Consider the following 115343-nt stretch of genomic DNA (forward strand, 5'->3'; position numbering starts at 1 on the left):
TACATTGAGTTCTATTACAACCGCAAGCGAATGCATGGCGCGCTAGGGTATCTTTCCCCTGCTCGTTTTGCGATGAAATTTACGGACAAATCCGCAGCGTAGTGTCTACTTTTTTGACATAGGTCCATAGGATTCGTTAGATTTCAAACATGCGGAAATGGAGGGGGATAGCGTGTGCTAGGTTCGTTAGAACAGAGTAACGCTACAAAAAAATGTCCACCGTCATGTCATGACAGTAGAAATTTCATTCTCAATCTCAATAATAGGTATTTCTAATCCTCAGGACTAGACCAACACAGAACTGTTAAGTCGCAGAATTGGCTATATGTTTGTTCTGCCATTGATACGTGATTACGCTAATGACAAACAGGCCAACCGCAAAGATGGCAAGCATCCATGCAGACTGATTAACGGCCAGATGATCAAGACTCCATCCTGTAGTCAAAGGAAGAATGGCACCGCCAACCCCACCTGAGGCAATCAAAATGCTGGGTGTGGATTCTTCTGTTCCGGGCAGCAGTTTACTGGCGAAGACAAGGGCAATGGAGAATATCCCTGACATCGCAAGTCCAAGCAGTAAGATGATGAGAAATGCAGACCAGATTTGGTTTGTAAATGGAAATATCATTAACAAGAGAACAGATGCAAGACAACTGTACAGGACATATACGCGGTATTGGAATTTCTCTGCGATATAACCGGCGAAGAGCCGTCCCACGGACATGGCAATCCAGAAACAGGTGACACTAAGGGCTGCTCCGGCTTCCTTCATGTTCATTTTCTCAATCAGGATCGCCGGCATGAAGTTCGCAAGACTCATCTCTGTGCCAACATAGAGGAAGAAGAACAGGACGAATAATACCAGAAGAGTCCTGTTACGGCCACGATAGGTTGGACTGGATGTACTTGCAGATGCGGGATGCATCTCACCCGATGTCCCAGCAGAGTGCGTATTTACGGAAGCATGATTTGAACTCTGTCGCTCCAGAAACTTATCGAGTTCACCGAATGATCCTTTCGCCCAGAAAACAAAGGTCAGCGCTGCGCAGATCGCAACAACGAGAAAGGAGAGACGCCAGTATCCGGCAGCAATCAGACCGCTGGCAATGAGCGGCATGACCATCGCCCCAATCCCGAATAACACTTCCAGTCGACTCATAGCAACGGCTGTATTGTCTTTGATTGCAGCGATGATAATGGTGCCAATAACAGCTTCAACCATTCCGAATCCAAAGCCGGCAGCGGGTGCAATGACGAACATCCAGCCCCATGGTGGCAGCAACATGTAGGATAATTCTGCAATACAGAGCAACGCTGTGGCGATTAACAGGCCTCCCCGTTTACCAAAGCGTCTGTTCAGCCATGGAGATAACAATACACCACCCAGGAATCCGGCAAATTGAGCAAAGATCAGCGTTCCGCCTTGGCTATAATCTTTGCCGTAATGTTCAAGTGCAACCGGTAGAATGGAACCGAGCACAACGTGGGCAAGTCCAATCAGGAAATAGGACAGACATCCGATCCAAAGTAATTTTTTCATAAAGAACTCCTTCTACTTATATACATAAATTGAGGATCACAATAAAGCGCAATCTTGAAGACAAAGTCTATCATAACAGGACATGTTAAGTTGTGCCATGCATTCCGGATCGATACAGAAGGTTGCAATTTGGTCCAACGTTCGTATATACTGAGACACAACAATTACAGATCGGACCATGCCGTTGAAGAGCATCCAACTCGGAGGCGTTTTCGCCAGGGGAGCGATATTTCCCCAAGTTAACCGGAACCGCCCGTTATCGCGGACCAAGAGGCTGGAAGCAGGATATCCTGATTCAGCAAGTTGGGTGGCACCGCGAGCAGAGCGCTCCTCGTCCCAAGGGATGAGGGCGCTCTTTGCATTTTTACAGCCAAAGGAGACGGTGACCATGTTAGAAATGAAGTGGATTCGTGCACATGCAGAAGAGGTTCAGGCCGCAGCAGACGGGAAAAAAATCAAGATCAACATTCGCACTTTGTTAGAGCGGGATGAGGAACGCAGGGCACTTTTACAAGAATCGGAAGAAGGTCGCAGGTTGCGCAATACGTTATCTGCTGATATTGGCAGACTCATGCAAGCCGGGAATCGGGAACAGGCCGAGGGTTTGCGGGCTCAGGTGAAACAGATCAATGAACAGTTGGAACATGTGGAAGCGAGGCTCGCCCCTGTGCAGGAGGAAGTAACCAAGCTGCAATGGCTGGTACCCAATATCGTATCACCGGATACCCCCAATGGCTCGTCGGACGCAGATAATGTAGAGCTGCGACGTGTGGGAGAGGTGCCAACGTTCGAGTATAACACCAAAGATCACGTGGAACTTGGGGAGTTGCATGATCTCATCGATATTCCTCGTGGAGTTAAGATTGGCGGGACGCGAAGTTATGTATTGAAAGGCGCTGGCCTGTTATTACATCGGGCAGTACAGCAACTTGCGCTTGATCTGCTGCTAAAGCACAGGTTTACACCGATGGAGGTACCGCTGATGGTTAGGGAGGATGCGCTGGTGAACACCGGATTCTTCCCAACCGGTCGAGATCAGGTCTATGAACTCGAAGGGGAGAACAAGTGGCTGGTGGGAACTTCTGAAGTGCCGCTGGTCTCGTATTATGCGGATGAGATTGTTGATGTTCAAGAGCCTGTGAAGCTGGCCGCGGTATCGACGTGTTTCCGCAGTGAGGTTGGCTCCGGCGGACGGGATGTACGCGGATTATACCGTGTGCACCAATTTGCCAAAGTTGAGCAGGTCATTCTCTGTGCCCCTGATGCGGAAGAATCGGAGCGCATGTTGCAAGAGATTACGGGACACGCCGAAGAATTGCTGCAATTATTGGAACTGCCGTATCGTGTTGTCGCTGTATGTACCGGAGATATGTCGCAGAAAACGTACAAACAGTATGACATCGAGACTTGGATGCCAAGCCGCGGTGCATATGGAGAAACACATTCGTCGTCGAATCTGCATGATTTCCAGGCGCGTCGTTCGAATATTCGTTGCTTGGATGCCGAAGGCAAGTTGGCCTATTGTCACACGCTCAATAATACGGCAGTGGCCTCGCCGCGTATCCTGATTCCGTTGCTTGAGAATCATCAGCAGGAGGATGGAAGCATCCACATTCCGACAGCCCTGCGGCCCTATATGGGCGGGGCGGAGAGCTTGATTTTGCCAGAGCAGGACGAAGTGAAGTAGAGAGGTTAGGTAACGCTTTAGTAATTCAAAAAGGGGATGTTCCACACGTCATGTTGTATGTGACGATGGACATCCCCTTTTAAACTGAAATAGTATTTACATAAATCAAGCTCCTACTATGTTGGGCTAGATTCAAAGATTTTTATAACGATTTCACGCTGATCTCATGAATTGTTCCAAGACTCCCACTAATGTTATTCAACTTTATGCAATTCGTATCCGATATAATATAATAGAAGTAAAATATTGGATTATGGGAGATGGATATAGAAATGAGTAGAATCAAACTGGCGCTTCGAGGCACACTTGCTCTAATTATGGTATTAACAATATTGGTCCCTTCGTTGGCCTTGGCGGCTACCGGTGACGTGAAATCGATTGAAATAACCAATAGCAGCCCGCAGAAGATGAGTGTTTCCGAAACAGCTGCGCTTCAGGTGATGGCAACGGTAGAAGGTTTTGATAACAAGCAGGATGTTACCCAAGGCGTGACTTGGTCCACCAGTAATGCAGCGGTTGCGACGATGGTGAAAGGCAAAGTCAAGGCTGTGGCCGCGGGCGAAGCAACGATTTTTGCAGAAGTAGACGGGGCTAAAGCCCAGTTGGTTGTCCAAGTGCAGGAGAAGATCAAAAGCATCAAAGCTTCACCGAAATCCTACAGTTTTGTTAAAGGCAGTGAAAGCACCCTTCCGAAAGTAAGCATTACCCGTGCGAATGGTAAGGAAGAGGATGTGACGTCTGAGATTGTGTGGTCCGTATCCACTTCTTCGGCTGTGCTGGAAAACGGTAAAATCAAAGGCGTTACACCTGGCAGAGTATTGCTGCAAGGCAAATATGGAACAACGATCGTGAAAGTCCCCGTTGCTGTGACGGATGAGATTACCAAAGTTGAAGTCACTCCTGCCACAATGCAGCTGAACATCAAGAAGTCCAAGGCGTTGAAGGTCATCGGGACCTACGCAAATGGCAAAACGATCAACCTTTCGAAACAGATCGTATGGACCTCTTCCAACACAAATGTAGCTATCGTGAAAAATGGAGCCGTTAAGACACTGACCGAGGGACAAGCCACCTTGACAGGAACTTATCAAAATCAGACAATAAAGGCAGAGGTTACCGTTGTACCTTTGCTCAAAAAGCTGATTACAGGCCAGAAAAAACTGGTTTTGTCTCCACAGGGAAGTACAACGTTGAGTGTGATGGCCCAGTATGATACGGGTAAAACCACTGTTGTGACGAACAGCGCGGTATGGAGTAGCACAAAGCCGGGCGTAGCGACAGTAACAAATGGCAAGATCGTGGCTGTAAGCAAAGGGAAAACGTCCATCACGGCCAAATGGGGCAATAAAAAAGTGACGATCCCTGTTACGGTAAAATAAATCTTCATATAATAAAGCATCTTGCATGATCCAAAAATTAGTTTCAGTACATGACATCGTTAAAATCATCAATATCATCAAGGTAACAGACAACCAAGGGGCGTAGACATACGCTCCTTTTTTGGATATATAGAAATATGTATCTGAAATGCCTTCTGCTTCAACAACTATATAAGGGGATTGGATGGGATGAATATGAAAGCTTCGATTATAAGCTCAGACTCTAACTCTAGTGATCTGGCTTACCTGAAATATCTTTTTCTATCCCTAAGTTCCATACTTACATTTCAACGGAGTGCTACGATTAAGCGCATGAAGCAACGCACCTATGAAAAATACAGAGAAGGTTACCATTTAAAATGTCATGGTGAAGAGGAGATACCTGAATGAAAGATCCAATGCAACCGGAAAATTGGCCTGCCTGGGCGACAGAGTCGGTAGAGATTGCTCCGGCCAATCCCAATTGGGATGCGCAGGCTCAGGATGAAATCCGGCAACTCAAACGTCTTCTAGAGCAGTTTAATATTCATCAATTCGAACATATCGGAAGCACGTCCATTCCAGGGTTACCCGCCAAGCCCATTATTGATCTGATGGCAGAGGTACAGTCATGGGATGACATGGATCTGATTGCGGATCAGCTGAATCCGTTGGGCTGGAACTACGTTCCGCCTGAACTGGATGGACGGGAGTACAGACGATTCTGGGTCAGGGTTAAGGATGGCAAGAGAGCTGTACACCTGCATCTGATGCGCCCGGGAGAAGAACGCTGGGATCGTCAAATTCGGTTTCGGGATGTGCTGAGAAAACGCCCAGATCTGGTGGAAGCTTACGCCGTCCTGAAGACAAAGCTTGCTGATGAGAACAAGGAAGATAGGGAATCGTATACCGCTGCCAAAACGCAATTTATTTTACAAGTGCTTGATGAAGGCGTGTGATTGATTGAAAAGCGTACTTATCAGAGACAGGCTGATCTATTTCTTAGCAGTCATGATGACCATGGCGGCAGGACTCGTATCCAGACACTTTGGTGAACGATTGCCGGGTTGGGTGCATGAACATTTCGGGGATGCATGTTGGGCGGGCATGATTTATTTCGGAGTACGCATGGTGTGGCCTCATCGCAGCTTGGTATGGGCGATGTGTTTGAGCTGTGTATTCAGCTGGATGATTGAGTTCTCGCAGTTGATTCAGACGCCTTGGCTGATTGAGATACGTTCTACCGTATTAGGTGCTCTTATTTTGGGACATGGTTTTCTGGTGATCGATCTGATTCGATATACGGTCGGTATTCTGTGCATGGTTATGATAGATCGTTATTTCCTGAGAAATAAGATGGCTGGATCATGAACTCAAGTGAATCATGGAGGTGTGCTGCATGAATGTAGAAAAACTTTTTGCCGAATTGCCCGAATTCGAAACACAGCGGTTAAAACTGAGGCGGCTTACGATGGATGATCTTGATGAATATTATGCGTTTGCCTCTGATCCGCGAGTGAGTCAGCAAAGCTTGTGGAACTACCATGAGACGGTGGAGGATTCAATTCAATATATTCAGCGGGTACTGGATAATTATGAACGGAAAACGGTACATATCTGGGCTTTTATTTTGAAGGAAACAGGGACCTTGATTGGGAGAGGTGGCATTTTTCATCTCAACGAACCCATGCAGAGTGCTGAACTAGGGTACGCGATAGCCAGCAGTCAATGGGGTAAGGGGCTCGCAGCAGAAGCGATGCAACCCATCGTGGATTATTGCTTTCGGGAACTGGACTGCAATCGGTTGGAGGGGAAATGTAATGCAGGCAACATAGGCTCTGCACGCGTAATGGAGAAGCTGGGTATGTCGTACGAAGGTTTGCTACGCAAACAGTTGAAGATCAAAGGTGTATTTACGGATCAAAAATTGTACTCCCGTATCCGGGATGATCTATAATACTTCCAATGACTCATAGGGTACATCGCAGAAATTGAAGGAGGCAGAACCATGATCTATAGTATTATTTCCCGTTCGTTGTGGGAGCAAGTGTCAAAGGGGACTGAGTATGCACCAGATAGCCTGGAGACAGACGGATTCATTCATTGTTCCACTAAGGAACAAATTCCATGGGTAGCCGGGCAATATTATGCAGGCCGCACGGATCTATTATTACTTAGTATTGATGAGAAGGCGTTAGAGCCAGAACTGGTGTATGAGGATCTCTACGAATTAAATGAACTATATCCACATATCTATGGAGAGCTCAATCTGGATGCGGTTCGCAAAGTCATTCCATTTGAACCGAATGCAGACGGTACGTTTTCATTTCCTGAATAAATAACATGTGACGCTTCTGTTTGAACATGATCTGGGGACAACATACTTTTCCGAAGGGTGGTTAACGGATGGATATGAATCAGGTTTTTTTGGAGACAGCGGAGAAGCAATTCTTGTATTACAAGCAGCTCGGGGAAAAAGCCATGGCACAACTGGATTCCGAGCAATTGTTTCAATCCTGGAATGAAGACGCGAACAGCATTGCGGTTATCGTAAAACATCTATGGGGCAATATGCTGTCCCGCTGGACGGATGTACTGACAACAGATGGTGAGAAACCGTGGCGTGAACGGGACGCCGAGTTCGTGAATGATATTTCTTCCCGGGAAGAGTTGCTCTCCAAATGGGAGGAAGGCTGGAATTGTCTACTCGAATCCATTCGTTCATTTACCCCGGAACAATTGTCTCATATCATATATATTCGGAATGAAGGTCATACCGTCATGGAGGCCATTATTCGGCAATTGGCGCATTATCCGTATCATGTTGGGCAGATTGTATTTGCCGCGAAAATGCTTAAAGAAACAGCTTGGGACAGTCTCTCGATTCAGAGAAATGGGTCAGATCAATATAACGGCGGCAAATTTGCCAAACCGAAGGCACGCAAACATTTTACAGAAGATGAACTTCATATAGAAAAAGGTGAGGAACAACAATGACTCAAATTGCATTGATTCGCCATGGAAGTACAGCGTGGAATAAGGAAAAACGTTCGCAGGGACAGACGGATAATCCGCTGGATCAGGAAGGCAGGGAACAGGCGGTATTACTTGCCGCGAGACTGGCCGAGGAATCCTGGGATGCCATCTATGCAAGTGACTTGGAACGTGCAAGTGAGACAGCTCGCATCATTGGTGATCGCTTGGGCATTCAGGAGATTCATCTGGACCCTAGACTTCGCGAGATGGGCGGAGGACAGGTCGAAGGAACGACGGAAGAGGAACGGTTAGCCAAGTGGGGAGCGGACTGGAGTACCCTGGATCTTGGACGGGAGCTTGCAGATGCAGGGACTGTTCGAGGCAGTGCGGTACTTGAAGATATTGTACAGCAGCACCCCGATGGAAGAGTGATCGTTGTCAGTCACGGGGCCGTTCTGCGGAATACACTGCGAGGTCTGGTGCCTGAACTGGATATTAGCGTGAAGCTCTCCAACACATCCATTACCCGGATCGCTAAGAAAGATGATACGTGGCAATGCGAACTGTACAATTGCAGTGTGCATTTGGATTCGTCCAGGGAGTCCTAATAGATGGATGCTCTGACGTTAAAACAAAAATTACAGCATATTCAGTCGTCTAATCATTTTATTGATCACGAGGAACAGCCTTACGAATTGGCACTGCATATGATGAAGCATATTGGTAGTACTGACCCTGTCCTGCGGGATGAATTGATCTATGTTACGTTTGCAACCTGGATTGGACAGGGGGTATTTTCGGAAGATCAGCTAAGGCATGTGTTACAGTTGGCGCTGGACGATCAGCACCTTTTCTATGGGATCGGAGAGCAGGGAACGGATAGTGTGTTTACGCGGACGTTCTCCGTATTGTTACTGCCTCCAATTCTGAATGTGGATCGTCAGCAACCTTTCTTGGACAAAGAGGATATCGCAGGGATTCATCATCGGTTGACTACATATCTGGAACGTGAAAAAGATGTTCGCGGCTACGCCGATAACAAGGGCTGGGCGCATGCCCCTGCACACGCGGCGGATGCGGTTGAAGATCTGGCACAGTCGCCATATCTGGAGCGAACGGATCTGCTGGAACTTCTGCATGCACTCGCTGTAAAAATAACGGAATCAAGTGTGGTTTACATCCATGATGAAGATCAGCGAATAGCGCATGCTGTGATTACCATTCTGCGTCGCAATCTGTTGGAGCCAAAGGATATTACGACGTGGATCGATTCCCTTCATCAAGGAGACCAGGCGGTGAACAGATCACTTCTGGAAACCAGTCATAGGAACCTGAATGTGCGTCTGTTTTTGCAGACACTGTATCTTGCGATACGCACAGAAGAAGATGAGCCGTTTCCGGCTTTTTGTTCACTAGTATTGCAGGCATTGGAGAGAGATAAATAACGATACGCAAAACGTTTGGAAAAAGGGGGAGATGGCGCATGACCAAACAGCCGTATTCATGGACGGAAGAGATCTTATCTCCGCTGGGTGAGACAGCGGTTATCATCCAGTGTGGAGATCAATTGTCTGACGCTGTGCAGAGCAGAGTGATGTCTGTATGTGCTTTGCTGGAAAAAAGCACTCTGCCAGCCATGATCGAATGGGTGCCTTCATATACGTCCGTTACAGTATTTTATGATCCGTTCATCTCCTCTTACCCTCAGTTATGCAAGATTCTGCTTCAGCAGTTGAATCAAATGAAGGAATCCGTCCAAGACAAACCCAGAACGGTCACGATTCCCGTATGTTACGGTGGTGAGTGCGGCCCTGATCTGGACTATGTTGCCAGTGAGCATGGACTGACCGCAGAGGACGTTATTGCGATTCATACATCCGGGGATTATCTCGTACATATGATTGGATTTGCACCGGGTTTTCCTTATCTCGGTGGGTTGTCTGAACAGATTGCTACGCCCAGACGGGCAACGCCGAGGCTTCGGGTTGAGGCGGGCACAGTAGGTATCGGTGGCAAACAGACGGGAATCTATCCGGTGGACACACCCGGAGGATGGCAATGTATTGGACAAACGCCACTCCGGTTGTTTCGGGCGGAAGAGAACGTGCCGAGTTTGCTGGCAGCAGGTGATCGGGTTCGATTTGAACAGATTACGATGCAGGAGTATCTGGCGTTGAAGCAGAAGGAGGGCGAACGATGAGTATTGAAGTGATTCGCCCTGGCCTGTTATCTACCGTTCAGGATGAAGGCAGAACCGGCTATCGCCGGTATGGTATTCATCCTGGAGGGGTCATGGACTCCTTTGCAGCCAGAGCAGCCAATATGCTTGTGGGCAACTCCCGACATGCGGCAGTGCTGGAGATGACGATGACGGGACCGGAGCTTCGATTTCAGGAGAGCCAGCTTATCTCACTATGTGGAGCTGATTTGATGGCAACGGTGGATCATCTGCCTGTACCTTTGTGGCGTCCTGTGCTGGTGCGGGCAGGAAGTGTACTGAAGTTTGGCCAATGTCGTCATGGCTTGCGTGGATATCTGGCGATTGCGGGCGGAATTGCTGTGCCTGAAGTGATGGGCAGTCGAAGTACAGATCTCAAGACAGGTCTTGGTGGTTTGGAAGGAAGAGCCCTGCGTGGGGCAGATCTGTTATCCATAGGTGAACCTTCAGGTGAAGCGCAAGGTTGGATGCAGCGTATGGAGCAGCAGGTAAAGGAGAGTGAGCGGGATCAACGATTTTTGGCCCCTGCGTGGTTTTTATCTGAACGTGAGAGACCTGACTATTATGGGAGATCTGTTATTCGTGTGTTGGAGAGCAAGGATAGTTCGCTGTTCAGTGAGGCAAGTCTGGGACAATTCTATGCCGAAAAATACGTGATCTCTCCGCAATCCGATCGGATGGGCTATCGCTTGCAGGGCTCCAGACTGCAGCTGGATCAGCCGCTGGATCGGCTGTCTGAAGCGGTTACCTATGGCACGGTGCAGGTGCCACCGGATGGTCAGCCCATCATCTTGATGGCGGACCATCAGACGATTGGAGGTTATCCTGTCATTGCACAGGTAGCTCAGGTGGATATGCCAATCCTGGCTCAGGCTAGGCCAGGAACCCGAATTTCTTTTGAACAGATTACGCATGATCAAGCCGGACAGTTCTATATGGAACAGGAAATCAATATGCAGCTCATGGGTAAACTGATACGCAGAAGAATGGCAGGAATGGAGGGCGCTTAATGAATACCTCAAAAACTTTGGATATCAATTGTGATCTGGGCGAAAGTTATGGTATATATCGCACGCTGTCGGACGAAGCCATTCTACCCTTAATTACATCAGCCAATATTGCCTGCGGATTTCATGCAGGAGACCCGGCTACGATGCGGCTAACGGTGGAGAGGGCATTGGAGCATCAGGTGGCAATTGGAGCCCACCCTGGGTTGCAGGACTTGCAAGGGTTTGGCAGAAGACGTATGGACATTACGCCACGGGAAGCATACGACATGGTGGTGTATCAGATTGGTGCGCTGGATGCCTTTGTCCGTGCAAGTGGGGGGAGAATGCATCACGTAAAACCGCACGGTGCCTTATACAATATGGCTGCAGAAGATACGAAGCTAGCTGAAGCCATCGTGGAGGCGATTTATCAAGTACAGCCTGATCTGTATTTGTATGGTCTGGCGGGCAGTGAGCTGATTCACGCCGCGGATCGCATCGGTATGCGCAGTGTGAGCGAGGTGTTTGCGGATCGAACCTATGGGGCGGACGGAAAGTTAACTCCTCGAAGCCAAGCTGGAGCCCTCATTGAAGAATCAGGACAAGCGATTGCTCAAGTGCTCCAGATGGTGAAAGACGGCGTGGTTGTATCCACGGACGGTACGCTGGTTTCCATTAAGGCAGAGACGGTCTGTATCCACGGTGACGGAGCAAACGCTCTCGCATTTGCTCAAGAGATTCGTCGTGTGCTGGAATCTGAAGGTATTAAGTTATCCGCGCATACAACAGGATGATACGCCTGTTCAGCAGAACAATAGTAGTATCAGGTTGTTCGGATTGAACTTTGAAATTTTAGTATGACAAGGAGTGGATCAACAGAATGAAACCCATACGCAACTCCGCGAAGGCTATCATTGTGCAGGATGGACGATTGCTGGTCATCCGGCTGGAAGACCAATATGGTACGGCTTATGTGTTCCCGGGTGGAGGACAGGAGAAAGGTGAAGAACTCAAGGATGCGGTCGCACGTGAATGTCTGGAGGAGATTGGTCAGGCCGTGAACGTGGGAGAGCTGTTACATATCCGGGAGTATATCGGAAAAAATCATGAATTCGCCGAGTGGGATGCAGATATCCATCAGGTTGAATTTTATTTTGCGTGCAGCCTGATAGATCCGGAGGCAACCGTTTTTAAAGGCTCCAATCCAGACGACCACCAAGTCGCTGTGGAATGGATTGCACTTGAAGAGCTGTCCCAGATTCGTTTATATCCAAAAACCATTGGTGAGTTGCTGCTTAAATCAGGCTCTTCTTCAATCTATCTTGGAGATCTGAATTAAATTAGCCATGAAGAAATATCGTGCTAACCCCTTTATGTAAACATTTTTATAAAGAACTTTTCCAATTTTGTCACGTTAACGTATCGGTTCATGGATTCACCATAGGTGAGGTGGGTACACTATAAGTACAGGCTTATTACAAAAGCATTTGCATTAAGCTGTCTCTAGTAATAAGGGATTAATGAACTGTCATTAAACACAAAGAGATAGTAACAACTACACTTCTCTTGTACTTTTTATTATTCACCCTTAATTGGAAGAACGGTAGACGTAGTGGAGGGGACGGAATCGATTCTGAGGAAGCAAAGTGTTCGCCTTTATCACCGGATTTTCCCTTTGAGAAAAGGGAATCAAAAAAATCCGGGGATAACAGCGATCCAAAGAACGATCCGTACCCGCAACGGCCGCCTACAAGAGTTCTTCCAATATCCCCCCAAACCGAAAGGAGCACTTCCCATGAACCAGAATGAATTGGAACAAAACATTGTAAAAGCATTGGAAAACAACCCTTTTTGCAGCTTCTCAACTGTGGAGAATGGTAAACCGAAATCCCGCTATATGGCTCTTTTCAACGATGGACTGAACATTCATCTGGCAACGAACCGCCGTACACACAAAGTAGAGGAACTGGAGAATAATCCGAATGTTAGCCTGCTACTTGGTTACGAGGCTGGTGGTTCCAAGGAAGTAGTTGAGATTGAAGGAACCTGTGAAGTGACAAAGAACGAAGGTTTGCGTGAGCAAGTGTGGAACGATGAACTGAAAGCGTGGTTCGATGGACCTAATGATCCGAACTATGTCATTCTGGACATCACCCCGACTCGTATTGAATACACAGGGAAAGATCATGAGCATCATGTGTGGGAACAATAATCCGAATATGAAAATAACCTCTGCAAAGTAGCGTCCTTATGCGAAAATACGCGCAGAGTTTAATCCAACCGTGAAAGCCATTATGGTTTCACGGTTTTTGGTATGGATGAATAACGCTGAATTGGATATACATGTAAGACACATGTAATATACGTATTTTAAAGATAATAAGCACTATATACCTACTAAAATGTTGAAAAAATTGTCGAAATCACGCATGATAATGTAAACTCGCCTAGGTATGTGCGGGTAATGTGAAAAATAATGCTTTTCAATGGCTGAACATTGCGTTATGATTTGGAATGTAAACGACAAGCACAGACATAAATAGATGTTCATGTGAGATAAACTTACCTGAAATTCCGATGCATGTCATCAGAGCGTCAGTACGCACAACCCATGAAATCTATCTTTTTTTCTGCGCTCTTCGTTTGCCCATTAATGCATGATTCAATGTACATAACCGGGAGGGGTTATTTTGAAGACGAGTAAAAAAGTATTATCAAGCCTGACTGCCGCTTTGGTTGCATTAAACGTGCTTGCGGTGTTTCCAGTACCTGTATCGGCTGCGGATGCTGCCAAGGTAAAACTGCGGATCATGGAAACCACAGACATTCATACCAACCTGGTTAACTATGACTACTATTCCGACAAAGAGACAGACCAGTATGGACTCGCCAAAACAGCTACACTGATTAAGAAAGCCCGTGACGAGGCGAAGAACAGCCTGCTGTTTGATAACGGGGATCTGATTCAGGGGAATCCGCTGGGAGACTACTCTGCGAAAATTGATCCACTGAAAAAGGGTGAGACTCACCCTGTATATAAAGCGATGAATCTGCTCGATTATGATGCAGGTAACATCGGTAACCATGAGTTCAACTATGGTCTGGACTTCCTGGACATGACGCTGGAGGGAGCGAACTTCCCTTACATTAATGCCAATGTTTATGTAGACGATGGTGATGATGATGAGACAAATGACAAGAACTATTTCACACCGTATGAGATTTTGGATAAAAAAGTAACGGATGAGACTGGCAAAGAACATACGATCAAAGTAGGTGTGATCGGATTTGTACCGCCACAAATTATGCAGTGGGACAGCGCTAACCTTGAAGGCAAAGTAATCGCCAAGGATATTATTGCTACCGCGAAAAAATTCATTCCGAAAATGAAGGCCGAAGGTGCCGACATTATTGTAGCTATTCCTCACTCCGGATTTGAGGAAATTCCTCAAACGGATCTGATGGAGAACTCCGTACTGTATCTGAGCCAAGTTGAAGGCATTAATGCCATTCTATTTGGACATGCCCACAAAGTGTTCCCAAGTGCTGATTTTGCCGGCAAAAAAGGGGTAGATCTGGAAAAGGGCACCATTAACGGCGTTCCTGCTGTAGAGCCAGGATTCTGGGGTGATCACCTGGGGATTATTGATCTGGATCTAGAACAAGTGGATGGCAAATGGAAAGTGGTCGATTCCAAAACGGAAGCACGCCCAATCTATGACACAGCGGGCAAAAAACCATTAGTAGAGGCTGATCAGGACATCATTGATGCGGTTCATGAAGAGCATGAAGGTACATTGGAGTATGTTCGTGGTCCGGTGGGCGAAACGACTGCACCTATCAACAGCTTCTTCGCTCTGGTTCAGGATGATCCATCCATTCAGATCGTAACGAATGCACAGAAATGGTATGTCGAAAAACATATGCAAGGTACGGAATATGAGAAAATCCCTGTATTGTCCGCAGGTGCACCATTCAAAGCCGGTGGACGTTCAGGCGCTTCGTATTACACGAATATCCCTAAAGGCACCATTGCGATCAAAAACGTTGCTGACCTGTACGTATATCCAAATACGGTACATGCTGTAATGGTTAACGGCGCAGAACTGAAAGAATGGCTGGAATGGTCTGCAGGCCAGTTCAACCAGATCGACCCGGCTAAAGGTGGACAACAACAACTGATCAACAACGACTTCCCAACGTATAACTTCGATGTTATCGATGGTGTAACGTATCAGATTGATGTGACCCAACCAGCCAAATACGATAGCAAAGCTACGATTGTTAATGCATCTGCAAGCCGGATCAAGGATCTGAGCTTTAACGGCAAACCGGTTGACCCAGCACAAAAATTCATTGTAGCGACAAATAACTACCGTGCTTCTTCGTCCAAGCTGGCTAACCCGGACGGTAAACGTATCGTTCTGGCTGCACCGGATGAGAACCGTCAAGTGATCATCGATTACATCCGTGAGAATAAAACGATTAATCCGGCAGCGGACGGCAACTGGTCGCTGGCACCAATTAAGCCATCTGCTGGGTTAACCGCAGCAGCGCTGAACGATCTTGAAGTTGTGTTTGCTTCTTCCCCGGATGCAAAAGATCTGGTTGAAGCAAACCCGGCGATGTCTTTCATTGGTACAAATGATGATGGTTTTGCTGAATACGGCATGAAATTGACTGGAGAAGCAACAACAACTCCGAAACCAGGTACGGAGCCTGCTCCTACGCCTACAAAGCCAACTAAACCTACGGAGCCGACTACTCCAACCAAACCAACGACCAAGCCACAGCCTGAGAAACCAGCGGGCGGCAAAGTGGTATATGTGGTGAAAAAAGGCGATAATTTGTACCGCATCGGTTTGAAATATGGTGTGGACTGGCGCAAGCTTGCGACAGCTAACCAAATCTCAAATGTGCATAACTTGAAAGTTGGACAGAAAATTGTGATTCCCGCTTCTTAAAGTTTAATAAGCTGAGGAGGAGACCGACAGTCATCAGACTGTCGGTCTTTTTTTCTGCAAATTTGAATATAATTGTTCCAAGAACCGTCATACAGGAAGTCATCAAAACAGTAGAGATTAATTTTAAGACCCATGATATAATATTTACAAACTTTGGGTATATACAAGTGAACATTAATGGACATGGAATCTAAATTGGCAAGGGGGGTCCTACATGAATTGCAGTGGCTGCAGTCCAATCTATGCTATAGAGGGCCAAGGTACCTTGTACTTGCGTCCCATTTCCCCCGCTTTGCTGGAAGCGCTACAAACGCCGGGAAGACTTATCGAGACGTCGAATGACATGATGTGGATGCATTTTTTGAATCTTGAGACGGTTCAGAATTTAATAAAAGAGATCGGCGAAATTGATCCGACATTACGTGATTCCCTAACCGTTCAGATTATGCCTATTTACGAACAGGCTAATGAAGAAAGCTGGATTAGTCTAACCATGCAGGAGTCCCGTTTCAAACATGCGGAGCTTGTTTCCATTATTCTGGAGAATCAATTCAGCAGTCATATGCAACCCATCGTTGATGCATCGGAGCAGATTATCGGATATGAGTTTTTGCTTCGTCCTGCTGAGAATGGAAAATCCTTCAGTTCCTATGAATTATTTGAAGTTGCGCGTGAGACCGGACTACATTCTTTTCTGGATCGATTGGCGCGTATTACTGCTATTGAGACCAGTGCCCTTTTTCTACCGCATGGTGTCAAACGCTTCGTAAATTTCCTGCCTTCCTCCATATACAATCCCGAATATTGTCTGACACATACGTTTGAAGCGATTGAACGCCTTTCGCTGGACCCCAAAGATTTTGTGTTTGAAGTCGTGGAAACAGAGCAGATTCAGCATATGCCCATCTTGCAGCAAATATTTGAGGTATATCGTTCCCGTGGAATGTCGGTTGCACTGGATGATGTGGGTGCCGGATATTCGACAATAGAGTTGATGAATCGGTTAGAACCGGATTTTGTCAAAATAGATCGAAGTCTTATTGACCGTTGTGATCAGGATTCGACCAAACAAGAGAAAATTCTTCACATTGTTGAGATGTCGAGTCGATTTGGAGGGCAAGTTCTTGCCGAGGGGATCGAACGGATGGAAGAGTTTGAATTCTGTCGTTCCATAGGTATTGAGCTTGCACAGGGCTACTATTTTGGTAAACCCTCGGCACAACCCCCAGGCGGTCCGTACTCTAATACTTCATCTATTTCATGGAATAATTAGTAACCTGTACCTTGTACAAGTCGCTTCTGATCAGAGGTGGCTTGTTTGGCGTGCCTGCACATTTTTCTCTCAAATAAATACCCTCATTTAGCCGATATATAAGATAAGCCTTTAGATTGATCCATACATACAAAGAAAGAGGGCATTTTTACATTTTGAGGGGGAGAAATACATGAGTGAAACTCAGGATAATAAACCAATGAAAGCAGCGAAACCTGCCAAACCAAAACATAGTCAAAATAAAAAGAAGAAAAAGAAAGGTTTCGTCTGGAATATAAGGAACAAACTATTGGTCTCCTTCCTGGCCGTTCTACTCCTGCCAAGCTTGGCAGTCGGCTTAATCACACTAACGATGGCTGAAGATGGCGTACAAGGACAATTAGTGGATAGTGCCATGCAAAGTGTGAGCACTGCCAATACCATTGTAGAAAGCCAAGTGAATTACAAGATTCATGACATTAACTATTTCGCGGATGCTCTCGATCCGAGCCTGATCAAAGGGGAGAACGATAGTCCCGAGCTTCAGTTGAAGCTGGAGCAATATCTGGGCTTGCATCCCGATGCCATGAACATTTTTGTAGGAACAACAGACGGAGTTATGGTTCGAGGTAAACCAACAGCGAGCAGCACACGGGGAGATGCTTATGATCCTAGGGAGCGGGAATGGTACAAACTAGCGATGGAAAAACCAGGTACAGCTGTTGTATCAGCGGTGTCTGTTAATACCGATGGTGTTGCCGTTGTGTTTATCTCCAAAACATTAAAGGATCAATCCGGTGTTATTGGCCTGTCTCTGGACCTGACAGACCTGCAAGAGCAGGCATCCATTAAGGTGGGCAAAGAAGGCTACGTCATTATTATGGATGCAAACAAAAACTATGTCGTATCCCCTGTAGCAGATGCAGGTACGCCGGAAACGAGTGGCTTGCTGGATGAGATGTATGAAAGTCCAGAAGGTCAATTCGATTACGTGTTCAACGATCAGCCGAAGATGATGATTTTCTCAACAAATGAAGCAACAGGCTGGAAAATTGCCGGCACGATGTTCAAGAGTGAAATAACCAATGCGAGTAAGGATATTCGTATGGCCACATTTATTGTTATTCTGGCGGCTACGTTCCTTACGCTCCTCTTTATTATATGGTTTACACGCTCCATGCTGCGTCCAATTAAACGACTGCAGGAATCTGCCAGAGCCGTGAGTAAAGGTGACTTGACCGTGAAAATGGAAACAGGGCGTAAAGATGAAGTCGGAGAACTGGCGAAGTATTTTGAACGTATGGTCGATAACCTGCGGATGATGATTCTGGGCGTACAGGAAACGACAGAGCAGGTATCTGCTTCTTCTCAAGAGTTGTCTGCCAGTGCAGAACAAACTACCAAAGCGATTGAACATTCAACACTGGCCATTCAGGAACTGGCTGAAGGTGCAGAGCAGCAGGTAAACAGCGTGAAAGACGGATCGGGACAGATGAGCCGAATGGCAGAAGATGTTCGAATGATGTCGGAGCGTGTGCAGTCGATTACGGCGAATATGCGGCATACGTCCGGAGCAGCTTCTTCTGGGAATGAGGCAGCAGGACAGGCTGTGGTGCAGATGAACAGTATCCAGGAAACGGTGGAGCAGCTGGGAACGGTGGTTCAGTCTCTGAATGCCCGTTCGGTAGAGATCGGCAGCATGGTTGATGTCATTGCTTCCATCTCCAAACAAACGAACTTGCTCGCATTGAATGCTTCCATTGAAGCGGCAAGAGCGGGGGATGCGGGTCGTGGGTTTGCCGTCGTAGCGGGAGAAGTACGTAAACTGGCAGAGGAATCCGGTAGCTCGGCAGCGCAGATCGGTGAGGTGGTTCACAATATCCGTCAGGATATGGATGCCGCTCTAATCGCCATGAATGCCGCTCAGACTCGGGTGGGAGAAGGAATTCAGGCCGTGAATACGTCCGGACAATCGTTTGCCCAGATTCGGGAGGCGGTGGAAGATGCCGTTCATACATTGGATGACTTGTCCGCAACAACGAAGCAACTGGAGAGCGGTGCATCCCACGTTGCCAAAGCGATGAGTGATATTTCGAATGTGACCCAGGAATCGGCTGCAAATACAGAATCCGTGTCTGCATCTTCGCAAGAACAACTGGCATCGGTTGAAGAGATTGCATCATCCTCGGCACATCTGAATAGCATGGCGGAACAATTACAAGGATTGCTTGGCATGTTCAAGATGGTAGAGGATACACCGAAGGGTAAGAGCAGAGAATAAAATCTAACATTGGAACGCCATAATTTACCACACTTTTTATAATAGAAGAAAATAAAGATAGACAATGTTCCTGTAGCCCTGTATAAATATATCGTCTGGTTATTCTGCGCGTATAGCGGTGTAATCTTACAAAACAAGATCGAAATAACGAAATAATATATGGATACAGGGTACAGCAGGAGGCTCTATGGTATACGTAGCAATACTGATTTTTGTAGTGACGATCACCTTGGTAATCTGGCAACCTCGTGGGTTGGGTATCGGTTGGACTGCCTCGGGCGGGGCATTGCTTGCCCTGCTATGTGGAGTTGTTAGCTTAAACGATGCCTCAGATGTGGCATCCATTGTATGGAATGCAACGCTGGCCTTTGTTGGCATTATTATGATTTCTCTCATTCTCGACGAGACGGGTTTCTTCGAATGGGCTGCCCTTCATATGGCAAGGCTCGCTGGAGGAGACGGTCGCAGACTGTTCTTCTACTCCATTCTGCTGGGAGCCGCTGTGTCTGCTCTGTTCGCGAATGATGGTGCCGCGCTCATTCTGACGCCAATTGTGCTGGCAATGGTGCGTGCATTGAAGTTTGATGAGCGCATGGTGTTGGCTTTTGTGATGGCGAGTGGATTTATCGCCGATACCACGTCGTTACCGCTGGTCGTTAGCAATCTGGTTAACATTGTGTCGGCCGATTTCTTTGGTATTACATTTGTGGAGTATGCGGTACGCATGGTTGTGCCCAATCTGTTCTCCATCGTAGCGAGTACGGGGATGTTGTTTTTGTTCTATCGCAAAAGCATACCCCTTCGCTACGACATCTCCGCGGCACGTGACCCGAAGGAAGCGATCCGTGATCCACGGATGTTCCGAATCGCTTGGTTCATGCTTGGGCTGTTATTGGTTGCCTATGCATCCAGTGAGTTTCTGCCGATTCCCGTGTCGGTTATCGTTGGCTCCGTTGCGTTGCTGTTCGCTTTGTTGGCATGCAAGAGCGAGGCTGTTGATCTGAAACGGGTAATTAAGGAAGCGCCATGGTCGATTGTGGTGTTCTCGGTGGGCATGTATATCGTTGTATATGGACTGCGTAATGCAGGGTTAACGGATCATCTGAGCCGCTGGCTAGATGCCATAGCAGAGCATGGTCTGCTGGCTGCTTCGCTCGGGATGGGCATCATCGCTGCTGTATTATCATCGGTGATGAACAATCTGCCGACCGTGTTGATTAACCTGCTAGCCATCCAGGGCGCGCATACCGAAGGTATCATTCAGGAAGCATTGATCTATGCCAATGTCATTGGTTCTGACCTGGGTCCCAAAATGACCCCGATTGGATCACTTGCCACATTGCTGTGGCTGCATGTGTTGTCCCGCAAAGGTGTAAAGATTACATGGGGTTACTATTTCAAAGCAGGTATCATCCTGACGATTCCGACATTGTTAATTACGTTGGCCGGATTGGCGCTATGGCTATGGATTATAGGTTAGTACAATCGTAATTACATTTGGAACCAGAACAAACCGTTAAGTGTCTGGAGTAGGTAGTGTTGTAAGGATCACGCTTATTGTCATGGATGTAGTGGTACTATACACACAAACCAACCTTTTTAGAAGGTTGGTTTTTTTTTGTTCTGTTTTCCTTCCCAAACGATTCTTAAATAGAATACTAACTTAGAATTTAAAAAAAGTGGGTATCATAAACGAATACACGATCACTTCCTAACTATTAGGAAAGAGTATAGGCTTGGTGGATATAAAGCGCTTGCATTAGTATGTGTGTAAGGAGGAAAGCCAAATGAGAAAACGTTACATTAAGCTATTAGAGCATTTAAAACAATCTGAGCATGATTTTGTGAGTGGAAGCGAATTAGCTAATCTATTTGATGTAACGACTAGAACGATTCGCAATGACATCAAAGAAATGAATGAAAATTATTTAGATAAAGCAATGATTATTGGCAATACTCGCAAAGGATACAAATTAGTCGGGGATTTATCCAGCCTGTATAAAAATGAAGATGATGACGAAGAAAGAGCATTTCATATTATCAAAGCACTGTTATCGCAGACTGATTTTATTACGTATGAGGATCTGGCTAGAACGCTTTATTTTTCGACTCAAACGATCCGTAAAGACGTGCAAAAATTAGTGCAAACGATTCAAGCAGAAAAGCAGAACATCGAAATTGAAGCGATTATTTTCCAAGGTATCCGGCTTAAAGGAAGCGAAGTTGAGAAGCGGATTTTGCTCAAAAAACTAGTCACTACCGATTGTCTCAAACACATGCCGATAGACGAAGCACTGCAATACTATTTTGGCGATTGGTTCAACGAATCTTCTATTCATTTTATCTACGATTGTATTGAAGAAGAGGTTGCCAAGTATAATTTATTGCTAAGTTTTCAAGAATTATTCTCGATCTGTGTGAATGTTTTGATCAGTCTTAAACGAGTAAGTCTTGCACAAAAAATAACTGAACAGGATATGAGGTTGGATCATACAAGCTTTGAAGAATTAAAAATAGCCCAATCTATTCTGATCCGTCTGGCTCCAGAAATGGATATCCCTTTTGATGAATATGAGTATCAGTATTTAGGTTACCTGCTGATCGCATTGCAGATCTTACCTAAAAAGAATGAAGAAATCGGGCATGAACACGTGAATGAAATGGAACAAAAAATCAAATCAGTGATCCAAAAAGTTGGAGAGCAATATGGATTCATTAGCTACAAAAACCAAGAGTTACTTGATCGATTATTAGCTCATATTACCAAATCATTATACCCATTAAAGTATTATTTCCCTGTCGAAAATCCTTTTATTGCTCAAATAAAATCAGAATATACCAATGCTTATAATGTCGCAGTTGTGTTGGCAAAAGAATTGCAATTTTGCTTAAATATCAAAATACCCGAAAATGAAATCGGTTACTTGACGTTACACATTATGGGCATTATTGAGAACTCTCAAGATAACAGAAAACGGATTGCAATTATTTATGGCAAAAATCTATTAGTCGGCAAGCTATTGGAGCGTAAGATTAATCTCTATTTTCCGAATATTAGAATCAATAGTCTATTAGCTAATCATGAAATACATCTTCTTCCCGAAGGAATTGAAACGATTATCACAACGAGCGAGATTGCCGAACAACAGCAGTTAAATGTACAAAATATCATTTTGGTGAGTGAAATGATTACAAGTGATGATATGAAGAATATTTCGATTCAGTTAAATCGTGGACTACTCAAATATTATTTATCACCAGATGATGTTTTTTTCCTAAATGAAGACAATCCAATTGATTTGTTAAAAAAACTTACAGAACTAGGCGATATTCAGCATTTATATACCAGTATTGTGGAAAGAGAAAAAATGTCGAGTACCAATATTGGGAGTTTAGTCGCGATGCCCCATCCATTTGATTGTGGAGATAACAAAAAACTACGTGTACTGGTAGCGATTAATAAGCAGAAAATGCTATGGGGTGATCAGATGGCGCAGATCATTTTTCTGTTTATTCCGCCGAAAAATCAGAAGGTGAATAACACCAAATTTTTCGAAGAAATTTACGATGTGTTTAAACAGACCAATATGACAGAAAAACTACTCCATATCACCAATTACGATGAATTTTTGGAAGTCTGGTCTTCCAAATAAATCTAGGAGGAATTCAAATGTTAATTAATATGAAAGATTTACTTAAAGTAGCGTATGAAAATAAATTTGCAGTCGGATCATTTAATGTAGCCAATAGCGAGTTCGTCAAAGTGGTCATTACAGCCGCAGAGGAGCAGAATTCGCCTGCAATTATGCAGATTCACCCGAATGAAATTGATCTAGTCACTGATGGGTTTATAGCTTATGTGCGAGAAGCGGCATCCAAGTCCAAAGTACCGTTTGTTATTCATCTAGATCATGGAGCGACGATCAAAGATATTACGCGTTCGATTCGCAATGGGTATACATCAGTCATGATGGATGCATCTCATTTACCTTTTGAGGAAAATATTGCGGCAACCAAGGAAGCGGTTGAACTGGCTCATCTGGTCGATGTATCTGTAGAAGGTGAACTAGGTACAATTGGGAGTAATGAAGGCAGCTCGGAAGGTGGGGCTGACGAGATTTTGTATACGAATCCAGAAGAAGCGGCGATTTTTGTAGAACAGACAGGTATTGATACACTTGCTGTCGCTGTAGGTACTTCACATGGTATTTATCCGCAATCCAAAGATCATTCGATCAAAATCGATCGTTTGAAACAAATTCATGAAAAAGTAAAAATTCCGTTAGTGCTGCATGGTGGATCAGATAATCCTGATGAAGAGATTAGAGAAGCCGTGAAGCATGGGATAGCGAAGATCAATTTATCAACCGATATGAAGCGAGCATTCTACAACCAATTAAGAGCGACACTCGATGCGAATCCGAAAGCATATGAACCGGATCAACTGATGCCTGAGGCGACCAAAGCGGCAACAGAACTGGTGAAGAAAAAAATGGATCTGTTCGGTTCTACAGGTAAAGCATCCCTTTATAGACTGGGAGAAATTTAAGAGGAGAGATCCATCATGAAGATTTCTAATGTCTTAAAACCAGAAAATATCATATTAGATGTCACCGCTACGACCAAAGCAGAATTAATAGATGAATTGTCGCAAAAGTTAAACGATAACGGCTATTTAAGCGATATTGAGCAATTTAAAAAAGATATCTGGGCACGTGAAGAACAGGTTCCTACAGAAGTGGGATTCGGAATAGCCATTCCACATGCCAAGTCTACTGGAGTACAGTCCCCTGCCATTATTATGGGCAGATCATTAAGCGGTATTGAATATAGTACCGAATCATGTAATTTATTTTTTATGATTGCAGTCGATCAAAGCTCTTCATCAGAGCATTTGCAAACATTATCCAAAATTTCGACCTTTTTGATGGATGAACTATTTAGAGCGAAACTTATCCTTGCTCGAGATCAAGAAGAGATTGTCCGTTTATTTGAACAGGCAGAAGAGCAAGATACGCAGGCGCTTCAACGTCCTAAAAAGTATGCTGGCAAAAAAGTGGTTGGAGTTACAGGCTGTCCTACAGGAATTGCCCATACGTTTATGGCCGCGGAAGCATTGAAAAATGCGGCCAAGGAACTCGGTGTACACATTAAAGTGCAAACCAATGGATCAACAGGTGTTGGAAATCAATTGACTCCTGAAGATATTGCTGAAGCTGATGGTATTATTGTGGCGGCAGATGTCAAAGTCGATATGGATGTTTTTGGCGATCGTCCAGTGATCAAAACCTCTGTCAAAAATGGAGTTCATCATGCACAAGAGTTAATTGAAGATGCGATTGCTGGAAAAGGTGTCGTTTTGAATCAAGGCAACAGTACTCTTAAAGAAGCAAAAGAAAAAACACGTATAAAGCAGCCTAAAATATACAGCCATATTATGAATGGTGTATCCTTTATGATTCCTTTTGTAGTGGCAGGCGGTATATTGATTGCGCTTTCGTTTATGTTTGGTATTCATGCGGCTGACCCAAATAGCCCGGACTATAATTCTTTCGCCGCTTTTTTAAGTACAGCAGGGGGTAGTGCTGCTTTTGCCTTGATGGTTCCTGTATTAGCAGGGTATATTGCGTATAGTATTGCTGACCGTCCAGGATTGGCACCTGGTATGATTGGTGGGATGCTGGCGACTATTGGAGGTTCCGGCTTTTTGGGAGGTATGTTGGCTGGATTTATCGCCGGTTATACGATCATAGCTCTGAAAAAATTAGTCAAAGGCATTCCTGACTCACTGCAAAGCCTGTCACCTGTACTGATCTTGCCATTAGTAGGTTCATTTATAACCGCCTTGATTATGTATTTTGTCATCAACAGTCCAATGGCTTGGATCAATGAGTCGTTACAAGGTTGGCTAAATGGTTTAACAGGTTCTAATGCTATTTTATTAGGAGCACTTCTGGCAGGAATGATGGCATCTGATATGGGAGGGCCGATTAACAAAACAGCATCTGCATTTGGACTGGCGATGTTCGCCAATCAAATCTTTGAACCTTCTGCTGCTCTGATGGTTGGAGGTATGGTTCCGCCACTGGGTATTGCATTAGCTACAACATTATTTAAGAATAAATTTTCAATCGAAGAACGTAATGCAGGTAAAGCCGCTTATATTATGGGTGCGTCGTTTATTACAGAAGCCGCGATTCCGTTTGCCGCAAATGATCCCTTGCGAGTTATTCCATCCAATATTGTAGGTGCAGCGATTGGTGGAGGAATGTGCATGGCTCTAGGTATTTCGTTACAAGCTCCTCACGGTGGAATCTTTGTTATTCCCATTGCGGCAAGTAATCCATTATTGTATATTGTCTGTATTTTAGTTGGTTCCATCATTACAGCTTGTATGATTGGATTGTTAAAGAAACCTGTATATCAACCAAAAAGTAATTCAAGCGACCCGTCAGATAAAAAAGCCTTAACAACTATGAAATCTGCATAAATTCTCTAACCACCTGGTGCCATGCACTGGCTGTGAGGCAGTTGATTGTTCTATATAACGGATTGATTCAATATCTACATTAAGTATTTACACAAGGACAGCCTTTTATAGGGCTGGCCTTTTTTGCCTACTTCCCAGGCAGGAGATTGAAATGCCTGAGATCCAACGAGCGCTGACACAGCGCAGGGAACGGAACGATTGTGGAAAAGCGAAGCGTTCGCCTTTATCCCCGGATGTATTCCTTGAAAAAAGTAAATCATATAAATCCGGGGATAACAGCGATTGAAACAACGTCCGTTCCCGAAGCGGCCACTTCAGCGCAACTTGTCTCAGATGATTTTCAAAATGCTGCCGATATTTTTAACATTGCGTTTACAAAACACTGATTTTAAGATGACATACCGAAACTACAATGAGTAAAGAGTTGATGGTGAACAAACAAATTCACAAAACGCCATCACTACATTGGGGGAGGAAAACAAAACATGTTTAAAAAGTTGCCGTTTATTTTGATGACCTTAACGTTCGTACTGGTTCTCGCAGCATGCGGATCGAAAAATGACGCTGGTACAGAGGGTGCCACAAGCAATGGATCAGGAGAAGCTGCTACTGAGCTTAGCGGTAACATTCTGGCAGTCGGATCGACAGCATTGCTACCTCTGGTAGAACAAGCTGGACAGAAATTTATGGCAGTTGATGAATATAAGAACGTAACGGTTCAAGTTCAAGGTGGCGGTAGTGGTACTGGTTTGACACAAGTATCTGACGGACAAGCTACAATCGGTAACTCTGATGTATTTGCAGAAGAGAAACTGGAGGACGAAGCCAAAGTAAAAGAACTGGTTGACCATCAAGTAGCAGTAGTAGCTATGGCGCCAGTTAGCAACAAAGATGCAGGTGTAGAAGATTTGACGAAGCAACAACTGGTCGACATCTTCTCCGGTAAAGTAACAAACTGGAAAGACGTTGGCGGCGCGGATAAAGCAATCGTTATTGTAAACCGTCCGAGCAGTTCCGGTACTCGTGCAACTTTTGAGAAGTATGCATTGGGTGCAAAAATGGGTGATATCCAAGGTTCGATTCAAGAAGATTCTTCTGGTAACGTAAAAAAATTGGTAGCTGAAACGCCAGGTGCTATTGGTTACCTCGCCTTGTCTTACTTGGATGACAGCTTGCAAGTGTTGAAATACGAAGGTGTAGAAGCAACAGTTGAGAACGTAGAAGCAGGAACTTATCCAGTGTGGGCTTACGAGCACATGTACACAAAAGGTGAGCCTGATGCAGCAACAAAAGCATTCTTGGATTACATCTTGAGTGACGAAATTCAACAAAACGACGTGACAGAACTTGGATACATTCCAATGTCAGGTATGAAAGTAAAACGCGATGCAGCAGGTAATGTGGTTGAGTAATCTTTGAACTTGCGCATACAGCGAAAGAGGCGGACTAAGGTCCCGCCTCTTTACGCGGTTTGCTCTAAAATAATCCCATATTTTGCATTAATTCTACTATAGAAGGATGGTTGTTATGGAACAGACCGAAGGGGGAACGGTAATGAATAACAAGTTGAAACCGCGCCGGCCCTTAAAAGAGAAACATTATTGGGAAGAGTGGACGGGACGGATCTATACGTCGATTTGTGTCGTTTTCCTGATCGTTGTCATGTTTTCCATTGTTTATTTTGTAGCGTCTAAGGGACTATCCACATTTTTCCAAAATGGAATAAGCATCAGCGAATTCCTTGGTGGAAAGACGTGGAATCCGACCGGAGAACCTGCGTTCTACGGGGCATTACCGTTCATCACAGGTTCTTTCATTACAACCTTGCTTGCAGCATTGATCGCAAGTCCGCTTGGCCTGTGTGCAGCGCTCTTCATGACAGAGATTGTTCCGGGTAAAGGCAAAAAGATCTTGCAGCCTGCGATTGAGCTCTTGTCCGGAATTCCATCCGTTGTATACGGATTTATCGGTCTGAGTGTCATCGTACCTTTGTTGCGCGGTATCTTTGGCGGAACAGGCGTCGGGATTGCAGCCGGATGTCTTGTTCTCGCGGTAATGATTCTTCCTACGGTGACAAGTATTATGGCAGATGCATTGTCCGCATTGCCAAAAGGATTGCGTGAATCCTCCTACGCACTGGGTGCCACTCGCTGGCAAACCATCTACCGTGTCATTATCCCAACGACTTTGCCAGCTTTGTTGACAGGTGTCGTTTTGGGTATGGCCCGTGCTTTTGGTGAGGCACTTGCTGTGCAGATGGTTATCGGTAATGCACCGCATGTTCCAACATCCTTGCTTGAATCAGCTTCAACATTAACAAGTGTAATTACACTCAGCATGGGTAACACCACGATGGGTTCTGTTCATAACAATGCACTGTGGAGTATGGCGCTTGTCCTGTTGGTGATGACATTTGTCTTCGTCATTCTGGTTCGCCTGCTTGAAAGGAGAAACCGGGTATGAAAATGAAGGCAAAGACGGTAGATAAAATTGCAACATCCGTTATCGTTGTACTAGCCCTGTTCATTGTTATTCTATTGCTCGGTCTGCTTGGCTTCATCATGTATAGAGGCATTGGACATATTAGCTGGAACTTCCTTACAAGTGCACCACAGTTGCTTAAGGGTGGCGGCGGGATTGGTCCACAGCTCTTCAACTCCGTATTCTTGCTTGTTCTGACCTTGCTTGTTACCATTCCACTCGGATGGGGCGGCGGGATTTACATGGCGGAATACGCCAAACCAGGCAAGATTACCAGCTTCATTCGTCTGGTCGTTGAAGTATTGTCATCATTCCCATCCATCGTTATCGGTTTGTTTGGTCTCTTGCTGCTAGTAAATCAATTTGGTCTTGGTTTCTCCCTGATCTCGGGTGCCTTGGCTCTGGCGATCTTTAACTTGCCACTGATGGTGCGGACTACGGAGCAGGCCTTCCGTGCCGTTCCGAAGGAACAGAAAGAAGCAGGTCTGGCGCTTGGACTGTCCAAGTGGAAGATTATCACTTCCATTCTACTGCCTGTGGCATTGCCGAGCTTGATTACGGGTACGATCCTGGCATCGGGCCGGATCTTTGGCGAAGCAGCAGCGCTGATGTTCACCGCAGGTATGAGTAGTCCACCATTGGACTTTACAGATTGGAATCCGGCGAGTCCAAGATCACCGCTTAATCCTTTCCGTCCGGCAGAGACACTTGCTGTCCATATCTGGAAAGTGAATAGTGAAGGTATTGGGCCAGATTCCAAAGAAGTGGCAGCAGGGGCATCCGCCGTGCTTGTCATTCTCGTGCTGGCGTTCAATCTAAGTGCACGCTGGATCGGTCGGGTTGTATTCCGCCGCATGACAGCTTCGAAATAAGGAGGAACCAACATGGCCATACCTTTTGGTACGGAACAGTTAAGCATATATTATGGACATTTCCAGGCGGTCAAGCAGATTAGCCTGACGTTTCCTGAAGCAAGCGTAACGGCTCTTATTGGGCCGTCTGGTTGCGGTAAATCCACATTCCTCCGTTCGCTGAATCGGATGAACGACGAGATTGCCGGTTCCCGTACAGAGGGACATATCTGGATGGACGGTAACGATCTGAATGAGCCTGGAACCGATGTAATCAAGCTTCGCCAGAAGATTGGCATGGTGTGGCAGAAGCCAAATCCTTTTCATAAGTCCATCTACAACAATATCGCGTTTGGCCCCCGCTACCGTGGTACGAAGAGTAAGAAGGCACTGGATGAAATTGTGGAAAAAAGCTTGCGTCGTGCTGCGCTCTGGGACGAAGTGAAAGACAGACTGCATGAGTCAGCTCTGTCTCTCTCTGGCGGACAACAGCAGCGCCTGTGTATCGCTCGCGCTTTGTCTGTTGATCCGCAGATTCTGTTGCTCGATGAGCCGGCATCTGCACTTGACCCGGTATCTACGGGTAAAGTTGAAGAGTTGATTACCGAGCTCAAGAAGGAGCTACGGATTGTTATTGTTACCCATAACATGCAGCAGGCGGCACGAATCTCGGATTACACAGCTTATTTCTATCTGGGAAGCATGATTGAGCACGGGGATACGGAGCATATTTTCACGAACCCGGACAATCGTCTGACGCAAGAATACATTATGGGTCGTTTCGGTTAATTGGATCATGGAGTGTAACATAGAGTAATAGACAAAGAGATTAAGAAATAATAGAGACAAAAGAAAGCACAATGCCTGGACGGTTGTTCGGGGGTTGTGCTTTTTTAATTTATAATTTTAGTGGGATTTTCTGTATGCGGGATAAACATTATGCTACGATATTTAGTGTGAAGAGAACGTTTACATGACTTCGAAGGAGATGTTAATAATCACTACGGATCAGATGTCTTACGACCATATGGCAGCTCAGATTATACAGAACTACACTATTGAGAAACCTGTCGTTTCATATATTCGTCATAATGAGAATCTGACGTATCATGTCGTTGATGAAGCAAGCGGGCAGAAGTATCTGCTACGTATCCATCAAGCCGCATATGCAAGTATGACCGGCATTCAGCATACGCTTCCTGCGCTGGAGGCAGAGATGAACCTGCTTCATGAGTTAAACGCAACGACAGCATTGCGCGTTCAGCATCCGGTACGGAATGTATCGGGTGAATGGGTCACGGTATGGACAAGTGAGGCAGGGAAAGAAATCTGCTGTACAGTACTGGAGTGGATTGAGGGAAGGGACATCCAGCAGGGAGAACGGCTGACAACAGAGCAGATCTATGATCTTGGGGCACAACTGCAGATGCTTCATCAATATGGACGTGTTCAGAATCAGACAGATCGGACAAATGTACGCCCGGCATATGGCAATAGCCATGAGAAATTGGTCATGCTCGGGCAGCTAGAAGAAGGCGTCCGACTGGGGATTTTTACAACGGAAGACTTCGATCTGCTTCGTGAGACGTTTGAGAACATTAATGAGCAGTTAGAAACATACCCGCATCACGCAGGGACATGGGGGATCATTCATGGGGATATTACTCGCAACAATCTGCTGATAACGGAGCAGGGAATTTCCATGATTGATTTTTGTCTACACGGTTATGGATATTATCTTTTTGATGCCGGAGGGGCGGCACTTATGTTCAATCGGGAGGAACGTGACATATTTTTATCCGGTTATACCCAACAGATCGCACCACTGACGGATCGTGATATCCGGTTAATGGAAGGGTTTATGTTGATCTTTACACTGGGTTATTATGCCTTTCAGATGGCGAATGAGTCGAGGCACGAATGGATGAAAGATCGCATGCCGAAGCTATGCAGCAAGTATTGTAGACCCTATGTACAGAATGAGAGCATCTTCTATGAGTTATGAGGTGTTTCCTTTTCTAGGAGCTATAACTTAGGATTAAGATTGTGAATATTACCTGGGCGTCCTGAACAATCGGGGTGCTCTTTTTGCATGCATTAGATAGCGATCGTAATGGACATTTATGAAGAAAGTATAAACTCTGAGGAGAGTCAACTTTTCTTAGCTACAATATAGTCATGGGAGGATGAAGCAGCGATGAGAGACAGCGAGAATATATTGCTGGTGGAGGATGATCCGGAGATTGCCCGTATTTTGAGAGATCATCTACGTCATGAGGGTTATGGGGTAACTTGGGCATCAAGCGGTTTGGAGAGCTGGGAAGACTTTAGGGAAGGAACCTATCAATTAGTCTTGTTGGATCTGATGCTACCGGAAATGGATGGGTTCACGGTATGCAAAAACATTAGACTGATCAGCGATGTTCCGCTGCTCATGATGAGTGCTCGAATCGAGGAAGAGAGCAAAGTCAGGGGGCTTGGGCTGGGAGCTGACGATTATATTACGAAGCCCTTCAGTCTAACGGAACTTACAGCTCGCATTAAATCTCATCTGAATAGGTACCGCAGATATCAGGGCGTAGAGCCGGATTCGACAGATAGACAGTATAACGATGGGTTATCGATTGATTATTTGAATCAGCGCGCACAGGTTCATGGAGAACATGTGGCACTAACCAACAAGGAATGGGCTTTGCTCATACTGCTTGCTTCTCATCCTGGCCGGGTGTTTACCAAGGCGGAACTGTATGAACATGTCTGGAGTCAGCCAGAGGCGGGGAACTCGAGTACAGTCACAGTTCATGTGAAGAGCCTTCGGGCCAAGATTGGTGACGAGCCCCATCATCCACGCTGGATTCAGACGGTGTGGGGCAGTGGTTACCGGTTCGTGGGGGAGCCTGAGGAATGAAGTTGAAGTACTGGTTAATGCTTGCCTTCCTCATTGTAATGCTGCTACCTGTCGCTGCTGGGTGGGCGCTGTACTCCCTGTATAACTATTACAATGATCAGCGTGCCGTAACGGAATATGTGGAGTTGTCCGGACAATTGGCTCCTATTGAACTGGCTTTATCTGACCCGGGACTGTACCAGCTGCACTCGCCTGATGCTTTCGCTGCACTCTCTGAATTGGAGAATGGTCGGGTGAACTTTGCTCTGTATTTACCAACAGGGATTCGGGTGTACACATCAGAGGGGAGTACATGGTCTGCTGGAGCTTACACCGTTGGGGGGGCGGAGCTGTATCGTAATTTGTACAACTTACAGATTCGTCATCGTACATTCTCGTTGAAGAAACCCGTATGGGAAAAAGGTGAGTTGGTAGGCATTTACGAAATCGTCATGCTGCGTGGAGATTGGCTGGAAGGCATATCCTTGCGGACTACCTGGGTCATGGGTCTCGCTGCTACTTTCTTTATTCTGTTATACGGAACAGTGCTGTGGTTGCTATCCCGAAAGCTCTTTCGGCCGATGAAATATCTCATAGAACGAATGGATGCTTTTGCACGGGGAGAGGCTGCTACGGATGTGGTACCTGTTCGTCATGATGAAATGGGCATCTTGCTCCAACAGTTTGATGCAATGCAAGACAAGATCAGACATACTCAGGCCGATGTGGAGAGGGAGCAAAAAGAAAAAGAGCTCATGATCGCCTCGTTATCCCATGATCTGAAAACACCGTTGATGTCCATTAGTGCCTATACGGAAGTACTTAACGGTGATCGTCAACTGAAACGCCTTGAAAGGCAGGAATATCAGGATGTGCTGCTCGGAAATGTGGAGCGGATGAAACAGATGATTAGTGAACTTGAGATGTATACGGCGTTGGGTTCCAGTGAATCGGAGATGGCCATGGTTAAGGTGGAAGGTGAAGAGTTTTTTGATATGCTGCTTGGGGGCTATGAGGGACTTGCCGAGCGTGGTCAGATTGACGTGAAGATGGATGTCCGCACAGATCAACTGTACCGAGTTCATCCCGAACAACTGATGCGCCTGACAGATAATCTGATAAATAATGCACTACGCCACACAAGGACGAACGGTGTAATGGGACTAGGGGTTATTGCTTCAGATTGGGAGCTTCCTGAATGGATTATTCCTTCGCTTAGAGCTGAATTGGATAACTACAGGGCGGGAGCAACATTGATCATAGTACAAAACGAAGGTCCTGCTATTCCTGAGGAACAGCTCATTCGTATCTTCGAACCCTATGTTCAACACCAGAATCAGGAGGAGAAGACATATGCAGGTGGTTCGGGATTGGGATTGAGTATAGCCAAACGGGTTGCAATAAAGCACGGAGGGGATATGCGCATGTGGTCATACGAAGGATATGGAACGCTGGCAGTATGCCGATTGCCTGAACATGGAGAATGTAAACGCAGAGAGGGTGGATAAGATGATGAAAAAAGGATGGATGATGCTGGGTACTGCTGTGTTGGCAGGCGCCCTGCTTGGAGGTTGCGCGGAGAAGGATATGCTGTCTATGTCAGGAGATGAGATGATTGAGAAGGTTGTCTCAGCAGAAACAGAACCCGCCTCGTATTATGCGGAAGGTGTGATGAAGATATGGGCGGATGACAAGCTGACTAACACGATGCAAATTAAGGAATGGGTAGATGGTGAAACCGGACGAAAGCGCACGGAAACATCAGAGAATGGCAATGTCAGTTACGCAGTTAATGATGGAAAGAAGATCATCATATATGAAAAAGAAACAGGGGCAGCATATTCCATGGATGCATCATCCGTGTCACAACAACCTAATCAAACCCAGAAGCAAATATTGCTCGATCAACTAGAGCGGTTACGTACTACGCATGATGTGAATATGATGGGACAGGAGAAACTTCATGGACAGGACGTCATTCATATTGAATTGACACCAAAAGAAGAAGGCGCATTCTCCATATCTTCAGAGTATTGGGTAGATCCCAAAACGTGGATGATTGTCAAAGTAAACAGCGCGTATGGGGATGGAAAATCAGAAATGGTCTATGATCCGATTCAGTATGACCCTGAATTCACAAAGGATACTTTCGTAATTGACATCCCTAAGGAGGTCGATGTGAAGGACTTGAACGATATGATGCAGAATTCCGAAGTGACCCTAGAGGAAGCGGAAAAAGCGTTGGAACAGCCGTTCCTACAGGACATGAGTGGAGAATTCGAACTATCACGGATCGAAATGTCTACATCACGCGGTGAGCTGAGCAGAGATGAAGTAACCTTGTATTATGTAAGTAACGACAAGGTAGAAGTCAGCCTGACGGTATTCAAGATGCCGGAAGAAAATGTGGACGATACACTAATACCGGATGAAGCCGAGATTAAGGTTCGTAACACCGAGGGTTCATATATGAAGAGCATTCGGAACATATCATGGAGTGAGAATGGCTTGCGGTACTCCATCATGGGTGAAAACGAAGGATGGACAAAGGCAAAGCTGCAAGCTTGGGCGGAAGAACTGACCCTTTCCAATCCGTCTAGATGAGCTAAAGAATAACAATAAGGTTGCCGCAGAAACGAGCGGCAGCTTTTTTTGTATATTCTCCTTTTGGTGTGGTGGATATCTATTCGATCTCCTTTCAGTCCATTCCAAAAAGGCAAGAGGCAACTTCACGTTTACAGTTCAATATGCATATTCATAGAAGACAATCTTGATTTGGTGATGGAGGCAGGAGAAAGGGGCATCGCAGGATGGCTGTTTTATCAACAGGGCCAATAGAAAATAATATAGTGGTGGGAAGCGGCGAGCGTCCTACACAGAGAATTACAGTGAAATTAGACAATTGGAGTCTCACTAGTTTCTCTACCGTTCTGGTTCAAGGATATTATTTGAATGGTGTTCGCACACTATACGTTGAGGAATTGTTTAATGTTTTGCCTAACCAGGTTATAACAAATGACTATTATGCAGATTTGGATGCATTTGAGTTTATATTTATCACAGGTGATGATACGGAGGATGAAGTTCAGATTTCGGTATGGGGGAAAAACGAGAACGGTCAACTGGTAACGGCACATCGTTTGGTGTCTGAGGAATTGTTAGGAGCGAACCCCGGTCTAGTCGGGGTAACGGGTGCGACTGGAGCTACAGGGACAGCAGGGGTTGCGGGAACAACTGGTCCTACAGGGGCTACAGGTGTTACAGGACTGACAGGAGTTACTGGTCCTCCTGGAGGAACTACGGGATCGACGGGAGAGACCGGAGAGACCGGTGTCACTGGGACCACGGGGGAGACAGGATCTACCGGAGTGACAGGAGTCACGGGCGCTACTGGAAGTACGGGGACCACAGGAGAGACAGGGCTTACCGGAGTGACGGGTGTTACTGGGAGTACAGGAATAACAGGAACGACTGGAGTCACCGGGAGCACAGGGGAGACAGGGTCTACTGGAGCCACAGGTGTCACCGGTAGTACGGGAATAACAGGAACGACTGGGGTCATTGGGGCTACAGGTGCGACAGGCGTAACGGGGGCGACCGGAGTTACTGGAGATACGGGAGCGACAGGACTGACGGGGACGACCGGAGTCACTGGTGTTACAGGCGCAACAGGCGTAACGGGGACGACCGGAGTTACTGGTGTTACAGGCGCAACAGGCGTAACGGGGACGACCGGAGTTACTGGTGTTACAGGCGCAACAGGCGTAACGGGGACGACCGGAGTTACTGGTGTTACAGGTGCGACAGGCGTAACGGGGACGACCGGAGTTACTGGGGCTACAGGTGCAACAGGCGTAACAGGGGCGACTGGAGATACTGGTGTTACAGGTGCAACCGGATTGACGGGAGCAACAGGAGTCACTGGAGATACAGGCGCAACGGGAGCAACGGGAACGACCGGAGTCACAGGGGTTACAGGTGCGACAGGCGTAACCGGAACAACCGGGACGTCCGGAGTAACGGGAGCAACGGGAACGACCGGAGTCACAGGGGTTACAGGTGCAACAGGCGTAACCGGAACAACCGGGACGTCCGGAGTAACGGGAGCAACGGGAGCGACCGGAGTCACTGGGGTTACAGGTGCAACAGGCGTGACGGGAACAACCGGGACGTCCGGAGTAACGGGAGCAACGGGAACGACCGGAGTCACAGGGGTTACAGGTGCGACAGGCGTAACCGGAACAACCGGGACAGCCGGAGTAACGGGAGCAACGGGAACGACCGGAGTCACTGGGGCTACAGGTGCGACAGGCGTAACCGGAACAACCGGGACGGCTGGTGTAACGGGAGCAACGGGAACGACCGGAGTCACTGGGGCTACAGGTGCGACAGGCGTAACCGGAACAACCGGGACGGCTGGTGTAACGGGAGCAACGGGAGCGACCGGAGTCACTGGGGCTACAGGTGCGACAGGCGTAACCGGAACAACCGGGACAGCCGGAGTAACGGGAGCAACGGGAGCGACCGGAGCCACAGGCGCAACAGGAGCTACTGGATCGACAGCAGCTTCTGCCCCTGCGGATTCTTCCTTGTTTGCTGATAGCCAGACCACGGCGTTGGGTCTTTCATTAGTAGCTGAAACGACGATTCAGACACTTAATGTACCTGTAGTGGCAGGTCAACGCGTGAAAATCGATAATAGTACACAAGTAGCAATAGTTGTAGGGTCTAACTGGAGTATTGCGTATAACATTAATCTGAGACGTAACGGAGTTTTAATTAATCAATTGCAACTCTCACGAACCGGTAATGCTTCGGGAACGTTGAGGTTTCTTTCCTCCAACACTTACGTGGATACATCCCCGACTACAACGACTAATGCATACACGATAAGTATCCAATTTACGACAACTAGCAACGTCACGAGTGCCTCAGCGGAAGTGAGAAATCTGAATGCTATTCGTTTCAGTTAAAATAGACATCGAACTTATGATAATTACACGTTACTTTTGTTGACATATATGATATTGTACATTACTCTATGGGTATACTTGATCAAAAATTTAGAAATATACCAATTCGAATCGAATTAAGATAATACAGCGGATGATAACGAGCGGGAGAGACCTGGGTTAGCCGAGTCAAATGGCTAGTGTTCAGGCACCGAAGGAGCAAGCTGCTGCGCACCCGGCGCAGTGGTTAATCTCTCAGGTAAATGTACCATCGTTGGACGCAACTCTGGAGAGTGCGCGAACTGCGCCACCCAAGGGGTATATGATCAGTCAGCCCGGTGAACTTGTCTGTAATCGCAGGCAGTGCACCCTTGTCGTGAGACACTGCTGATCATGAAACTCTCAGGTATCGAGGACAGAGAGAGGGCCTAAGGCCTTCTTCTGTCCTTTTTTGATGTCATCATACCTAAATAAGGGACATTGTGGATGAAACTCCTGGATCGAAATGACGAATACATTTTACAAATATGAATCATGATTAATAATGGAGGGTTACAAGGTGCGATTTAAAGATGTTTTCTCAATTATTGGTCCGTCGATGACGGGGCCTTCAAGTTCACATACAGCTGGAGCGGCAAGGTTAGGGAGAATTGCTCGACAGTGGCTAGGATGTACGCCAGATCGTGCCCGGCTGACGCTGTACGGTTCATTTGCAGATACGTATCAGGGGCACGGAACAGATCTGGCACTGATCGGCGGTCTGCTGGATTATGTCACAGACGATCCGCGTATCCCGGATGCAGAGCAATACGCAGAGGAAGCGGGCATGGAGGTTGAGTTTTATACAAGTGGCCTACCTGCTCCTCATCCTAATACGGTCAAAATTGAGTTGTGGCATGGAGAACGTGCCTGCTCCTTAATCGGTGCATCCATTGGTGGTGGAAGCGTATCCGTGCATTCGATGAATGATTTTCGTGTTCAGATTAGTGGTGAGTTTCCAACACTCGTTCTGCGGCATGCGGATAAAGCGGGCGTACTCGCGTCAGTGACGTCCACGATCAGTTCATCCGGGGTTAACATCGGGTATATGCAGGTGGACCGGAAAGCCCGTGATGGCGAAGCGCTTACCGCGATGGAAATGGATGGTGTGCCTAATCCTGATATGCTCAAGCGTCTAAGGGAGCTGGACCATGTATTGGACATTCGTGTTATCGATTTGAAGAGAGGAGTTGATTCGGATGCGGTTTAAACATTTGCACGAACTGAATACGATCTGTACAGCGGAATCCAAAACCATTGCTCAGCTGATGATCGAGGAGCAAGTTCAGGAGACCAATACACCGGAAGCGGATGTTGTGAAGCAGATGTCTGAATATTATCAGGTGATGAAGGAAGCGGTACGCAAAGGGTTAACGGAAGATACGACATCACGCAGTGGATTAACAGGTGGAGACGGCAAAAAAATGGCCGAGTACATTCGCAAGGGTGAGACTTGCTCAGGAGATGCTTCCGCACTTGCCATGGCGTATGCCCTGTGTGTATCTGAAGTGAATGCCTCCATGGGTCGGATCGTGGCTACACCAACAGCCGGTTCCTGCGGCATCATCCCGGGTGTGTTTATCAGTTCACAGGAGCGATTTGGCTGGACGGACGAACATTTGGTGAACGGGTTGTTCTGTGCGGGAGCAATTGGTTATGTTATCGCCAATAATTCATTTATCTCCGGGGCCGAAGGTGGCTGTCAGGCGGAAGTGGGTTCCGCTATCGGCATGGCTGCGGGTGCCATGGTTGAACTGCGTGGAGGTACACCGGAACAGGTTGTTCATGCCGTTGGTTTGGCGTTAAAAAATACACTGGGCCTTATCTGCGATCCGGTCGCAGGCCTTGTTGAAATCCCGTGCATCGTCCGTAATGGACTGGGTGCAGTTACGGCGCTGGCTGCGGCTGACATGGCCCTGGCCGGAGTGCGTAGTGCCATTCCGTCAGACGAAGTCATCGATGTCATGCTGGAAGTAGGCAGTGCAATGCCGAGCCGCCATCGGGAGACAGCCCAAGGTGGACTGGCCCAGACACCAACCGGCCGCAAAATGATGCAGAAGTTGGCTAAACCAAAGGCAAAGCGTGCCGAGCCTGAGCCGGAGTCCCCTGCTGAAAATGACGTAGAAACTAAGGCATAAATCGGATTGATATGAATTAAATCTAACGCTAACTTGTGGAGCCTGCCTTTAGCCTTGATTATTAAAGGTGAAGAAGAGTCCTTACATGATATGAAAAGCCGGTACAAATCTTCCTGGTGAAGAGATGTATCGGCTTTTTTTGTCTTTTTCCAACGAAGAAAAACAAAAACATTGACGATCTATATATCGGTTAGATATATTAATTGTTGTCATATATCAATACGATATATATAGGAGCGAAACAAAATTAAAGGAGATGGATAGAATGAAAGGTATTTTCCAGACGAGTCTGCTGTTTTTGAAAAACGGAGCCACCATTGTAGGTTTAATTACGGCTGTGCTGTTTCAGGTTTTTTTTAACATCATCTGGCTTAGCGGATACGACCAGGTTAACGAAAGAATGACTCAATTGGCTGTCACCATCGTGAATGAAGATGGGGTAGCGGCTGAACCGGTGGCCGAGTCTCTGGCAGCGGGCCTGAATTTCGAGGTCAAAACATCTGAATCGATGCAAGAAGCGAGACAGATGTTAACGGACCGGGATGTGTACATGATTATTGAGATTCCATCAGGTTTCATGCAGCAGGCAGAAGACTTGTCAAAACCGATGACAGTGAAGTATGTGATGAACGAATCAAACGTGGCTACCGTGAAAAGTGTGATGCAGAACGTAGCCGCACAAGTTACAGCGACATTGAACCGTGAAGTACAACAGGAGGTTATTCACGGAGTGCTGAATCAATCCGGTATGACTGCTGATCAGTCCGATGCGCTTGCGGTAGGGTTATCTTCACGCGTGGAGGCAGAGGTGGAGCGACTGAATCCTGTTGATAATTTTGCTTTCTCGATGGTACCGATGTTGATTGTAACGGCTACGTTTACCGGAGCGATGTTGCTAAGCATGAATCTGCAAAAGGTTTCTGGTGAACTGAGTGGCAGGGCAGGGAAATGGGAGCGCTTCTGGGCACGTAACATTATTAATCTGGGTGCGGCATTTATCGTCTCACTCGTTGGATCGGGGATGATGCACATTATGGGGGTATCGTCAGCAGCCAGTTGGTTCATGTTATGGCTGTTCCAGTTGCTGGTCACCATATCTTTTATACTCATGGCTCAGTTGAGCTTGTTGTTGCTTGGCAATGCTGGGGCTTGGTTAAACAGTGCGTTGTTGCCTCTGCTGATGCTGTCCTCGGGATCAACGATTCCGCGAGATGTAATGCCTGACTTCTACCAAGTGATCGGTCATTATCTGCCAGCGACTTATGCCGTAGAAGGGATGATGAACCTTGTGCTCGGAGGAAACGGAATTGGCCGGGATGCGATGTTGCTCGCCGTAATCGGTGGTGTAACACTGACTCTGGGTGCGCTTTGCATCTGGATCAGACGCTCCGGCCCGGTACGTTCTGAAGCTCGTAGGGAGGACCAGCCTGCTGCTGTGCCTGTTGCTCTGAAAGCAACCGTTTCGTCATCTGATCATTGAACAAGGGGTACTGATTGTGATACGTTAAGGGGAATGGAAAGGAGCGGTACACCGATGAACACGCAGCATGTCATCCTCGGAATACTGCACAATCAGCCAAGTTCCGGATACGAGATCAAGCAGTACTTTGAACAATATTTTTCATTTTTCTTTGATGCCAGTTTCGGCACCATATATCCTACACTTGCGAAGATGGAAAAGTCAGGATTGCTGACTAAGGAATCGGTGAAGCAGGAAGGGAAACCTGATAAGAACGTGTATTCATTGACCCCTGAAGGAGCAACGCAATTTCACGCCTATTTAATGAGTCCTTTGGAAGCTGAGGTATTTCGTTCTGATTTTCTGATGCGGTTGTATTTCGGAGAGTTGGCGGATGAAGATACCGTAACGGGTTGGATATCCAGCCAGTTGAAGCGAAAGGAAATGTTATACGCTGAACTTCAGCGCCAGATGGAGGAATTCGGCGAACGTATTTCGCCTGCACAGCGTCTGTGTCTGCAAGTGGGGCTTGTACAATATGAGGCCACCATCCAGTTGCTCAAGGAACAGCTGGTTCGGCCAGAGTAATCCATGGCCATAATGAATAACGTCAAAATCAAATAGGTGCTCCACAGATCAGGAACAGATCTGGGAGCGCCTATTTCGTTTGATATGCCGATGAACTGAACAGACTCCAGTCTTGCATATGAGCAAGTATAGCTTGGTGTTTATATGAGACTAGTACTCAGTACGGCATATCCATACGCGGGCAGTTCAATGGCGAGTATGCCATCTTCCTTGGCAGTACGATGGTTTCCGCCGAATAACTCGGTCCATTCCTCGTCACCAGCCTCCAGCTCGACAATAGCCGTCTCTTCTGATCGATTGAACAGAACCAGAATGCGTTCCTCCTCATTTTGTCGCTCAAATACCAGTTGGCTGCCATCGGGACGAGCCTGCAGGAAACGAACGGTGCCTTCTGCACGCAGGGCAGGATGAGCATGACGTAGGGAGATCAGTTTCTGATAAAAGTTAAACAGCTCTCGGTCCTGCTTTGCTTCATCCCATTCCATGCATTTACGGCAGCCCGGATCATGTTCGCCGTCCATGCCAATCTCGTCTCCGTAATAGATACACGGAGCACCCATATAACTGAACTGGAATAACGCAGCCAGCTTCATCTTGCGCTGGTCACCTTCACACAGCGTGAGCAGCCGCGGGGTATCGTGGCTGTCCAGCAAGTTAAACGCCACTTCGCTGGCCTGAAGCGGATAACGGGATAACTGTCGCCCGATGGAGTTTGCGAACTGTTCGGCGTGCATCGTATTTTTCACAAAGAAAGCATTCACGGCATCGGTAAACGGATAGTTCATGGACGCATCGAACTGGTCACCTTGCAGCCAGGAGGAAGACTCGTTCCATACTTCGCCCAGAATATAGGCCTCCGGATTAGCCGCTTTGACTACACGGCGGAAATCACGCCAGAATGCATCGTCCACTTCGTCTGCCACATCCAGCCGCCATCCGTCCGCACCCACTTCCTTGATCCAGTACTCGGCAACCTCCAGCAGATAGGCCTTAACCTCAGCATTCTCCGTATTCAGCTTTGGCATATGCGCTTCGAATCCGAATGTCTCATACGTTGGAATGCCGTCCTTCACGTCCAGCGGGTATTCATGTACATGGAACCAGTCCTTGTATTTGGATTGTTCTCCGTTCTTCTGCACATCAACAAACGGAGCAAATGTCTTCCCGGAATGGTTGAACACGGCATCCAGCAGTACGCGAATTCCACGTGCGTGGCACAGCTCGACCAGTCGTTTCACGGTATCTGCGTCACCAAAGTGCCGGTCTACCTGCAGGTAGTCTTCGGTATCGTATTTGTGATTGGTGGTGGCTTCAAAGATGGGTGTGAAGTAGATCGCATTAATGCCAAGATCGCTGATGTAATCCAGATGGTCAATCACGCCCTGAAGGTCACCGCCGAAGAAATTGAAAGGTGTCGGCTCACCACCCCACGGCTCTACCTTTTCCGGACTAATATTTGGGTTGCCGTTGGCGAATCGTTCAGGGAAAATCTGATAAAACACCGCGTCCTTAACCCATGCAGGGGGTGTGAATACAGCTCCGGCATGAATATAAGGGAACTGGAACATACGACCCGGATCGTCCGGTTCTTTTTCCTGGAAGTCCGTTTCGGTCATCCAGATCTGTTCGTCTCCGTTTTTGAGCAGAAAAGAGTATTTCAGTCGGTGGTAGGGAGGTTTCACCTCACCCTCGAAGTAATCGAACATGGAGTCAGAGGTGAACTTTGTTAAGGGAACCAGCGCTTTGGTTGCATCCCACGCATATTTATCCCCGGTCAGGGCATGTACCTCGGTCAGATCATTCTTTTTGGCACGCAGGCGCAGATGGATTGTATCTTGGTCATAGGCATAGGCCCAGTTTCGTTTCGGTTGATGATAAATAGCTTCCAGCAACATAATGATTTCCTCCCGTCAGGTGTAGCACTGATATGTACTTGGTAGACTTGATTAATATGACATTCCCCACGTTAATGGATAAGCTATAATTAGCATGTATGGTAACGTAAAGGACTTCAACATTTGCTCAACAAGACATGAATCCATATGATATAGACAGCTTTTATCATGATGATGCTCAGATATATCATTAACCCATTGGGGGCAGAAAGGAAACGAATATTCGGATGAAAACCAAACTGTTATATATTGAAGATGATACGGAAATTGCGACTTGGGTCAGAGCCGATCTGGAGGAGCGCGGTTATGAGGTGGTATGGCTCGGCAGTGGTGAAGGTGCAGCGGAGGCTGCTGTCGGTTGTTCACTCATTATTCTTGATGTCATGCTGCCTGGGCTGGATGGATTTACGGTGGGCCAGCGACTGAAAAAAGAACATCCCGCCGTGCCCATTGTCATGCTCTCGGCCAGAACGTCCATTGACGATAAGTTGCACGGTCTTGATTTTGCCGATGACTATGTGACCAAACCATTTCACCCCGATGAACTGGCTGCCCGGATTGAAGTACAACTGCGTAAGGCAGGAACAGCGGTCTCATCGGATACAGCCCTGAAGCTGGATCATCTCTCCATCTATGAGAAGGACAACCGGATCGTCAATGAGGAGACGGGAGATGAGATTATTTTATCGGGAAAACAGTTCCACATCTTCGCCTACCTGCTACGACATATGGGCATGATTCGAACCAAAGAGCAGATCTATGAAGCCGTCTGGAACGAGCCCTATCTGGATGGGGACAAAACTTTAATGGTACATATTCGACATCTACGCGAAAAGCTGGAGCTTGATCCGGCCAATCCAGTAGTTATTCAGACAGTCCGTGGTGTGGGATATCGTGTGAAGAAGCCATGATTCGGTGGTTCAGAGAACGGAAGATCATGAAGGGAGAACGAAGCATGGAGCAAAAGCAATCCGGGCGGCGCAAGCTTCGCTTTGGGCGGTCCTTGATGTCCAGATACATCATTCTGATCTTGGCGGCTGTATTATTTGTGCCCGTTGTGCTTCCGATCATATCCGTTATATATATTGTTGTAGTGAATAACACGGACACGAATATGAACCGTGCCGCTCCTTACGGTGATGTTACTAAGATCAGTAACCTCTGGTCACATGAAGCGAAGAACTTGGATGGTGCTTCGGATGAAGAGATTAAGGCCCGGTTGGAGCAATTACATGACTCGTATCCCAAATCTTCCATGTATCGTGTGAATGTGAGTGGTGAGACCCTCTTTATTCTTGGTGGTGAAGATGTAACGCTTCTGAAATCCACGTCGCCGGATGGCAGGACAGATACGACATTGAGATGGTCACTGGATTCCGGGCAAACGACAGAGACTTATATTCCAGCCTTATGGAATGTAAACAATACGGTGCAATTCATGAAAGTAGCTTCCTTTCGCGATCCACTGACCGTAGTTGCATATATTGGCGGAGCTGAGCAGGACAAAGGACAGGGATTCATGATCATTGAAGTGCCGCGGTCACTTCTGCAAATGAATCAGAGTAACTGGCCGATGGAACTCTTGTATCTTGGTATCGTAATGACCCTTATCTTTCTGATCTTCATCATTATGTCGATTCTCTTTTTCGCACGCATTCGCAAACGACTTATTCGTTTGCAGACGGCCATGATGACCACAGGCAAGGAAGGCCTCCCACTTCCGGTAGATATCCGCCGGTCAGACGAGATTGGTCAACTGGAAGAATCCTTCAATCAGATGGTGCATCAACTATCCGACAGCCGTCACCGTGAACGCGAGGAGGAACAATTGCGCAAACGTCTCATTGCGGGGCTTTCCCACGATCTGCGTACCCCGCTAACGGTGATTCGTGGACATATGCATGCTTTGCACAAGGAAGAGCTGAGTGAGCAAGGTGACCGTTCATTACATCGCATGGAAGCAAAGATGGAGGACCTCGGCGGGCTCATTGACAACATGTTATCCTACAATTTGCTCACGAGTGGAAAATATACACTGAAGCTGGAAGAGAAAGATATACTGCGGATCGTCAGGGAAACGGCGGCCGCCTGGTACCCGGTCTGGGAGAAAGAGCAATTCGATATTGATATTGACCTGCCAGAGGAACCGTTGATTTGGCATATGGATGAACAGGGCATGCGCCGTATTCTTGATAATTTGTTCCAAAACGTGATCCGTCATGCCGCCAACGGGAAATATATTGGTATATCTACTCAGGAGATTCAGGGTGAGACGGCCATCGTTATTCAGGATCGGGGTCCGGGAATGCAACCGAATTCCGACACAAAAGGCACAGGTCTAGGCTTATCCATTGTAGACCTGTTGATTCGTGAGATGGGTCTGCGCAAGCGGGTAGACAGTTCCGATACGGGTGTCCAGACATATATCTACAGTGGTAAGGGAAACAGGGAAACAACAAACAGCTGAAATAGCTTTTTTAAACTAAACTTAAACTAGAGACTACTTTGGCTTTAACCTTGGAAGGTTACGATAGTTCCGAGGTGATCATACAGTGAGTGAAAATATTATTCAAACAGCGAATTTATGGAAAACATACCGGGACCGTGCAGCGGTCCGTGAACTTGATCTGCATATTAAAAAGGGAGATATCTACGGCTTCCTCGGTCCCAATGGCGCCGGCAAAACAACAACGATTCGCATGCTTCTCGGCTTGATTAAACCAACCAAAGGTGTGATCCGTGTCTTCGACAAGGACATCCGCAAGGATCGCATGGATATTTTGCGCCGTGTGGGCTCCTTGGTCGAATACCCGTCCTATTACGGACATCTGAACGCAGTAGAGAATCTGGAAACTTTGCGCCGCATCATCAATGTACCAAAATCCAGAATTGCTGAAGTGCTGTCCATTGTAGATCTGACCAAGGATGCCAAACGTTCAGTAAAGGGGTATTCCCTTGGGATGAAGCAACGTCTGGGTATTGCCAGCGCTTTGCTGGGTGAACCAGAGCTGCTGATTCTGGACGAACCAACGAATGGGCTTGATCCTGCCGGTATTCAGGAGATTCGGGAACTGATCAAACGCATGCCTCTGGAACACGGCATTACCGTTCTGGTTTCCAGCCACTTGCTGAGTGAAGTCGAACAGATGGCAAGTCGCGTTGGTATTATCCGTGAAGGCAAGATGGTGCTTCAGGATACTATCGCAAGTCTGCATAGTCAGACGGGTAGTTCTATCCGGTTAACGGTTTCCGAGCCGGAAGAGGCTATGAAGCTGGCAAAAGAACAGGGACAATTTGGTCATCAACAAGGTGCTGCATTAACGTTCCCTTATATGGATAACAGTTCAGTGGCACTGCTTGTGCGCCGATTAATTGAACAGGATCATGATGTGTATCGTGTAGAGGAACAGCGTCAGTCGCTGGAAGATCTGTTCATGCGGGTCATTGGCGAGGGGGCTTCCATATGACCGGGCGTGCATTATCGTCAGACTGGCTCAAGATTCGGGGGAAAGGGATCTGGTTTCTTGTCTTTCTGGCCCCTCTTGGATTGACAGCTATGCAGGCGCTTAATTTTGGCTTACGGTTGGACTATCTGAAAGAGCAGTATGCAGATAACCTGTGGGGCGGATTATTGGGCAATGTGGTTGTCTTTGTGCCCTTGTCTCTGATGCTGGGAGCAACCATTCTCAGCTCCATGATCGCTAATGTTGAGCATGAACAGGGATCGTGGAAACAGTTGCTCGCGATGCCCATTCCCAGACCAGCCGTGTATTTAGCCAAGTTCCTGCTTGCCTGTGTGCTGCTGGTGATCTCCTGCCTGCTGCTAACCGCAGGAATTGTGGGTCTGGGTCTGATCCTCGGATTCCATGCCAGCGAAATACCTTGGACACATGCGATCAAGCTGGGTCTATTGCCTTTGGCTGGTGCACTTCCGGTGTTGTCACTGGAGTTGTGGCTCACGATGGTTAACAAGAATCAGGCGCTTCCCGTCACCCTGGGCATCGTTCTCGCGATAACGGGTATGTTCTCACTCAGTATCTCACCAATCTTTCCGCTCGCATGGGCACAGATGGCCTGGAATGGGCCTAATCCATACCTGTATGCAGGCATGGGGGCAGGTCTAGGGTTATTAATCCTGTTGCTGGGTATGGTGCATTTTAGCCGGAAGGATGTGGCCTGATATGAGCTTTGCGACAACGTACTTCCGAATCTTGTCCGCTGAACGATTGAAAATGAGCAAATCGCCCATATGGCTCCTGATTCTGCTGAGTCCACTCATTGCGCTGCTCATCGGGCTGTTGTCCACGCCATCGGGCAATTGGCAGGTATTGATGACCACGATGGTTTTCCTGCACGGATTGTTATTGTTACCGATGCTTACTGGTGTGTTTACGTCCTTTGTCTGCCGTTTCGAACATGCAGGTGGAGGGTGGAAGCAGATGCTGGTTTTACCGCTCACACGTTCAGGTGTATATGCAGGTAAACTGACGATTGTACTCATGCTTCTGGCGGGCACGCAAGTATTGTTGCTGATGTCCATTCTGCTGGCAGGCATGTTTCACGGCATTACGATGCCAGTACCTTGGGGATTCTTGGTAGGCAAACTGCTGCTTGGCTTGCTGGCCTGTGTACCCCTTGCTGCCCTGCAGATGTTCGTTTCATTGGTGTGGAGCAGCTTTGCCGCACCGCTCGCACTGAATTTTGCACTGACCATACCGAATATTCTCATTGTAAACTCGGCGACATATGGGCCGTATTATCCATGGGCACAACCGATGATTCTAATGACACCCGTGGACGGCACAGGTTTCGGAGCCTACAATGTTCCACTGATCACGATGCTGGCGGTTGTTGGAGGCAGTGCTGTTATTTTCATTGGAATCGGCATGATGTATTTTGCGAAAAAAGAAATCTGAATAATCCGTTACACCCTTGGTTATCGTAAGTCAAAATCCTCTTTAAGCAAAACATGCAAGCTCTATTGTATGTATGCTTCAGGAGGATTTTTTCTAATGTCTGACCCACCCATCATGAATGGTCAACTCCCGAATAATTTTGGCTGGTGCTCCGGCTACAAGTGTATTTTCGGGTACATCTTTGGTCACCGTGCTTCCTGCTGCCACAACTGCATTTCTGCCAATGGTCACTCCGGGCAAAATAAGCGCGCCTGTACCAATCCAGGCATTATCCTGAATCACAATCCGCTTGGCAGTCTGGCTCCCGTCATCCAGCGAGTCAATCCGGTGGTAGGCACTGTCGAATATGCTTGTTCGAGGACCAATCATGACATTATTGCCGATGGTCACTTCAACGTTAGCGGCAATCCCCACACCTGCATTAATCATGACGTCATCGCCAATCGTTAATCGCGCGCCTTTGACCACCGTTAACTGGGTTCCCCAAGGTTTGCCTATGATGTTAAGTCGTTTTCCTACCTGCAAATCACCCAATTTATTCAGATAAACCTTACCCCTGATTCGTGGCAGCAGGCCCATTGAGGGCTGGATTTTACCAAAGATGGCCAAACCTCTTAGTTTACCGTAAGCAATTTTAACTCTGTTGGGCAGCATGATTCATCCGTCCTCTCCGTAGTCAAAAAACTTTTTTTAAAGATTATAGCCTTTTCGATACAAAATGTATCGTTAATTTTATATCGAGGCATCATAAGAGCGGCTTATCTCTCTTTCTTTGAGAAACTTTGTTTCAGGCGGGGGTCAGGTTCATCCTCTCAACTCGCTAACGAATCTGAGGAGTACTATTCAAGGATTTGAAGTGATCTCAGCAATCTAAGGAACCTGAGACATGTTATATCCAATGAAACAACCGTTTGCAGCGTATATGACAGGGGATTATGGGGATTGACGTGTCTGATGTTCCTTAAAATTTAAAAAGGGCACATGGACGCCAAATAAGATGTCCTGAGTTCTTTAGAAAATCGTTTAGCCATCCGCCAGAATCAGCTGACTTGGAATTGAACTTCAAGCTTGTTAGAGGGTTACATTGATCCTTGTATAAATTGTCTGCCTTTGAAGGCGCCTCCTAAGTAAATCAAAATTCCAAGTATTACCTCACACATCATGTGAATTGAATCATAGATTGTAAGCAAAATGAGACGAGAATCTGGTAAAATAAAAAAAGCTGTTTCTAGGCAGGCTTACATGGTTATTCGAGGGTAGGCCCATTTTTGTAAGGGATAATTAATCCCTGCTGTTAGATGAAGATATTGGCTGAGAAAAGAGGGGTAAGCCTTGGATATTAATAAAACGGAAACCCTGAAGCGCATTATTTCTGAGGGAAGTTCTTACCAATCACTGTTTTTTAACCATCCAGATGCCATTTATGTAATGGACATCCATGGAAACTATATTGATGCTAATCCCTCGGTAGAGCGGATATCTGGGTATACACTGGATGACTTGATTCGTATGAATCAGAGTGAGATCTGTCCTCCGGACAGTGAAAATTCACGTAAACAATACATTAAAGAGGTACTGGCTGGACGTTCAGTCAGTAATCCCATTACTTTTTATCATAAATATGGTTCCCTGAAACAGGCAGAGATAACGTATGTGCCTATAACGGAGGGAAAAGAAGTTGTAGGAATCTATGGCATTGCCAAAGATGTTACCGATATCCTGGAAGTGCAACGTGAGCTTAAGGAGGCACAGGAGAAATATCAGGTGCTGGCTGACCATGCACAAGATCTGATTACAACTTGTGCTACGGATGGCGAGTTGTTATACGTTTCCCCTTCCGTGTACACCTTACTGGGTTATAAGCCGGAGGAAGTCATAGGAAAGTCCTTCAAGGATTATTGTTATTCGGGAGATTATCCGGACCCTATGGATCTTTCCAAGATCGGCAATGGCTGCAAGATGCGTGTGTTGCACAAGAAGGGACATTATATCTGGATGGAGACATTGGCGAAACCTGTTGCTGGAGAGCGTGGCAAGAGTGTCCAGATTGTAAGCATCAGCAGGGATATCACCCAGCATAAGGATGCGGAAAGACGTCTTCGGGAAAGCCGTCAGCGATACAGATCGTTGTTCGAACATAACCCGGCAGCTGTGTATTCATTGAATCTGGAAGGTAAATACAGCGCAGTGAACAGCAAACTGGTGCAAATGTTGGATATTCCGCGCAATAAGCTTATTGGCCAATCTTTTTTATCCAATCTGGATAAATGCGAAGTGCAATATGGCAAACATTATTTTGACATGGTGAAGCAAGGCGAACCGCAATATTATGAGACCCGAGTCGTTAATTCAAGTGGTCGGAAGATTGAAGTATCTGTTACGAATGTGCCCATTATTGTGGATAAGGAAATGGTGGGCGTCTATGGGATCGTGTCCGATATTACTGAGCGCAAGGAATACACGGAACGGATTCAGGAGCTCAGCAAGCAACATGAGCTGATTCTCAACACGGTTACGGAAGGAATATTTGGTTTGGATGCGGATGGAATCACCATGTTTATGAATCCAGCAGCAGCTTCGATGTTCGGTTATGAGGCGAAAGAATTCATTGGCAAAAACTCACATCCCATCATCCATCACACCCGTGCAGACGGAAGTCATTTGCCACAAGAAGAATGCCCGATCCACATGACCGTGTTGGATGGACAGATACGTTCAATCAAGGAAGATGTGTTCTGGCGTAAAGATGGCAGCAGCTTTCTGGTGCAGTATCAGGTGACGCCGATTATTGAACAGGGACAGATTCAGGGAGCGGTGGTTGTATTTAATGATGTGACTGGCGAACGTGAAATTGTACGTGCCAAAGAGACAGCTGAGCTGGCAGCTCAGGCCAAGTCGGAATTTCTGTCGATGGTTAGCCATGAGATCCGGACACCGATGAACGGGATCGTGGGGATGACAGAATTGTTGATCGGTACCGATCTATCGGAAGAACAGCGTGAGTATGCCGAGATTATTCGAGACAGCGGTGATGCTCTGCTGAACATCCTTAATGATATTTTGGACTTCAGTAAGCTGGAATCCGGGAAAATGGCACTGGCTTATGAACCATTTGCATTACGCAAGATGTTGGAACAGGTTGCCGAACTGTTTAAACCGCGTGCAGATGAGAAACATCTAGAGATCAGATATCGTCTCAATCCGAGCATCCCTGAGTTCATGGTCGGTGACGCCATACGTATTCGGCAGATTCTGGTGAACTTGGTTGGTAATGCACTCAAGTTCACAGATCAGGGAAGCATTGAGGTTGCCGTGGATATTATCAAGGGCAGAAAGCCTGAAGACAGTGTTCTTGATTTTGCGGTGCAAGATACGGGAATTGGCATCCCCGCTGACAAACTGGATCAGTTGTTTCAGTCCTTCTCTCAACTACACCCGGTGATTAACCGGAAGTATGGTGGTACCGGACTGGGACTGGTCATCTCCAAGCGACTCGTGGAGATCATGGGAGGCAGTATCAGTGTCGAGAGTATAGAAGGGGAAGGCTCAACCTTCCGGTTTGCTGTTCCTGCGGCGAGTGTAGATGCTTCAGCAGAACAGACAGCAAGTCAGTTCCATCATGATCGCACACGTCAAAGTGATAAGGTGGCCATGCGTATTCTGGTGGCGGAGGATCATCCGGTGAACCGGAAGATTTTGCGAGAATATCTGGAGAAGCTCGGATACCACGCAGATGTATGTACTAATGGTGTGGAGGCAATTGATGCCATCTCTCAGAATGCTTATGATATTGTCCTGATGGATATTCATATGCCTGTGATGGATGGACTGAAGGCGACAGACCTGTTACACCGCCTAATTCCACAGGATCGCATACCTCCAATTATCGCAGTTACAGGCAATGCCAAACGTGAAGATAAGGAAGCTTGTCTGGAGATTGGTATGCGTGATTTTATTAGCAAACCGGTTATGCTGAGTGAGTTGAAGCGAGTGTTACAGCAATGGGGACCAAGGGACGAACCTCAGCTTGCACCGAATTGAACAACTACTCAAATCAATTATGAAATTGATTCATCTGGCTGTGAAAAATAATAAACACAAACATGCCAATAAAACTCCTCGGATGGAGTGTTATTGGCATGTTTGCGTTGGCAGGCTTTTGAAGTTGAGCCGAAGCATACAAAGTGGAGTTGTATACGAATGGCTTATACCAATGTCAGACGATTGATGTTACCTGATAGGATTTCACAGGAATTGTTGAATTTCTCACGTTCCGTTGCATCCAGATTCAATTCGATAATCTCTTGAATACCATTGCCACCGATGATTGCAGGAACACCGACGCAGACGTTATGTTGCTCGTACTCTCCGTCCAGAATAGCCGATACGGCGATGATCTTGTGTTCGTCATTGAGGATGGAACGAGTGATATGCGCGAGGGCATTGCCGATTCCGAATTGGGTAGAACCTTTACGGGTAAAGATTTCCCAGCCGGCATCCTTTGTTTTGCGTGCAATATCCTCCAGATCCAGATGTTTGAAGCGCTCCTTGTGCTGATCCATAATGTGCATAATTGGTTTGCCACCGATGGTCACATGCGACCAGGCCACGAACTGGGATTCTCCATGCTCTCCGAGAGCATAACCATGCACACTGCGTGGATCGATGGAGAAGACTTCAGACAGCAGTGTTTTGAGTCGTGAAGAGTCAATGGACGTGCCTGTACCGATGACGTGTTCGCGCGGGAGGCCGGATAATTTCCATACCATATAAGTTACTATGTCAACCGGATTGGCAGCGACGACAAAAATCCCGTTAAATCCACTGTCCATGATCGGGACCACGATGTCTTTGGCAATCGACTCCGCTTCCTCCAGAATATCCAGCCGTGTCTGTCCTGGCTTGGGATTTGCCCCGGCAGTTAAGATAATAACATCCATATTGCCACAATCGGCATACGTGCCTGCATATACCTTGGTGCGGTTATGTGTGAAGTCCATACAATGGGAAAAATCCAGTGCCTGTGCTACAGCACGGTCATACGTCCGGTCCACCATCATAATTTCCCTGCATATCGATTGATTAATCATGGAATACGCACAACTCGAACCGACAAGACCCGCCCCGATCACCGCTACTTTGCCTGATTTGCCTAACACTGCCGTTCAGCCCCCATTTAGATTGATATTTATCCGTTACTCATGCGTCCTATGTTAAGTATAGTCCTTTATTTTATGCTGGAATCCACTTCTACGTTACATAAGATAACACATGGAAAAGCTGTGCAGCAATGATATCCGCTATCGCGGGAGCGTATTGGAGTAACGGAGTTAACAAAAATGACATGATTAATTCATAATCATAAGATTTGACGGCGTTTGCACCTGTGTCATTCGACATGACAGCATTCATGCTCGTTGTCGGATGGGGGGTTATTTGTGCGGATCATATACCTGACAAAACTTCTTAGGAATCCGCAGAAACAGAACAAAACCGCCAAAGGGATCTGCCGAGAAGCTGACGAATACATACGGACAAGCAAAAGATAAGCATACTTGATCCATGAGACAGGTTGCCCCGATCCGATGACGGTTCCAAAAAAAAGGAACGCTGAAGCCATAATGTTTTTATCCAAAAATCAATTTCATAACTCACTAAAGGCATTATGAAATTGATTCCCAAAAGACTTCATTCCGGGAGGGAATTAATGATGATTGAAGAAGCAGGAGCAACGACGGAAACGGCCAAGAGCCTGGGCATAGGTGCCAGTACTCTTCGTAAATATGCGGCTGCACTGGAAGAACAGGGATACCGGTTCGAACGGTCCGCCAACAAATCCAGACTATTCAAGTCCGACGACATCGAGTGCATTGAACGCCTGATGACCGAACTCAGAGAGCATAATCTACCCCTGGCTGATGCTGTGGTGACTGTATTGGCTCCAGAAGTACCTGTAGCTGTAGTAGAAGTAGATGTACCGGTGACGGGGATTGAAAGTCTGTCAGAGACGGAATGTGCAGCGACAGCCATGTCATCCGTATTCCCTGAAGAACCTGAAATAATGGGTAATCTGAGATCCTATGAAGGTCTGGGGCAACTGGTAAGTGAGGTGACTTATGGTGCCGTGGAACAACAGCAGGATGATCGGGTACAGCTGCTGCAACAGCGGGTCGATGAACTGGAGCTGACCCTTCAGCATCTGGCGGAGACACATATGGCGCTTCAGGAACAGATGGAGAAACAGCGTCTATGGATGAACGAGAAGCTGGAAGAGGAGCGGGATCGTGAACTCGTAACCAATCTGCGCAGTTTCCAGGGAAGAAAACGCAAACCCAAAGGAGTATCCCTGCGTATGTTGTTCGGGTTCCTGCCCAAGAAGCATAAGGAAGCTTGAGCAACAGGCATTTACCCATCGTGATTTTGCATTATGGGCCTGATATAATAAGCTCCATACAACATGAAGACTGGCAAAGAACTGCTCGGTATAGATAAAGACTGAGTGGATCAGGAAGCTGGCGTGGGAGGATCTGTGGAGCTGCGACGAAGTTGGCAAAGATTGCTCGGACTATGGACGGATCGTCCTCGGCGGAAAGGCACGACCATTGCTGAGCGTTATACAATACAGGAATTGCTGGGTATGGGGAGCTATGGGCTGACATACCTGTGTACAGATGACCAGAACGGCAGGGAAGTGGCATTGAAGGAGTCCAAGCCTAGCAAGGGCAGACTCTCTGCGCACCTGTTGGAGCGGGAGGCGGACGTGATGAGACGTCTGCATCATCCAGCGATCCCTGATCTATTGGATGTGTTCACATCCGGGAGACGAAGTTATATCGTTACCGAGTATATTCGTGGACAGACGCTGGAAGATTGCATATTTGAGCAAGGTCTTCGATATACGGAGCGGGAATGTGTGGAATTGGCAGGTCAACTGCTGGCTCCGGTGGCTCATGTGCATGAGCAGGGATATATTCATGGAGATGTGCGGATTCCCAATGTTATTTTACGTGAAGGGACGGTGCATCTGATTGACTTTGGCCTGGCGAGACGCTTGGGGGAGCCGTTGTTGCCGGAGCTGAAGCGACGTATGCGTGAAGTCCCTGAGCCTGAAGATGAACCGGCTACACCGGATCATGATTTGCAGGATATCGGCCACTTTCTTCTCTTTATGCTGTATTCGGCTTATGAGCCAGAGAAGGGCCGTGAACCCGCCAGCTGGCAGGAGGAACTTAAGCTTACGCCGGAATTGCACCAGATGCTGGAGCGACTCCTTGGACTCCGGCTAAGTTATGAGGGTGGGGCGACAGAGTTACAGGCAGAGATTGAGAAAGTGTTGCTGAAATTACAATGAAAATAAGCTCTATAGGCGGATCTATATTTGTTATCCGTGACCTCTTCGTATGATATCTGCAGGGGTCTTTTTCCTTTTTACTGAAAATGCACAACGTATCAAAACAGTGGGTTAAATGATATAATGGATAACAATTACACGTTGAAGGAGGCGATTCATCTTATGCTTAAAAAACTGGAAGGCGATCATGCCGAATTATTCAAAACATGGTTTCATAGCAAAAAAGACACCATTGTGGATATTGAAGGTAAGCATTATTTAATCAAGCCGCTGGAAAACGTGGTTCAGGAAGAAATAGAAAGTGATCTGGAGCTCAAAACTTTAATTATGCAAGCCAAAAAAGATATTTCTTCGGGTAGGGTCTACTCTACAGATGATATAATTGACGCAATTGAAAAAGGGAATTTATAGATGTTGATCCAGTGGACACCTTCAGCAAGAAAGGCTCTCGCTCAAATCAGAAGTGTTCGTTTCACTCAGGAAGAGACAAAGCTCTATAAGATTGAACTAGTTCGAAGAATTGAGATGAAAGTGGCTGTCATGGCGGAATCCATGCCAGCTCAGGAACCATCCTGGCAAGGGACGTACCGGATATTAGTTGATAAATTTAAAGTGTATTATTCGTTCTCCCTGGATAAGCGAATTTGCTATATTGAAGCATTAAGACATCAAAATCAGCAAAATTGATACATACTTATATAGAAACAAATAAAGGGGTGTTCTGCTGGCCGTAAGTACGGCTAGCGAACACCCCTTTATTACATATTCATTTATTGTAGCGTCTAATAAGCTGCTGGCACGATCATTGCTCTTTAAAGCAGTGGTGAAAGCCGCTTAGCTGGAGCTATATTTTCTGCTTTTGTAATACCCGGAGCCACTACGGCTATCCCGGTATTTCACATCTGAAGAAGAATAGCGCTTGTAGGAACGCTTGCCTGAGGAGCTGCTGTGACGTTTATATGAGCGCCTGTCGGAGGAGCTATGACGTTTGCGGTGAGATGAAGATTTGGAATCGATAAGTTTGCCGATAATCTTTTTGAACATGAGCTTTCACCCTTTCGACTTCAACTGTTTTAAGCATATACGCAGCTAAATCAGAAGGGGTTTCGATTTTTTCATGGATAATTGTATTCATTGGACAGGAGCTTGGCGTATAATAGGATGTTGCTGATCGCACGGAATTTTTTATTTTGAGTGTTTAGCGTTACAATAGAGGACAGGATAAGATCTTAACGGACAGGAGTAGTTGTTATGATTACAATAAAGACCAAAGAACAGATTGAATATATGAAAAAAGCCGGAGAAATTCTCGCCGCATGCCATAGAGAAATTGCAAAGATGATTCGTCCAGGCATTACGACACAGGAGATCGATCAGTTTGCAGAAGCTTTTATGAAGAAAAATGGCGCTACGCCGGAACAAAAGGGATATAACGGGTACCAATATGCGACATGTGCGTCGGTTAATGATGTGATCTGTCACGGGTTTCCGGGAAAATATGCACTGAAAGACGGCGATATCGTTACAATCGACATGGTCGTTAATCTGAATGGCTGGCTGGCGGATTCGGCTTGGTCATATGCCGTAGGTGAAGTGACTCCGGAAGCACAACATCTGCTGGATGTAACCAAAAACTCTCTGTACAAAGGCATTGAACTTGCCGTGGTGGGCAACCGGATCGGAGATATCTCCAATGCGATTCAAGTGTATGCAGAAGGTGAAGGCCTATCGGTTGTGCGTGAGTTTATCGGACACGGCATTGGTGAGAAGATGCATGAGGAACCACAAGTCCCTCACTACGGTCCGCCTCATCGGGGTCCGCGTCTCAAGGAAGGCATGGTTATTACGATCGAACCGATGCTGAATATTGGTACGTTCCGAAGTAAGCTGGATTCAGATGGATGGACTGCTCGTACTTTGGATGGAAGTCTGTCTGCCCAGTATGAACATACGATTGCGATTACGGCGGATGGTCCAGTGATTTTGACAGCACAATAATAGCCAAAAGCAGCTACAATGTGACGATATTTGCATATTTCAAGGCGGCCCACGTTTGTGAACCGCCTGTTTCGGTTTAAACTATTAAGAAGTGATAACACAGAGCCAGTGGTAAGTGATCTCAGCTGACAAGGGTTAACCTTGCGTCCACTTGGCAACAAGGAGGTAATTTTGGTGTCTTTAAATAAACAGATCGTACTTGCTTCTCGTCCCGAAGGTGCCCCATCCAGAGAGAATTTCAAATTCATTGATGCACCTCTTCCTGAACCGGAAGCTGGGCAAGTCCTGGTACGTACATTATATTTGTCGGTTGATCCATACATGCGGGGCCGCATGAAAGATACAAAATCCTATGCTGCACCGTACGCGTTAAATGAAGTGATTAAGGGTGGAGCCATTGGACAGGTTGTGGAATCTTCGGAACCGAATCTGCGCAAAGGTGACCTCGTATCCGGTATGTGGGGCTGGCAACAATATGCCGCAGTGAATACGGCTGATCTTTCGCTAATTGATACCGAAGAAGCACCAATCACGGCTTACCTGGGTGCGCTGGGCCTGACGGGTCTGACGGCTTATTTTGGTATGGAGGACATCGGCAAACCGAAGGACGGCGAAACGGTTGTTGTATCGGGAGCAGCCGGAGCGGTAGGCATGATTGCAGGTCAGATTGGTAAAATTGTGGGAGCACGCGTGGTTGGTATTGCAGGCTCTGATGAAAAATGCGCTTATTTGAAAGAAAAGCTGGGCTTCGATGTGGTGTTGAACTACAAGAAGGAGCAGGATATGTCAGCGGCCATTGAACGGGCTTGCCCGGACGGCGTAGATGTCTACTTTGACAATGTTGGCGGTGACATCTCGGATGCAGTCTTGCGCCACATCAATCGGAATGCACGTATTCCGTTATGCGGTCAGATCTCGTCTTATAATCTGGAGAAGCCGGATATCGGGATGCGACCACAGACGTTGCTGTTAACAAATACAGCATTAATGAAAGGTTTCCTGCTGGGTGACTATACGAAATCCTTCAAGGAAGGCCGCGCCAAGTTGGCGAAATGGATCAAGGAAGGTCATATCCAGTATGAAGAAAACATTGTGGACGGGTTCGAACAGACGCCGGAAGCATTCATGGGTCTCTTCTCGGGAGATAATCTGGGCAAGCAACTGGTTAAGGTTGCAGATCCTGAATAGATATTGAATGGTTTACATGTACAATTAGGTTGAAAACGAAAAGACACGTTCTGCACACCGAGGGTGCAGCAGAACGTGTCTTTTTTATCTGTAAATCTGTGCGTGGTCTATGTAGGGTGACTAGTGTTCGGCGACCAGCACTTCTTTGTAGTGTTTGTACATATATACACGCCAGCGTACAATCATGCCAAAAGCCAGCAGGAAGAACAATCCGCCTGTTTGCGGAATACTTACATATCGCTGAATGACTTCATGCAGGATCAGGCGTACGGCCAGCAATCCAAGCAAGATAAAAGCAAAGCTGCGAGAACGTGTGGCAAAAATTTCTTCACCTACTCGTTCAAACCGTGTACTGCGAATGAGGGGATAGGAGAAGAGGAACCAGCCCACCAGAAACGCAATGAATGCCCAGAGTAGAGGAACATGAGTCTCCGGTACAACAAACATGAGAAATCCTGTGCTCATGCCGAGCGGAGGAATAAGGATTTTACGAATGGTCACCGGTCTGTGACTGGCTTTCATGCGGATGAAGATGGCAAGCAGTGCCATGACAAGCATGCCCACGGTTGCTCCGATTTGCAGGTAGTACGGACTGATTTGAGCCACGTAGAACTCCCTCTTTCTGGAATAATATGTTATCCGGAGATCCGGAACCCAATACGAATTGCCGGAATTTTCAGTTCCTATTATATCACAAACGCAGAAAGCCGATAGAAAGCTTAGTGTATCATATACCCGATATGTATTCACAGGGTGTATTTGAAAATTTTGTATTATTGTGCCCGTTGTAAGGCCGTTTATTCGATTAAGGGGAAATCATGCAATGATTGGACAACAATGGATGTATATCAAGCTTATCGGCTCACATCATAGAGGGTGGCTTGCAGGTAATACAGATTGGTTAGTACATGTGGTCAGCCTCATATGTGCAAGTGTACTAGCTTTTTTGCTGGTTATCTACAGTTACATCTTATGGATGAAATATAGCAGTAGACGCAGGGAAAAGGTTAAGACGGTACTGATGCAGGAATTACTTTCCGAAGATTCGGTGTTACAGCAGTATCTGGGCCAAGGAGAAGTGAAAGCTGACTTACTGAATATGAGTGGAGATCAACAGAGCGTTTTGCAGCAGTTGTTATTGCAACGGCTCGCTCAAGGTCCGGCAGAGCATGAGATTCTGCGAATTCGTCTGTTATCCTGGCAAGTCTTTGGAAGTTCATACCGGTCGGTTCTGAAGACGGGAAAGTGGAGTGAACGGGTCAACACGTTGTTATATATTGAACAGTTTCATATGATAGAGCTTCTGCCCAGGTTAGAGGATATGCTCCGGGTTACTTCCTGTACGCCGCTTGAACGCTTCATCATATTGCGCATATATGCCAGAACCGGTTATTTCAGAATCGTGAAGGAATTGTTGCGTGAGCAATATGTATGGTCCGATTCGCAGTATCTGCAGATTCTGCTGTTGCTTACCGATTCATCCTGGACTCGTCTGAAGGATCATTTTAAGGATGTACCTTACCAGATCCAGTCTAATATCGTCCATGCCATTCGTATTCGAGATGACCAGACGGAGGGTGCCGTTGTTCTACTGGAGAAGCTCATTCTTGGAGAGGATGCGTTGCTGCGTACCCACGCTTATCAGGCATTGGCTCAAGTGAGCAGAGGTCGCGAAGAGTTGCTGAAGGGGCTATTGCTGGTATGGAACGAATCTGGTGAGGAGAGGCAACGCTCTGAAAGACTAACAGTGACCCAGCTTATGGGTACTGTTCATGCGGATGCTTTTATTCCTAGACTGAAGGTAATGATGGGTGATCCTTCTTTTCAGATCCGACAGGAAGCGGCGAACTCTCTTGCCCGGTACGAGCAGGGACTTGAAGAGCTCCGGGATACGGCTGTAAACCATCCGGATAAATATGCAAGGCAGATAGCGGAGGAAACGCTGGAAAGGATGCAGTATGGACGAAAGATGGATTGAGATGCTGCGGAGTTTTGTTTTGGCATGTTACGAGGGGATATTTATCTATCTGGTGTTAGCGATTGTGATGTGTAGTGTTCTGGTCGTTGCTGCCGCTCGCACATTGATCCGCCAGAGGGATCTGGACCCGCTGCAATATCATGAGATGTTGGATGAAGAACTGGCTCCTGCGGTATCCCTGCTTGTTCCGGTGCGGAATAGCGAGGATACGATCGTACAGCGAATCAGCTGTCTGTTGGATATGCAGTATGCACGTTATGAGGTTATTATCATTAATGATGGATCAGAGGATGAGACCATGCGGCGTCTAAAAGAAACCTATGATCTGATGCCCATTCGGAGTAAAGTTCATTATTCGGGACTCGGTCAGGAGACGGCTCAGATTAAATGTGTCTACCAATCCAGATTACATCATCGTCTGGTTGTGATCGACAAGGCGTATGGGGGACGAATGGACTCCCTGAATGCCGGTCTGAATATCTCGCAATATCCTTATATCGCCTCTGTTGGACCCAGGACAGTTCTGGAACGGGATGCATTGGTGAAGATTATGAAGCCCGTTATGGATGCTCTCCCAGGAGAAGAGGTCGTTGCTTGTAGTGGACGAGTAGATCTCATGGCCTCCAGAAATACGAATCAAACGGATTTAACCCACAACGGCGCAAGAAGGACGGGCAGTACGTTGTTTGTAATGCAGACCATTGAATACGTGCGTGCTTTTCTGATTAGCGGCGTGGGACTTGTTCGTTATAATATTAATGTGCTTTTATTTACGTCTGAAGTATTCGGTATATTCAAAAAGAACCGGGTGTTGGAAGTTGGAGGATACAAGCGCGATGACCAGGTCGCTCACATGGAACTGGTGATGCGGTTGCAGAAACATATGAAGCAGATTCGGAAACGTGGCCGTATTATATATATTCCCGATCCGATCTGCAGGGTAGAAGTACCCGGTACATGGCGTCAGCTGTGCAGACAGCGTATCGGTTGGCACATGCAGCTTGCAAGCAGTCTATGGACTCAGCGGAGCATGATCTTCAATCCGGCCTATGGCTGGATGGGGATGGTATCCATCCCTTATTTTATTTTGATCGAATTGTTGGGGCCTGTGTTGGAACTGGGAGCGATCGTGCTGTTCATTGCAGGCATAGGGCTACAGTGGGTGGATATTAACCTATGCATCATTCTCGTTCTGCTACTGACCCTCTATGGTTCCTTGTTGTCCGCAAGTGTGGTGATGTTCGAAATATGGTGTTCACGCAAGGTATATACGTCCCGAGAGGTGACACGTCTGCTGTTGTATGCATGTACGGAGACGTTCTGGTTCAGACCGCTGAATAACATATCCCGTATATATGGCATGTTGCAGGCTATGGGATTGCGGAAGGCAGAGGAAAAGGACAGCAGACATGGATTAGGGTAATCTAACGATCGATCCTGACAATACCTTGGAACAGAGCAAGGAGGAATACGCTTCATGAAAAAAAGTTACAGGCCAGCCACGATGTGGACGTTGGCTTGTTTTACAGTGGTATCGGTGGTGCTGGTTGTCCCCTGGATTATGTGGCAATCCCAGGCCCCGGTTTCACTGAACATCATGATTATTGACAAGAGCAGACCGGACTTGTCCTATCAGGGGCACAAGGGGTTGGTTTGGCTTCTGAATCAACAGAAGATTGTACAGCACACAGGGGAATACTACTCGTATGAAGAGGATTATTACGGCTATGATCTTCAGAACGGGCTTCCACGGATGAAGCAACTGCTGCCTGATGAGGTGACAGATACGGATCTGATCTATCTGACGGCGAATCGGAGTAGTCTGTCTGCACAGAAGAGTGAAGGGAAACAAGGCGGAATCTATGAAGGATTAACGATATATGATGTGCAGAAAATCCGCGAGGCTGCGTATAAAGGGGTAACGATTGTTGCCGAATACAGTGCATTGGCAAATACGGCTTCCAAGATGACAAGAGAGCAACTATACCCCATCTTGGGTGTGAACAGCAGTGGATGGCAAGGGAAATCGGTATCTAATCTGCAAAGTATAGAAGAAGTACCCCGTTGGATTCGGACGAACTATGAGCAGCAAGAGAAGAAGAAATGGTCTTATCACGGAGCGGGTATGCTGCTGATCCATATGGATGGACAGGTCATGGTACTGGCGAAAGGTCCGGATGTGAAGACAGGCAATCTACAGATTGCATTTACACCGGAAGGCAGTGATTGGAGCGGCATAACCCAGGATATACATTATAGTGGCTGGTTCGATATCATTGTGCCGCAACAGAAGAACTCCATACTGGCCTGGTATAAGACGGATCTGACGGAGACAGGTGAGCAGAAGCTGGTGGATGCAGGAATTCCTGCGGAATTTGCTGCACTGGTCCGGTACGACGACTATAATCGGTCGTATTACATGGCAGGGTCCTTTGGAGAGATGAAGCATTATTCCTTCTGGCGCCGAATCCGTGGATGGGAGGTCGTCCGGTCCAAGCTTACGCCAGATCAAAAAGATATTCCGGACATGTTCTACTGGAAGGTGTATGTGCCCGTGATGAAGCATATTTTGAATGAAGTGCAGGACGGACGGCAGCAATGGCCATAGATAGATTATCGAGAACCGTTTCGATGGAAAAAGGGAAGCCAAAGTCCATTCCACCTTTCGAGAGGAACGGGAGATGTACATATTAGAGAAGTGCGTAGATGTGAAAGGCAAAAGTGCGGTTGAGAGACAGGGCGTATCAAGTAAGGATCAGATTGCCAGGTGAAATGGGACTGGGACTGGGTAGATCGAATATGTTTCAGACTCTTACCGCCCTGAACAATGGGAGTTGTAGCTAGATCCAAAACAAAAATTATCCCGCTGCGGCGTACATGTAGTGTGAGCTATAAAATGATTCGTATTAGGACACGTATTAAAGTGTGCATCACGAACAGGGTAAGCTCCGTATCTAGAATCGCAACAATGTGTGCACTGAACTATAGCGTGATCTATACATGAATAGTAATAAAACATGTACTACTATGTGCATTATGATCAAGGTAAGATCCTTATCTAGCCATGTATCCGCATCCGCATGATCAATACAATTTGGAGCATGATCGCTCCGTATTTAGCTCCATAACACAATGTGTGTCTGGACTTATGCGCCAATATGATGAGTGGACGAGTGGTCTATGGCATCGTGATCTGAAGCACCGTACGTAGCACATTCTAACGAACTGAGCACATCTTTTTGGGCCTAATTTGGTACGTTGGTAAATGTAACGAATCACAGACACGTTAAATGACGGAATACACTCATTATTCCTGTCCCGCAGCCAGTTTTCTGCGAAATAGGACGTGTGGAGTTCGTTAGTTGTTGTTATTCGCTCTAATTGCCATTATAGAGTGTCCTCGGTTCGTTAGATTTTGGTCAGAGGGTACCGATCATGGCATCACGCAACCGAGGCGCCCTTTTTCTTCTGTATTAAATGAAATTATAAAGAAAGAAATTATAAAGAACACAAGCCGATGAAAGATGAATTCAAAGTGGATGTTAATTTGTTAAAAGTCATTGGCGCAACTATAACATTATTACTGCCAAATCTATGGGATGTACCAGTACAGGGCAATGTAAAAAGGACTGCAGATCCTCTGCAGTCCTTTTTCATGATGCAATGCGTGTCATACTAGTCCTGGTGAAGATGCCGGAGTCCGTGCAGGAAGGCGGATACGGTCAGACGCAGACTTTCGTCCGGATCAAAGTTCATGCCGAAGCCGCCCTGTGCCTCAATGGAGGCAAATCCATGGCAGAGGCTGCGCAAACCACGAACGGCGTGCAATGCTTCCGCTTCGGTTAGCGGGTAGGGCTGCAAGCTGTGCAGCAGCAACTCCAGCGTAGCTGTGCTGGCCGCGGCGAGCTGTGGCTCCTCGCGATCCGGGGCATGAAATGAGGCTTCGTACAGCCCGGGGTGCTCGCGGACGAAGCCAATGTATGCCGCAGCGATGGCCTGAATGGCATCATCGCCAGTGCGGTCAGCGATAGCCGCGGTTAATGCGCGGCTAAGCTGTTGCACGGACATCAGCGCCATTTCCTGGCGAAGCCCGGGAAGTCCGCTGATGTGGTTGTAGAGCGACGGCGAGCGCACATCCAGCCGCTGTGCCAACGCGGCCAGTGTCAGCGCCTGAAAGCCGTCGCTGTCAGCAAGCTGGGTGGCAGCGCTGAGCAGAGCGCCGCGATCCAGCCCTTGCCGGGGGCTCATAGTTGCCCCCCGGCAAGATCAAACCGCTGCTGTGCATCAGCGGTTGCCGCGCGCATGGCGGCCGCGGGCTGGCGCAGCATCCGTCCGTGGCCTACAGCCAGCACGGACGGTTCCAGCTCCGCCAGGCGCTTCGCGCTGGCCAGAGCCGCTTCGCGGTTCCACGTCGCCAGCGCGGGGAACGGGAAGAGCGGGCGCACGCGGCCGGATACGGCAAGGCCGCCTTGCAGCTGGTACGCGTCGCCAGCGATGAGCACGCGGCTGCGCGTATCCATGAAGGACATATGCCCCGGCGTATGTCCTGGTGAGGCAACGGCGACCAGTGAACCAATCTGGTCACCGTCATCCAGCAAGTGGTTTGGCTGGGTGCGCACCGCTTTGGGCTTAGGCACGCCGCCGCGTACCGGGGTTTGAGGCTCACCGGGAAGAAGGGAAGTATCACCCGTCAATAGACGTGCATCTCGTCTGGAGATGAAGACCTCGGCTTGGGGCAGTGCCTCTGTGAGACGATCCAACGCACCAATATGGTCGCTATGCGCGTGAGTCAGAATGATCTTGGTAATGGGCTTTCCAAGGGACTGGGCAGTTGCCAAAATCCCCTTAAGACTGACCGGTATTCCGGCATCAATCAGGGTTAAACCATCTTCCTCTTCAACCAGGTATACGTTCACAGGGAAGAGTCTTGGGAAAAACGTAACTTGAACGACATCAAATTCTCGGGTAATACGCATCGTTAAGCCCTCCTAAAAACTAATGGTATTAGTATAATAACTAATGGGATTAGTTTTAGCAATACCTGTTGTTTAATTTATTCAAATAAAAAAAATTTAAAATAATGATGCACTTTACAAAAAAAGCGTTTTCAAATTGGGGAATACCGATTATAATAATCACGTAAGCCCTTTCATATGTCTATCTTATTGGAGCCCTTCGCGTAGCGGAAGGCTCACTTTTTTGTTCTTTTTGGATTAAAATGAAGACGGGATGTTCATCCTAGCTTAATTATGTTGATGAGCTGTAAGTATTGGTATAACAGGAAAAATCACGTTTGATCTCCATGCTGGGTGAAAGTTGACAAACATAACTGTTATTCATATAATGACAGTTATACTTACCTTGAGTTGGAGTTCATCGGTGTTGTAAGCCGGGAAGGAGTAAGTTATGAACAGTGAATTTACCATAGCGGTGCATTGTCTTGTTTTTCTGTCGATGAGAGATGAGTGTATGGCCAATAGTGAAGATTTGTCCCAGAGTGTGGGTACACACCCGGCCAGAGTCCGTAAGGTACTTAGTGTTCTGCGCAAGCATGGTTACCTGACGACCAAGGAAGGTGCTCATGGTGGATACTTGCTTAGCCGTCCAAGTGAAGAGATCAAGCTGGGAGAATTGTACAGACTGGTAGCTGGTGGTTCACTCGGTCCCAACTGGTGCTCAGGGGAGTCCGGTTCATCATGCGTGGTATCTTCCAATATGCAGGATGTGATGGGGAACATTTATAATGGTGGCGAAGAGGCGCTCAGCGCTTATTTTGATCGTATATCCATTCAGGATGTGAAAGAACGCATAGGTCATGGGGAAACGTTAAACTTATCGCTGAAGGGATTATCTGCAAAGGAGAAGTCCTGACGGAGTCCACAACGAATGGTCCTCCATGAATATGGTCTTGGTTTAGTCAGGCATGGTGGACAAGTTACGGCATGGGCGTATGCTCCGGTGAAAGATCCATTGATGTTCTCAAGCGATTCCGGGCATAACCTGAACACAGATGAGGAGAGATCGTCTGCGCTGATGTTATTTTCGGAAGGAAAATCCCTGGTAGAGTAAACTTCGAGATCACCTTGCGAAAGTAAAAGAAGTATAAACAAACTAGATTCTGGGGAGTGGAACACATGTCAGGCATTGAAAAAAATGAAACACTTCGCGTTATTAGCGAACGCCATGCTGTCAAAAAGTACGAAAAAGGGTTTGAATTGCCTGAAGCTGATCTCAATGCGATTCTGACAGCAGCTGCGGAAGCACCATCTTCATGGAACCTGCAACACTGGAGATTCCTCGTGATTGAATCCGAAGCAGACAAAGCGAAATTGCTGCCAGTTGCTTACGGTCAAAGTCAGATCGTGGAAAGTTCGGTTACGATTGCTGTTCTTGGAGATTTGGAAGCAAACCGTAACACCGTAATCTACGATCAAGCTGTTGAAGCAGGCGCACTGACTGCTGAGGTTCGTGACGCATTGGTTGGACAGATCAACGGTGCTTACCAAAGCCCGCAAATCGCTCGCGATGAAGCGATCCGCAATGCATCTTTTGCTTCCCAAAATATTATGATTGCTGCACGCTCCCTGGGTTACGATACATGTCCAATCGGTGGATATAATCCACAAAAACTGATGGAAACATTCAACATTCCTGCACGATTTGTGCCAACGTTGTTGATTACAGTAGGTAAAGCTGCACAGCCAGCTCGCCCGTCAGGACGTTTACCGTTGTCTGAGGTAGTTGTTAAAGGTTCTTTCTAAGTTAGAAAGTTAAATCTGATGATTGCATCAGTGATATAGGTATAATACAAACGGCCGCACTTTCCTGTTGAGGGAAGGTGCGGCTGTTTGGCATACTGCTTCCACCAAGGAAGTATTACTTCTCAGGTGTTTCCGGGATTTGTGGTGCATGGAACGATTCCATGTACTCGATTGCGTTATACATCATCACTGCTGCTTCGGCACGAGTAATCGTTTGTTTGGGATTGAAGTTTCCGTCGGCATCCAGTTCATTGATTTTAAGAACGAGTGAACGCTGAATGGCACCTTGATACTCTGGCGTAAGTTCCTTTTCGTCGGTAATGTCCACAGGTTTGATATTAATCATCGGCAGACCGCCTTTGGCCTCGATGCCTTGCATCAGGAACAGTGTGAATTGTTCACGAGTAAGCGGTTTGGACGGATCGATATTCTGTGACATCTGAATGCCATTATATTGTGCGCGGATAAATGCATCACTGTACCATACGCCATCTTTTACAGCAGAGAAGTAGTCACTTGGTACCGGCATTTTGATAAAACGAATCGTGTCCAGATTCAGATTCAGGCCGTCCGCAATCAGTTGAATGCCCTGAGCGGTATTTAACTCTAGTTCAGGTTTGAACAAGCTGTCACTCACACCTTTGATGAATCCATCTTTATGGAGAGATTCGATTTTGTCTGCGCCTGCGATACCTTGAATATCCGTGAATTGGGCCTGCGCAGCGTTGATCGGGCCTGCACTTAGAGACAGCGTGAGCAGAGCTCCCGCAGTTAATGTAGCAAGTATATTTTTTTTCATGATAGGTTCGCCTCACTTTTCCAGGGATGATCCCTTTATATAAAAGTTATTTGCCCCTATAGACGACCCTTCTGTTCAAAAGGTTGCTGCAATTTTCCAACTGAAATTCATAATCATTCAGAAAGGGCTAAGTGAAGGCACTGCCTTTAACCTTTGGATTTATTTCGATAATCCGTGGGTGAACGTCCCATCATTTTGCTGAACAGACGGGAGAAGTAGTACGGGTCCTTGAATCCAAGCTCGGAACTGATCTGCTTCACGGTCCAATCGGTAAAATCCAGATAGCGGCAGGAATGTTGAATCTTAAGCCGTAGGAAATAATCGATGGGTGAATGCCCCGTAGCTTGCTTGAATAACTGAGAGTAATGAGGGACAGACAGCCGCGCGTGAGCCGCCAGTTCCTTGAGGGTGATTCCATTCTCCAGGTGCTCCAGCATATATTGAACGGATTGTTCGGCCGCACGTTTGCTGCTCACGATCCCACCATCTGTTCCTGTCGTCTCCGGTCCATAAGCGAGCATACCAAGCATATAACCGATAATCTGGGAGGCATACGTCATCGTCTGCATGGAGTAACCCGTCTCAAGTGCGCCGTAACATTCATGGAACAGCTCAAGCCATTTTTGAGCCTTGGCCGGTGGCATGGTAGTAATATGATGAGTTAACAAGGGTTCTATGTAGGATAAAGCGTGTTTCCCGCGCAGATGAATCCAGAAGATGCTCCAAGGTTCAGCTACGTTGGCACCATACACATGAGGGACATGTGCAGGTAATATAACAAGGTTTCCCGGGCTGACATCATAAGTCTTGCTGCCATCCATCGTATACCAGCCTGTGCCTTGGGCACAGTACATCAGAATGTGTGATTCACAACCATCGGGACGATCACGGTAATGATGCTCCGCTTCGTGAAAGTAACCGATATCGGTAACATATAATCCGGACGTGACCGGATAAGCTGCGGTTTCTTGCAGCAGGGAGTCCGGAAGCACAATGAGTTTTTGCATACGAAATCCGTCAGATTTACGCTGTAGGGGTGGTCTATTGTTAGGTCTCATACTTTGTATTATGGTGAGAGGCGATAAGGGAGTCAATGACAGATATGAGAGCGCTCACCGGAGGTGTTCTCGATTTAGAAAGCCACGTTACAGGAAGTGAAGCAGTTGCCCGTGAATTGGGTAAGTACATACCAGTGGGAAGAATCAGAACAGTGAATATACAAGATAAGGGAGAGATTTAGATATGGAACCAGTCAAAAAACAGGAAACGCTTTTCTATACAGGTACGTATGCGTCAGCGGATGAACCCGGAATATTCCTATGTGCGTTGAATGCGGATACAGGAGAGATGCGAATCGTCAATCACATGGATGGTGTGGAAAATCCGTCTTATCTGGCGCTAAGCCCGGATGGAAACTGTCTGTATGTGGCGAGTGAGACGGACGAGGGAGAGGTGTTGGTCTATCGGAGAGATGCGGCAACGAGCGAGCTGCACCTGATGGATCGAAAACAGACCAGAGGGGCTTCTCCATGTTATGTGTCTGTCTCCAAGGATGGTCAGTGGGTGTTCTCATCCAACTATAGCAGCGGCAGTGTAAATGTATTCCCGGTTGGCGATCAGGGGACGCTTGGTGAGATGAGTGCATGGGTGGAGCACACGGGAAGTGGAATCAACGAAGAACGCCAGGAAGGGCCGCATGCACACTCCATTCAACCCGATCCGTCCGGGCAGTATGCTATCGTATGTGACCTCGGTCTGGATCAGATCATTGTGTATCGCTTGGAAGAGGGACGTCTGGTTACCCATCGTGAGACGGATCAGCCACCAGGCGCAGGTCCAAGGCATCTTGTGTTTCATCCCAACTCGAAGTGGGCATATGTAATCAACGAATTGGACAACACGGTTACGGCATTCCTGTACGATGAGCGCAGAGGGGAGTTCACTACGGTGCAGCACATTTCCACACTTCCAGATGGGCATAAAGGAGAGGGTACGGCTGCAGACATCCGTGTATCTCCATGTGGACGTTTCCTGTATGCATCCAATCGGGGAGATGACAGCATCGTGCTCTATCATATTGACCAAGAGAGCGGTAAGTTGGAAGCCGTAGAGTGGACGTCCACGATTGGGCAGACACCGCGTAACTTTAATATTTTGCCAGGTGGGATTCTGGTCGTGGCGAATCAGGACAGCAATAACCTCGTAGGTTTCCAGATCAGTGAAGAAGACGGACGTCTGACGCATAACGGATTCAAGCTGGAACTGCCTCGTCCGGTATGTATTGCGCCTGTGGTATAAAATTGGTCTATAAGCTGTGAAATCATGGAGAAACACATGGTTTTACAGCTTTTTTTAGTCTTTTTATGCGATTAACTTGAAAATAGTGGCAATTATAACATTTTTTTATTGACCATTGTTCGAACGTTCATTATGATCAGAATATATAGGGATAAAACCTGAAATCTGGATGTTGCACGAAGGGTGGTGCTTTCCTTGGAACCTGCAAATTCAATTCGGGAGCAATTAACCCAGTTTATCGATAAGAACAGCATGACGCTCTCCCGATTCTCGGAAGTCTCTGGCATTAATACAGGCACAATTAGTCGTATTATACATGGGAATCGTCCCATATCCGTGAGTCAGTTGATTGCGCTATCATCAGGAATGGGCGTGGCAGCGGATCATTTTTTTACCGACTATGTGGAAGAATGTTTTGCTTATTCCGTATCCATGCGGCGGATCAGACCGTTTATTCTCCGAAGTGCGGAGTTGAATCGGCTGGACTGCATTGAACAGATTCTTTATCGGCTACTGGACGACCTGGATTATGCGACAGAACTATTTGAGATGGCTGAACAATTATTTGAACAAAATCAGCGGTCTGCGGCGGCATTGTTATATAAGAGTGTGAGTGAAGTTGAGAAATATCAGCATTCCGAACGGCTTGCGATGTGTCAGTATCGATTGTTTCTAATTGGACAAGGAGAGAACCTGGAGGAAAATCTAAGGTTGGCTATCTTGTTCGAGCCCTATGTTGACCGGTTGGATGAGGGGTACCAACTTGAAGCCTTCAAAGATCTAATCCATGCTTTTGGCTCGGTAAATAAATGGAGCGAAGTTAAAAATTTCGCTGACAAGATGTTACAGTTAGCCAAAATTCAATATAATACAATTAACATTTCGGAACGACAAAATCAGGAGTGGAAACTAACAGTACGGCCACTTTACTTTTATATACTATATGCTTGGTTGATTCAGTCGACGGTATTTGAGGAGCAGGGAGACTATGACAAAGCATTAGAACTTGTGGGGCTTTATGCAAGTGGACAGAGCTGGGTGCGGGAGGACGATGAGGAGTCTCGACGTGTGCTGAAGCAATTCGAAGAATGGGCAACGGCTAATAAGTATCTCTATCAGATGTTATCTGGGGATATAAATGTTGTTAAAAAATATGCAAATTACATCACACAATACCCGGATGAGATATTTTTGGCATTACGTTACATCATCCAGGCAGCGAATAAGTTTAACTGGAATATTGATGATATTTTAGAGCGTTTCTCGGATTACATTCCTTTACGTACATACAAGACAGAATTTGGACAATACAATTCTTCAATGATGGATCAAAATTATGCAAAACTTCTAGGGGAATTGGCGATATACTATTTAAACCACAATCGCGATGTTGCAATAAGTCGAATTTTAGAAGGATTGAACTTCTCTATCCAAAAAAATAATGATCTCAATTTCATTAAATATGTAATGGCTTTTCTTGAAAAAAGCTTTAGTAGTGAAAATTTTGAAGACAAGGAAAAGCTTAAATTACTAATTAATGAAATGCAGCGAATTAATGCTTAATAGAAGTACTTCAGTTCTGAATCTATTTAGCATATTTAGCATTATGATTAAACTGTAATATACTTAACGCAGTCGAAGGAAAAATCCTTTGGCTTTTTTCCTTTACCACCATCCAATTACTAAATTAGACCTATAGATGGAATTATATGTTTAATTTAAAATAATTATATATTAAAGCGCTTACATAAAAGATGGCGCTACAAGGGCATCGGGCTTACCAAACCAATTGGGGAGGCAATTGTTTATGGGAAATCGTTCATCATTGTGGAAGCGCACATTACGTACAGCGGGAGTATCCCTGCTGAGTTCCGCGTTACTGGTTACTTCGCTTGGATTGGGCAACACACCGGTAACACATGCAGCGGGTGCAAGGCAGATGGAGTATCTGGATCGCGGAGTGGTGGCTGTGAAGACAGGTACAGGTGTGTTTATCAGTTGGCGGCTTCTGGGTACGGAAGGTTCAAATGTATCGTTTAACGTCTATCGGGATGGAACCAAGGTGAACGCATCGCCCATAACAAACAGCACCAACCTTCAGGATGCAAGCGGGACGAGCAGTTCCAAATATACGGTTCGCGCTGTCGTCAGTGGAACGGAGCAAGCTGCTTCAGCGGCTGCAAGCGTATGGGGCAATAACTATCTATCTGTACCGCTCAGTGTACCTGCAGGTGGGACAACGCCCGATGGAGTAGCCTACACCTACAGTGCCAACGATGCCAGTGCAGGTGACCTGGATGGTGATGGTGAGTATGAATTGATCGTGAAGTGGGACCCTTCCAACTCCAAGGATAACTCCCAGAGTGGTTATACCGGGGAAGTGTTTATCGATGCCTACAAATTAAACGGAACACGCCTCTGGCGGATTAGTCTGGGCAAAAATATCCGAGCGGGTGCTCACTACACCCAGTTCATGGTGTACGATCTCGACGGTGATGGCAAAGCCGAAGTTGCGATGAAAACAGCCGATGGCACCAAGGATGGCACTGGCGTGGTCATCGGGGATGCAAGCAAGGATTACCGCAATTCTAGCGGTTATGTGTTGTCTGGTCCCGAATTCCTGACGGTTTTCAATGGGCAGACTGGCAAAGCGCTCTCCACGGTGAACTACGAACCGGCGCGTGGCAATGTATCCAGTTGGGGGGATAACTACGGCAATCGGGTGGACCGATTCCTTGCCGCCATTGCTTATCTGGATGGAGAGCGCCCAAGTCTGGTCATGGCGCGTGGGTACTACACCCGCACAGTGCTCGTGGCTTATAACTGGCGGAATGGACAGCTGACCAAACAATGGACATTTGATTCCAATACCTCCGGTAACTCGGGTTATGCCGGGCAGGGCAATCATAATCTGAGTGTGGCGGACGTAGATGGAGATGGGAAAGACGAGATCGTTTATGGTGCCATGGCAGTGGATGACAACGGCAAAGGATTGTACACAACAGGGCTTCATCATGGCGATGCCATGCATCTGAGTGACCTCGACCCGGACCGCCCTGGACTTGAGGTATTTCAGGTTCATGAGACACCGTCCAATGCCGGCGTTGAGTTCCGTGATGCAGGTACAGGCCAGTTAATCTGGGGAGTCAAAACAACAAAGGATATTGGACGTGGCATGGCGGCAGATATCGATCCAAGATATAAAGGCGCTGAAGTATGGGCAGACGGCAGTCTGTACACAGCCAAAGGGCAGAAACTCGGGACAACCTTGCCGTCCTCCACGAATTTTGGCATCTGGTGGGATGGGGATCTGCTCCGTGAACTGCTGGACAGCAACCGAATCGATAAGTGGAACTATGCTAACAGCACAACGATGAACCTGCTCACCGCTTCCGGCGTTTCTTCGAACAACGGTACCAAGTCTACGCCGAATCTGCAGGCCGATCTGTTCGGGGACTGGAGAGAGGAAGTGGTATGGCGGACGAATGACAGTTCAGCACTGCGGATCTATACCACAACAGCAGTTACGGACAAACGCATCTACACGCTGATGCATGATCCAGTGTACCGTCTTGGCGTCGCTTGGCAAAATGTAGCCTACAATCAACCGCCACACACCGGTTTTTATCTGGGAGAAGGCATGAGCACACCACCGGTACCCAATATCCGGTATGCAGGCAGATGAGGAGTGGACAAGGTGTGGCTGTCCAATTCCGTTCATGTTTCAATAGCCAGCGAAGTATGGGATTCGCTGAAGGGAGCAACGGACGCTGGTTCGTTGTTCCTCTTTTTTTACCAATAGCCCAGAAATACGGTAAAAATCGGAAAAAACGTTTGACAGGTATATAGACTGCCTTTATTATACGTATATAACTTACTAAACAGGTAGGAATAATAAAAATGAATTTGTTTTCATTGTGAAAACAGTCATTTTACAGACAGATGCAACCATGCAACCTGAACAGAATAACGTTCTCACCGTATAGACGGAGGAACACCGCAGCGCATCCTTTCCAGATGGAGCATGCACGGCCTTTAAGCCGGCATGACTTTATGGGGAGAAGTGCGCGGGGGTTCCTCCGTCTTCTTGTTTTTTACGGGGCGTTTGATCCTGTTCAGCCGGCCTGAGGTAGTCATGCAGATCTATATCGGGGGAGTGTTATTTATGAAAAAGAGAATTCATAAGGGTATTTTGGTTGGTCTGGCACTGGTATTAACAGGGGTACTGGCAGCATGCGGATCGGATAGCGGCGGGTCCAGTGCAGCAGGAACATCGGGGGGATCGGAAGGCGACACAGAAAAGGCCAAGGCCATCGAGCTGCTGAATGTTTCCTACGATCCAACGCGGGAACTCTATGAGCAATATAACAAAGCGTTTGCGGCGCATTGGTTGAAAGAGAAAGGCCAGGAAGTGACCATCAAGCAGTCCCATGGGGGATCGGGCAAACAGAGTCGTTCTGTTATTGACGGACTGGATGCAGACGTGGTGACGCTGGCATTGGGATACGATATTGATGCGATTGAAGATAAAGGTCTGATTAATGAAAGCTGGCAGGATAAATACGAGCATAACAGCTCTCCGTATACCTCTACGATTGTCTTCCTTGTACGTAAGGGTAATCCAAAGGGCATCAAGGACTGGGATGATCTGATCAAAGGGGATACCCAAGTCATCACCCCAAATCCCAAAACGTCCGGCGGGGCGCGCTGGAACTATCTGGCGGCATGGGGATATGCCCTTAAGCATAATAACAATGATGAAGAGAAGGCGAAGGAATTCGTTGGTGAATTGTTCAAACATGCGCCTGTGCTGGATTCGGGTGCTCGCGGATCTACAACGACGTTTGTTGAACGTGGCATTGGTGATGTGCTGCTTGCCTGGGAGAATGAAGCTTTTTTATCGGTAAAAGAGCTGGGTCCGGACAAATTCGACATTGTCGTGCCTTCGGTTAGTATCTTGGCAGAGCCGCCCGTTGCGATTGTGGACAAAAATGCAGACAAAAAAGGAAGCCGCGACGTGGCGGATGCCTATCTGAAATATTTGTACAGTGAAGAGGGACAGACGATTGCCGCTGAAAATTATTACCGCCCAACGCTGGACAGCGTGGAGGAAAAATTCAAAGATCAGTTCCCGGCACTTGAGCTGTTCACGTTGAAAGATGTATTTGGTACATGGCGGGATACTCAGGCCAAACATTTTAATGACGGTGGTATCTTCGACCAGATCTATGTTCCAGGCAGCTAAGGTTGCTCTGTTCAATGAACACCCGATCAATCGCGCTGTGAGCGGCCAACCAGCCTTACCGGCTGAAGGCAGAGAGGATGAACGTGCATGAGCAAGGTGATGGTGGCGCGGAGACGCACATTGCCGGGATTTGGATTAACGATGGGTTACAGTGTGTTCTACCTGAGCCTGGTTGTACTTATTCCACTGGCTGCGCTGTTATTTAACTCAACAGGGCTGACGTGGGCAACCATGATTGAGGTTGCGACCAATCCCAGGGTGCTGGCTTCCTTCCAGGTCAGCTTCCTGACCGCAGGTGCAGCGGCGCTGATTGATCTCGTGCTGGGGTTACTCCTGGCATGGGTGCTTGTTCGGTATGAATTTCCGGGCAAAAGGTTGTTTGATGCGGTCATTGATCTGCCTTTTGCCTTGCCGACAGCGGTAGCAGGGGTTGCTCTTACGGCGATCTATGCCGGCAATGGCTGGATTGGGCAGTTTGTAGAGCCTTTGGGCATCAAGCTCGCTTATTCACAGGCCGGGATTACGCTGGCGCTGATGTTTATCGGAATTCCGTTTGTAGTTCGCACGGTGCAACCGGTGCTGGAGGAGCTGGAAGCTGAGGTGGAAGAGGCGGCTGCCACACTGGGGGCAGGAAGATGGCGGATATTCCGCACGATTCTGTTGCCAGATCTGATTCCACCGTTGCTGACGGGTTTTGCTCTGGCTTTTGCCCGGGGCATTGGCGAATATGGCTCGGTTGTATTTATCTCAGGCAATATGCCGATGAAAACGGAGATTGCTCCATTGCTGATCATGGCCAAGCTGGAGCAGTTCGATTATGCAGGTGCTACAGCTGTAGCTTTGTTGCTACTTCTGGTTTCTTTCATCCTGCTGCTGATCATTAATTCCTTGCAACGTTGGAGCCGGAAGGCGGGCAGAGCATGACAATGAAGCATGATGGATTAAGGATATTAAAAGACGTCACTCACCCAAAACAAAGGAGGTGTAGCATATGACGGGGTCCGTTCCACTGAGCCCTGTTCCACCCGTAAAGACCGGGCGTGGAACTAACCGTGCAACAACAGAAGCTCCATGGGTCAAATGGTTGTTGATTGGACTGGCAAGCCTGGTACTCATATGGCTGCTTATTTTGCCACTGGCCATTGTGCTCATGGAGGCGTTGAAGCAGGGCTGGGGTGTGTACATTGCGGCTCTTACCGAGCCGGATGCCATGTCTGCACTGAAACTCACGTTATTGGTTGCGGCGATTACCGTGCCGCTGAATACGATATTTGGTGTGGCCGCTGCATGGGTCATTACCAAGTTCCAGTTCAAGGGCAAGGGACTCATGATCACCCTGATTGATCTTCCTTTTTCAATTTCGCCTGTGGTGGGCGGGTTGATCTTTGTATTGGTCTTTGGTTCGAATGGGTGGTTAGGGCCGTGGTTGTCCGAACATGATATTAAAATCATTTTTGCGCTGCCAGGCATTGTCATTGCAACGCTGTTTATTACCTTCCCGTTCGTAGCGAGGGAGTTGATTCCACTAATGGAGGACCAGGGAACCCGGGAAGAGGAAGCGGCGGTTACGCTAGGTGCTTCCGGGTGGCGAATCTTCTGGAGTGTAACCTTGCCCAACATCAAATGGGGACTGCTGTACGGTATTATTCTGTGTAATGCCCGCGCTATGGGCGAGTTCGGAGCCGTATCTGTGGTGTCCGGGCATATCCGCGGGGAGACCAATACGTTACCACTTCATGTCGAGATTTTGTATAACGAATATCAATTCTCGGCTTCATTTGCCGTAGCTTCCCTGCTCCTGATTCTGGCTCTCGCCACGTTGCTACTCAAGAGCTGGCTTGGACACAAAGCCGTTTCAGAAAAGTGATTATGAGAAGAAGAAAATACAGATTGACAGCTACTGGAAGCCCTGCTAATGTATAAACCAAGTATATAGGTTGGATAAGAATGATTTATAAATCCGTTGGATGACAGCGTACTTAGGAATATGGCGGGCAATAGCCCGAGAAGAGGAGGCGGCTCTATGGCTAAGCCGTTAAAAGTGGATGAGGTATGGTTGGACCGAATTGCCGGACAGCTGAATGACATGGAGTTTGGTTCATTGCATATCGTGGTGCACGAAGGTCAGATTGTGCAGATGGAGCGGACCGAACGCAAGCGTTTTGAAAACACGCCCTCAGGCAGCGCCTCCAAATCCGGAAGCACGGCACGAAGCAGTTCAGCCCGTTCACTACGCGGATCAAATGCGAGTGCGAAGGGATAGAGAGTGACGTGAAGGAAGCGAAGATAGGTGCATAAAAACACATGTAAAATCCAGAAACTCATGGGAAATGCATGTTCCAAACCATCCTACCTATTGGGCACGACTTGTCTCCATATGCTCTTTATACCAATGATTCGCTTCGAGCAGTACCTGTTGCCCACCTGCATCCATGAATTCTTCCACAAAGGTATCGAAATACCCCACAGGCTGATCGCCAGTGATGATGGAGATGTACGCTCTGTCTCTCATGCGAATCAATTCAGATGAATATTGAATGAGGGCAGGGGTTGCAACCTCCAGGCGATTATAGATACCATTCTCCGTCAACCCTGCAGATGCAGCCCACTGTTCACGTTTATCCGAGGGTGTACCTGGAACCGTCATCCCGATACTTGAGCCGATCATATTAATATAATTCTCCATTCTGTTGTATGGGTAAAGTAAATGGAACGAGTTTGAATCTTCAACGCTCCAATTCCAGTGTTTTCCTGGAAGGCCATACTCCATTTTGATCTGCTCCTCCGGATCGGGGTTGGCACTTACATAATCGAGTATCTCCAAAATTTTCTCCAGTTTTCCCGGCTCCTTCGCAGCCTCAGCACCTATAGCAATAAAATTCATCAGCAGATTGTTCCCTTTTGAACCGCTATGTCCATCAGGACCAATAACAGGAGAACCAAATACAACCTCTGCAGTTGCGTTCTTCTGTAACAGCTCATTAACATTGAACGAGGCCCCCACTGGAGTTTCTTGGCCATTTTCATTAAGGACACTGTAGTCTCCCTCTTGATTCCAATGATAATAGTTGCCCATCGAGGTCATCCCAATTTTTCCATTAATAAAAGCATGGGATAGATGTTTATAGCCGCCTTTATTTTCGCCGGTTATAAACTCAGGGTCGATAATCCCGTCCCGATACCACTTTTGCATATAAGTCAGGGCTTTTTTCATCTCAGGCTGCAAAGCACCGATCACGAGTTGGTTGTTTTTTTCATTAAAATACAGTTGCTCGGTGAAAACGGACTGTCCAAAAGCGCCAAACACCACATTTAAGCCCTCTCTGGATAGGCCATACGTATCTTGTTTACCATTCCCGTCCGGATCATCTTTGGCAAAAGCATACATAACCGTTTCAAATTCATCTAATGTCTTTGGCACCTCCAGACCAAGCTGCTTAAGCCAGTCCTCTCGGTATACAACAGGGGTTCGATAGATGTTGGTCTGATTAATAGCCGGAATTCCATATAAGCCACCGTTTATTTTTCCATACTCTAAATAACGTGAATCATAATCGCGAATTCGCTGTACGATATTTGGCGCATATTGTTCAAGAACTTCCGGGGGAATTTCCGCTAAGACCCCTTGCATTTGATACTTAAGCAGATCATGCGGTTGTCTGATCCGGAACAGATCGGGTATTTTCCCTTGAGCAAGCTCCAGGTCCAGCAGTTCCTCGTATCGCTTGTTCTCAAGATTCCACACCTCCAGATCGACATCAAACCGATCCTCAATATAGGTAATCATCTCGGCGTCTTCAGGAACAGGGATATTTTGATGCATGGTCCAGGATATCGTATACTGCGGTGCTGTATCCTTCTCAGCGCTTGCTAGATGGTCTTGCTGTTGCACTTGTGCTGTTTCTCTTCCTAAAAAGGTACACCCACTTGTAAATACGATAAGGAGGAGCATTGCGGAATATAGACATAACTTTCTTGAAAGGTTGATGTTCATAGCAGTTCCTTTCCTGATTTCAAATTCTATATAGGTTTAATCAAAGAATATTTACACGGACACTCCGATGACAGAACAACCTTCCGATCGCTGTTATTCCCAGATTTCTTTTGATCCCTTCTCTAAAGGAAGAAATCCGGGAATAGCGTATGCTTCCGAAGTAGCTTTCTTTCAGAAAGCTTTTAGGCGAACGCTTCGCTTCTTCAGGTTCTTTCTGTCCTCTCCGTTTTTGTGTAAATGTTAAATTGATCCTATATAGATCCCTGCTCCATTAGATTGCGCATGAAGTTTTTTGGCGTACAGCCGTGGATTTCTTTGAACTTCTTAATGAAATAAGCAGGGGTTCGGTAACCGACAGTACTTGCGACCTGCTCAACTGTGATTTCACGCTGTGTCATGAGTTCCCGTGCGCGTTCCATTCTCTGATTCGTAACATATTCGGAATAAACAATCCCGGTTTCTTCCTTGAAAAGTTTACTGAGATATTTAGGGCTGATGAATACTTGCTCTGAGACATGATCCAGCGTGAGATCGCCTGATAAGTGCTCGTGAATATAGGCTTTGACAGCCGAGATGGTATCCACACTTCGTACCTCACTTCGCTTCTCCATCTGCATCACAAATTCGGTCACAAGATGAATCATCCATTCTGAATAGCGGTTGATATTGTAGAACAATGAAAATTGCTTGTACATATTCAATGAACTCGCCTCGGTGGGTTGCAGGCGCACCTGATTAATACACTCAGCGTAAATAGATAACGTTTTTAATAAGATGATCCGACTGTATTCGGCTGAATAGGGGCCTTCTTTTATTGTAGCGACCAATTCCTGAATGGCCTGAACTGTGCCGTGCACATCCCGAGCCTGCAATTTCTTTTCAAAGTTTACGAGGTATGACTCCGGAATTTCCAAACTGCTGACTTCTCTGTTCAGAAGATCAAGATCCTGAATGGCAGACTGCTCGGGAAAGAAGTAGCTGTATCGAATCAGGGTATTCGCCTGATGATAGCTTGTGTGAATCTTCGTGAAGTGTTCTACCCATCCGCCTAACGATAGTACAAATTCCAGACCAAATCTGCTGCTCGCCTCAGCGTGAATAAAGTCTACAATGTGATCAGAGAGCGGTTCTTCGGGTTGGTTGGTACAGATGATTACTGCTATTTTGTGATCCTGCAATTCCTCTGCCAGCAGTTGAGTTCCATCCATTTCTGCGATCTCCAGTTGCTGGATCATCGTATACAACGTATGCTGCAACTGTCGTGGCTGCAGATCCTTCCACTTCTCATTGACGGGGTCAATGACAATGCAGCGAAAGCGAGAGTAGGCCATTGAAATGTGAACAGACTGGAGCTGTTCCGTAAGTTCCTCGGGTGTAAATCGGTTATTTAACATATTGAGCATGATACTATGCTTAATCATTCTGTGATTGGCCTGTAAAGTTTCTTCAAGACTATCAACTTTATTGGACAGACTGTTAAACGTTGTATCGATGAACCGATATTCGTCCTGCTTTAAGCTGGTTGGGCTATCCATCCGGCTCTTGATGTTATTCATGATTCGTTTAAGAGGACTATAGTTGGCCCTGGTAAAGATGGACGACATCGCTATTCCAACCGCAACAGCCAATAAACCGAGAAGAACCGAAATCTCCTTCAAGCTATCCAATTTATAATAGAAGCTTTCATTAGGTGTGGTTGTGTAGATTCTCCATGCATTTCCTTTAAATTGATCTTGGGTAACGACATGAGAGTCATAGTTAAATACAGGTGTGAAGCTCTCATCTGAAGAATGAAAGGTGAGCAGCGACTGCGTCAGATTATCCTCCGTGGAGCTACCTATCAACGTTTTGTCCGCGGCAGATATGACGGTTCCGTCCTGATCGATGATTAATGTATTTGCATAGTCAGCAGGGAGCATATTTTTAATGATCTGACTGATCGCTGATTCTTTGATATCAATCGCAATCATGGCCTTACTGTCTTGTCCAGACGATTGAAACGGGTAACTATGGACATAGGAAATTAGAGGACTCATCTTGCCTTGTTCCCGTGATTCGATATAAGCATCCTGAGGCACCATGCGAGTCTTCATCCATAAGGAGCTTTCTGGAGTCTCTTTCATCGCAGTAATCCAATCCGTCGTATGATCCACACTCGAAGGCGTGTCCTCATAGAGCAATAGCCCATATACAGATGAGACGATGAAGTGGTTCTTCGTATCGTACACATGAATAGCTTCAATGAGATCGGAGTAATTTTGCACCATATTTTTGAGGGACTGTTCAATGTCCAGGATTTTGCTATGGTTTCCTTTTAAGCTATCTAGATCGATACTAGCGGCGTTACCGAGTGCCAGGGACAGATAGACCTGATTCACCTTCTGGATAACGGAGCTCTCAATAGTATTGACAGTGCTTTTCAGTGACAGCTGATTATTGATTCGAATCTCTTTGCTGTATTGATGGGAGAAGAAGAGGTATAGAATGGAGCCGAAAAGAAGCGCAATGACAAGAACAACAGCAAGGTAGGAAAGAACCATCTTGGATCTTACAGTTTGAAATGGCTTATGCATTCTTTTTCCCCCTTCATGTCTCTTTTCTAAACAACTTCATCATTATATAGCAGGCCGAGGACTAGAAATCATGTTGATCGAAATTTAACAAACTCCCACTCCATAATTTACTTTTAGTTAATAAAGCGTTTACAAAAGTAGGTATTTTAATTGATAAATGTAGTATCTAACTCCATTTTTCTTGGCATATAAGCTCCAGAACGTACGATTTTGATATAAAACGGAATTTGTTCTATAGATGCGAAACGCTCCCTAATGCTACAGTAACGGCAGATCAGACATCTGTATAGAGTCTTTCTTACTCATTTGCAGATGCAGAAGCAAAAAAATAATTTACCATAACGGGAGCGTGTATTTGCAAGCCATGAGAAAACCACTTAAAAAGTCACTGGCATTACTTCTAATGTTGTCTATGGTAGGTCCGACATTTGCAGAGAAGAGTTTTGCAGCCGATCAGAAGATTCAGTTCTCTGATATTAAGGGACACTGGGCGGAAGCAAATATTCAAGCATGGGGTGATGAAGGATTAATTCGAGGTTACCTGGATCATTCATTTAAACCGAATACGTATATTACAAGAGCAGAATTTATGAATTTGGTAAACGGTGCCTTTGGATATTCCGGACAAGCTAAAATTACCTTTAATGATGTGTCTGAGAGTGCATGGTATTACGAAGCAATTTCTATTGCAAATGCGAATGGATATATAGATGGATACACCGATGGCACAATGAAGCCGCAAGATCCGATCACCCGTCAAGAAGCAGCTAAAGTGATCGCTGGCATTTTGAATCTGGAGTTAAATGAAACAGCAGCGAATGTATTTAGCGATTCATCGTCTATAGCGGCGTGGAGCAAGGGAGCTGTAGGTGGAGCGGCAGCAACGAAAATTATCTCCGGATATGCAGATGGAACCTTCAAACCGCTTAATTCCATTACTCGTGCCGAAGCGGTGTCTGCGCTCGTTAAAGCTGTGGAAACAGATGCTACTACAGCTGCCAAACCAGCTAAGCCAAAAGGAACGGCAACCGTTCTGAATGTTAATCCCCCAGCAGATGAAGCTCGGTTATCCGCCGTGAAGCACGGAGCCAATGCCGGAGACGACACCTTGAAAAATATTGCGGAAACCAATCCGTTTATTGATATTTTAGACGGTTTTGATCAAGTATGGTCCATGAACCTAGCGGATTGGAGAGATGGAACAGCGGCAACTAAAATTGGAGCTGACGGGAAAAATGCAAAGTATGGAGATGGACCGACTCCATATTATGACGGCTTTAAGAATGATCCAACCGTAGCTGTTGCTGATCAGAAAACATATGCAAATGAAGAGATCCGAAACAAAGCAACTTGGGAAGCCAATATCAAATATGTAGAAAAGGTCACGCAAAATCGCACAGGTGAAGAGACATTGGCAGCCTATTATGATGACCAAAGAGATAAGATCTATAGCGTGATGGAGGGCTTTGGTCCGTTGGCTAACACGTATGTAGATATCATCAAGCCAAAGACAAACGTTGAACGAACGGTGGACGAGATGAATGTGGTATTGACCGAAGAAACAGTGGAAGATGAAAGCCAAGGCATTGGAGATTGGGAAGCAAAGACGGAACTTGCAGACTTGGTTCATTTAGTTGATCTGGTTCGATTCAAAATTCCTGCCTCATCTAATCCCTCTAAATATTTCTACTCTTCCCCTAGACCGTGGAGAATGAATTCCAATGGAGAAGTGAAAGAAGTTGTTGACAGCAAAGGACTGCCTGTATGGGAAACCTTGGGCGAAGGTGAGAAAAAAGAAGTACCTTTGGCTTCAGGCGGCACCAAATCAACAGGAGAAAAACATTACCAGCAATACGAAACTAACGTTAAGCTTATTCCTGCGTTAACTTATGTCAAACGAATCGCTGAGGATGGAAGAGGGAAAGATGGTGCATTTCCGAGCGGACATACCAGTGCAGCATACTTATCCGTATTTCCTTTGGCATACGCTACACCAGAACGATTCACTGAATTGTTAACGAGAGCAGCTCAGTTGGGCGAGAATCGAATCGTAACGGGGATGCACTCACCGCTTGATGTTATAGGAGGAAGAATACAATCCACAGCCATGGCTGCATATGCACTTAATCAGGCTGAGAATAAAGATGTGTTAGAGAAAGGTTATAAGAATGCAGGAGAAGTATTTGGAGCTGCAGCCAAGGAAAAAAATATGAGTCTGTATGAGTATGCACATACCGTAACAGAGGATTACACGTTCAAGAGTGCTTACGATGAACACAAATGGGAAGATCATGATGCCAATAAAGCCTTCTATAGAGAAAAGATGACTTACGGTCTGCCACAAACCGGAACCAAAGGTTTGGCTCCAGTTGTACCGCAAGGAGCAGAAGCCCTGTTAGAAACACGTCAACCGTATTTAACAGATGAGCAACGCAGACAAGTATTGTATACAACATCCATTGACTCTGGATATCCTGTACTGGATGAATCCAAGGGCTGGGGTAGAATTGATCTGGTCACGGCTGCGGATGGATACGGTGCATTCTTGAACAATGTAACTGTGGATATGGACGCTTCCAAAGGGCGCTTCAATGCAGAAGACTGGTGGAGAAATGATATCACCGGTAGTGGAATGCTCACGAAAAAGGGAACAGGAAGCCTTACATTGGCAGGGAAAAATAGCTACACTGGCGGAACATTGCTGCAAGCAGGAACGCTGGTAGCTGAATCTGCAACTGCTTTTGGTACAGGTGATCTGTATGTAGAAAATGGAACAGTTGTCGTTGATGTCGACGGAGCACTCAACTTAGATAGAAACTTTACCATGGATAACGGTACGTTGGAATTGGTAGTGACTGACAACAACAGTCAGCTGAATGTTGGCAGAAAGCTCTATATTGATGGAGGAAGTCTCAAACTCGACTTGTCCAACTATAAGATTGAAGGTTCCAAAGATATTACGTTAATCACGGCTAATGGAATTACAGGTGAATTCGACAGTGTAACGGCAGATGGTTATGACGTGACTGTCACGTACGAAAAGGGCCGCGTCATTGCACATGTTGTAGCCAAATAAGTGAAGTAATTATCCATGATATAAAGTGAACTAAAGAATGTCACACATGCCACTTCGATGACAGAATAACCTTCCGATCACTGTTATCCCAGATTCTTTCCTTCTTCAAAGGAAAAAATCCGGGGATAAGCATATGCTTTCGATGGAGCTTTCTTTCCGAAAGGCTTTAGGCGTAGCGAATGCTTTCGAAGTAATTTTCTTACAGAAAACTTGTAGCTTCGCTTCTTCACGTTATTTCTGCCCTCTCCGTTTTTGTGTAGTTATTAAAATTCATTTTATATCGTTCAATTCTTCGCAAGAAAAGATTATAGAAAAGGGCTTAAACTACAATGTAGTTTAAGCCCTTTTTGCGTACAGATACGTTGGATATAGGGGATGTTTTCAACACGTGCTGAAAGCCGAAGTGTATCTGAACGTGTCCGGAGTAGGCAAGCGCTAAATACTGAATGTAAGAGCAAGCAATTAGGACGTCGCAAAAGCGATTTTCCTATTTTCCACTACCAATGAGAATTTTCGCTTCGTACGAGAGAGAAACGAGGTTTCCTCTCAGTCGCGATTGGAACAGAGCATGAACAGGGGTTGAGCGCTAACGAATATGAGGCGTCTTATTCAAGGGTTTGAAGCACCCGCAGAAATCTAAGGAATCTGAGACACGTTATATCGAAATGTACGGCGTTTTAGAGCGTTTTTATCGAGCGATTTTGGGAAATAACGTGTCTGAGGTTCTTTACAATTTTGAAAGAGGCTGTAGAGGTAATATAAGACGTCCTGTGTTCCTTATAAAATCGATAGGCTACTCAATAGGAACAGCCAGACGGGAGCTCGATAAATTTGGGATACTGACATTCATCATCGTATAGCATGCCGAGTAAGGAGACATGACCTGATCGGTGAAAATCCAGCCGAGGGAGGGCCAAGTCTCGTATCATCGATGTGGGTATCTAAGTTTAATCATACGGAAGCGGCTGAATCGTAGGTTATTCGTCGGTGTTGGTACCAGATGTACGACGTGTGTTTCCTTCCATCTCCGTAGAGACTTGCTTCGTTGGTTCCAGATCCGTATGTCCTGCGTAGGGGCGCTCACTTCGAGAGCGTGTCCCAGTCAACCCGAAACCCGAAGTGAATATAATCAGCTGTAATCCAAGGGCGTAGGGCGCAGCAATAGGTCCAATCAGATGGAGCAACGAGCATAGTGCGATCAGCAAGGAGAGCATTTTGGTTACTGTACTTGACCTATCCCGTCGTGGGCTGGCCCAGAGCAGGTAACCATATATTATGGTGATCATTATGGAAGTTGCGCGAATCCATGGCAAGATGCTGTCCCATGAGTCTACATGGACGTCCAACATCCGCTGACGAAATATCAGATCTGTAACTAGAAACCCTGTGGCTGCTAGTGCCAATGGTTCGGCTGCAGGCCGAAGGATGGTCCATACCGCTGTGCCCCAATGATCTGCATGAGTATCCCGGCTGAGTTCATCCGATAATACGGTGCATTCCCGTTCCAGTGCTCTGTGCATCAGTCCAATTCTGGCAGGGTCATGATCCTTAATACAGTCACGGATCTGGTCCTGTAGCTGAGGAGATAGGTAAGATGCAGCTTTGCAGGCTAACATTGCTGTTATCAGATCGTCATGTTCGTGTTCCGATCGTTCATAATTCCGATTTTCCTGGATGGTAAGTTGTCCCAAGAGGGCTGTACTTATGTATAATGTATCTCGTATCCTTCTCATTCGCCTTTCGTGGCTGCGGCGAACTTCAGTGGCAGACCATATGTATATCCCCAGAAGCAAAGCCATGACTCCAAACAGTACAGCCACAGCGCCTGGGCGCGATGTTAGATCTTCAATCCAACGTTGAAACACACTTGTTCCTCCTTTGCACCAACTTCACGTATCATGAAACACGCTTCACGTAAGCTTTCTCTCACTATTACACAGGAAGTAGATGAATTCAAGCAGAAAGGGGCACAATTCATGGATCATGTGAGTATTGAACACACACCACCCGCAGCGGTGGAGTATCTTGCCTTACGGCAGATTGCCGGCCTTAGTGCAATGAGCAGGGAAGGCGCAGAGATTGGATTACGGAATAGCCTGTTTGCCGTATGTCTGCGTGAAGAGGATATGCTGATAGGCATGGGGCGAGTGATTGGAGATGGAGGTTGTTTCTTTCAGGTCGTCGATATTGCTGTACACCCGGATGTTCAGGGAATGGGGTATGGAAAACTGATCATGAGCGAGATTATGAATTATCTGCGTGAAGCAGTACCTGCCCGTGGTTTGGTCAGTCTGCTGGCGGATGTTCCGGCTGATCAACTTTATGCTCAATTTGGATTTGAATACACCAGCCCAAAATCGGAGGGCATGTGGTGGAGGCAGGGAGAAGAAGGACCGACTACCTAGCGGAACGGAAACTGAAATTTTGAGATAAGAATAGACTTATGTCGTATGAAACTATCTTAGTATAGCCGCATTTAGCGGCTTTTTTGCATGATTCGTGTTGAGTGCTAGCGGAGAGAGGGGATACTTAAGAGTGTCGGTGCTTCTTCCGCTAGTTGAAGTAAAGATTATTTTTCTACATATAAGCTGTAAGAGATAGGTTTACAAGTTGTTTACATCCGGTTTAAGATGGCGTGAGCCGTTTAAGGTATATAACAATAGGATTAAGTATTAAAATAACGGTAAGTTGACAAGATGATATCTACAGAAAAGAGGGAATTCATATGAAAGTAGCCATTTTTGGAGCAACCGGAGCGATTGGCAAGATGATACTGTGGGAGCTGATGGATCGTGGGCATGAAGTGACAGCGGTGGTGCGTGACCCTTCGAAGGTTGAGATGGTTCATGAGCGTTTGCGTGTAGAACAGGGAGATCTGCTTAACCCGGATCAGGTGGCTGATTTTGCAGCGGGTCAGGAAGTGGTTGTGAGTGCATATGGACCGAAGTTTGGTGGAGAAGAAGAGATGCTGGAAGTGACACGTTCGTTGATCGAGGGCGTGCGCCGGGCAAAAGCAGGACGTCTGGTTGTAGTTGGTGGAGCGGGAAGCTTGCTAACCGATTCCGGGGATATGCTGATGGATACGCCGGGATTCCCGGAAGAAGTCAAACCACTGGCAAAAGCCCATGCAGAAGCATATGAGCTGATTGAAGCATCAGGTATTCACTGGACCTACATGAGCCCTGCTGCGACAATCACAACAGGACGTCGGACAGGCCAGTTCCGGGTTGGCATGAACCGTGTGATTACGGATGATATCGGGGAAAGCTCGATTTCCGTTGGCGATTTTGCAGCGGCTTTGGTGGATGAACTGGACGATCCGCAATTTATCCAAGCACGGTTTACGGTAGGTTATTAAGCGTAGACAGGCTTTGGAATGGATGATTTAATCTGAAGGTCTCGTACACGGATCGATAGAGTTTTCGATGATGTATCGAGTGGATTGTGGTAACTGGATGAGGTAAGAGGAAAGATAGCGATACACATATAAGATGCAGAGTTTAGGTGCAAAGTTGCTACTTTCAAGTATGAGATGAGCTTGTCACGGGGAGGGATGAACGTTGTTTATCGTAACCGCTGAACAGATGAGAGCTGTGGACGAGTATACCATTCATAAGCTGAGTATTCCTGCTGCCAGTCTAATGGAGAATGCAGGCCGAGCCATTGCTGAGGAAGTCATCAAGCTGTGCCGGGAAGGACAGGCAGAAGGCCGGCTTGTGGATTCAGAGCAGCTTGACTATAGCAGCCAGACCGATGCTAGGCGGGCACACACCGGGCCCGGCGATCGGCAAGGTTATGGTGGCGACATCATCGCCGATCCGGCGCTGGTGATGGAGCGCCCGGGAGATCAGCTGTGGTACATGCTGATCGGCAAGGGCAACAATGGCGGCGATGGGCTGGTGGCCGCGCGCCATTTGGTTGAAGCAGGGCTTGGCGTGACATTGGTCTACGCCGATGCCCCTGATGCACTGCGGGGCGAAGCCGCAGTGAAACGGGATGCCGCCGCGAAGCTTGGCATCCCTGCTCTTGTCCACGGGCGCGAAGCCGTGGACTTCAGCCGGTGCACAGGCATCGTGGATGCGCTGCTGGGCACCGGGTCGCGGGGAGCGCCGCGCGGAGCTTACGCGGCGCTGATTGAGGCGGCGAACGACAGCGGCAAGCCGGTCGTGTCCGCCGATGTGCCAAGCGGGCTGGACGCCGACACCGGAGAGGTGTACAAGCCCTGCATTCAAGCCCGGGTGACCGTATGTCTCGCGCTGCTTAAGCGCGGGCTGGTGCAGTACCCGGGCGCTTCTGCCGCGGGGCGCATTGTGGTGCGCGCCATCGGCATTCCCGCGCGGCTTGCGCCAGAGCATGGCCCCTCGGTCCGTCTGCTGACGGACGAGGTGCTGCGCGGTGCGCTGCGCGTGGATACAGGCCGTCTACGGGCACCGGACGGCCACAAGGGCACCTACGGCCACGTACTGTTGGCCGCAGGAAGTCTGCCGATGAGCGGCGCTGGCCTGCTCTCGGCCAAGGCCGCGCTGCGCGCAGGCTGCGGGCTCGCCACATGGGCGCTGCCCGCGGCACTGTTGCCGCATGTCATCGGCACCGTGCCCGAGCTCATGCTTGCTGCCGCCGCCGATGGCGACAGCGGCGAATGGAACGCGGCTTCCGCCGACGCCGTGCTGCGTCTTGCGGAGAGCCGCGACGTGCTCGCGACCGGCCCAGGCCTTGGCCGCTTCCAGGGCGACACAGACTGGCTGCGCCGTCTGTGGCAACAATCGGATCGTCCGCTCGTCATCGACGCGGACGCCCTCAACATGCTGGCAGACGCTGGCCCACATGGGCCTCGCGACTGGGGCCAGCGAAGTGCGGCGACAATCCTGACGCCGCACCCTGGCGAGATGGGCCGACTGCTGGGCATGTCGACCCAAGAGGTGCAGCGTGACCGCATTGGACACGCTGCAAAATACGCCCGCGAGCAGGGCGTGACCCTTGTGCTCAAAGGAGCACGAACGGTCATCGCAACGCCATCCTGCGAGGCGTACATCAACACCACCGGGCACGCCGGCATGGCGACTGGCGGTGCCGGAGACGTATTGACAGGCATCATCGCCGGTCTGCTTGCCCAGGGGCTCAGCGCGGAGCAAGCCGCCGCGTTCGGCGTATATCTCCACGGACAGGCCGCCGAACGCGCAGCCCTGCTGCGCGGTGACCCATCGTCCTTGCTGGCCGGAGATATCATCGATGCACTGTGAGGATGGGGCAGGTGTGGGACAAACTCTCGGTTTTGGGTTACTGCCTATGACGATTCGTTTTCAAACTGCAAGTGATCCAACGAAGCAGCGCACCAAAAGTAGATGAGTGAACGTTGTCCATTGTTCATTGCTCAGTACTCATTTGCTCAATGAACATTGATCAGTACTCAATGCTCAATACCCAATGCCCTAACGAACCTGATACACCTTATACCACGGTTTACATGGAGGAGCAAAAGCTAACGAATCTCATCCACGTTATCTCTGTGTATTTCAGAGAAAACACCTGAAAAACCGGACTAAATTAGGGAATAGAATGCCTGAGATTCGTTAGATTTTATAATCTGCAATTAATGGCCCAATAAGGTTTGCTCAGTTCGTTAAACGTTTGGATCTGAAATGTTGATGCCTTGTTATCTATATAAGTTGATCTAAAGAATATATACACTGGACACTCCGGTGACAGAACAACCTTCCGATCGCTATTATCCCCAGTTTTTTTTATAAATTAGGAAATCCGGAATAGCGTATGCTTCCGAGGCGGCTTTCTTTCAAAAAGCTTTTAGGCGAAGTATATGCTTCCGTGTCAGCTTTCTTTCAGATAGCTTTTAGCTCCACTTCTTCAGGTTCTTTCTGTCCTCTCCGTTTCGTGTAAATGTTTAGTTCAATCTATATACTTTCATATCTTTGAAACGAGTTAATGGTTGGATGAAACAATGATTAGTTACTGAAAAGGGGAGCCCTGTCATGATTCATGACAGGGCTCCCCTTTATTTGTTTGTTTGTATGTTCACGCTACCTGATCCTGGCTCGGCTATAACCTACCCATAACATGCCTATAATCTGCATCTAAACTACTTCTGATCTACGTCCAGCCCAAAATTCTCCCGGCTTACAGCCGGAATCGCAGCAGTTCCTGATGCATCTCTGCACTAATATCACGCAATGACTTCACCTTGATACTTGCATCAGCGAAGGAACGTTGTTGTTCCGACGTGGAGGCGGTGATCTCTTCACTGCTGGCAGCCGACTGCTCGGTGATGGCACTGATATTTTCGATGGCCTGTTGCACCTGTGTACTGAGTTCATTGGATTGTTGCATGTCCCCAGCAAGTTGATGGATACCCGTACTGATGCGCTCCACACTTTCACGAATAGCAGAGAAGGATTCGCGAGTCTGGCCAGTGGCTTGTTCCTGTTCGCCGAATAACTGCATGCTTTGTGCTACAGAGTTCTTCACCTTGTCCATGGAGGTTGTGATCTCGCCAACAGCTGCATAGATATGTTTGACCGATTGCGCAGATTGTTCGGCGAGTTTATTCACCTCGCCCGCAACAACAGCGAAGCCACGTCCGGCTTCTCCAGCGCGAGCAGCCTCTATGGAGGCATTTAACGAGAGCATGGTTGTTTGTTTGGCAATCTCCGATACATATGTCGTCATCGTAGTGATTCGAACCGCGCTTTCTTCCAGTTCCCGCACCGTTTGTTCTACCTCGGCCATCGCCGTACGATTCACTTCGGCCAAGCGGAGTTGCTCCGCTACAGCCTTATTACCTTCCTCAACGGTAGTTAATACTTCACGACCATCGATTACCGATTGGGAAGTGGACTCGAGATTGCTATTGAAGGTAGACTGCATTTTGTCCACAACCATCACCGTTTCACTCAGATCCTCGGCAATCTTTTGACTGCCAATTGAGAGTTCCTCCGTGGTGCGGGATACTTGCTGCACAATCGCTTGGGCTGTATCATTACCGCGGTCAATATCTTGTGCCATCAGATCGACACGATGACCCGCTTCACCAATCGACTGAATAATGCCGCGGATATTATGAGTCATGATACCGAAGGAGCGACTCAGGTCATCGAGTTCATCTTTGCCCCGAGATTCCGGTAATTGTCCGGTCAGGTCACCGTCCGCAATTTGTCCAGCGGCGTCTTTGAGTGTTCGAATACGCTTGGCAATCTGACGTGAAGTATACATGTTAAACAGCATCACGGCGACGAGCAATACGATAGCTCCTACCAGAGCGGCTTGCCACGTTTGCTGAATGTTACGTTCCAAATCGACGGTATATTGATCATAACGATCCCGAGTCATCTCATCTAACGAATAGATATCATTCTGTATGCCCCGAACCCGAGTGCTGTAACGTTTCGCTTCCGCACTGTTCATCGCACTCATCGCTTCGGTGGCTCCCTGGTTGAGAGCTTCTAATTTTGTCTCGATGGACTGAATAAGTTGTAACTGCTGATCTGTTTCGAGCAATCCGTCCGTAAGCTCCTGAATCATCGTTTGGCCTTCATCCAGCAAGCGAAGCACGGCGTCCTGGTTTCCTGCTGTCATGGAGAATGAGTAGACATCCAGCGCTTGCTGGGTCTGAATCTGATTGGCGTTCAGTTCACTCACCTTGAGCATGGCTGGTACCAGATTTTGATTTTTGGCATTCATGTTGAGCAATTGCATGATGATATAAGCGACTAGCACAAGGCATAGAAGTAGTGAAATTAGAGCATTAAGTATCAGTTTTCCCTGTAGTTTCATGTGCGTACCTCCTCGTATCCGATGGGTTATTGATCAAGCGTAATTTTGATTTGACCGGAAGAGATCTTAGCCTTCAGATCTTCGAAGGTTTGCTGTTGTTCATCACTGAGCGTGATATTATGTAGAGCAGTCAGACCCACGGCGTTCTCCGCCAGCCCCTCCACGATTTCCTTTTGAGGGAAGGTATGATTGTTTTGAACAAACGTGTTAACGGCATTATAGATAGAGACATCCACATTTTTCAGCATGGACGTAAGAATGGATTTTTCCGCCAAAAAGAATTGATCGGTATCTACACCGATGGCGTATTTCCCTAATTTCTGAATCTCCGTCAGTGCACCAACGCCTGTGAGACCAGCAGCTACGTAGATCACGTCAGCGCCCTTTTCCTGAATCATCTCTGCAGCCAGTTGTTCACCCAGCTCGGCATTGCCGAAGTCCCCTGCGTAGACGACATCAACGGTTGCATTCGGCTTGACAGCCAGAACACCTTGTTTAAAACCCTGCTCGAAATTACGAAGGACTGGTATCTCTATTCCACCAAGGAAGCCGACATGATCTTCCGTTGAAGCCATAGCGGCAATAACACCTGCCAGATAACTTCCTTCTTCCGCCCGGAATGAAATGGAGGCAATGTTAGGCAGTTCGGACTGACTGTCAATCATGAGGAACTGCTGGTCAGGATATTTGGCTGCAACTTTCTCCATATCCGCTTGGACAGCATCACTCAGGCCGATAACCAGATCGAATTTGGCTTGCGCAAACTCTTCAAATGCAGCTTCGGCATTGTCGCCCGGTTCACGATAGTCGAAGACAATGCTTTTCTCATTTCTGGCCTGAACCAGTCCATCAAAAGCAGCATCATTAAAAGAACGGTCACCCAGACCCACTTCCGTAAGCACGATCCCAACCTTTGTTCTTGTGTCTGTTGCCGTTGTTGTATTGTTGGGTGAACATGCCCCCAGGATTAGTACCGTCAGGATCATCATTATGGTGAGACCTAGACCTGCGCGTCTTTTCTTGTTTGTTTTCATGTGTGGTACCCTCATTTCTGTAGTCGCATTTTTCTGTTTTGCGTGATTCCTTAGCTCCAGGGAAGTACGTGTGCATGATGACACGTATGGTGAGGATTTCCCTTTATCTATATCGGTCAGAAAGGCACTGTGATTTATGGTGTGTAGTGAAAATTTACGAAAAAATAAGTATTTTTCATGAATTACACATTATTTTTACATTTCTCTGGTTAAAAGGGTACATAAATATCTACAGTATGTTGTTTACTGATGTTAGAAGTCGAAAAAAGGCACAACAGAGATGACATGAATCATCTCTGTTGTGCCTTAAAATTTCACCCTATACGGATGATAAGGTGATCATCCTATTATAAAAATGACGCGAGTTTTACCAAGCCGCAATCGAGCCATCCGCTCGGGTTTCCGTACCCCCGCATAATACGCCATTGTCCGGGTTGCGCCAGATGATCTGACCGCGTCCAAACTGGGATGGATCGAGTGCCACTTGAATATCATGTCCTTTGCGGGCGAGTGCCTGAGCGATATGCTGCGGGAAACCCGGTTCCACGAGAATTGTTTTGCCCTTCGTCCACTGCCAGCGCGGAGAATCCAAGGCGGCCTGTGGGTTCAGGTGATAATCGATCGTATTCATAACCACCTGCACATGACCTTGCGGTTGCATGAAACCACCCATGACACCGAATGGCCCAACCGCTTCGCTGCCACGGGTGAGGAACCCCGGAATGATCGTGTGATAGGTTCGTTTGCCTGGCTCCAGGGCGTTGGCATGATTAGGGTCCAGTGAGAAGTTGTGTCCACGATTCTGCAAAGCAATGCCTGTTCCCGGAACAACGAGCCCAGACCCGAAGCCCATATAGTTACTCTGGATAAACGAAACCATGTTGCCTTCACCATCAGCCGTAGCCAGATACACCGTTCCACTTGCACGTGGATCACCTGCCTCAGGTGCTCGTGCGGTATCACCAATGAGTTTGCGCCGTTCTTCCGCGTATGCCTCGGACAGGAGTTCCTCCACCGTCACACCCATTTTGCGTTCTTCAGTAATATATTTCTCCCCGTCGGCAAATGCCAGCTTCATAGCTTCAAGTTGCCGATGATATGCCAGAACGGATTCTTTCTCGTCAAAATCATATCCCTTCAGGAGATTAAGCGCCGCGAGAGCAATCAATCCTTGTCCATTCGGCGGAATCTCCCATACATCGTAACCACGATAGGAGACGGAGATGGGATCAACCCACTCCGGCTGAAAAGCCTTCAGATCTTCGCGAGTCAGATAACCACCGTGCTCTGCCATAAAGGAATGAATGCGCTCTGCCAGTTCTCCTTCGTAAAAGTCTCGTGCTTCGCTCTCGCCAATCTGGCGCAAAGTCGCCGCATGATCCGGCGAGCGCCACATCTCTCCAGCTGCGGGAACACGCCCGCCTGGAGCAAATGTCTCAAACCACGCCCGCCCTGCTTCCGCATCACCCTGGCGTGCATAGATCTCGGCTGCCCTTGCCCAGTGGCGGGCCAGCCCAGGCGCAAGCGGATAACCTTCCTCCGCATAGCGGATGGCCGGTTCTAGCGCTTCCGCCAGCGTGAGCCGCCCAAAACGGCGGCTCAGCTCAGCCCAACCCGCCGGTGCGCCAGGCACCGTCACCGGAACAACCCCAAGCTTCGGCATCTCCGTATGGCCTGCCGCTTGAAGCGCCTCAATGGATATGCCCTGAGGCGCAGGGCCGCTGGCATTCAGGCCATGCAGTTTGCCCTCGGTCCAGACGAGGGCAAAAGCATCGCCTCCAATGCCATTGGACGTTGGCTCCAGCACCGTGAGTGCTGCCGCAGTTGCAATGGCGGCATCGATGGCATTGCCGCCTTTTTTCAATACATCCAGACCAGCTTGTGCAGCCAGTGGCTGTGACGTGGCGACCATGCCTTGTTTCGCATACACAGGCACGCGGTAAGAGGGATACGGTTGGTAGAGTGGATCGAAGTTCATCAGGTTGTTCAGCTCCTTGTCGCTAGATGTCAGGCTCCGGCATAACCGGATCATACTCCTAACCCTCTTCGCAACTGGACAACCGATATCCTGCCACACCTGCCAAATCCAACCTGACATCAGCCTATGTCGTTACCATATCGCCGCCATTTACATGAATGCATTCACCTGTGACGTAGGATGAATCGCGGGAAGCGAGATAAACGTAGGCTGCCGCCAGTTCGTAAGGCTGACCAGCTCGACCCATGGGTGTATCTGTTCCAAATACCTGTACATCCTCAGCGGAGAAACTGGCAGGGATGAGCGGTGTCCAGATGGGTCCCGGGGCGACGGAATTCACACGGATTCCCTGTGCAGCGAGCGATTGGGCGAGTACACGAGTCAGCGATACGACGGCTCCTTTGGTAGAAGAGTAGTCGATCAGTTGAGTGTTACCTTTATATGCTGTAATGGAAGCCGTATTGATAATGGAGGCACCTCTGCACAGATGGGGGAGAGCGGCCTGAATCAGAAAGAAATAAGCGAACACATTGGTCTGAAAGGTGTGATACAGCTGTTCTTCTGTAATATCAACGATGCTTGGCTGCACATACTGTACGCCATGATTGTTGACCAGAATATCGATCTTCCCGTAGGTTTCCATGGTTGTGCGAATGACGGCTTCACAGTTTTTCTTTAAGCGGAGATCAATCTCGATTAAGAGACAGCGCTGTCCCAGTTCTTCGATCCGTTCACGAGTCCTTTCGGCATCTGTCCGTTCATATAGATAAGCAATGACGATATCCGCACCTTCCTTGGCAAAAGCGATGGCGGCCGCCCGGCCGATTCCACTGTCACCACCCGTAATAATGGCAACTTTACCTTGGAGTTTGCAGCTACCTATATAGGCAGGATCTTCACTGATCGGTTCAGGCACCATCAGAGTTTCCAGACCGGGTTGCTGGTCCTGATGCTGGGGTGGGAATGCCAGCTTTTGCTCCTTGCATACCGTTTTCTCACCATAAAAAGGATAGACAGGATTCATTCGCTTTACATCCTCCTCGAACGTTCATTGATACGGATAACCTATGCATTCGCCCAGAAGAAGGTGCGGGGGAAAACAGCAGAGCGGTTGTTTTTTGCGCAGAATATACCATAATAAGGATAGATCCTTAAATCGATGGAGGTGTCAGGAGCCACATGAATATTCAAGGAATTAATCATTTGTGCTTTTCCGTATCCAATCTGGAGCGGGCCATTACCTTTTATGAGCAGGCTCTCGGTGCCCAAATTCAGGTGAAAGGACGCAAACTGGCTTATTTTAAGCTTGCCGGTCTTTGGATTGCCCTGAATCAGGAGGATGTTATTCGCAACTATACGGAACGAACCTATACCCATATTGCATTTACCGTTACAGAAGAGGAGTTCGACGCGTCTGTGCAGCAGCTGCGAGCAGCGGGTGCTGACATTCTTCCCGGAAGGCTAAGAGATCCGCGGGATGCATTATCCGTTTATTTTACCGATCCGGATGGTCATTTGTTTGAACTGCATACAGGTACGATGAAGCAAAGGCTGGATTATTATCGCGAAGACAAAGATCATATGACCTTTTATACGTGAGTTTCATGTGCAAGTAGAGGTAAATGGTAATTAACGTATTTAAAGTCATTGCAATTATCCGTACAATACATCTTAGGTTCGCTGAAGTGTACACGGTATGTTCGGCTGCCAAACCATATGCACAAGGAGAGATGGACGTGGATAATAAAATATTCAAGCTTCGGATTGTTGCGAGCGGGTTGTCTATGGCCATTGTCATGTTGTTTTCATTGTACAATGGACATCTTCAAAATTCAGGGGAAGCTCTTCAGTCCCGTGTATCATTGGGCTACTCGTCAGATAAACAAATAACGGTTCACCCGCTTGATCTGAATGATCCTGTTCCTGAATAGTTGTTAGGAGAAGATGGGGGCCGTATTTATTTGATATAGGATTTATAGTCATCATAATTCATTTTCTGTTCTTGTCCGCTAAGAATTAAAAGTTTGTGGCTAATATCAGCCTCACGATCTGCATGGATGCGTTTAAGCAGATCGTAACTCATTCGAAGGAAGTAATAGCCTTCATTGGTGTTGTCTTTCTCATGAAATACAATGCCGAGAAGACGATATAGTTTTGCACGGAGCATGCCTTCATCTCGTTGATCCAGCAGTTTAAGAGCTTCCTTGATGGCTGTTTCGGCCAGTAAAGGTTGCCGTTCTTCGAGATAAATTTTACTGATTTCCTCTAATATAGAAGCCTTCTTGTGAGGCAGATTGCGTTTGTCGTAGATATCGGCGCATTCTGACAGCAAGGGAAGGGCTTCTTTTTTTTGTCCCATATGAAGTTGAATGACAGCCAGATTGTGAAGAGCAAGTACATAGGATTTACTATTTGCCTGTTTATATGAATCTACCGATTTCTTGGTCCAGTCATAACTTAAGAGCAAGTGTCCGTCCTGTTCGGACATATAATAGGCCTTGCCTAAACCCAGCGTAATTTCGCCATATAACTCCGGTTGCCCGGTCATTTGGGCTTCTTTTTCGGCTTTGAGATAATAATCCAGTCCCTTATCCACGTTACCGAGCCGCAAATGGGTTGTTCCGAGAAAGGTTAACGAACGGATATGTTTATCTTGCAGATGTTTGAGTTTGCTGCTGTAGGTATAGGACTGTTCGTAGTATTTACGGGCAGCGTGAAACAGTTCTGCATGAAATGCAGCTCTTCCCATTTCCAGGTAATAGTCGACAATGCGCTCCCGGTCTCCTGTTCGGGTGACTGTAAAAGCCGCAGTTTCCCCATCATCCAGAGCTTGGCGGTAATCGCCAAGCCTATTGTGGCTTCGCATGATGAGCAGATAGGCTTCCGTTTGATCCAGTGTATCTTCCGTCAGAGTCAGAACTTTCTGAGCCATACGGATACAGGCAGGATCATTCTGCTCAGCATAGTAGGCTTTGGCTTTGTCCAGGACAGCTTCACCAATATCGGTGTCCGTTGTCGCACTTCCTCCCAAGAAGTACTCCATTGGTGTATTGAGTCTGCGAGCAATGATTTTCAACATACGCTGAGAGGGAACGGCTCTGCCTTTTTCGATGAGGCTGATGTATGAGCGTGTCATATCCTCACCTGCCAGTTGTTTCTGAGACAGTCCAAGTTGCTCCCGGATTTCCCGAATTTTGGGTCCGATCATGATCATTCACCGTCCCTTGAATTAGTTTGTGATTACGTTGTGAAATGTGAGTTGTATATTGAATGCTTGGAATTGGTATTAACAAGGGGTAAGGCGTGCGAGAAATCCATTTACCTCCTTTTACAGTTTAAATCCAAATTGGGAGATTATAGAATGATAGTATCCAAGACGAAAGGAGGAATAAATCAATGATCATTAAAGCGACTCCCATTACATTGGAACAATTGAAGAACAAAGAGTTGGAAGCAGTACAATCGGAAGTGAACGTGCTGGGCGAAACACGTGAAGTTAGTGCTCGTGCAGTAGCAGCTCGTGCAGTATCTGCCCGTGCAGTAGCAGCTCGCGCAGTATCGGCTCGCGCAGTAGCAGCTCGTGCGGTATCTGCTCGTGCAGTAGCGGCTCGTGCATAATCCCTTGTATCTACTATGGCATTATGGTTAGTCCAATAGATGAGAGCTTCGGATGAAGCTCTCTCCCTATATTGAGAGTGCTCCGTATGATGGGTATAACGAGGTGTCCTAAACCGATGCATATCAAGCAAATATGGTCATACATTCCCAAGTTCGTCGTTCCTGTCCGGGAGTTGAGCGAACATCTGGGACTCAAACAAGCCCAGACCAAAGTGTTGGAGAAAATTCACGGTCTGAAACAGGTTCCGCAAGACAAAGACGGTGATCTGACTAAGCTGTTAGGACGTGTACTCGCCCAGGTGGTAAACAGTCCGACAGTTGTTCCATCTTCTATCAAGTATATCATTTATTGCCACACAATTCAGGAAAATTTTCCCTTTCCAATGAAGGTATTGCAAGGTTTGAAGCAGGCTTACGGTATGCATCATGCCATTGCGTTTTCACTGACACAGCAGAACTGTGCCTCAGGTCTGATTGCGTTGGATGTTGCTGCAACATTGCTGCCCTCTTTGGAAGAGGATGATCATATTTTAATCGTAACAGGTGAAAAAACGTTCAGTCCCATTGTACAGCTCATCCCCAATACAACCGTTATGGGCGAAGCTGCGGCCGCCATACTGGTTGGTAAATCCGGCCCGGGAAGCAGGATGATGGGGCTTACGAACGTAACCCTTGGACAATTCTGCAACGTGCTGACAGGTGATCCCGAGACGCTCAAGGAATTTCAGGAAATCTATACACCCCAGCTCTGTGATGTCATTCATGAGGCAATAGATGGGGCGGGCCTGACGTTGGAGGATATCCGTTATATTGTCCCGCACAATGTGAATCTGTCTTCATGGAAAAAGGTTGCTGCACGATTGTCCTATCCATTGGAGCGGGTGTACACATCCAATGTGGGAGAAATCGGGCACTGCTTCTGTTCCGATCCCTATATTAATCTGAAAGAGATTTCAGATCAGGGGCTTTTGCAGAAGGACGACTACTATTTGCTTGTCACGGTTGGGCTGGGAGCAACATTCAGCGTGGCGGTGATGCAGTTCGCAGAAGAACGAGGTGATGAGATTGACCACACTGTTGACCGGATTTTCGAGAAAGCTGAAGCAGGCGCTTACAGGTCATGATGAAGCTGTTTTTATTTATATAAACAATTTTGAAGTCGAAGAATACTGGAATGAGCAGGGGGTACTGAAGTTGCCTTCCCTGAGTGTTGGTTCGGCTGCTGACGTTGTAAACCGGATGGAGGAGCTGGGGATTTTCTTGGCAGGTGAACAGGATGTCGTATTGCTCAAGGAACTGCCGGATTCCAGGTTTATAGCAGATGCACAGGCCATCGGTTTTGGTCGATCACGTTTAATTGCTACTGAATATAATGAACCGGGATTGAACATTACGGCTAACATCCTGCATTGTCAGCGTACGCTGGACAGGCTGCGTGAACTTGCAGATAGACAGGATATACAGGCTTATCTGGTTCCCTTCGGAGCCTCGGATCAGGAAGAAGAACTATCCCAACGCACAGGTATTCCCCTTGCCGTACCACCGGCTGACATTTTCCGCAAAGTCAATGATAAGGGCTACTCCCGAAGGCTTAATGCCGAACTGGGTATCCGTCAGATTCCTGGCTGTGAGTGTTACTCCCTGGAGGAACTTACGTCCGGATTTGAAGATATGAAATCCGTGTTGGAACAGGGCGGGCGTATTGTTATGAAGGATTCGATGGGCGTCTCGGGCAAGGGAATCACCGTTATTGCAGATGAAGCCCGTTTCCACAAATGCATGAAATTGCTGGAGAAACAGGCAAGCAAGAATGGGACAAGAGCTGTGAATTATGTGCTGGAGCAGTGGATCAACAAAACATGTGATCTGAATTACCAGATTTTAATTCATCGGAGTGGTGAGGTTGAATTTCTTGGTGTAAAGGAATCATTGGTCGAACAAGGCGTTCATCAGGGGCATCTCATGCCACCACATCTTGGTGATTCGCAGATCGCGGTAATCCGGGGCGCTGCGTTGCAAATAGGTGCTGCGCTCCATCGGGATGGATACTACGGTGTAGCCGGTATCGATGCCATTCTGGATGAGGACGGAAGTGTGTGGCCTAATCTGGAGATCAATGCAAGGTTTAACATGTCGACGTATCAGACTGAGATCCAGAACCAGTGGATTCCTGAGGGGATGTTAGCTTTGGCCAAAAAATATACACTTCGTTTGAATCACCGCCTGGATTATGGAAAGTTAAGGTCAACACTTGGTCCTCTGTTATTTGATCCGCTGAAGGGCGAGGGGATACTTATCAACAATTTTGCAACGGTCAATGCGGCCTTCAAAGGTGAAGATCGTGTGTTCTCTGGTCGTCTCTATGGTGTCATTATTGCTCATTCGGCCGAGCAGCTACGGGCGACGGATGCTGCGGTTGAAGCCAAGTTATCATTCATAAACGAGGTGAAGTAGATGTCTGGAGATTATCAGATTCAAGGGCTTGCGATTTCGGCCATCGCTGCACAATTCGGTACACCATTATACGTCTATGACGCTGAGGTATTAGAGCGAGTATATGAAGAGCTTCGCAGCCTGCTGACTCCAAAGGTGGAATTGTTCTACTCATTAAAGGCTAATCCGAATATTTCAATTGTTCACCTGCTTCAGGGGCTTGGAGCCCAGGCAGAGGTCTGTTCCATGGCCGAATTACATACCGCACTACAGGCGGGTACAAATCCGGAGCGTATAATCTTCCTCGGACCAGGCAAGACCGACGCGGAGATAACCGCATGCATTCGTCATGGCATCTACGCAATCGTCTGTGAATCGTTTCAGGAGCTTAACCGCATTGAAGCCATTGCAGCTGAAGAGGGACGGATTGTCCCCGTGGCACTGAGAATCAATCCTTCTTTTACCGTGAAGGGCTCACGGCTGACGATGGGTGGCAAACCACGCCAGTTTGGCATGGATGAGGATACTGTGATGCAGGGGCGACAGCAATTGGAACGATGCTCACATGTGGATATTATCGGTCTGCATGTATACATGGGAACCCGTATGCTTGACGTGGAACCTATTGTGGAGAACACACGTCACATTCTGGAGCTTGCCGAACGGCTGGAGGAGCAACTGGGTATTCGGCTGCAGATGGTAGATGTGGGCGGTGGTCTCGGAGTTCCGTATTACGAGGGAGAACAGCCTCTGTCTGTGAGTGCCCTGTCTGCACAATTGAACCCTTTGTTCGAACAATTCAAGGAAAAACATCCTGACATCAGACTGTTCATGGAACTGGGAAGGTATCTGGTGGGAACCAGTGGGATGCTGGTTAGCCGAGCCTTATATGTCAAGGAGTCGTATGGAGAGACGTTTGTCGTGACTGATGGTGGTACCAATTGTCATATGGCTGCGGTCGGAATCGGCTCGTATGTGAAGCGTAATTTCCCGATTGCATCTTTGTCACGATACGGAGAATCCCCGGTTGCAGAGTTTAATATTACCGGCCCTTTGTGTACCCCGAATGATGTTATTGGCAAAAAAGTAAACCTGCCTCCCGTTGAACAAGGGGATTTAATTGGTGTATTTCATTCCGGTGCCTACGGCCCTACTGCTTCACCGACCCATTTTCTCAGTCATGGAAGTCCGGCTGAAGTGATGATTAGTGGTGGAGAAGCCCATCTGATTCGGGAAAGGGATACTCCCGAAGATCTACTGGGCAAACAGCGTTTGATCCCTGTTTCACATTCCGCAGTAACCAACAGATGAGGAGAGATGATCATGACAACCGCAGTATTGCTTGAAGAAATCAAAGGTGCCCTTGCCGAAGTGCTGAATATGGAAGAGAACCACGCTGTTACATGGGACACATCTTTATTTGATGAACTTCATCTGGATTCAACGTCTGTTCTGGAACTATTGATGACGTTGGAAGACCGTATTGAGGGGCTGGAGATCGACCCGGATGAACTGGAGCCAGATGTATTTAACACAGTGGGTTCGCTAGCCACATATATCGAAAAGCAACTCGTTGCTGCCTGATGGCGGCGCCTGTTACCATCCGGGACATGAAGGTCAGGCTGTTTACGGACAAGCAGCCTCCGTTCGAACATCTGGAGTTGTTAAGATTTCACAGTGATTTGTTGGCGGGGTCCCCCGTGGTACCCCAGTTTCATCTGCTGGAGGGTCGTTATAACAATGCCTATCATGATATGAGTGTACTACTGCTCGAAGAGTCGGGGCTGGATCAGATCATGGGAGACGTGGATGTTCTCCTGCTGGCCTATCATTTTCCCAATATTCGTCCAGATATCTCCATTGTCAACTATCTGATGGACCGTTATCAGGCACGGTTCCTGAGTTTTGCCGTGAACGATATGGGGTTCGGGGCACCGTTCGCGGCACTTCATATGCTCCAGCATTATCTGAACAGCGGCAACTACGATCGGGGAATGCTGCTTGTGCTTGATCAGACGTCTCTTCCCTACGAGACGGAAGGAGTGGGCGAGATTGTAGAACCGGACACGGGAGCTGTTCTGGTTCTGGATCGGTTGGCAGAAGGCGGTTCATCCCTTGTTGGTGTGGAAATACAATATGCCGAGAGTTCGATTGCCGAGACAGCAGAATTGTTGCTGGACAGGCTTTGCGTTCAGGTATCCGTTAATCTGGCTCAGATCAGGCTTCTTGTCCATCCGCTGTTGGAGCAGGAAGTGTCCGGTACCGAATGGTTTCATGCTACAGGCTGGCAAGGGAGTTACGATCCTGCCCACTGGAGCGCTGCACCATTCTTTGGTCTGAAGCAACTTCTTGAAGATCGGTGCACAGATGAATACATATGTCTGATGCACCTGGAGCCAGATGACAAGTTTATCTATGCACTTCTCATTCATGCAGGTGGATACGAAGAGCTGTAATCAGGAGGAGGGAAACGTCATGGGGCTGGGTATAGTGGATATCGGTGTGTATTTGCCTGATCAGATCGAAGAGCCTGAGGTTATCCTCGAATCCTTGGGACTGGGTAAAGGAGAGCTTCAATTACTGCGCAAATATCATCGTCTGAACGGTGTTCCAGTTACCCCTCCGGGTCAGCATCTGGATAATTCTATCGTTCGCGCGATTGGACAGCTTGTTGACAGACAACCCTTGCCTGCCATTGACCTTGTGCTCTATGCCCATTCAGCACATGTACAAGCACCAGGGGATTATAGGCCCTTGCAGCGGGCTCTGAGTGAATATGGGCTCGAGCATATCCCCTTTTATAGTATTTCACAGATGAACTGTGCGTCCTCGATAGCCGCTCTTCAATGGCTTGAACGAATCTCCCGTACACAGCCTGATATTCGTAATGTTTTATTGGTATGTGCCGATCAGTTTAATTTCATGCCACCCGACTGGAGATATATTCGAAAGTCTACGATTCTGGGTGACTCGGCTGTTGCCATGCTTCTATCCAGAAACTATGGTCAGCACATCTTACAGGCTGCTCATGTTCTTCGGGATACGAGGTTCCATACCGGATATTATGCGGAAGTGGAAGAGATGACGTCATTTAACAAGCTGTATGTGGATCATATCATTCGAGGTATGGAAGAGCTGCTGTCAGCAGAGGGCCTGACACTTCATGATGTAGATCATATCTTTCCCCACAACGTCAATTGGACTACATGGAAGGAGTTTTCAAAGCGTACAGGCGTGGATCAAAAACAAATTTACCTGGATAATATCCCGCGGATTGGACATACCTTCTCCACGGATGCGTTCATCAATCTAAGCTCTGGGCTAGAGAATGAATGGGTGCATAAGGGGGAGAGGTCCGTACTGGTCAGCATTGGGCTGGGCAGTTTTTTTGGTTTTGCGTTAATTGAGCATGGAGATTGTTGATCATGAGTCAATAGGAGGAGTGCATATGTCAGTCTTGAATTCTGATGAGGTAGGTACTGTGCCGGCTGGTACAGAGGCCGCAGGTCGTCCGGTACCCACTGTAACAGATCTGCTGGAAGCAGCAATGTTGCGTTTGGATACACGTCCCGTGTTGTTATGCCAAGGGGGGATAATACTGGCGACACCTGAACTCGTGAAAAGTGGGCCATGGATATGTCATGCAGAGACAGGCCATATCTACGAATGGAAACAGGTACGTGCGGATCGGGTGGAAGATCGGATGTTGGAGCCTTCAGGTCTTTTACTCTATCGAATATCGGAACTTCGGAATGAAGATGTGGCATTTTTTGAAAGACAAGATGATGTCACAGGTGATATAGCTGATCTTCGAAAACGGTTGCTTTATTTCCGTACTGAACTGTGCAACGCAGGATTGGAGCAAGTGCGTAATCATCTATCCAGTCGCAACTCAGGGGGGCAATCCACACTTCAGCATCAACTGGTCAAGGGCATGATTGCTGATGTTTTGACTGTACTATATATGGCTGAGACTATCCAGTCGGATGAATTCGTATTAGAGCAATCAGACATTTCGGAGGCGCGTACAAGTACATGGGTTCATCAAGAACTGGATGAGGCCTTCCGTCAATTGCAGCGTCTTGGAGGAGGATTTGGCTATTTGCGACATGCGATCTCGGCTTACGTGTATGCAGGTCAAATGGTCAAAAATATGCTGCTCATTCCGAAGGAGGCCTTCTGATGATTACACGATCTACCATTGCTGTTTTTGAGCAGGAAATGAAACAATATGCCACGGAATTACGTGATATTGGCCTGGTCATTGACCGTGAACCTGAGCGTATAGCTGAGTTCACACATCTGGTATCTCTGCAAACCATCAATCGCATGATGATCCCGCCGGAATATGGCGGTGAACCGATCGTCACTGTAGGTCAGGAACGATATTATGGTCTTTCCTGTCTGGAAAGAGTTATCGCGATTGAGGAACTGTCAGCAGGTGATGCCGGTGTATTTCTCGGGAGCCCGGGTCCATCGATGTCCAGTGTAATCATATCAGCTCTGGCTGACTCACAACAGAAGGAGCGGTACTATTCTCATTTTCTCAAGGGACCCGCATGGTCATTCTTCGCTCTTACTGAACCGGAAAAGGGCTCGGATGCTACGGGTATTGGCACACGAATTTCGCGGAACAAGGAAGGCAGACTGAACCTTGACGGACAGAAGTACTATATCGGTAATGGTAGTCGTGCCAGCATCGGACTGGTATTTGCTCAGACCAATCGTACGCCTCTCGGCATCCAGATTGCGCTGGTAGACACGTCTGTGCAGGGATTCAGCGCTACACCTCTGGATACGATGGGGGTTAGAGGTGTGCAATTGAGTCACCTCACGTTGGATGGTTTTCCGCTGGCAGAGGAAGATATCATCGGGCGTCATCTCAGTCCAACCAAGCGTGGATTATGGGGCGCGCTTCAGACCTTTCATCGCATGCGGCCTGGTGTCGCTGCACTTGCGCTTGGAGTCGCACGGGCAGCATATGATTATGTGAAGGAGCAGAGGTCTGTTTTCTCGGAGAGGGAGAAGGTGGAATTAGAGCGACTGGAGATGCGCCTGCATTCACTCCGTAGCATGATTCGCAGCGCAGCGGCGGAGATTGATGCGGATGTGCAGAAAGGGTATCTGGCTTCCCTGAGCAAAATTCGTGCTGGAGCACTGGCTGAGGAGGCCACGGAACTGGCGCTTGACCTGATGGGACCTGGTTCTATGATTGACCATCCTTTATTGAATAAATGGTATCGGGATGCGCGTGCCTTCGAATTCATGGAAGGAACTACCTCCATTCAGAAGATCAACGTTTTCCAAGCCTATGCCAATGGAAAAATGAAGCATGCCTGATACGCTGAATAACCCTCGTGCGATGTCTGTCTATGTTAATCATATCTGTTGGGTTACGGCCGAAGATCACTTGTATACCACGGACATGCTCGATGTTGAAGATTACTATTACTTATCTCCACACATATATATGGAAGAGAACTATTATGACAGGTCTATTGTGCGAACCCGCTCTTTGCGATCCGATGATCAACGGGTAACTGCCGGTGATCTTGCGCTAGTTGTCATGGAACCTTTGGCTTCTGGTACAAGTGAGTGCTGGGATCTGTTGATTCTGGCCCAGACCTATCCTGAACGCTACGCCATGAATCCACCTTTGGCCCGAATTCTGGAGTCTACCTCCTGGAAGGTGGACTATCCACTGGCACTTTCCCATATGGGGCCACTCGCTGCTACGGAAGGAATGCAGGCTGCAGCATGGACACTAGGGAGAGAGGAACGAGGGATGTTTGTTCTGGCGGAACAACGTGTAATTGAAGAGCACGACTCTCCCGGAGATCTGTCTGATATGGCTGTTGCCTTGGAGTTAAACAGACAGTCCGGTGCTCTTGCCGTGAATTATATAGGAAAGAGAACGGTTGACGATATCGAAGGGAGTGTTATGGCTTCAGAGATTATATCCATTATAGATGAGTTCATGGATGCTGGTCAGACGGAGAATATTCTTCTTCAATCCCGTTTACGTAGACACATAACCCCTTATTCGAAGCCAGGCATATCCTTGATCAAGTCAGTCTACCACGTACCTGAAACTATTGATTACCAAAGTGGCGACGTGTGGATACAGCTCGCTGAACAATTACAGAACGGAAATATAAAGGTGGATGATCGTGTTCTATTGATATCCTGGGATGGCGAACGGCTGTTATCAGCCTGCTGTGTACATGTAGTACATATGCCTGTCCTGACTCGTCTCACACTACATCAGGAAGTGAAGACATCATGAATGGAGGAGGAGATTGAATTTGAAAGGTCTGGATTACACTTCGGGATCGGTGAACCGGTTGTTAATCCGCACTGCAATACCGATGCTGCTTGCTTCTTTGGTTAACGTAACAACGCAGCTGGTCAATGTTTTTTTTATGGGTCATACCAGTCAGACCGTGTTATATGTGCTATCACTGTATATTCCCATTTCCTTTATCATGATTGCGCTTGTGGAAGCCATGCAATTGTCGGTTCAGGTTGCTGTCTCACGGAGCAGAGCGGAGGGTTCGCGAGCTTTTACATCGCTACTTGGGCATATGCTTGGCAGCGCAGCTATTTTTTCAATTGTTGCTGGCGGTGTGGTTATGCTGGTGTCGCCACTTCTCTCCTGGTTTTATGCCGTCCCTATAGATGTAAGGCCCATGTTTACCATTTATGTGGCGGGCATGATGGCAGCAGGTGTGCCCGCTGTGCTCGCAGCGGTGGGTGGTGCCGCATTGCGTGGGTTGGGCCGAGCTCAAGCGGCAGCGTGGAATTCCGTAGGTACGGCATCGCTCAACATTATGCTGGTGTACTGGTTCGTTTCGGTGGCTGGAATGGAATTGAAGGGAATTGTATACGCCAATCTTATTTCTTCAACACTCTCTTTGCTCATAAGCCTTCTGATTCTGATATTGAGGAAGGAATTTGTGTATGAACGGGTAACATTTGTGTGGAAACATCTCATTGCACTTCAGCAGGTAGGCATTCCCGTATTTATTTCGTACTGTCTTATCTTTTTGAGTACTTTCTTTTTCAACAAAATCGTCAGTCAATTTGGGGAAGGGGTAGTTGCTGGATTCGGAGTTGGATATCGAATTCAGACGATGGCTATACTGCCCGGAATCGTTATTGGATCGGCTATCGGGATCATGATTAATCATAACCTCAAAGAGGCTCATCGACCACGTGCATACGAGAGCTATCGCAGAGGTCTGGTACAGTCATTCATTCTTTATGCCGTAATTGCCGTATCCATCTGGGTATGGCGGGAACCGTTGACAGCTTTTCTGATTGCGGATCCCGTATCCCGTGCAGAAGCGGCCCGATATCTGGCAGTGGTTTCCCTTTCCTATCTGACCATGGGTCCTATGATGACAACGCTGCTTACCATGGAACAGAGTGGACGCGGCTATCAGGCCCTGCTTATGAATGCTGCATATTTTCTGCTTATTATTGTTGCAGGGTGGGGGCTGACACGAATCTTTGATCATGTGGGATACTTCTATGGCGTCATTGCCTTTGTTAATGCAGCGAGTTTATTATGCATCTTACCCGTGATCAGGCTGTTCAAAAAGGACTACACAGATTCATCCGGGCATAAACCAACTGACGCGGATGAGCAGGAGGGTCTAGCTGCTCAGAGTTATTCGACCTAGATATAACCAATATCAAATAGAGGAGGTCTCATTATGAAAGCTCCGGAACCTGTATACCTGGTACGCCGCATCGGCGATACGTTGATTGCAGCCGATGAGACGTTCAGCCAGTTCTATCAGATTGAACCCGCTGAAGAATTGGAGACACGTCCGATCCCCCAGCTAGATGGCATTGACCCTCCAGATGAGCCTTATTTCTCACTGGAACCTCTCGTAGGTCAAGATTCACCGCATCTCTATATGCTGGGTATTCCCTATTCGGGAGGTTCAGGTATGGAGGGATCAAAAGTCGCGGGATTTGAGCAATCTCTTCGGGCCGAATCATGGAAAAAGGTAATGTATCCAGCTCTGACGCAATCCCACATATCAGGACTATATGACATTGGCAGTGGCCAGAGATTGCTTGAATCAGTAATGATGCAGGATTTGGGTACTTGCCAAACAGATGATACGGATTCTTCCTACTCGAAGGGTCTTAACTCAGCTCTGGTATATACGGAAAGGGAAGAGGCGCTACTGTGCTGCATTGGTGGGGATCATTCCATTACGTATTCCATCCTGAAATCCATATTGAGTCGATCCAATGCAAGAATCATACTCGTCCAGTTTGATGCCCACCATGATTGCGGGGTGGATGCTATTCATCAGAATGAGATGCATCATGCCAATTTTGTGAGGCATCTACTGACGGAGGACGGTATCGCCGCAGTCGTGCAGATTGGTCTGCGCGGCCTTCGTTCTGTAGATCAGATGTACAAACATCCCAAATTGGTTCAGATTCCTGCAGAACAGATGACCCCGGAACGAGTGCGGACAACCCTGCTTGATATACAGCACAAGTTTCAGGCGGAAGTGGCCTATTTATCGTTTGATTTAGATTGTCTTGATCCTGGGAGTTTTCCTTATGTTGATTTTCCTATCAGTGGAGGCCCGTCATGGTTTAACACCCGAAACTGTGTGGTCGCAGCGCTGGAATCCTCCTTGCCCTATGTGGGCTTTGATATGGTGGAAGGGCAGGAAGCAGAATCGGATGAACGCATTCCGGGGCAATATGAGATGGCCCTCAGAATGCTTACGTATATGATGGATGGCATGCATCGAAATTACCTGCGACATGGAAAGGATGCTCTTAGAGTTTCTCAAGCCTTGGAGGGGACACGTAGATGATGAACTTTAGATCTTTATATGATATGTACCGTGAACAGGTCAGAGATGAACTTCATAAGGAGCGACAGGATGGCATTCATTTGGGGTCCTTTTATGCACTGATGAACATTATCAAGGAGATGGCTCCGCTTAAGCCGAAGCAGTCTGCTGAGTCCATCTGGATGGACTATCTCGCATTTCTTCGTACAATTAATGAGCACAAGAAAAGCCCCTATTCGTTTATGGAGTGGGATGAGGTAGAGGGGCGGGAACATCTGCAGGCAACGTTGCGTGAAGGTGGGGCATTATTAACCTGGCATTATGGTTTTGTAAGGCACAATATGATTACGATTGGACAGGAAATACGTGCAGGCCATATGTCTGCCAAGCTTCCATTCTATCTGATCGCCGAGCAGGAAACAGTGGAACAGGAGAAGAAGCTGTCCGGCTGGGAGGCCATCCGCAAGTATGCAGGTGCGGAACTGCTCAATGCGGAGGATGAGATGATTGGTATCAGGCTGTATTCCCATTTGCGGAAAGGTGGATCATTCAGTCTTTTTGTAGATGGACAGACCGGATTCAATACGGATAACCATGCTGTTGAACTACCTTTTCTAAGTTCGAAAATTCGCACTCGAAGTGGTATTTTTCGTATTTTGGCCAAAACACAAAAGCCAGTATGTGTATACTTTATGACCCTTACAGAGGACTTTCGTTCCAAGATCGTTTTTCTGCCGCCGGTTGTATTGGATCAGGATATTCAGGCTTCTGCTGATAGGATATACGAGCCATTTCGCGAGCAACTGTTAAGCCAGCCAGCATTGTGGCGTTTCTGGGACAGGCATCACCAGCAGGTCATCCACTGGAGAGATGATGAAACATCAATTACTGATGAAACAGTCAGCCGTGTGGACTGGATTTCCAAGCCACTTGATGGTTTTGGACAGTTAGGTCTGAACACGGACAGTGGAGCAATCTATAATATCAGTTCGTAGATGGAAGTGAGGAGGGGCGAAAAGATGCAGTCTTTTACTACTGAGAGGCGTAACAATCTGTCGGTGCACGTGCTGCCAACACACCAGTATGCCAATTATTACGTGCAGATTAACCTGATCAATGCTCAGCAAACCATACCCTCAGCTATATTTGTCATGATAGTCCGTTTGTTAATGAACAGCTGTCGTCGCTTTCCATCGAACAGGCTACTCCAGCAACAGTTATGGTCCCTGTATGGTGCAGACCTGACCTGTCGTTTTGATTACAAAGGCGATACTCAGATTGCCTCGATCACAATGCGCATACCTCGTATAACAGAAGATAAGTTAATAACTGGAACGCAGATGGAAGCCATACATAGCGCTGTGCAATTACTCGCAGGCTTGTTGTATGACCCAGCGGTTGATGATCATGGCATGTTCGATGAGATGCAAGTACAGGATGAAATGGCTTGGACTGAACATCATATCGCGCATGATGGAACGGATTGGGACAAGGTGGTGCAGAGCCGCTGTCTGGAATGGATGGGATATGAAGGGCAGAACCGTCAATTGGCTCTGGATGAACTACGGCATTGTGTCATATCTCATGAGTTGTGTCGGCACTATCAGGCATTGATCCAAATTCCGATCCATGTTCATGTTCTTGGCGATATCTATCCTGGGCGAATTATGGATCTGATCTGGGAACAATTTGAATGTGGGAACAGGGAAGTGTTCAAACGCTGTTGTTCGGAGAGGGAATCAGAACTACACCCAATCAACACACAATATCCAGGAGAGGATGAAGTAGAGGGGCGACAAGGTAATCCTGCCGAGCAGCGGGAGGCTGAAGCCATGATGATGGAACTGTTGGACATTCAACAGTGCAAGATCAATGTTACTTATAGTACAGATATTCGATATGGCTCTGCTTTATATCCGGCTTTGTTTGTATTCCATACCTTATTTGGAGCGACACCCGCGTCCCGGTTGCAGGTTGAATTACGTGAACGTTCCCAGTTGGTATATCAAGTTACCAGCACATTGGATGATTTTCGGGAAACGCTTCACATTACAACGGGCACCAGCAGTGCTAACGTGACGGCTGTTCTCGAAGGAATCGATATGGAATGGAAGAGAATCTGTGACGGAGATGTATCCGAGAGGGAGTTATATACCGCTGTGCAGAATGTGATGCATTATGTTCAGGTCGGATTCGATCTGCCACATCAGGTCATTACAAATCATATGGATCAGGTGTTGAGCGAAAGTCAGATGACGACTGTACAATTCCTTGAAGAAATAGCAGAAGTAACTCCTGAAAGGGTGGCTTCCGTTGCTACCGAGTTGAGGAAAGAAGTCACATGGATTCTGTACCCTGAGAGTGAATATTCCGCATAGTACAGGAGGGAAATCATGAGTACTACTATATTAAATTCATGTGTCTGCAAGCGTTTATCCAACGGCCTGAACGTGAGTATACTGCCACAACCCAAATATAGTCATACATTTGTATCCTGTTCTGTACCCTATGGGTCCATTCACGATATTGCCCTTGCGGGTACGGCACATTTCCTTGAACACATGATGTTTTATAATCCCGATGGTCAGTCCGTCAAATCACTTCTTCATGCCGAAGGGGCCTCAACGTCGGCGCTGACGCGTTATGATGTAACGACGTACCAACTTGCTTGTACAGGCAATCTAAGGAACAGCCTTCAACTTTTTATGAATATGATTGCAACTCCCTATTTCACGAAAGGAAACATTGAGCGTGAGCGGGCGGCGATTCATCAGGAACTGGAAATGTACAAGGATCAACCCTCCTGGCTGGCTCTTCAGCAATTGTTGCAGATGATGTATGGTAACGACCATCCAATCACACAGGATGTTGCGGGCACACCGGAGAGTATTGCCGACATTACCGTAGAATTGCTGAGCAATGCCTATACAAGTCATTATGCGGCTTCTAGAATGTCTGTGGCAGTAGTGGGACCTGTTGAACCGGCGGAGATATTCGAATGGTTAGAGAACTTTTCGATGGATCAACCCAAGATCATGTCCCCTACTCCATTCATTCAGCCGTTGCAGGAACAGGACGAGACTTATAAGGAAATGAATGGTGGATCTTCGATACCTCTTGTCCGGTTTGGCTTTCAGGAAGAGAGGCCGGTTACGCAATTGGAGACTCAGGTTGCAACCATGATTGGTATCGAAGCTCTTCTAGGAGAGACTTCAACATTCTTCACAGAGAGTGTGAAGTCAGGTTTGCTCAGGAAGGGGAGTCATTGGGATCACTATTACAGGCAGGAATTTGCTTTCTCCAATGTCTGTGGGTATTCCGTTGATCCCATTGAATTACATCAACGAGTTAAGGAAGAATGCAGTCGCATTCAGGACCGTACGCTCTCTTCCGAAGATATACACTTTGCTCGGATGAAGTGGATCAGTAACCACTATGCAGATATGGATTCATTGAAAAAACGTTGCATGAACATCTCTGAATATGGCGTTATCGGGCTGGATTACATGCAAATGAGCGAATGTGCTATGAAACTGACGGATGAGGAGATCGGAATCCACCTAAAACGTATAGCGAAACCGAGTCATCTGAGGATGTCCGTTGTTCGTTGAGCAAGAAGAGTAGGGAGAGGGGGTGACCTTGTGAAACCTGCAGTTACAGAATGGAAGGAATCCGCTGCGGTTCATTTTGTGGCAAATGAAGTACATATCTGGACGCAGCCTCTTCCGCACAAGGGAGAGGATTTTTTGTCAAGGTTGGATATAGACACCTGTGTACTGAGCCAGGATGAAATTGAACGTGTACAGAGAAAACAGAAACAATCCATGCATGATGCTCAGAATCTGGTTATGTCGCGTACATTTCTGAGAGAAGTACTGGCAATGTACACGGGTCAATCAGCGTCAGATATTTATATTGAATATGGAGCTTCAGGCAAACCTTATGTTCGGTGTGGACCGCAGTTTAACCTTTCTCATACCGAAGGATGTTGTGTACTGGCATTAGCGGCTCATACAGAGCTGGGAATTGATCTTGAGTATGTACGTCCGTTGCTGCGGATGAGCGCGGTGATCAGGCGATTTTTGACGGAAGATGAGAAGTGTTATGTACTGAATCACAGGGAGGAAGAACAGGTAACGATCCGGCGTGTTTGGCAAGTCCTCACACAAAAAGAGGCTTGGATTAAGGCGTGTGGTCAATCTCTGTCCGGACAGTGGCGAAAACTGAATACGATGGGAGAAGGGTTAGATGGGCATCACGTTGTGGAACGGGAAGGGCAACATTATAATTTGCAGTCTTTGAACGTAGGTCCGAATTACTCCGCTACCTTATGCACTACAGGGAAGACAAGACCGCTTGTACGCTGGATGAATGTTGCTGATGATAAACAAAGCTAAGGATAATTTTAAATTATAACTCACATATCTATTGTCTAAACATTG

The 115343-nt window shown here is 47.2% G+C and carries 98 protein-coding genes and 2 riboswitches; of the genes, 81 read left to right on the forward strand and 17 right to left on the reverse strand.

All coding sequences use genetic code 11. The annotated features are described in order from the left end of the window. Positions 1-304: 304 nt before the first annotated feature. A complete protein-coding gene (locus CXK86_RS27275; RefSeq protein ID WP_101314888.1) occupies positions 305-1540 on the reverse strand; it encodes an MFS transporter in 1236 nt (411 codons plus the stop codon). Positions 1541-1928: 388 nt separating this feature from the next. Between CXK86_RS27275 and serS the strand changes: the two genes are divergently transcribed. The 35 genes from serS to CXK86_RS27450 all read left to right on the forward strand — a co-directional run bounded on the left by serS (position 1929) and on the right by CXK86_RS27450 (position 41150). Next, positions 1929-3227 (forward strand): serine--tRNA ligase, encoded by a 1299-nt coding sequence (serS, locus tag CXK86_RS27280; protein WP_101314889.1) that lies wholly within the window; start codon positions 1929-1931, stop codon positions 3225-3227. Between the two features lie 272 nt (positions 3228-3499). Beyond that, positions 3500-4606: an Ig-like domain-containing protein gene (locus CXK86_RS27285; protein ID WP_101314890.1), complete on the forward strand. Its 1107-nt coding sequence runs from the start codon at positions 3500-3502 to the stop codon at positions 4604-4606. A 386-nt stretch (positions 4607-4992) separates the two neighbouring features. Further along, entirely contained in the window at positions 4993-5544 is a 552-nt protein-coding gene (locus tag CXK86_RS27295; protein ID WP_047840366.1) for a GrpB family protein, read from the forward strand. Between the two features lie 4 nt (positions 5545-5548). Next, positions 5549-5956, forward strand: a complete 408-nt coding sequence (locus tag CXK86_RS27300; RefSeq protein ID WP_101314892.1) for a ribosomal maturation YjgA family protein — start codon at positions 5549-5551, stop codon at positions 5954-5956. Between the two features lie 28 nt (positions 5957-5984). Beyond that, positions 5985-6542, forward strand: coding sequence for a GNAT family N-acetyltransferase (locus tag CXK86_RS27305; protein WP_180361879.1), 558 nt, complete (start codon positions 5985-5987; stop codon positions 6540-6542). 51 nt (positions 6543-6593) lie between these two features. Continuing rightward, entirely contained in the window at positions 6594-6923 is a 330-nt protein-coding gene (locus CXK86_RS27310) for a DUF952 domain-containing protein (protein WP_101314894.1), read from the forward strand. 68 nt (positions 6924-6991) lie between these two features. Next, entirely contained in the window at positions 6992-7582 is a 591-nt protein-coding gene (locus CXK86_RS27315; protein ID WP_101314895.1) for a DUF1572 family protein, read from the forward strand. Beyond that, positions 7579-8169 (forward strand): histidine phosphatase family protein, encoded by a 591-nt coding sequence (locus tag CXK86_RS27320; RefSeq protein ID WP_101314896.1) that lies wholly within the window; start codon positions 7579-7581, stop codon positions 8167-8169. The genes CXK86_RS27315 and CXK86_RS27320 overlap by 4 nt, the downstream gene beginning before the upstream one ends. 3 nt (positions 8170-8172) lie before the next feature. Further along, positions 8173-9006, forward strand: a complete 834-nt coding sequence (locus tag CXK86_RS27325; RefSeq protein WP_101314897.1) for a DUF2785 domain-containing protein — start codon at positions 8173-8175, stop codon at positions 9004-9006. 38 nt (positions 9007-9044) lie between these two features. After that, positions 9045-9761, forward strand: a complete 717-nt coding sequence (gene pxpB, locus CXK86_RS27330) for a 5-oxoprolinase subunit PxpB (protein WP_101314898.1) — start codon at positions 9045-9047, stop codon at positions 9759-9761. Then, positions 9758-10789 (forward strand): 5-oxoprolinase subunit C family protein, encoded by a 1032-nt coding sequence (locus CXK86_RS27335; protein WP_101314899.1) that lies wholly within the window; start codon positions 9758-9760, stop codon positions 10787-10789. Before pxpB ends, CXK86_RS27335 begins: the two co-directional genes overlap by 4 nt. Further along, the gene (locus tag CXK86_RS27340) at positions 10789-11562 is read left to right on the forward strand and encodes a LamB/YcsF family protein (RefSeq protein ID WP_101314900.1); all 774 of its coding nucleotides are present in this window, start codon (positions 10789-10791) and stop codon (positions 11560-11562) included. Before CXK86_RS27335 ends, CXK86_RS27340 begins: the two co-directional genes overlap by 1 nt. Positions 11563-11648: 86 nt before the next feature. Beyond that, positions 11649-12107, forward strand: a complete 459-nt coding sequence (locus CXK86_RS27345) for an NUDIX domain-containing protein (RefSeq protein ID WP_101314901.1) — start codon at positions 11649-11651, stop codon at positions 12105-12107. A gap of 456 nt (positions 12108-12563) precedes the next feature. Beyond that, positions 12564-12980, forward strand: a complete 417-nt coding sequence (locus tag CXK86_RS27350) for a pyridoxamine 5'-phosphate oxidase family protein (protein WP_036673192.1) — start codon at positions 12564-12566, stop codon at positions 12978-12980. A 478-nt stretch (positions 12981-13458) separates the two neighbouring features. After that, the gene (locus CXK86_RS27355) at positions 13459-15732 is read left to right on the forward strand and encodes a bifunctional 2',3'-cyclic-nucleotide 2'-phosphodiesterase/3'-nucleotidase (protein ID WP_101314902.1); all 2274 of its coding nucleotides are present in this window, start codon (positions 13459-13461) and stop codon (positions 15730-15732) included. A 214-nt stretch (positions 15733-15946) separates the two neighbouring features. Beyond that, complete coding sequence (locus CXK86_RS27360; protein ID WP_101314903.1) at positions 15947-17005, forward strand: EAL domain-containing protein; 1059 nt, start codon at positions 15947-15949, stop codon at positions 17003-17005. A gap of 172 nt (positions 17006-17177) precedes the next feature. Continuing rightward, the gene (locus CXK86_RS27365; protein WP_101314904.1) at positions 17178-19265 is read left to right on the forward strand and encodes a methyl-accepting chemotaxis protein; all 2088 of its coding nucleotides are present in this window, start codon (positions 17178-17180) and stop codon (positions 19263-19265) included. Between the two features lie 187 nt (positions 19266-19452). Further along, positions 19453-20745: an arsenic transporter gene (locus tag CXK86_RS27370; RefSeq protein WP_101314905.1), complete on the forward strand. Its 1293-nt coding sequence runs from the start codon at positions 19453-19455 to the stop codon at positions 20743-20745. Between the two features lie 307 nt (positions 20746-21052). Further along, entirely contained in the window at positions 21053-22918 is a 1866-nt protein-coding gene (locus tag CXK86_RS27375; protein WP_101314906.1) for a BglG family transcription antiterminator, read from the forward strand. Positions 22919-22935: 17 nt separating this feature from the next. Continuing rightward, positions 22936-23814, forward strand: coding sequence for a ketose-bisphosphate aldolase (locus tag CXK86_RS27380; RefSeq protein WP_101314907.1), 879 nt, complete (start codon positions 22936-22938; stop codon positions 23812-23814). A gap of 15 nt (positions 23815-23829) precedes the next feature. Next, entirely contained in the window at positions 23830-25755 is a 1926-nt protein-coding gene (locus CXK86_RS27385; protein WP_101314908.1) for a PTS fructose transporter subunit IIABC, read from the forward strand. A gap of 242 nt (positions 25756-25997) precedes the next feature. Continuing rightward, positions 25998-26141, forward strand: a complete 144-nt coding sequence (locus tag CXK86_RS32325) for a hypothetical protein (RefSeq protein WP_180361880.1) — start codon at positions 25998-26000, stop codon at positions 26139-26141. 99 nt (positions 26142-26240) lie between these two features. Beyond that, on the forward strand, positions 26241-27167 hold the full coding sequence (locus tag CXK86_RS27390; RefSeq protein WP_101314909.1) for a phosphate ABC transporter substrate-binding protein: 927 nt from the start codon (positions 26241-26243) through the stop codon (positions 27165-27167). A gap of 115 nt (positions 27168-27282) precedes the next feature. Then, on the forward strand, positions 27283-28218 hold the full coding sequence (gene pstC / locus CXK86_RS27395; protein ID WP_373888080.1) for a phosphate ABC transporter permease subunit PstC: 936 nt from the start codon (positions 27283-27285) through the stop codon (positions 28216-28218). 2 nt (positions 28219-28220) lie between these two features. Further along, on the forward strand, positions 28221-29108 hold the full coding sequence (gene pstA, locus CXK86_RS27400; protein WP_101314929.1) for a phosphate ABC transporter permease PstA: 888 nt from the start codon (positions 28221-28223) through the stop codon (positions 29106-29108). 12 nt (positions 29109-29120) lie between these two features. Then, a complete protein-coding gene (pstB, locus tag CXK86_RS27405; protein WP_101314910.1) occupies positions 29121-29876 on the forward strand; it encodes a phosphate ABC transporter ATP-binding protein PstB in 756 nt (251 codons plus the stop codon). A gap of 199 nt (positions 29877-30075) precedes the next feature. After that, the gene (locus CXK86_RS27410) at positions 30076-31092 is read left to right on the forward strand and encodes a phosphotransferase enzyme family protein (RefSeq protein ID WP_180361881.1); all 1017 of its coding nucleotides are present in this window, start codon (positions 30076-30078) and stop codon (positions 31090-31092) included. A 192-nt stretch (positions 31093-31284) separates the two neighbouring features. Then, complete coding sequence (locus tag CXK86_RS27415) at positions 31285-31995, forward strand: response regulator transcription factor (RefSeq protein WP_036616782.1); 711 nt, start codon at positions 31285-31287, stop codon at positions 31993-31995. Continuing rightward, entirely contained in the window at positions 31992-33482 is a 1491-nt protein-coding gene (locus CXK86_RS27420; RefSeq protein WP_101314912.1) for a sensor histidine kinase, read from the forward strand. The genes CXK86_RS27415 and CXK86_RS27420 overlap by 4 nt, the downstream gene beginning before the upstream one ends. 4 nt (positions 33483-33486) lie before the next feature. Next, on the forward strand, positions 33487-34578 hold the full coding sequence (locus tag CXK86_RS27425) for a LolA family protein (RefSeq protein ID WP_180361882.1): 1092 nt from the start codon (positions 33487-33489) through the stop codon (positions 34576-34578). 206 nt (positions 34579-34784) lie between these two features. After that, a complete protein-coding gene (locus CXK86_RS32800; RefSeq protein ID WP_101314914.1) occupies positions 34785-36947 on the forward strand; it encodes a collagen-like triple helix repeat-containing protein in 2163 nt (720 codons plus the stop codon). Positions 36948-37081: 134 nt separating this feature from the next. Then, positions 37082-37206, forward strand: a riboswitch (glycine riboswitch). A gap of 4 nt (positions 37207-37210) precedes the next feature. Then, positions 37211-37347: riboswitch (glycine riboswitch) on the forward strand. Positions 37348-37485: 138 nt separating this feature from the next. Next, a complete protein-coding gene (gene sdaAB / locus CXK86_RS27435) occupies positions 37486-38175 on the forward strand; it encodes an L-serine ammonia-lyase, iron-sulfur-dependent subunit beta (RefSeq protein ID WP_074093257.1) in 690 nt (229 codons plus the stop codon). After that, complete coding sequence (sdaAA, locus tag CXK86_RS27440; RefSeq protein ID WP_036672202.1) at positions 38165-39103, forward strand: L-serine ammonia-lyase, iron-sulfur-dependent, subunit alpha; 939 nt, start codon at positions 38165-38167, stop codon at positions 39101-39103. The genes sdaAB and sdaAA overlap by 11 nt, the downstream gene beginning before the upstream one ends. Positions 39104-39368: 265 nt before the next feature. Further along, positions 39369-40583 (forward strand): YhgE/Pip domain-containing protein, encoded by a 1215-nt coding sequence (locus CXK86_RS27445; protein ID WP_180361883.1) that lies wholly within the window; start codon positions 39369-39371, stop codon positions 40581-40583. A 54-nt stretch (positions 40584-40637) separates the two neighbouring features. Then, positions 40638-41150, forward strand: coding sequence for a helix-turn-helix transcriptional regulator (locus CXK86_RS27450; RefSeq protein ID WP_076329668.1), 513 nt, complete (start codon positions 40638-40640; stop codon positions 41148-41150). A 140-nt stretch (positions 41151-41290) separates the two neighbouring features. Here CXK86_RS27450 and CXK86_RS27455 read toward each other — a convergent pair whose 3' ends face one another. Further along, positions 41291-43045 (reverse strand): alpha-glycosidase, encoded by a 1755-nt coding sequence (locus CXK86_RS27455; protein ID WP_101314916.1) that lies wholly within the window; start codon positions 43043-43045, stop codon positions 41291-41293. A gap of 227 nt (positions 43046-43272) precedes the next feature. Here CXK86_RS27455 and CXK86_RS27460 point away from each other — a divergent pair, with 227 nt between their 5' ends. The 5 genes from CXK86_RS27460 to CXK86_RS27480 all read left to right on the forward strand — a co-directional run bounded on the left by CXK86_RS27460 (position 43273) and on the right by CXK86_RS27480 (position 47961). Next, on the forward strand, positions 43273-43956 hold the full coding sequence (locus CXK86_RS27460) for a response regulator transcription factor (RefSeq protein WP_017690959.1): 684 nt from the start codon (positions 43273-43275) through the stop codon (positions 43954-43956). Positions 43957-44000: 44 nt separating this feature from the next. Beyond that, entirely contained in the window at positions 44001-45512 is a 1512-nt protein-coding gene (locus CXK86_RS27465) for a HAMP domain-containing sensor histidine kinase (RefSeq protein WP_257468233.1), read from the forward strand. 85 nt (positions 45513-45597) lie between these two features. Further along, positions 45598-46512 carry an ABC transporter ATP-binding protein gene (locus tag CXK86_RS27470; RefSeq protein WP_036607503.1) on the forward strand — a complete coding sequence of 305 codons (915 nt, stop codon included), beginning with the start codon at positions 45598-45600 and terminating at the stop codon, positions 46510-46512. Continuing rightward, a complete protein-coding gene (locus CXK86_RS27475; RefSeq protein WP_036607500.1) occupies positions 46509-47225 on the forward strand; it encodes an ABC transporter permease in 717 nt (238 codons plus the stop codon). Before CXK86_RS27470 ends, CXK86_RS27475 begins: the two co-directional genes overlap by 4 nt. A 1-nt stretch (position 47226) precedes the next feature. Continuing rightward, positions 47227-47961: an ABC transporter permease gene (locus CXK86_RS27480; protein WP_101314918.1), complete on the forward strand. Its 735-nt coding sequence runs from the start codon at positions 47227-47229 to the stop codon at positions 47959-47961. Positions 47962-48054: 93 nt separating this feature from the next. Here the strand turns inward: CXK86_RS27480 and CXK86_RS27485 are convergent, their stop codons facing one another. Continuing rightward, positions 48055-48615, reverse strand: a complete 561-nt coding sequence (locus tag CXK86_RS27485) for an acyltransferase (protein ID WP_101314919.1) — start codon at positions 48613-48615, stop codon at positions 48055-48057. A 678-nt stretch (positions 48616-49293) separates the two neighbouring features. On the opposite strand from CXK86_RS27485, the gene CXK86_RS27490 reads away from it, so the two are divergent. Beyond that, positions 49294-52002, forward strand: a complete 2709-nt coding sequence (locus CXK86_RS27490) for a PAS domain S-box protein (RefSeq protein WP_101314920.1) — start codon at positions 49294-49296, stop codon at positions 52000-52002. A 164-nt stretch (positions 52003-52166) separates the two neighbouring features. Here the strand turns inward: CXK86_RS27490 and CXK86_RS27495 are convergent, their stop codons facing one another. Continuing rightward, complete coding sequence (locus CXK86_RS27495; protein WP_101314921.1) at positions 52167-53120, reverse strand: L-lactate dehydrogenase; 954 nt, start codon at positions 53118-53120, stop codon at positions 52167-52169. A gap of 551 nt (positions 53121-53671) precedes the next feature. Between CXK86_RS27495 and CXK86_RS27500 the strand changes: the two genes are divergently transcribed. From CXK86_RS27500 to CXK86_RS27530, 5 genes are all read left to right on the forward strand, one after another. Continuing rightward, the gene (locus CXK86_RS27500) at positions 53672-54355 is read left to right on the forward strand and encodes a MerR family transcriptional regulator (protein WP_180361884.1); all 684 of its coding nucleotides are present in this window, start codon (positions 53672-53674) and stop codon (positions 54353-54355) included. 105 nt (positions 54356-54460) lie between these two features. Next, positions 54461-55312 carry a serine/threonine protein kinase gene (locus tag CXK86_RS27505; protein WP_179087963.1) on the forward strand — a complete coding sequence of 284 codons (852 nt, stop codon included), beginning with the start codon at positions 54461-54463 and terminating at the stop codon, positions 55310-55312. A gap of 162 nt (positions 55313-55474) precedes the next feature. Beyond that, positions 55475-55723, forward strand: coding sequence for a hypothetical protein (locus CXK86_RS27510; protein ID WP_017690948.1), 249 nt, complete (start codon positions 55475-55477; stop codon positions 55721-55723). Between the two features lie 840 nt (positions 55724-56563). Next, positions 56564-57310, forward strand: a complete 747-nt coding sequence (map, locus tag CXK86_RS27525; RefSeq protein ID WP_036607489.1) for a type I methionyl aminopeptidase — start codon at positions 56564-56566, stop codon at positions 57308-57310. 174 nt (positions 57311-57484) lie between these two features. Continuing rightward, positions 57485-58498 (forward strand): NADP-dependent oxidoreductase, encoded by a 1014-nt coding sequence (locus CXK86_RS27530; RefSeq protein WP_036607487.1) that lies wholly within the window; start codon positions 57485-57487, stop codon positions 58496-58498. Between the two features lie 120 nt (positions 58499-58618). Here CXK86_RS27530 and CXK86_RS27535 read toward each other — a convergent pair whose 3' ends face one another. Continuing rightward, entirely contained in the window at positions 58619-59104 is a 486-nt protein-coding gene (locus tag CXK86_RS27535; RefSeq protein ID WP_176873064.1) for a CcdC family protein, read from the reverse strand. Positions 59105-59321: 217 nt separating this feature from the next. Here CXK86_RS27535 and CXK86_RS27540 point away from each other — a divergent pair, with 217 nt between their 5' ends. The 3 genes from CXK86_RS27540 to CXK86_RS27550 are packed head-to-tail and all read left to right on the forward strand — an operon-like array spanning position 59322 to position 63084. Then, complete coding sequence (locus tag CXK86_RS27540; protein WP_076254450.1) at positions 59322-60476, forward strand: HEAT repeat domain-containing protein; 1155 nt, start codon at positions 59322-59324, stop codon at positions 60474-60476. Beyond that, positions 60457-61899 (forward strand): glycosyltransferase family 2 protein, encoded by a 1443-nt coding sequence (locus CXK86_RS27545; protein WP_083685134.1) that lies wholly within the window; start codon positions 60457-60459, stop codon positions 61897-61899. Before CXK86_RS27540 ends, CXK86_RS27545 begins: the two co-directional genes overlap by 20 nt. 54 nt (positions 61900-61953) lie before the next feature. Further along, positions 61954-63084, forward strand: coding sequence for a hypothetical protein (locus tag CXK86_RS27550; protein WP_101314922.1), 1131 nt, complete (start codon positions 61954-61956; stop codon positions 63082-63084). A 1067-nt stretch (positions 63085-64151) separates the two neighbouring features. Here CXK86_RS27550 and CXK86_RS27555 read toward each other — a convergent pair. Beyond that, positions 64152-64724, reverse strand: a complete 573-nt coding sequence (locus tag CXK86_RS27555; protein ID WP_076254454.1) for a TetR/AcrR family transcriptional regulator — start codon at positions 64722-64724, stop codon at positions 64152-64154. Then, positions 64721-65452, reverse strand: a complete 732-nt coding sequence (locus tag CXK86_RS27560; protein WP_076254456.1) for an MBL fold metallo-hydrolase — start codon at positions 65450-65452, stop codon at positions 64721-64723. Before CXK86_RS27560 ends, CXK86_RS27555 begins: the two co-directional genes overlap by 4 nt. A 430-nt stretch (positions 65453-65882) precedes the next feature. Between CXK86_RS27560 and CXK86_RS27565 the strand changes: the two genes are divergently transcribed. The 3 genes from CXK86_RS27565 (at position 65883) to CXK86_RS27575 (ending at position 67237) form a co-directional block, all read left to right on the forward strand. Then, positions 65883-66347 carry an RrF2 family transcriptional regulator gene (locus CXK86_RS27565; protein ID WP_047840338.1) on the forward strand — a complete coding sequence of 155 codons (465 nt, stop codon included), beginning with the start codon at positions 65883-65885 and terminating at the stop codon, positions 66345-66347. Positions 66348-66362: 15 nt separating this feature from the next. Further along, positions 66363-66545 carry a hypothetical protein gene (locus CXK86_RS27570; protein WP_047840337.1) on the forward strand — a complete coding sequence of 61 codons (183 nt, stop codon included), beginning with the start codon at positions 66363-66365 and terminating at the stop codon, positions 66543-66545. 65 nt (positions 66546-66610) lie between these two features. Next, on the forward strand, positions 66611-67237 hold the full coding sequence (locus CXK86_RS27575; RefSeq protein ID WP_036607468.1) for a nitroreductase family protein: 627 nt from the start codon (positions 66611-66613) through the stop codon (positions 67235-67237). A gap of 115 nt (positions 67238-67352) precedes the next feature. Here the strand turns inward: CXK86_RS27575 and CXK86_RS27580 are convergent, their stop codons facing one another. Both CXK86_RS27580 and CXK86_RS27585 read right to left on the reverse strand, forming a co-directional pair. Beyond that, positions 67353-68036, reverse strand: a complete 684-nt coding sequence (locus tag CXK86_RS27580; protein ID WP_076254458.1) for an S-layer homology domain-containing protein — start codon at positions 68034-68036, stop codon at positions 67353-67355. A 146-nt stretch (positions 68037-68182) separates the two neighbouring features. Then, a complete protein-coding gene (locus tag CXK86_RS27585; protein WP_180361885.1) occupies positions 68183-69043 on the reverse strand; it encodes an AraC family transcriptional regulator in 861 nt (286 codons plus the stop codon). A 235-nt stretch (positions 69044-69278) separates the two neighbouring features. On the opposite strand from CXK86_RS27585, the gene CXK86_RS27590 reads away from it, so the two are divergent. The 7 genes from CXK86_RS27590 to CXK86_RS27620 all read left to right on the forward strand — a co-directional run bounded on the left by CXK86_RS27590 (position 69279) and on the right by CXK86_RS27620 (position 77842). Next, positions 69279-70334, forward strand: a complete 1056-nt coding sequence (locus CXK86_RS27590; RefSeq protein WP_101314924.1) for a lactonase family protein — start codon at positions 69279-69281, stop codon at positions 70332-70334. 195 nt (positions 70335-70529) lie between these two features. Beyond that, complete coding sequence (locus CXK86_RS27595; protein WP_101314925.1) at positions 70530-71897, forward strand: helix-turn-helix domain-containing protein; 1368 nt, start codon at positions 70530-70532, stop codon at positions 71895-71897. 244 nt (positions 71898-72141) lie between these two features. Next, positions 72142-74019, forward strand: coding sequence for a rhamnogalacturonan lyase (locus CXK86_RS27600; RefSeq protein WP_101314926.1), 1878 nt, complete (start codon positions 72142-72144; stop codon positions 74017-74019). A 480-nt stretch (positions 74020-74499) separates the two neighbouring features. Beyond that, positions 74500-75579: a sulfate ABC transporter substrate-binding protein gene (locus tag CXK86_RS27605; RefSeq protein WP_076254465.1), complete on the forward strand. Its 1080-nt coding sequence runs from the start codon at positions 74500-74502 to the stop codon at positions 75577-75579. An 87-nt stretch (positions 75580-75666) separates the two neighbouring features. Beyond that, complete coding sequence (cysT, locus tag CXK86_RS27610; RefSeq protein ID WP_017690928.1) at positions 75667-76503, forward strand: sulfate ABC transporter permease subunit CysT; 837 nt, start codon at positions 75667-75669, stop codon at positions 76501-76503. A gap of 67 nt (positions 76504-76570) precedes the next feature. After that, positions 76571-77446, forward strand: a complete 876-nt coding sequence (gene cysW, locus CXK86_RS27615) for a sulfate ABC transporter permease subunit CysW (protein WP_076254467.1) — start codon at positions 76571-76573, stop codon at positions 77444-77446. A 156-nt stretch (positions 77447-77602) separates the two neighbouring features. Continuing rightward, the gene (locus tag CXK86_RS27620; protein WP_036607453.1) at positions 77603-77842 is read left to right on the forward strand and encodes a YezD family protein; all 240 of its coding nucleotides are present in this window, start codon (positions 77603-77605) and stop codon (positions 77840-77842) included. A 90-nt stretch (positions 77843-77932) separates the two neighbouring features. Here CXK86_RS27620 and CXK86_RS27625 read toward each other — a convergent pair whose 3' ends face one another. Then, entirely contained in the window at positions 77933-79471 is a 1539-nt protein-coding gene (locus CXK86_RS27625; RefSeq protein ID WP_083685137.1) for an extracellular solute-binding protein, read from the reverse strand. A gap of 353 nt (positions 79472-79824) precedes the next feature. After that, a complete protein-coding gene (locus CXK86_RS27630) occupies positions 79825-82146 on the reverse strand; it encodes a helix-turn-helix domain-containing protein (RefSeq protein WP_101314927.1) in 2322 nt (773 codons plus the stop codon). 364 nt (positions 82147-82510) lie between these two features. Between CXK86_RS27630 and CXK86_RS32930 the strand changes: the two genes are divergently transcribed. Next, positions 82511-85222, forward strand: coding sequence for an S-layer homology domain-containing protein (locus CXK86_RS32930; RefSeq protein ID WP_076254533.1), 2712 nt, complete (start codon positions 82511-82513; stop codon positions 85220-85222). Between the two features lie 977 nt (positions 85223-86199). Here the strand turns inward: CXK86_RS32930 and CXK86_RS27640 are convergent. Continuing rightward, positions 86200-87087, reverse strand: a complete 888-nt coding sequence (locus CXK86_RS27640; protein WP_076254473.1) for a hypothetical protein — start codon at positions 87085-87087, stop codon at positions 86200-86202. Positions 87088-87198: 111 nt separating this feature from the next. Here CXK86_RS27640 and CXK86_RS27645 point away from each other — a divergent pair, with 111 nt between their 5' ends. The 3 genes from CXK86_RS27645 to CXK86_RS27655 all read left to right on the forward strand — a co-directional run bounded on the left by CXK86_RS27645 (position 87199) and on the right by CXK86_RS27655 (position 90462). After that, positions 87199-87627 (forward strand): GNAT family N-acetyltransferase, encoded by a 429-nt coding sequence (locus CXK86_RS27645; protein WP_076254476.1) that lies wholly within the window; start codon positions 87199-87201, stop codon positions 87625-87627. Between the two features lie 320 nt (positions 87628-87947). Continuing rightward, positions 87948-88580: an NAD(P)-dependent oxidoreductase gene (locus tag CXK86_RS27650; RefSeq protein ID WP_076254478.1), complete on the forward strand. Its 633-nt coding sequence runs from the start codon at positions 87948-87950 to the stop codon at positions 88578-88580. Between the two features lie 202 nt (positions 88581-88782). Beyond that, positions 88783-90462, forward strand: a complete 1680-nt coding sequence (locus CXK86_RS27655) for a bifunctional ADP-dependent NAD(P)H-hydrate dehydratase/NAD(P)H-hydrate epimerase (RefSeq protein ID WP_076254480.1) — start codon at positions 88783-88785, stop codon at positions 90460-90462. 892 nt (positions 90463-91354) lie between these two features. On the opposite strand, the gene CXK86_RS27660 is transcribed toward CXK86_RS27655, so the two are convergent. The 4 genes from CXK86_RS27660 to CXK86_RS27675 all read right to left on the reverse strand — a co-directional run bounded on the left by CXK86_RS27660 (position 91355) and on the right by CXK86_RS27675 (position 97043). After that, positions 91355-93007, reverse strand: coding sequence for a methyl-accepting chemotaxis protein (locus CXK86_RS27660; protein WP_076254482.1), 1653 nt, complete (start codon positions 93005-93007; stop codon positions 91355-91357). A 26-nt stretch (positions 93008-93033) separates the two neighbouring features. Then, on the reverse strand, positions 93034-94041 hold the full coding sequence (locus tag CXK86_RS27665; protein WP_083685142.1) for a BMP family lipoprotein: 1008 nt from the start codon (positions 94039-94041) through the stop codon (positions 93034-93036). A 367-nt stretch (positions 94042-94408) separates the two neighbouring features. After that, positions 94409-96019, reverse strand: a complete 1611-nt coding sequence (locus CXK86_RS27670) for a gamma-glutamyltransferase family protein (RefSeq protein ID WP_076254537.1) — start codon at positions 96017-96019, stop codon at positions 94409-94411. Between the two features lie 124 nt (positions 96020-96143). Beyond that, positions 96144-97043, reverse strand: coding sequence for a glucose 1-dehydrogenase (locus CXK86_RS27675; RefSeq protein WP_036607429.1), 900 nt, complete (start codon positions 97041-97043; stop codon positions 96144-96146). A 155-nt stretch (positions 97044-97198) separates the two neighbouring features. On the opposite strand from CXK86_RS27675, the gene fosB reads away from it, so the two are divergent. Both fosB and CXK86_RS31905 read left to right on the forward strand, forming a co-directional pair. Next, positions 97199-97618: a metallothiol transferase FosB gene (gene fosB, locus CXK86_RS27680; protein ID WP_076254484.1), complete on the forward strand. Its 420-nt coding sequence runs from the start codon at positions 97199-97201 to the stop codon at positions 97616-97618. Between the two features lie 137 nt (positions 97619-97755). Next, entirely contained in the window at positions 97756-97950 is a 195-nt protein-coding gene (locus CXK86_RS31905) for a hypothetical protein (protein WP_143781120.1), read from the forward strand. A 26-nt stretch (positions 97951-97976) separates the two neighbouring features. On the opposite strand, the gene CXK86_RS27690 is transcribed toward CXK86_RS31905, so the two are convergent. Further along, positions 97977-99227 (reverse strand): helix-turn-helix domain-containing protein, encoded by a 1251-nt coding sequence (locus CXK86_RS27690; protein WP_179087965.1) that lies wholly within the window; start codon positions 99225-99227, stop codon positions 97977-97979. A 188-nt stretch (positions 99228-99415) separates the two neighbouring features. Here CXK86_RS27690 and CXK86_RS27695 point away from each other — a divergent pair, with 188 nt between their 5' ends. The 16 genes from CXK86_RS27695 to CXK86_RS27770 all read left to right on the forward strand — a co-directional run bounded on the left by CXK86_RS27695 (position 99416) and on the right by CXK86_RS27770 (position 115298). Beyond that, a complete protein-coding gene (locus CXK86_RS27695) occupies positions 99416-99637 on the forward strand; it encodes a hypothetical protein (RefSeq protein WP_036607418.1) in 222 nt (73 codons plus the stop codon). A 116-nt stretch (positions 99638-99753) separates the two neighbouring features. Further along, entirely contained in the window at positions 99754-100761 is a 1008-nt protein-coding gene (locus CXK86_RS27700) for a ketoacyl-ACP synthase III family protein (protein WP_076254489.1), read from the forward strand. Then, positions 100697-102091 (forward strand): preATP grasp domain-containing protein, encoded by a 1395-nt coding sequence (locus CXK86_RS27705; protein ID WP_076254491.1) that lies wholly within the window; start codon positions 100697-100699, stop codon positions 102089-102091. Before CXK86_RS27700 ends, CXK86_RS27705 begins: the two co-directional genes overlap by 65 nt. Further along, positions 102092-103381: a diaminopimelate decarboxylase gene (gene lysA / locus CXK86_RS27710; protein WP_036607414.1), complete on the forward strand. Its 1290-nt coding sequence runs from the start codon at positions 102092-102094 to the stop codon at positions 103379-103381. It begins immediately after the preceding gene. Positions 103382-103393: 12 nt separating this feature from the next. Then, positions 103394-103654 (forward strand): acyl carrier protein, encoded by a 261-nt coding sequence (locus tag CXK86_RS27715; RefSeq protein ID WP_047840308.1) that lies wholly within the window; start codon positions 103394-103396, stop codon positions 103652-103654. 26 nt (positions 103655-103680) lie between these two features. Then, positions 103681-104526 carry a hypothetical protein gene (locus CXK86_RS27720; RefSeq protein WP_179087966.1) on the forward strand — a complete coding sequence of 282 codons (846 nt, stop codon included), beginning with the start codon at positions 103681-103683 and terminating at the stop codon, positions 104524-104526. A 19-nt stretch (positions 104527-104545) separates the two neighbouring features. After that, on the forward strand, positions 104546-105493 hold the full coding sequence (locus CXK86_RS27725; protein WP_047840306.1) for a ketoacyl-ACP synthase III family protein: 948 nt from the start codon (positions 104546-104548) through the stop codon (positions 105491-105493). Positions 105494-105518: 25 nt separating this feature from the next. Further along, positions 105519-106253 carry an acyl-CoA dehydrogenase family protein gene (locus CXK86_RS27730; protein ID WP_076254495.1) on the forward strand — a complete coding sequence of 245 codons (735 nt, stop codon included), beginning with the start codon at positions 105519-105521 and terminating at the stop codon, positions 106251-106253. Continuing rightward, positions 106253-107410: an acyl-CoA dehydrogenase family protein gene (locus CXK86_RS27735; RefSeq protein ID WP_083685145.1), complete on the forward strand. Its 1158-nt coding sequence runs from the start codon at positions 106253-106255 to the stop codon at positions 107408-107410. The genes CXK86_RS27730 and CXK86_RS27735 overlap by 1 nt, the downstream gene beginning before the upstream one ends. Beyond that, the gene (locus CXK86_RS27740; protein WP_076254500.1) at positions 107403-108356 is read left to right on the forward strand and encodes a hypothetical protein; all 954 of its coding nucleotides are present in this window, start codon (positions 107403-107405) and stop codon (positions 108354-108356) included. The genes CXK86_RS27735 and CXK86_RS27740 overlap by 8 nt, the downstream gene beginning before the upstream one ends. 13 nt (positions 108357-108369) lie before the next feature. Beyond that, positions 108370-109755, forward strand: coding sequence for an MATE family efflux transporter (locus CXK86_RS27745; RefSeq protein WP_143781325.1), 1386 nt, complete (start codon positions 108370-108372; stop codon positions 109753-109755). 33 nt (positions 109756-109788) lie between these two features. After that, positions 109789-110922 carry an arginase family protein gene (locus tag CXK86_RS27750; RefSeq protein ID WP_076254505.1) on the forward strand — a complete coding sequence of 378 codons (1134 nt, stop codon included), beginning with the start codon at positions 109789-109791 and terminating at the stop codon, positions 110920-110922. After that, positions 110919-111896, forward strand: a complete 978-nt coding sequence (locus tag CXK86_RS27755) for an LpxL/LpxP family acyltransferase (protein WP_076254508.1) — start codon at positions 110919-110921, stop codon at positions 111894-111896. The genes CXK86_RS27750 and CXK86_RS27755 overlap by 4 nt, the downstream gene beginning before the upstream one ends. Positions 111897-111920: 24 nt before the next feature. Next, a complete protein-coding gene (locus tag CXK86_RS27760) occupies positions 111921-113279 on the forward strand; it encodes an insulinase family protein (RefSeq protein ID WP_047840299.1) in 1359 nt (452 codons plus the stop codon). Between the two features lie 15 nt (positions 113280-113294). Next, on the forward strand, positions 113295-114512 hold the full coding sequence (locus CXK86_RS27765) for a M16 family metallopeptidase (protein ID WP_076254510.1): 1218 nt from the start codon (positions 113295-113297) through the stop codon (positions 114510-114512). Positions 114513-114542: 30 nt separating this feature from the next. Continuing rightward, on the forward strand, positions 114543-115298 hold the full coding sequence (locus tag CXK86_RS27770; protein ID WP_076254512.1) for a 4'-phosphopantetheinyl transferase family protein: 756 nt from the start codon (positions 114543-114545) through the stop codon (positions 115296-115298). Positions 115299-115343 lie beyond the last annotated feature (45 nt).

Origin of the sequence: Paenibacillus sp. BGI2013 (assembly GCF_002843485.1) — a bacterium.
Lineage (GTDB): Bacteria > Bacillota > Bacilli > Paenibacillales > Paenibacillaceae > Paenibacillus > Paenibacillus amylolyticus.

What these genes read in the sequence shown, in the direction of transcription:
- CXK86_RS27275 (WP_101314888.1), bottom strand. Translation starts at nt 1,540, where the DNA reads ATGAAAAAATTACTTTGGATCGGATGTCTGTCCTATTTCCTGATTGGA.
- serS (WP_101314889.1), top strand. Translation starts at nt 1,929, where the DNA reads ATGTTAGAAATGAAGTGGATTCGTGCACATGCAGAAGAGGTTCAGGCC.
- CXK86_RS27285 (WP_101314890.1), top strand. Translation starts at nt 3,500, where the DNA reads ATGAGTAGAATCAAACTGGCGCTTCGAGGCACACTTGCTCTAATTATG.
- CXK86_RS27295 (WP_047840366.1), top strand. Translation starts at nt 4,993, where the DNA reads ATGAAAGATCCAATGCAACCGGAAAATTGGCCTGCCTGGGCGACAGAG.
- CXK86_RS27305 (WP_180361879.1), top strand. Translation starts at nt 5,985, where the DNA reads ATGAATGTAGAAAAACTTTTTGCCGAATTGCCCGAATTCGAAACACAG.
- CXK86_RS27310 (WP_101314894.1), top strand. Translation starts at nt 6,594, where the DNA reads ATGATCTATAGTATTATTTCCCGTTCGTTGTGGGAGCAAGTGTCAAAG.
- CXK86_RS27315 (WP_101314895.1), top strand. Translation starts at nt 6,992, where the DNA reads ATGGATATGAATCAGGTTTTTTTGGAGACAGCGGAGAAGCAATTCTTG.
- CXK86_RS27320 (WP_101314896.1), top strand. Translation starts at nt 7,579, where the DNA reads ATGACTCAAATTGCATTGATTCGCCATGGAAGTACAGCGTGGAATAAG.
- CXK86_RS27325 (WP_101314897.1), top strand. Translation starts at nt 8,173, where the DNA reads ATGGATGCTCTGACGTTAAAACAAAAATTACAGCATATTCAGTCGTCT.
- pxpB (WP_101314898.1), top strand. Translation starts at nt 9,045, where the DNA reads ATGACCAAACAGCCGTATTCATGGACGGAAGAGATCTTATCTCCGCTG.
- CXK86_RS27335 (WP_101314899.1), top strand. Translation starts at nt 9,758, where the DNA reads ATGAGTATTGAAGTGATTCGCCCTGGCCTGTTATCTACCGTTCAGGAT.
- CXK86_RS27340 (WP_101314900.1), top strand. Translation starts at nt 10,789, where the DNA reads ATGAATACCTCAAAAACTTTGGATATCAATTGTGATCTGGGCGAAAGT.
- CXK86_RS27345 (WP_101314901.1), top strand. Translation starts at nt 11,649, where the DNA reads ATGAAACCCATACGCAACTCCGCGAAGGCTATCATTGTGCAGGATGGA.
- CXK86_RS27350 (WP_036673192.1), top strand. Translation starts at nt 12,564, where the DNA reads ATGAACCAGAATGAATTGGAACAAAACATTGTAAAAGCATTGGAAAAC.
- CXK86_RS27360 (WP_101314903.1), top strand. Translation starts at nt 15,947, where the DNA reads ATGAATTGCAGTGGCTGCAGTCCAATCTATGCTATAGAGGGCCAAGGT.
- CXK86_RS27365 (WP_101314904.1), top strand. Translation starts at nt 17,178, where the DNA reads ATGAGTGAAACTCAGGATAATAAACCAATGAAAGCAGCGAAACCTGCC.
- CXK86_RS27370 (WP_101314905.1), top strand. Translation starts at nt 19,453, where the DNA reads ATGGTATACGTAGCAATACTGATTTTTGTAGTGACGATCACCTTGGTA.
- CXK86_RS27375 (WP_101314906.1), top strand. Translation starts at nt 21,053, where the DNA reads ATGAGAAAACGTTACATTAAGCTATTAGAGCATTTAAAACAATCTGAG.
- CXK86_RS27380 (WP_101314907.1), top strand. Translation starts at nt 22,936, where the DNA reads ATGTTAATTAATATGAAAGATTTACTTAAAGTAGCGTATGAAAATAAA.
- CXK86_RS27385 (WP_101314908.1), top strand. Translation starts at nt 23,830, where the DNA reads ATGAAGATTTCTAATGTCTTAAAACCAGAAAATATCATATTAGATGTC.
- CXK86_RS27390 (WP_101314909.1), top strand. Translation starts at nt 26,241, where the DNA reads ATGTTTAAAAAGTTGCCGTTTATTTTGATGACCTTAACGTTCGTACTG.
- pstC (WP_373888080.1), top strand. Translation starts at nt 27,283, where the DNA reads ATGGAACAGACCGAAGGGGGAACGGTAATGAATAACAAGTTGAAACCG.
- pstA (WP_101314929.1), top strand. Translation starts at nt 28,221, where the DNA reads ATGAAGGCAAAGACGGTAGATAAAATTGCAACATCCGTTATCGTTGTA.
- pstB (WP_101314910.1), top strand. Translation starts at nt 29,121, where the DNA reads ATGGCCATACCTTTTGGTACGGAACAGTTAAGCATATATTATGGACAT.
- CXK86_RS27410 (WP_180361881.1), top strand. Translation starts at nt 30,076, where the DNA reads ATGTTAATAATCACTACGGATCAGATGTCTTACGACCATATGGCAGCT.
- CXK86_RS27415 (WP_036616782.1), top strand. Translation starts at nt 31,285, where the DNA reads ATGAGAGACAGCGAGAATATATTGCTGGTGGAGGATGATCCGGAGATT.
- CXK86_RS27420 (WP_101314912.1), top strand. Translation starts at nt 31,992, where the DNA reads ATGAAGTTGAAGTACTGGTTAATGCTTGCCTTCCTCATTGTAATGCTG.
- CXK86_RS27425 (WP_180361882.1), top strand. Translation starts at nt 33,487, where the DNA reads ATGAAAAAAGGATGGATGATGCTGGGTACTGCTGTGTTGGCAGGCGCC.
- CXK86_RS32800 (WP_101314914.1), top strand. Translation starts at nt 34,785, where the DNA reads ATGGCTGTTTTATCAACAGGGCCAATAGAAAATAATATAGTGGTGGGA.
- sdaAA (WP_036672202.1), top strand. Translation starts at nt 38,165, where the DNA reads ATGCGGTTTAAACATTTGCACGAACTGAATACGATCTGTACAGCGGAA.
- CXK86_RS27445 (WP_180361883.1), top strand. Translation starts at nt 39,369, where the DNA reads ATGAAAGGTATTTTCCAGACGAGTCTGCTGTTTTTGAAAAACGGAGCC.
- CXK86_RS27450 (WP_076329668.1), top strand. Translation starts at nt 40,638, where the DNA reads ATGAACACGCAGCATGTCATCCTCGGAATACTGCACAATCAGCCAAGT.
- CXK86_RS27455 (WP_101314916.1), bottom strand. Translation starts at nt 43,045, where the DNA reads ATGTTGCTGGAAGCTATTTATCATCAACCGAAACGAAACTGGGCCTAT.
- CXK86_RS27460 (WP_017690959.1), top strand. Translation starts at nt 43,273, where the DNA reads ATGAAAACCAAACTGTTATATATTGAAGATGATACGGAAATTGCGACT.
- CXK86_RS27465 (WP_257468233.1), top strand. Translation starts at nt 44,001, where the DNA reads ATGGAGCAAAAGCAATCCGGGCGGCGCAAGCTTCGCTTTGGGCGGTCC.
- CXK86_RS27475 (WP_036607500.1), top strand. Translation starts at nt 46,509, where the DNA reads ATGACCGGGCGTGCATTATCGTCAGACTGGCTCAAGATTCGGGGGAAA.
- CXK86_RS27480 (WP_101314918.1), top strand. Translation starts at nt 47,227, where the DNA reads ATGAGCTTTGCGACAACGTACTTCCGAATCTTGTCCGCTGAACGATTG.
- CXK86_RS27485 (WP_101314919.1), bottom strand. Translation starts at nt 48,615, where the DNA reads ATGCTGCCCAACAGAGTTAAAATTGCTTACGGTAAACTAAGAGGTTTG.
- CXK86_RS27500 (WP_180361884.1), top strand. Translation starts at nt 53,672, where the DNA reads ATGATTGAAGAAGCAGGAGCAACGACGGAAACGGCCAAGAGCCTGGGC.
- CXK86_RS27510 (WP_017690948.1), top strand. Translation starts at nt 55,475, where the DNA reads ATGCTTAAAAAACTGGAAGGCGATCATGCCGAATTATTCAAAACATGG.
- map (WP_036607489.1), top strand. Translation starts at nt 56,564, where the DNA reads ATGATTACAATAAAGACCAAAGAACAGATTGAATATATGAAAAAAGCC.
- CXK86_RS27540 (WP_076254450.1), top strand. Translation starts at nt 59,322, where the DNA reads ATGATTGGACAACAATGGATGTATATCAAGCTTATCGGCTCACATCAT.
- CXK86_RS27545 (WP_083685134.1), top strand. Translation starts at nt 60,457, where the DNA reads ATGGACGAAAGATGGATTGAGATGCTGCGGAGTTTTGTTTTGGCATGT.
- CXK86_RS27550 (WP_101314922.1), top strand. Translation starts at nt 61,954, where the DNA reads ATGAAAAAAAGTTACAGGCCAGCCACGATGTGGACGTTGGCTTGTTTT.
- CXK86_RS27555 (WP_076254454.1), bottom strand. Translation starts at nt 64,724, where the DNA reads ATGAGCCCCCGGCAAGGGCTGGATCGCGGCGCTCTGCTCAGCGCTGCC.
- CXK86_RS27560 (WP_076254456.1), bottom strand. Translation starts at nt 65,452, where the DNA reads ATGCGTATTACCCGAGAATTTGATGTCGTTCAAGTTACGTTTTTCCCA.
- CXK86_RS27565 (WP_047840338.1), top strand. Translation starts at nt 65,883, where the DNA reads ATGAACAGTGAATTTACCATAGCGGTGCATTGTCTTGTTTTTCTGTCG.
- CXK86_RS27570 (WP_047840337.1), top strand. Translation starts at nt 66,363, where the DNA reads ATGGTCCTCCATGAATATGGTCTTGGTTTAGTCAGGCATGGTGGACAA.
- CXK86_RS27575 (WP_036607468.1), top strand. Translation starts at nt 66,611, where the DNA reads ATGTCAGGCATTGAAAAAAATGAAACACTTCGCGTTATTAGCGAACGC.
- CXK86_RS27580 (WP_076254458.1), bottom strand. Translation starts at nt 68,036, where the DNA reads ATGAAAAAAAATATACTTGCTACATTAACTGCGGGAGCTCTGCTCACG.
- CXK86_RS27585 (WP_180361885.1), bottom strand. Translation starts at nt 69,043, where the DNA reads ATGCAAAAACTCATTGTGCTTCCGGACTCCCTGCTGCAAGAAACCGCA.
- CXK86_RS27590 (WP_101314924.1), top strand. Translation starts at nt 69,279, where the DNA reads ATGGAACCAGTCAAAAAACAGGAAACGCTTTTCTATACAGGTACGTAT.
- CXK86_RS27600 (WP_101314926.1), top strand. Translation starts at nt 72,142, where the DNA reads ATGGGAAATCGTTCATCATTGTGGAAGCGCACATTACGTACAGCGGGA.
- CXK86_RS27605 (WP_076254465.1), top strand. Translation starts at nt 74,500, where the DNA reads ATGAAAAAGAGAATTCATAAGGGTATTTTGGTTGGTCTGGCACTGGTA.
- cysT (WP_017690928.1), top strand. Translation starts at nt 75,667, where the DNA reads ATGAGCAAGGTGATGGTGGCGCGGAGACGCACATTGCCGGGATTTGGA.
- cysW (WP_076254467.1), top strand. Translation starts at nt 76,571, where the DNA reads ATGACGGGGTCCGTTCCACTGAGCCCTGTTCCACCCGTAAAGACCGGG.
- CXK86_RS27620 (WP_036607453.1), top strand. Translation starts at nt 77,603, where the DNA reads ATGGCTAAGCCGTTAAAAGTGGATGAGGTATGGTTGGACCGAATTGCC.
- CXK86_RS27630 (WP_101314927.1), bottom strand. Translation starts at nt 82,146, where the DNA reads ATGCATAAGCCATTTCAAACTGTAAGATCCAAGATGGTTCTTTCCTAC.
- CXK86_RS32930 (WP_076254533.1), top strand. Translation starts at nt 82,511, where the DNA reads ATGAGAAAACCACTTAAAAAGTCACTGGCATTACTTCTAATGTTGTCT.
- CXK86_RS27645 (WP_076254476.1), top strand. Translation starts at nt 87,199, where the DNA reads ATGGATCATGTGAGTATTGAACACACACCACCCGCAGCGGTGGAGTAT.
- CXK86_RS27650 (WP_076254478.1), top strand. Translation starts at nt 87,948, where the DNA reads ATGAAAGTAGCCATTTTTGGAGCAACCGGAGCGATTGGCAAGATGATA.
- CXK86_RS27660 (WP_076254482.1), bottom strand. Translation starts at nt 93,007, where the DNA reads ATGAAACTACAGGGAAAACTGATACTTAATGCTCTAATTTCACTACTT.
- CXK86_RS27665 (WP_083685142.1), bottom strand. Translation starts at nt 94,041, where the DNA reads ATGAAAACAAACAAGAAAAGACGCGCAGGTCTAGGTCTCACCATAATG.
- CXK86_RS27670 (WP_076254537.1), bottom strand. Translation starts at nt 96,019, where the DNA reads ATGAACTTCGATCCACTCTACCAACCGTATCCCTCTTACCGCGTGCCT.
- CXK86_RS27675 (WP_036607429.1), bottom strand. Translation starts at nt 97,043, where the DNA reads ATGAATCCTGTCTATCCTTTTTATGGTGAGAAAACGGTATGCAAGGAG.
- fosB (WP_076254484.1), top strand. Translation starts at nt 97,199, where the DNA reads ATGAATATTCAAGGAATTAATCATTTGTGCTTTTCCGTATCCAATCTG.
- CXK86_RS27690 (WP_179087965.1), bottom strand. Translation starts at nt 99,227, where the DNA reads ATGATCGGACCCAAAATTCGGGAAATCCGGGAGCAACTTGGACTGTCT.
- CXK86_RS27695 (WP_036607418.1), top strand. Translation starts at nt 99,416, where the DNA reads ATGATCATTAAAGCGACTCCCATTACATTGGAACAATTGAAGAACAAA.
- CXK86_RS27700 (WP_076254489.1), top strand. Translation starts at nt 99,754, where the DNA reads ATGCATATCAAGCAAATATGGTCATACATTCCCAAGTTCGTCGTTCCT.
- CXK86_RS27705 (WP_076254491.1), top strand. Translation starts at nt 100,697, where the DNA reads ATGAGATTGACCACACTGTTGACCGGATTTTCGAGAAAGCTGAAGCAG.
- lysA (WP_036607414.1), top strand. Translation starts at nt 102,092, where the DNA reads ATGTCTGGAGATTATCAGATTCAAGGGCTTGCGATTTCGGCCATCGCT.
- CXK86_RS27715 (WP_047840308.1), top strand. Translation starts at nt 103,394, where the DNA reads ATGACAACCGCAGTATTGCTTGAAGAAATCAAAGGTGCCCTTGCCGAA.
- CXK86_RS27720 (WP_179087966.1), top strand. Translation starts at nt 103,681, where the DNA reads ATGAAGGTCAGGCTGTTTACGGACAAGCAGCCTCCGTTCGAACATCTG.
- CXK86_RS27725 (WP_047840306.1), top strand. Translation starts at nt 104,546, where the DNA reads ATGGGGCTGGGTATAGTGGATATCGGTGTGTATTTGCCTGATCAGATC.
- CXK86_RS27730 (WP_076254495.1), top strand. Translation starts at nt 105,519, where the DNA reads ATGTCAGTCTTGAATTCTGATGAGGTAGGTACTGTGCCGGCTGGTACA.
- CXK86_RS27735 (WP_083685145.1), top strand. Translation starts at nt 106,253, where the DNA reads ATGATTACACGATCTACCATTGCTGTTTTTGAGCAGGAAATGAAACAA.
- CXK86_RS27740 (WP_076254500.1), top strand. Translation starts at nt 107,403, where the DNA reads ATGCCTGATACGCTGAATAACCCTCGTGCGATGTCTGTCTATGTTAAT.
- CXK86_RS27750 (WP_076254505.1), top strand. Translation starts at nt 109,789, where the DNA reads ATGAAAGCTCCGGAACCTGTATACCTGGTACGCCGCATCGGCGATACG.
- CXK86_RS27755 (WP_076254508.1), top strand. Translation starts at nt 110,919, where the DNA reads ATGATGAACTTTAGATCTTTATATGATATGTACCGTGAACAGGTCAGA.
- CXK86_RS27760 (WP_047840299.1), top strand. Translation starts at nt 111,921, where the DNA reads ATGCAGTCTTTTACTACTGAGAGGCGTAACAATCTGTCGGTGCACGTG.
- CXK86_RS27765 (WP_076254510.1), top strand. Translation starts at nt 113,295, where the DNA reads ATGAGTACTACTATATTAAATTCATGTGTCTGCAAGCGTTTATCCAAC.